This is a genomic window from Pedobacter deserti, assembly GCF_024436415.1.
Lineage (GTDB): Bacteria > Bacteroidota > Bacteroidia > Sphingobacteriales > Sphingobacteriaceae > Pedobacter > Pedobacter faecalis.
The window spans coordinates 403,701-519,043 of the sequence record NZ_JAFMZQ010000001.1 but is presented as its reverse complement, the minus strand read 5'-3'; the positions used below and the strand labels follow the sequence as shown (position 1 = coordinate 519,043).

100 protein-coding genes (2 of these 100 cut by a window edge) are annotated in these 115,343 nt (G+C 47.0%); 54 read left to right on the top strand and 46 right to left on the bottom strand.

The features are described 5' to 3' along the window. A protein-coding gene (locus tag J3P40_RS02390) for a M14 family metallopeptidase (protein ID WP_256002515.1) crosses the window boundary here: on the bottom strand, positions 1 to 516 show its 5' portion. 1,185 nt of this gene lie to the left of the window's left edge; the window shows 516 of its 1,701 coding nt (coding positions 1-516); it begins with the start codon at positions 514 to 516; the stop codon falls past the left edge of the window. A gap of 52 nt (positions 517 to 568) precedes the next feature. After that, entirely contained in the window at positions 569 to 1,285 is a 717-nt protein-coding gene (locus J3P40_RS02385) for an outer membrane beta-barrel protein (protein ID WP_256002512.1), read from the bottom strand. A gap of 41 nt (positions 1,286 to 1,326) precedes the next feature. On the opposite strand from J3P40_RS02385, the gene pepT reads away from it, so the two are divergent. Next, positions 1,327 to 2,580: a peptidase T gene (gene pepT / locus J3P40_RS02380; RefSeq protein WP_370687720.1), complete on the top strand. Its 1,254-nt coding sequence runs from the start codon at positions 1,327 to 1,329 to the stop codon at positions 2,578 to 2,580. Positions 2,581 to 2,583: 3 nt separating this feature from the next. Here pepT and J3P40_RS02375 read toward each other — a convergent pair whose 3' ends face one another. The 3 genes from J3P40_RS02375 to J3P40_RS02365 are packed head-to-tail and all read right to left on the bottom strand — an operon-like array spanning position 2,584 to position 4,939. Continuing rightward, on the bottom strand, positions 2,584 to 3,273 hold the full coding sequence (locus tag J3P40_RS02375) for a class I SAM-dependent methyltransferase (protein WP_256002506.1): 690 nt from the start codon (positions 3,271 to 3,273) through the stop codon (positions 2,584 to 2,586). Between the two features lie 52 nt (positions 3,274 to 3,325). After that, positions 3,326 to 4,723, bottom strand: a complete 1,398-nt coding sequence (locus J3P40_RS02370) for an MBL fold metallo-hydrolase RNA specificity domain-containing protein (RefSeq protein WP_256002503.1) — start codon at positions 4,721 to 4,723, stop codon at positions 3,326 to 3,328. A 9-nt stretch (positions 4,724 to 4,732) separates the two neighbouring features. After that, positions 4,733 to 4,939, bottom strand: coding sequence for a YtxH domain-containing protein (locus J3P40_RS02365; protein WP_256002500.1), 207 nt, complete (start codon positions 4,937 to 4,939; stop codon positions 4,733 to 4,735). Between the two features lie 41 nt (positions 4,940 to 4,980). Here J3P40_RS02365 and J3P40_RS02360 point away from each other — a divergent pair, with 41 nt between their 5' ends. The 17 genes from J3P40_RS02360 (at position 4,981) to J3P40_RS02280 (ending at position 27,732) form a co-directional block, all read left to right on the top strand. Further along, on the top strand, positions 4,981 to 5,610 hold the full coding sequence (locus J3P40_RS02360; protein ID WP_256002498.1) for an RNA polymerase sigma-70 factor: 630 nt from the start codon (positions 4,981 to 4,983) through the stop codon (positions 5,608 to 5,610). A 75-nt stretch (positions 5,611 to 5,685) separates the two neighbouring features. Then, positions 5,686 to 6,822: a FecR family protein gene (locus J3P40_RS02355; RefSeq protein ID WP_256002496.1), complete on the top strand. Its 1,137-nt coding sequence runs from the start codon at positions 5,686 to 5,688 to the stop codon at positions 6,820 to 6,822. 179 nt (positions 6,823 to 7,001) lie between these two features. Next, positions 7,002 to 10,484: a SusC/RagA family TonB-linked outer membrane protein gene (locus J3P40_RS02350; protein WP_256002494.1), complete on the top strand. Its 3,483-nt coding sequence runs from the start codon at positions 7,002 to 7,004 to the stop codon at positions 10,482 to 10,484. A 10-nt stretch (positions 10,485 to 10,494) separates the two neighbouring features. Continuing rightward, entirely contained in the window at positions 10,495 to 11,928 is a 1,434-nt protein-coding gene (locus tag J3P40_RS02345; protein WP_256002492.1) for a RagB/SusD family nutrient uptake outer membrane protein, read from the top strand. 24 nt (positions 11,929 to 11,952) lie between these two features. Continuing rightward, positions 11,953 to 12,897: an ABC transporter ATP-binding protein gene (locus J3P40_RS02340; RefSeq protein WP_256002490.1), complete on the top strand. Its 945-nt coding sequence runs from the start codon at positions 11,953 to 11,955 to the stop codon at positions 12,895 to 12,897. Continuing rightward, positions 12,894 to 15,101 carry a Gldg family protein gene (locus tag J3P40_RS02335; RefSeq protein WP_256002487.1) on the top strand — a complete coding sequence of 736 codons (2,208 nt, stop codon included), beginning with the start codon at positions 12,894 to 12,896 and terminating at the stop codon, positions 15,099 to 15,101. Before J3P40_RS02340 ends, J3P40_RS02335 begins: the two co-directional genes overlap by 4 nt. A gap of 252 nt (positions 15,102 to 15,353) precedes the next feature. Next, positions 15,354 to 16,073, top strand: coding sequence for a DUF2490 domain-containing protein (locus tag J3P40_RS02330; protein WP_256002484.1), 720 nt, complete (start codon positions 15,354 to 15,356; stop codon positions 16,071 to 16,073). Positions 16,074 to 16,249: 176 nt separating this feature from the next. Next, on the top strand, positions 16,250 to 19,516 hold the full coding sequence (locus J3P40_RS02325) for a SusC/RagA family TonB-linked outer membrane protein (protein WP_256002481.1): 3,267 nt from the start codon (positions 16,250 to 16,252) through the stop codon (positions 19,514 to 19,516). Positions 19,517 to 19,547: 31 nt separating this feature from the next. Then, positions 19,548 to 21,083: a SusD/RagB family nutrient-binding outer membrane lipoprotein gene (locus J3P40_RS02320; RefSeq protein WP_256002478.1), complete on the top strand. Its 1,536-nt coding sequence runs from the start codon at positions 19,548 to 19,550 to the stop codon at positions 21,081 to 21,083. 31 nt (positions 21,084 to 21,114) lie between these two features. Then, the gene (locus J3P40_RS02315) at positions 21,115 to 21,912 is read left to right on the top strand and encodes a phosphatidylinositol-specific phospholipase C/glycerophosphodiester phosphodiesterase family protein (RefSeq protein WP_256002475.1); all 798 of its coding nucleotides are present in this window, start codon (positions 21,115 to 21,117) and stop codon (positions 21,910 to 21,912) included. A gap of 74 nt (positions 21,913 to 21,986) precedes the next feature. Beyond that, entirely contained in the window at positions 21,987 to 22,430 is a 444-nt protein-coding gene (rplM, locus tag J3P40_RS02310; protein WP_256002473.1) for a 50S ribosomal protein L13, read from the top strand. 10 nt (positions 22,431 to 22,440) lie between these two features. Further along, complete coding sequence (gene rpsI, locus J3P40_RS02305; RefSeq protein ID WP_256002471.1) at positions 22,441 to 22,827, top strand: 30S ribosomal protein S9; 387 nt, start codon at positions 22,441 to 22,443, stop codon at positions 22,825 to 22,827. Between the two features lie 18 nt (positions 22,828 to 22,845). Next, the gene (rpsB, locus tag J3P40_RS02300) at positions 22,846 to 23,670 is read left to right on the top strand and encodes a 30S ribosomal protein S2 (protein ID WP_256002468.1); all 825 of its coding nucleotides are present in this window, start codon (positions 22,846 to 22,848) and stop codon (positions 23,668 to 23,670) included. 97 nt (positions 23,671 to 23,767) lie between these two features. Then, a complete protein-coding gene (gene tsf / locus J3P40_RS02295) occupies positions 23,768 to 24,604 on the top strand; it encodes a translation elongation factor Ts (protein ID WP_256002465.1) in 837 nt (278 codons plus the stop codon). A gap of 75 nt (positions 24,605 to 24,679) precedes the next feature. Further along, the gene (gene pyrH / locus J3P40_RS02290; RefSeq protein ID WP_256002463.1) at positions 24,680 to 25,387 is read left to right on the top strand and encodes a UMP kinase; all 708 of its coding nucleotides are present in this window, start codon (positions 24,680 to 24,682) and stop codon (positions 25,385 to 25,387) included. 28 nt (positions 25,388 to 25,415) lie between these two features. Beyond that, positions 25,416 to 25,979 carry a ribosome recycling factor gene (gene frr, locus J3P40_RS02285; protein WP_256002460.1) on the top strand — a complete coding sequence of 188 codons (564 nt, stop codon included), beginning with the start codon at positions 25,416 to 25,418 and terminating at the stop codon, positions 25,977 to 25,979. Positions 25,980 to 25,983: 4 nt separating this feature from the next. Next, positions 25,984 to 27,732, top strand: a complete 1,749-nt coding sequence (locus J3P40_RS02280; RefSeq protein ID WP_256002457.1) for an ABC transporter ATP-binding protein — start codon at positions 25,984 to 25,986, stop codon at positions 27,730 to 27,732. Here J3P40_RS02280 and J3P40_RS02275 read toward each other — a convergent pair. From J3P40_RS02275 to J3P40_RS02255, 5 genes are all read right to left on the bottom strand, one after another. Then, a complete protein-coding gene (locus J3P40_RS02275; RefSeq protein ID WP_256002455.1) occupies positions 27,729 to 28,364 on the bottom strand; it encodes a thiamine phosphate synthase in 636 nt (211 codons plus the stop codon). The two genes, J3P40_RS02280 and J3P40_RS02275, sit on opposite strands and share 4 nt — an antisense overlap. A 4-nt stretch (positions 28,365 to 28,368) precedes the next feature. Continuing rightward, a complete protein-coding gene (locus tag J3P40_RS02270) occupies positions 28,369 to 30,624 on the bottom strand; it encodes a TonB-dependent receptor (RefSeq protein WP_256002453.1) in 2,256 nt (751 codons plus the stop codon). A gap of 207 nt (positions 30,625 to 30,831) precedes the next feature. Continuing rightward, positions 30,832 to 31,380 carry an AAA family ATPase gene (locus J3P40_RS02265; RefSeq protein WP_256002451.1) on the bottom strand — a complete coding sequence of 183 codons (549 nt, stop codon included), beginning with the start codon at positions 31,378 to 31,380 and terminating at the stop codon, positions 30,832 to 30,834. Further along, positions 31,361 to 31,975 carry a nicotinamide riboside transporter PnuC gene (gene pnuC, locus J3P40_RS02260; RefSeq protein WP_256002448.1) on the bottom strand — a complete coding sequence of 205 codons (615 nt, stop codon included), beginning with the start codon at positions 31,973 to 31,975 and terminating at the stop codon, positions 31,361 to 31,363. The genes J3P40_RS02265 and pnuC overlap by 20 nt, the downstream gene beginning before the upstream one ends. After that, positions 31,975 to 32,496, bottom strand: coding sequence for a hypothetical protein (locus tag J3P40_RS02255; RefSeq protein WP_256002445.1), 522 nt, complete (start codon positions 32,494 to 32,496; stop codon positions 31,975 to 31,977). The genes pnuC and J3P40_RS02255 overlap by 1 nt, the downstream gene beginning before the upstream one ends. Positions 32,497 to 32,695: 199 nt before the next feature. Here J3P40_RS02255 and carB point away from each other — a divergent pair, with 199 nt between their 5' ends. After that, complete coding sequence (gene carB, locus J3P40_RS02250; RefSeq protein ID WP_256002443.1) at positions 32,696 to 35,512, top strand: carbamoyl-phosphate synthase large subunit; 2,817 nt, start codon at positions 32,696 to 32,698, stop codon at positions 35,510 to 35,512. A 295-nt stretch (positions 35,513 to 35,807) separates the two neighbouring features. Here carB and radA read toward each other — a convergent pair whose 3' ends face one another. Genes radA through panC form a run of 3 tightly spaced genes read right to left on the bottom strand, consistent with a single transcriptional unit; the run spans position 35,808 to position 38,399 of the window. After that, positions 35,808 to 37,184, bottom strand: coding sequence for a DNA repair protein RadA (radA, locus tag J3P40_RS02245; protein ID WP_256002440.1), 1,377 nt, complete (start codon positions 37,182 to 37,184; stop codon positions 35,808 to 35,810). Between the two features lie 12 nt (positions 37,185 to 37,196). Then, positions 37,197 to 37,547, bottom strand: coding sequence for an aspartate 1-decarboxylase (panD, locus tag J3P40_RS02240; protein ID WP_256002438.1), 351 nt, complete (start codon positions 37,545 to 37,547; stop codon positions 37,197 to 37,199). Between the two features lie 9 nt (positions 37,548 to 37,556). Then, complete coding sequence (gene panC / locus J3P40_RS02235; RefSeq protein WP_256002436.1) at positions 37,557 to 38,399, bottom strand: pantoate--beta-alanine ligase; 843 nt, start codon at positions 38,397 to 38,399, stop codon at positions 37,557 to 37,559. Between the two features lie 153 nt (positions 38,400 to 38,552). On the opposite strand from panC, the gene J3P40_RS02230 reads away from it, so the two are divergent. Genes J3P40_RS02230 through glmS form a run of 3 tightly spaced genes read left to right on the top strand, consistent with a single transcriptional unit; the run spans position 38,553 to position 42,751 of the window. After that, positions 38,553 to 39,377 carry a glycogen/starch synthase gene (locus J3P40_RS02230; protein ID WP_256007045.1) on the top strand — a complete coding sequence of 275 codons (825 nt, stop codon included), beginning with the start codon at positions 38,553 to 38,555 and terminating at the stop codon, positions 39,375 to 39,377. Between the two features lie 16 nt (positions 39,378 to 39,393). Further along, on the top strand, positions 39,394 to 40,869 hold the full coding sequence (locus tag J3P40_RS02225; RefSeq protein ID WP_256002434.1) for a DUF4270 family protein: 1,476 nt from the start codon (positions 39,394 to 39,396) through the stop codon (positions 40,867 to 40,869). 43 nt (positions 40,870 to 40,912) lie between these two features. Continuing rightward, positions 40,913 to 42,751, top strand: coding sequence for a glutamine--fructose-6-phosphate transaminase (isomerizing) (gene glmS / locus J3P40_RS02220; RefSeq protein ID WP_256002432.1), 1,839 nt, complete (start codon positions 40,913 to 40,915; stop codon positions 42,749 to 42,751). A gap of 6 nt (positions 42,752 to 42,757) precedes the next feature. On the opposite strand, the gene J3P40_RS02215 is transcribed toward glmS, so the two are convergent. Together J3P40_RS02215 and mutY are read right to left on the bottom strand one after the other, a co-directional pair. Then, positions 42,758 to 43,201 (bottom strand): single-stranded DNA-binding protein, encoded by a 444-nt coding sequence (locus J3P40_RS02215; protein ID WP_256002429.1) that lies wholly within the window; start codon positions 43,199 to 43,201, stop codon positions 42,758 to 42,760. A 6-nt stretch (positions 43,202 to 43,207) separates the two neighbouring features. Next, on the bottom strand, positions 43,208 to 44,266 hold the full coding sequence (mutY, locus tag J3P40_RS02210; RefSeq protein ID WP_256002427.1) for an A/G-specific adenine glycosylase: 1,059 nt from the start codon (positions 44,264 to 44,266) through the stop codon (positions 43,208 to 43,210). Positions 44,267 to 44,440: 174 nt separating this feature from the next. Between mutY and J3P40_RS02205 the strand changes: the two genes are divergently transcribed. The 4 genes from J3P40_RS02205 (at position 44,441) to J3P40_RS02185 (ending at position 48,702) form a co-directional block, all read left to right on the top strand. Continuing rightward, positions 44,441 to 44,743, top strand: a complete 303-nt coding sequence (locus J3P40_RS02205; RefSeq protein WP_256002425.1) for an HU family DNA-binding protein — start codon at positions 44,441 to 44,443, stop codon at positions 44,741 to 44,743. Between the two features lie 3 nt (positions 44,744 to 44,746). Further along, complete coding sequence (locus J3P40_RS02200) at positions 44,747 to 45,595, top strand: tetratricopeptide repeat protein (protein ID WP_256002423.1); 849 nt, start codon at positions 44,747 to 44,749, stop codon at positions 45,593 to 45,595. Positions 45,596 to 45,850: 255 nt separating this feature from the next. Continuing rightward, complete coding sequence (locus J3P40_RS02190; protein ID WP_256002419.1) at positions 45,851 to 47,404, top strand: Rne/Rng family ribonuclease; 1,554 nt, start codon at positions 45,851 to 45,853, stop codon at positions 47,402 to 47,404. A gap of 158 nt (positions 47,405 to 47,562) precedes the next feature. Continuing rightward, positions 47,563 to 48,702 (top strand): acyl-CoA dehydrogenase, encoded by a 1,140-nt coding sequence (locus tag J3P40_RS02185; protein WP_256002417.1) that lies wholly within the window; start codon positions 47,563 to 47,565, stop codon positions 48,700 to 48,702. Between the two features lie 30 nt (positions 48,703 to 48,732). Here the strand turns inward: J3P40_RS02185 and J3P40_RS02180 are convergent, their stop codons facing one another. Then, positions 48,733 to 49,077, bottom strand: a complete 345-nt coding sequence (locus J3P40_RS02180; RefSeq protein ID WP_256002416.1) for a phage holin family protein — start codon at positions 49,075 to 49,077, stop codon at positions 48,733 to 48,735. A gap of 278 nt (positions 49,078 to 49,355) precedes the next feature. Between J3P40_RS02180 and rimP the strand changes: the two genes are divergently transcribed. The 4 genes from rimP to J3P40_RS02160 all read left to right on the top strand — a co-directional run bounded on the left by rimP (position 49,356) and on the right by J3P40_RS02160 (position 55,162). After that, entirely contained in the window at positions 49,356 to 49,820 is a 465-nt protein-coding gene (gene rimP / locus J3P40_RS02175; protein ID WP_256002414.1) for a ribosome assembly cofactor RimP, read from the top strand. Position 49,821: 1 nt separating this feature from the next. After that, on the top strand, positions 49,822 to 51,057 hold the full coding sequence (gene nusA / locus J3P40_RS02170; RefSeq protein ID WP_256002411.1) for a transcription termination factor NusA: 1,236 nt from the start codon (positions 49,822 to 49,824) through the stop codon (positions 51,055 to 51,057). 115 nt (positions 51,058 to 51,172) lie between these two features. Continuing rightward, positions 51,173 to 54,085 carry a translation initiation factor IF-2 gene (gene infB / locus J3P40_RS02165; RefSeq protein WP_256002409.1) on the top strand — a complete coding sequence of 971 codons (2,913 nt, stop codon included), beginning with the start codon at positions 51,173 to 51,175 and terminating at the stop codon, positions 54,083 to 54,085. 66 nt (positions 54,086 to 54,151) lie between these two features. Next, entirely contained in the window at positions 54,152 to 55,162 is a 1,011-nt protein-coding gene (locus tag J3P40_RS02160; protein WP_370687706.1) for a glycosyltransferase family 2 protein, read from the top strand. 7 nt (positions 55,163 to 55,169) lie between these two features. Here J3P40_RS02160 and J3P40_RS02155 read toward each other — a convergent pair whose 3' ends face one another. From J3P40_RS02155 to J3P40_RS02110, 10 genes are all read right to left on the bottom strand, one after another. Then, positions 55,170 to 56,102 carry a nucleotide-diphospho-sugar transferase gene (locus J3P40_RS02155; protein ID WP_256002407.1) on the bottom strand — a complete coding sequence of 311 codons (933 nt, stop codon included), beginning with the start codon at positions 56,100 to 56,102 and terminating at the stop codon, positions 55,170 to 55,172. Next, on the bottom strand, positions 56,099 to 57,208 hold the full coding sequence (locus tag J3P40_RS02150) for a glycosyltransferase family 4 protein (RefSeq protein ID WP_256002404.1): 1,110 nt from the start codon (positions 57,206 to 57,208) through the stop codon (positions 56,099 to 56,101). The genes J3P40_RS02155 and J3P40_RS02150 overlap by 4 nt, the downstream gene beginning before the upstream one ends. A 16-nt stretch (positions 57,209 to 57,224) precedes the next feature. Beyond that, positions 57,225 to 59,048 (bottom strand): ABC transporter ATP-binding protein, encoded by a 1,824-nt coding sequence (locus J3P40_RS02145; protein WP_256002401.1) that lies wholly within the window; start codon positions 59,046 to 59,048, stop codon positions 57,225 to 57,227. A gap of 84 nt (positions 59,049 to 59,132) precedes the next feature. After that, on the bottom strand, positions 59,133 to 59,951 hold the full coding sequence (locus J3P40_RS02140; protein ID WP_256002398.1) for a glycosyltransferase family 2 protein: 819 nt from the start codon (positions 59,949 to 59,951) through the stop codon (positions 59,133 to 59,135). A gap of 1 nt (position 59,952) precedes the next feature. Further along, positions 59,953 to 61,122 (bottom strand): glycosyltransferase, encoded by a 1,170-nt coding sequence (locus tag J3P40_RS02135; RefSeq protein WP_256002395.1) that lies wholly within the window; start codon positions 61,120 to 61,122, stop codon positions 59,953 to 59,955. Continuing rightward, the gene (locus J3P40_RS02130; RefSeq protein WP_256002392.1) at positions 61,122 to 62,030 is read right to left on the bottom strand and encodes a glycosyltransferase; all 909 of its coding nucleotides are present in this window, start codon (positions 62,028 to 62,030) and stop codon (positions 61,122 to 61,124) included. Before J3P40_RS02130 ends, J3P40_RS02135 begins: the two co-directional genes overlap by 1 nt. After that, on the bottom strand, positions 62,027 to 62,827 hold the full coding sequence (locus J3P40_RS02125; protein WP_256002389.1) for a glycosyltransferase family protein: 801 nt from the start codon (positions 62,825 to 62,827) through the stop codon (positions 62,027 to 62,029). The genes J3P40_RS02130 and J3P40_RS02125 overlap by 4 nt, the downstream gene beginning before the upstream one ends. Positions 62,828 to 62,887: 60 nt before the next feature. Beyond that, a complete protein-coding gene (locus J3P40_RS02120) occupies positions 62,888 to 63,697 on the bottom strand; it encodes an alpha-1,2-fucosyltransferase (RefSeq protein ID WP_256002387.1) in 810 nt (269 codons plus the stop codon). Further along, the gene (locus J3P40_RS02115; RefSeq protein WP_256002384.1) at positions 63,694 to 64,440 is read right to left on the bottom strand and encodes a glycosyltransferase family 2 protein; all 747 of its coding nucleotides are present in this window, start codon (positions 64,438 to 64,440) and stop codon (positions 63,694 to 63,696) included. Before J3P40_RS02115 ends, J3P40_RS02120 begins: the two co-directional genes overlap by 4 nt. Position 64,441: 1 nt before the next feature. Continuing rightward, entirely contained in the window at positions 64,442 to 65,428 is a 987-nt protein-coding gene (locus J3P40_RS02110) for a glycosyltransferase family 2 protein (RefSeq protein ID WP_256002381.1), read from the bottom strand. 52 nt (positions 65,429 to 65,480) lie between these two features. Between J3P40_RS02110 and meaB the strand changes: the two genes are divergently transcribed. The 5 genes from meaB (at position 65,481) to recG (ending at position 71,404) form a co-directional block, all read left to right on the top strand. Further along, positions 65,481 to 66,383: a methylmalonyl Co-A mutase-associated GTPase MeaB gene (gene meaB / locus J3P40_RS02105; RefSeq protein WP_256002378.1), complete on the top strand. Its 903-nt coding sequence runs from the start codon at positions 65,481 to 65,483 to the stop codon at positions 66,381 to 66,383. 201 nt (positions 66,384 to 66,584) lie between these two features. After that, positions 66,585 to 67,925, top strand: a complete 1,341-nt coding sequence (locus tag J3P40_RS02100) for an OmpA family protein (protein ID WP_256007043.1) — start codon at positions 66,585 to 66,587, stop codon at positions 67,923 to 67,925. A 78-nt stretch (positions 67,926 to 68,003) separates the two neighbouring features. After that, on the top strand, positions 68,004 to 68,384 hold the full coding sequence (locus J3P40_RS02095; protein WP_256002376.1) for a RidA family protein: 381 nt from the start codon (positions 68,004 to 68,006) through the stop codon (positions 68,382 to 68,384). 2 nt (positions 68,385 to 68,386) lie between these two features. Next, positions 68,387 to 69,289, top strand: coding sequence for an EamA family transporter (locus J3P40_RS02090; RefSeq protein ID WP_256002373.1), 903 nt, complete (start codon positions 68,387 to 68,389; stop codon positions 69,287 to 69,289). 9 nt (positions 69,290 to 69,298) lie between these two features. Then, positions 69,299 to 71,404: an ATP-dependent DNA helicase RecG gene (gene recG, locus J3P40_RS02085; protein WP_256002370.1), complete on the top strand. Its 2,106-nt coding sequence runs from the start codon at positions 69,299 to 69,301 to the stop codon at positions 71,402 to 71,404. Here the strand turns inward: recG and J3P40_RS02080 are convergent, their stop codons facing one another. Next, entirely contained in the window at positions 71,405 to 72,625 is a 1,221-nt protein-coding gene (locus tag J3P40_RS02080; RefSeq protein ID WP_256002367.1) for a serine hydrolase domain-containing protein, read from the bottom strand. 140 nt (positions 72,626 to 72,765) lie between these two features. On the opposite strand from J3P40_RS02080, the gene fumC reads away from it, so the two are divergent. Continuing rightward, entirely contained in the window at positions 72,766 to 74,163 is a 1,398-nt protein-coding gene (fumC, locus tag J3P40_RS02075) for a class II fumarate hydratase (RefSeq protein ID WP_256002364.1), read from the top strand. 1 nt (position 74,164) lies between these two features. Then, entirely contained in the window at positions 74,165 to 74,671 is a 507-nt protein-coding gene (locus J3P40_RS02070) for a fumarate hydratase (protein ID WP_256002362.1), read from the top strand. 5 nt (positions 74,672 to 74,676) lie between these two features. Here J3P40_RS02070 and J3P40_RS02065 read toward each other — a convergent pair whose 3' ends face one another. Next, positions 74,677 to 75,354, bottom strand: coding sequence for a hypothetical protein (locus tag J3P40_RS02065; RefSeq protein ID WP_256002359.1), 678 nt, complete (start codon positions 75,352 to 75,354; stop codon positions 74,677 to 74,679). Between the two features lie 130 nt (positions 75,355 to 75,484). On the opposite strand from J3P40_RS02065, the gene J3P40_RS02060 reads away from it, so the two are divergent. From J3P40_RS02060 to J3P40_RS02050, 3 genes are all read left to right on the top strand, one after another. After that, the gene (locus J3P40_RS02060) at positions 75,485 to 76,159 is read left to right on the top strand and encodes a tetratricopeptide repeat protein (RefSeq protein ID WP_256002356.1); all 675 of its coding nucleotides are present in this window, start codon (positions 75,485 to 75,487) and stop codon (positions 76,157 to 76,159) included. 94 nt (positions 76,160 to 76,253) lie between these two features. Then, on the top strand, positions 76,254 to 78,395 hold the full coding sequence (locus J3P40_RS02055; protein ID WP_256002354.1) for a carboxy terminal-processing peptidase: 2,142 nt from the start codon (positions 76,254 to 76,256) through the stop codon (positions 78,393 to 78,395). 38 nt (positions 78,396 to 78,433) lie between these two features. Then, complete coding sequence (locus J3P40_RS02050; RefSeq protein WP_256002351.1) at positions 78,434 to 78,619, top strand: hypothetical protein; 186 nt, start codon at positions 78,434 to 78,436, stop codon at positions 78,617 to 78,619. Between the two features lie 14 nt (positions 78,620 to 78,633). Here J3P40_RS02050 and J3P40_RS02045 read toward each other — a convergent pair whose 3' ends face one another. Next, complete coding sequence (locus J3P40_RS02045) at positions 78,634 to 79,188, bottom strand: C40 family peptidase (protein WP_256002348.1); 555 nt, start codon at positions 79,186 to 79,188, stop codon at positions 78,634 to 78,636. A 233-nt stretch (positions 79,189 to 79,421) separates the two neighbouring features. On the opposite strand from J3P40_RS02045, the gene pdhA reads away from it, so the two are divergent. From pdhA to hisS, 3 genes are all read left to right on the top strand, one after another. Then, positions 79,422 to 80,417: a pyruvate dehydrogenase (acetyl-transferring) E1 component subunit alpha gene (gene pdhA, locus J3P40_RS02040; RefSeq protein ID WP_256002345.1), complete on the top strand. Its 996-nt coding sequence runs from the start codon at positions 79,422 to 79,424 to the stop codon at positions 80,415 to 80,417. 28 nt (positions 80,418 to 80,445) lie between these two features. After that, entirely contained in the window at positions 80,446 to 82,101 is a 1,656-nt protein-coding gene (locus J3P40_RS02035; RefSeq protein WP_256002343.1) for a dihydrolipoyl dehydrogenase family protein, read from the top strand. Positions 82,102 to 82,181: 80 nt separating this feature from the next. Then, entirely contained in the window at positions 82,182 to 83,576 is a 1,395-nt protein-coding gene (gene hisS / locus J3P40_RS02030; protein WP_256002340.1) for a histidine--tRNA ligase, read from the top strand. A 3-nt stretch (positions 83,577 to 83,579) separates the two neighbouring features. On the opposite strand, the gene J3P40_RS02025 is transcribed toward hisS, so the two are convergent. Next, positions 83,580 to 83,972, bottom strand: coding sequence for a response regulator transcription factor (locus tag J3P40_RS02025; protein ID WP_256002337.1), 393 nt, complete (start codon positions 83,970 to 83,972; stop codon positions 83,580 to 83,582). A gap of 184 nt (positions 83,973 to 84,156) precedes the next feature. Here J3P40_RS02025 and J3P40_RS02020 point away from each other — a divergent pair, with 184 nt between their 5' ends. Next, a complete protein-coding gene (locus tag J3P40_RS02020; protein WP_256002335.1) occupies positions 84,157 to 85,140 on the top strand; it encodes an alpha/beta fold hydrolase in 984 nt (327 codons plus the stop codon). On the opposite strand, the gene J3P40_RS02015 is transcribed toward J3P40_RS02020, so the two are convergent. Then, entirely contained in the window at positions 85,137 to 86,156 is a 1,020-nt protein-coding gene (locus J3P40_RS02015) for a Gfo/Idh/MocA family protein (protein ID WP_256002333.1), read from the bottom strand. The two genes, J3P40_RS02020 and J3P40_RS02015, sit on opposite strands and share 4 nt — an antisense overlap. A 76-nt stretch (positions 86,157 to 86,232) precedes the next feature. Between J3P40_RS02015 and J3P40_RS02010 the strand changes: the two genes are divergently transcribed. After that, a complete protein-coding gene (locus tag J3P40_RS02010) occupies positions 86,233 to 86,577 on the top strand; it encodes a hypothetical protein (protein WP_256002330.1) in 345 nt (114 codons plus the stop codon). Positions 86,578 to 86,650: 73 nt separating this feature from the next. Here J3P40_RS02010 and J3P40_RS02005 read toward each other — a convergent pair whose 3' ends face one another. The 7 genes from J3P40_RS02005 to J3P40_RS01975 all read right to left on the bottom strand — a co-directional run bounded on the left by J3P40_RS02005 (position 86,651) and on the right by J3P40_RS01975 (position 94,901). After that, complete coding sequence (locus tag J3P40_RS02005; RefSeq protein ID WP_256002327.1) at positions 86,651 to 87,331, bottom strand: YiaD family glycine zipper/OmpA-like lipoprotein; 681 nt, start codon at positions 87,329 to 87,331, stop codon at positions 86,651 to 86,653. Positions 87,332 to 87,444: 113 nt separating this feature from the next. Next, entirely contained in the window at positions 87,445 to 88,143 is a 699-nt protein-coding gene (locus tag J3P40_RS02000) for an ABC transporter ATP-binding protein (protein WP_256002324.1), read from the bottom strand. Beyond that, on the bottom strand, positions 88,140 to 89,618 hold the full coding sequence (locus J3P40_RS01995) for a DUF5687 family protein (protein WP_256002322.1): 1,479 nt from the start codon (positions 89,616 to 89,618) through the stop codon (positions 88,140 to 88,142). Before J3P40_RS01995 ends, J3P40_RS02000 begins: the two co-directional genes overlap by 4 nt. Before the next feature lie 2 nt (positions 89,619 to 89,620). After that, positions 89,621 to 90,901 (bottom strand): replication-associated recombination protein A, encoded by a 1,281-nt coding sequence (locus J3P40_RS01990; RefSeq protein ID WP_256002319.1) that lies wholly within the window; start codon positions 90,899 to 90,901, stop codon positions 89,621 to 89,623. A gap of 39 nt (positions 90,902 to 90,940) precedes the next feature. Next, positions 90,941 to 92,203 carry a DEAD/DEAH box helicase gene (locus J3P40_RS01985; RefSeq protein ID WP_256002316.1) on the bottom strand — a complete coding sequence of 421 codons (1,263 nt, stop codon included), beginning with the start codon at positions 92,201 to 92,203 and terminating at the stop codon, positions 90,941 to 90,943. 78 nt (positions 92,204 to 92,281) lie between these two features. Continuing rightward, positions 92,282 to 93,013: a DUF4197 domain-containing protein gene (locus J3P40_RS01980; RefSeq protein WP_256002313.1), complete on the bottom strand. Its 732-nt coding sequence runs from the start codon at positions 93,011 to 93,013 to the stop codon at positions 92,282 to 92,284. Next, the gene (locus J3P40_RS01975; RefSeq protein WP_256002311.1) at positions 93,000 to 94,901 is read right to left on the bottom strand and encodes a YfbK domain-containing protein; all 1,902 of its coding nucleotides are present in this window, start codon (positions 94,899 to 94,901) and stop codon (positions 93,000 to 93,002) included. The genes J3P40_RS01980 and J3P40_RS01975 overlap by 14 nt, the downstream gene beginning before the upstream one ends. Positions 94,902 to 94,996: 95 nt before the next feature. On the opposite strand from J3P40_RS01975, the gene J3P40_RS01970 reads away from it, so the two are divergent. Both J3P40_RS01970 and J3P40_RS01965 read left to right on the top strand, forming a co-directional pair. Continuing rightward, on the top strand, positions 94,997 to 95,575 hold the full coding sequence (locus tag J3P40_RS01970) for an RNA polymerase sigma factor (RefSeq protein WP_256002308.1): 579 nt from the start codon (positions 94,997 to 94,999) through the stop codon (positions 95,573 to 95,575). Then, positions 95,568 to 96,626 carry a hypothetical protein gene (locus tag J3P40_RS01965; RefSeq protein ID WP_256002306.1) on the top strand — a complete coding sequence of 353 codons (1,059 nt, stop codon included), beginning with the start codon at positions 95,568 to 95,570 and terminating at the stop codon, positions 96,624 to 96,626. Before J3P40_RS01970 ends, J3P40_RS01965 begins: the two co-directional genes overlap by 8 nt. On the opposite strand, the gene J3P40_RS01960 is transcribed toward J3P40_RS01965, so the two are convergent. The 8 genes from J3P40_RS01960 to J3P40_RS01925 form a co-directional block, all read right to left on the bottom strand. Continuing rightward, positions 96,623 to 97,633: an inorganic phosphate transporter gene (locus J3P40_RS01960; RefSeq protein WP_256002303.1), complete on the bottom strand. Its 1,011-nt coding sequence runs from the start codon at positions 97,631 to 97,633 to the stop codon at positions 96,623 to 96,625. The genes J3P40_RS01965 and J3P40_RS01960 overlap by 4 nt on opposite strands. A 10-nt stretch (positions 97,634 to 97,643) precedes the next feature. Continuing rightward, a complete protein-coding gene (locus J3P40_RS01955) occupies positions 97,644 to 98,285 on the bottom strand; it encodes a DUF47 domain-containing protein (RefSeq protein WP_256002300.1) in 642 nt (213 codons plus the stop codon). Between the two features lie 80 nt (positions 98,286 to 98,365). Further along, complete coding sequence (locus tag J3P40_RS01950) at positions 98,366 to 99,391, bottom strand: sensor histidine kinase (protein WP_256002297.1); 1,026 nt, start codon at positions 99,389 to 99,391, stop codon at positions 98,366 to 98,368. Positions 99,392 to 99,439: 48 nt separating this feature from the next. Further along, complete coding sequence (locus J3P40_RS01945; protein ID WP_256002294.1) at positions 99,440 to 100,213, bottom strand: TIGR03915 family putative DNA repair protein; 774 nt, start codon at positions 100,211 to 100,213, stop codon at positions 99,440 to 99,442. 3 nt (positions 100,214 to 100,216) lie between these two features. After that, positions 100,217 to 101,476: a putative DNA modification/repair radical SAM protein gene (locus tag J3P40_RS01940; RefSeq protein ID WP_256007042.1), complete on the bottom strand. Its 1,260-nt coding sequence runs from the start codon at positions 101,474 to 101,476 to the stop codon at positions 100,217 to 100,219. A 72-nt stretch (positions 101,477 to 101,548) separates the two neighbouring features. After that, positions 101,549 to 102,196 carry an HD domain-containing protein gene (locus J3P40_RS01935; RefSeq protein ID WP_256002291.1) on the bottom strand — a complete coding sequence of 216 codons (648 nt, stop codon included), beginning with the start codon at positions 102,194 to 102,196 and terminating at the stop codon, positions 101,549 to 101,551. Positions 102,197 to 102,213: 17 nt separating this feature from the next. Then, the gene (locus tag J3P40_RS01930) at positions 102,214 to 102,474 is read right to left on the bottom strand and encodes a helix-turn-helix domain-containing protein (RefSeq protein ID WP_256002288.1); all 261 of its coding nucleotides are present in this window, start codon (positions 102,472 to 102,474) and stop codon (positions 102,214 to 102,216) included. 183 nt (positions 102,475 to 102,657) lie between these two features. Further along, positions 102,658 to 103,842, bottom strand: coding sequence for a THUMP domain-containing class I SAM-dependent RNA methyltransferase (locus J3P40_RS01925; protein ID WP_256002286.1), 1,185 nt, complete (start codon positions 103,840 to 103,842; stop codon positions 102,658 to 102,660). Between the two features lie 73 nt (positions 103,843 to 103,915). Here J3P40_RS01925 and J3P40_RS01920 point away from each other — a divergent pair, with 73 nt between their 5' ends. From J3P40_RS01920 to J3P40_RS01890, 7 genes are all read left to right on the top strand, one after another. Beyond that, on the top strand, positions 103,916 to 104,284 hold the full coding sequence (locus J3P40_RS01920) for a DUF3127 domain-containing protein (protein WP_256002283.1): 369 nt from the start codon (positions 103,916 to 103,918) through the stop codon (positions 104,282 to 104,284). A gap of 232 nt (positions 104,285 to 104,516) precedes the next feature. Beyond that, positions 104,517 to 107,675 (top strand): ligand-binding sensor domain-containing protein, encoded by a 3,159-nt coding sequence (locus J3P40_RS01915; protein WP_256002280.1) that lies wholly within the window; start codon positions 104,517 to 104,519, stop codon positions 107,673 to 107,675. Between the two features lie 11 nt (positions 107,676 to 107,686). After that, positions 107,687 to 108,469, top strand: coding sequence for a response regulator transcription factor (locus J3P40_RS01910; protein WP_256002278.1), 783 nt, complete (start codon positions 107,687 to 107,689; stop codon positions 108,467 to 108,469). A gap of 126 nt (positions 108,470 to 108,595) precedes the next feature. Further along, entirely contained in the window at positions 108,596 to 111,691 is a 3,096-nt protein-coding gene (locus J3P40_RS01905) for a SusC/RagA family TonB-linked outer membrane protein (protein ID WP_256002275.1), read from the top strand. Between the two features lie 4 nt (positions 111,692 to 111,695). Beyond that, positions 111,696 to 113,561, top strand: a complete 1,866-nt coding sequence (locus tag J3P40_RS01900) for a RagB/SusD family nutrient uptake outer membrane protein (protein ID WP_256002273.1) — start codon at positions 111,696 to 111,698, stop codon at positions 113,559 to 113,561. Positions 113,562 to 113,571: 10 nt separating this feature from the next. Further along, complete coding sequence (locus J3P40_RS01895) at positions 113,572 to 114,261, top strand: DUF3823 domain-containing protein (protein ID WP_256002270.1); 690 nt, start codon at positions 113,572 to 113,574, stop codon at positions 114,259 to 114,261. 18 nt (positions 114,262 to 114,279) lie between these two features. Then, positions 114,280 to 115,343, top strand: partial view of a sulfatase family protein gene (locus J3P40_RS01890; protein WP_256002268.1) — the 5' portion only. 319 nt of this gene lie beyond the right edge of the window; only the first 1,064 of its 1,383 coding nucleotides appear in the window; it begins with the start codon at positions 114,280 to 114,282; the stop codon falls past the right edge of the window.

The window sequence follows — 115,343 nt, the reverse complement described above, 5'->3', positions numbered from 1 at the left end:
GGTATTAAAGATCTCCTGAAAAGCCACAGCATTTCTCGAGTCAGATTTAATGAAATCACGGTTCAGGTCGTAGTTCCGGGCGTTGCCCCTGAAGCCATAGGCGGCCGGACCGTTCTGATTGGCACGTGAGGTACCGCTTCTGTTAAAACTTCCATCAATATTATATAACGGAATGATGCAGATAACCACATTTTCAGGCAGCGCGTTGTTCTTAAGGAGATCGCGCGCCAGCATCATGCTCGCATCAATACCCTCAGGCTCGCCGGGGTGAATGCCGTTGTTGATCAGCAGTACGCATTTGTTCCTGCGCCTGGCTTCTGCCGGATCGGAAATACGATCCTTTGAAAGGACCAGCACATGCAGGGGTTTACCGAAATCCGTCTCACCGCATTCGATCAGTTTCGCCTGTTCGTACTGCATGTCCAGACCGGCGTACCAGGCAATAACCTGATCGTATGTAGCCGTTTCCTTTTTGCCGCTCTGTTCATACGGCGTAAGCTGTGCAGATGTATGCATGGTTATGGTATAAAGCAACATGAATAATAAGGGCCTTTTCATTGAAGAAAAACTAGTTAAGTGAGCGTTTCGACAATCCTGTGGGGCCAAACAGGTATCTCAGTCCCGCACTGTAAAAATGATAACGGTCGGGCACATCCTCTTTGAAGGTAACGTTCGACCTGTCGTATCCGTCCAGACCCTCTCCGAGTGAAAAATTGACCTGTATATTCGCGTTTATGCCAAGTCGCGGCATGCCCGCCCGGTCGTTGAAGTAATAACTGAAGCCCAGATTCAGGGGGAGCACAAGTTCCCGGGATTTACTTTTACCAAGGTAGATATCATCTTCCAGCTCATTTTTGTGGGATATCTTATTTCTGATGATCGCTGCACCGGAGCCCAGGTACAGCCATTTCAGTGCATCCAGCAGTCTGCCCGAACGATGGTCTGTCACCGCCCCGAGGTACAACTTTGCATTCAGGCCTGTAAGCGTATAATCGTTCACAAAAGCACGGGCAAGCGGGTCGTCCGACGAATTTCCTGATTTGATCTTGCCTTGCTGTATCTCGGCGCCTATACTCACGAAGGGGCTAAAGAAAAACTCCGCCTGTCCGTAAATGGCCTTCGAAAAGTCCTGGTCCAGCAGATCTGTGAAGGCCTGGGTAAAACCGTATCCACCGCCAATGCCCAGCTTATAATAATTCGACTGTGCAGTGGCAGAAAGGCACAGGGTCATAAGCGCCCATAGCGCAAACAGGCTTTTTGTCGATATAGCTCGGGTACTGGTCAAATTATAATCTAATGGCTAACTTTGTGACTTACCTTACGGATATGCTAAATTATCAAAATAAAACTAAAACGCTCCAAAACCGCTTCATTAAGTACGTGCAGATTGATACGCAGTCTGACCCGATGTCGCCCGCCACACCCTCTACCGAAAAGCAGAAGGATCTTGGGAATGTCCTGGTACAGGAACTTCAGGATATGGGCATAGCTGATGCGCATATGGACGATCATGGCTATGTATATGCAACCATCCCTTCCAATACAGAAAAGCAAGTGCCGGTAATATGCTTCTGCTCACACATGGATACTTCGCCCGACTGCAGCGGACATGCTGTAAAACCTATTATACATACCAATTATCAGGGCCAGGACCTGGTTTTGCCCGACGATAACAGTATTGTCTTGCGTATGCATGAACATCCGGATCTCAAAGACCAGATCGGAAACGACATCATTACCGCGAGCGGAACTACGCTGCTGGGGGCCGACAATAAGGCAGGCGTGGCCGAGATTATGGAAGCTGCGGCCTTTTTTATGCAGCATCCGGACGTAAAACACGGAACGATCAAAATACTTTTTACACCCGACGAAGAGATTGGTCGCGGTGTGGATAAAGCCGACCTGCACAAGCTTGGGGCCGACTTTGGTTATACGGTAGACGGTGAAACCTTGGGTTCCATAGAAGACGAGACCTTTTCTGCCGACGGTGCCTTGCTCACCATTCATGGGGTAAGCACGCATCCTGGCTTTGCCAAAGGCAAAATGGAAAGTGCCATCAAGATATTGTCAGACGTGATCAGCGCGCTGCCGTCTGACTGCCTGTCGCCCGAGTCCACAGAAGGGAAAGAAGGCTTCATTCATCCTGTTTCTATCAGCGGTAGCGTAGAACGTGCTGAAGGCAGGTTTATCCTGCGCGCTTTTAATAATGAAGAGCTTGAAGCCAACGGCGAGTTTCTTGATGCGACCGTCCAGAACATTATCGAGGATTATCCCAACGCTACCTATACCCTCGAAATCACGGAGCAGTACCGGAACATGAAGCAGGTACTCGATCGGCATCCCGAGGTCATTCAATACGGCATTGAGGCTATTGAGCGCGCAGGTATAACGCCGAAGCGTCAAAGTATCAGGGGCGGAACCGACGGCTCACGCCTTTCCTTTATGGGATTGCCATGCCCGAATATTTTTGCGGGTGAACACGCCTTTCATGGTAAGCAGGAATGGGCCTCGGTACAGGACATGGAAAAGGCGGTGCAGACCATCATCAATATCGCCTGCATCTGGGAAGAAAAAGCTTAAGGGTTAACCGGCAACGGTCAGACGCGCCAGGTACTGATCGTTGCCGTCTTCAAACAGGATTTCTGTGAGCCAGCCAGCTTCACGGGCCGTCCGCATGAGCGTCTGCTGATCTACATACACCCATTTAAACCAATTCCCTTTCAGGCTTTTGTATTCGTATCGGAAACTGACTTCGCCGTAATATCCGTTTAAGGGAAAGGGCACCGATTCGTACAGGTACATCAGGTCGGAACTGTCAAAGACGAGTTGACCGCCCGGGTTGATCAACCCTTTAGCTTTGCTGAGAAATGACCTTAAGCCCTGGAGCGAACCCGTCAGCCCAATACCGTTCATCATAAACAGCAAGGTATCGTACCCCGCCCCGGAATATTTCAGGATATCGCCGGTCAGCGCTTTTTTCAGTCCCCGCTGCTTCATAATGGTCACAGCCTCTTCTGAGATATCCATTCCCGTAACATCAAATCCCCGGCCCTGTAAAACGAGGGCATGGCTTCCAACCCCTGCGCCCACATCAAGCACCTTGCCGCGGCAGGCATCAAGTGCTTTGAGCTCAAGTTCCGGCATTTCCTTTTCGCTTCGGAAATAGATGTCGACCGGCATCTCCTCCGGTTCATCGTAAGAATTATGTACCCAGAGAATATCCGAAGGGGGGTTACGGAACTGATCTTTTAGAGCCTGGCCAAATACATCCATCGGGCAAACTTAGACAAATCCCTTTAGCTACGCAATGCTCATTTCTGCCAGACTACAGCTCGTACACCTGCCGGTATTCCGGGATGGTCACGTTCTTAAAGCCTGCGTCGCGCACACGCTGTGCGAAGGCCTGCTGCACCTCGTACTCCCCATGCACCAAAAAGATCTGCTTCACCTGTTCCGGGTCCTGACATTCGAGAAAATGAAGGAGGTCCTCATAATCGCCGTGCGCGCTCATGGATTGTATCGACCGCACATCCGCTACCACATCATACTCTTCGTTAAACATCCATACCGTGCGGCTGCCTGCCACCAGTTGTCCGGCTAGGGAATTCGGATCCGCATAGCCCACCATAAGAATCGTATTCTTCTGGTTGCCAATTGTATTACGGATATGGTGCCTTACCCGACCGCCCTCGGCCATGCCCGAAGAAGCGATAATGACACAAGGCCGGGTATCTTCGTTTACCGCTTTAGATTCCTGTACGCTTTCTATAAATTTCAGTCCCTTGAAGCTGAATACATCGTCATCGATCTTCATCAGTTGTTTTACGCCATTGTTATAGGCTTCAGGATGGTTTTTCAACACTTCAGTGGCCTGGAGCGAAAGCGGACTGTCAACATAATACGGTACGTCCGGCAGTTTATTTTTCAACTCAAGGCCATTCAGCGCATACAGAAGTTCCTGCGTACGGCCTACGCTAAAGGCGGGGATCACCACCTTGCCCTTTTTGATCAGACAGGTGTGGTTAATAATTTCCAGCAACGATTCCTCTATCGGTTCCAGACTTTTGTGAAGGGAATCACCATAGGTAGACTCCATCAGGATATAGTCGGCCTGCGGATAGGTCTGCGGACTTTTCAGGATCAGGTCGCCATAACGGCCCACATCCCCGCTGAAGGTAATGCGGTGCTCCTTTCCATCTTCAATAATCCGCAGATGAACGGCCGAACTGCCGATAATATGGCCAGCGTCGGTAAACCGGAGTGTGATCCTGGGGTCTATCTCATAATCTTCCAGATATTCGACCACCTTAAACTGACTCAGGGTTTTCACCACATCGTCGTCGGTATACAGCGGTTCCTCGCTGGTCTCGCCGTCCTTTACATGCCGGTTTGCATATTCCGCATCCTGCATATGGATCTTGGCCGAGTCCATCATAAGGATTCGTGCAAGGTCCATCGTTGCAGGAGTACAAAATATCTGTCCCTCAAAGCCATCGGCCACCAGCCGCGGTAACAAACCGCAATGATCGATATGCGCATGAGAAAGGACAACGTACGACAATTTAGCCGGGTCGAAGCCGAAGCGCTGATTAAGGCCATCGGTTACCTCGCCCATCCCCTGGAACAGGCCGCAGTCGAGCAAAAGTTGAGTACCGTTATTTAGTGTGATGAGGTGCTTGCTGCCCGTTACAGCCCGCGCAGCACCATAGAAAGCAATTTTCATTCAATAAACCTACCCGTTTACTTTCGAAATGGTGTCTTTCACTTTGTCGGTAACGTTTGCAAGTTTGTCTTTTGATGAATCGAGAACATCGCTAAGCCAGTCAGACACCTTATCTTTCAGGTCGCCCGACTTGTCTGATGCCAATATTAATGCCACTGCCGCGCCCAGCGCCGCTCCCGCTAATACGCCGGCGATAATCTTAGTTTCTTTCTTCATGATTTTTTGTTTTATGTAAGCATAACAACAAGTGTGGTCAAATGGTTTTTTTGTTAACTTTATACCAGGGAACACACAAAGCCATGCCGATATCTGCTTTACTTACCGATGCTGAACTGCTTGAACTGATGGCTCAGGACAGGCGGGAGGCATTTTCGGAGATTTATGATCGGTACTGGAAAAAGATGCTGCTGGTTGCCTGGAACCACACCAAAGATAAAGCCCAGGCCGAAGACATTGTTCATGAAGTCTTTATTGCCTTGTGGGAGAAAAGAGAAAGCCAGAACATTGTGAATGTTCCTGCCTATTTGAATACCGCGGTTAAGTTTGCTGTTTTTAAGCACTACCAGCGACGAAGGCACAGGGAAAAACTTGCAGAAGCCCATTACGCCTTTGTTGATCTTGAAGACGATGAAGCAAAGCTGGATGCCTTGTTCCTGAAAGAATACATCAACGGCATCGTGGAGCAGCTCCCCGAAAAATGCCGGCTCACGTTCTATTATAGCCGTACAGAGGGACTGAACAACGCTGAGATCGCTGCGCGCATGGGAATCTCCGAAAAGGGTGTGGAGGCCAATCTGACCCGGGCGCTCAAAGTGATCAGGGGCAATTTAAGAAACACAGGGCTCATAATATTACTGTCTCCGGGCATCTTTAAAGACCTTTTTTAATTTTTTTTGATAACCATATAGGGTAAGAGGCGGTTCAGGGTACCTCCTTTTGAAGCGATATTCCTGCGTAACGATATGGATCAGAAAGAGATCGACCTTTTATTGGAGAAATACCGGAACGGTTATGCCAGCGACGATGAAGTGGCACGGCTCAACCGGTGGTACCGGAATATCGCTTACCAGGACGCCATATATCCGGAAGCGGAAGACCAGGTAAAGGATCGGGTACATGCCAGACTGATGTCGTCTATCCGTCCGGCGCGGAGTCCGCGGCTCTTCCGATATGTCGCTACAGTGGCCGCTATGTTTGCCATCGTGTTGGGTGGTTATATGCTCGTCAAGGAAAGCCCCGACAGTTCAGCGAAACTGCTCGAGGCCGGCGCTCTGATCAAACCCGGATCTGGAAAAGCTGTCCTGATATTGGGAAATGGTGAACGCATTGCCTTGTCCGACACAACCGAAGGCGACCTTGGGGTCCAAAACGGAACAGACATGATACGGGCGGTCAATGGCCAGGTGATCTACACCGACCAGCCTGGGGTCGGCAAAGAAGGCCGCGAGCCCTCGCCTTTCAATATGCTTTCCGTTCCCCGGGGCGGACAGTACCGGCTGCAGTTGCCCGACGGTACTCGCGTATGGCTTAATGCGGCTACGACTTTAAAATACCGGGCCTCTTTTAAAGGGCTAAAGGAGCGGCTGGTTGAATTGGATGGTGAAGCATATTTTGAGGTTGCAAAGGATGCTGCCCACCCATTTATTGTGAAGGCCCGCGGGCAGCAGATCAGGGTTCTTGGAACACACTTTAATGTAAGCAGCTATGCCGATGAAACGGTGGCCAAAACCACGCTGCTTGAAGGCTCGGTAAACGTTGAACCTGCAGCGTCTGCAGTTCAGCCGGTCGTGCTAAAGCCCGGTCAGCAAGCCCTGCTGTTTGCGCATCGTCTGCAGGTAAGCCAGGCCGATATAGACCAGGCCATAGCCTGGAAGAACTTATTGTTTGTGTTCGACCACGATGACCTGCAAAGCATTATGAAAAAAGTTTCCCGGTGGTACGATGTGGAGATCGTATACCAGGACGATGATGTTAAGCAGGAAGTCTTCAGTGGGCGGATATCGAAATTCAAGCACGTGGCAGAGTTACTGAATAAGCTCTCGCTTACGGGGGCCGTTAAATTTAAAATAGAAGGGAGGCGAATTTTAGTTATGAAATAACCACTACTAAGTTCGCCGGATAAAGAACAGCCCCGGGTGGAGCCAGGGCTGTCCGTCTTGTCTGGCTGTAATCATTTAATCTTGTCGTACTAAACCAACAACCACACAAACAAATGTATAAAATTTATGAAAAGATTTTATGCGTGCCGCCCGGCCGCATAAGAAAGCTCCTGTTTATAATGAGGTTAACCGTCTTATTTATTATAGCAGCCATGCTGCAGGTGAGCGCCAGTACCTATGCCCAGCTGGTTACCCTCAACAGGAAAAATATCCCTATGGAAGAGGTGTTTAAAGAGATCATGGTGCAGACAGGCTATAACGTGCTGTGGCAGCCTGATAAGGTCAGAAGCGCCAGGCGGGTAAACGTGAACTTCCGGAACGCGAGCATCGAACGCGCTTTTGACGAACTACTCGCAGATCAGCCATTCCACTATACCATCGACAATAAGACAGTTGTGATCAAGGCTAAAGAGCAGTCCTTTCTGGACGAAACCATTGCGCTGTTTAAAAAGTATTTTAAGGCCATCGACGTAAGAGGCCGCATCGTCGATGAAAAAGGAGCGGGAATGTCGGGCGTTACCATCAAAGCCATGCCCTACAATAAAACGCTGAGTACGGATGCGGAAGGCTACTTCGAGATAAAAGGCATCAGCGAAGACGCCGTGCTTCATATCTCCTATGTAGGTTACAAGCCTCTGGAGCTTAAAGTAAAAGAAGAAATGGGCAGCATCCGCATGGTACTTACAGATAACGATCTGGAGGAAGTGATGATCAGTACCGGATATCAGACGCTTCCCCTGGAAAGGTCGACCGGCTCATTCGGGGTGGTGACCGAAAAAAACCTGAACACCAGGCTGGAAACCAGCATCATCGACAGGCTGGAAGGCACAGTGCCCGGACTGTACATGCAGAACGGCGCGGTCACCATCCGCGGCTTGTCTACCCTGTACGGCAACCAGGCGCCGCTCTACGTCGTTGACGGTTTTCCCTATGAAGGCGATTTGAGTTTTATAAATCCTGCCGACGTAACCAGCGTTACCGTATTAAAAGATGCAGCCGCAGCCTCCATATATGGAACAAGGGCAGCAAACGGTGTCATATCCATCACTACCCGCTTCAGCGCCGCCAGGAAGCTGCGGGTTAATTACAACAGCACCCTTTTTGCCACACCTTTGCCCGATTTCTCTTATCTCAACCTGATGAATTCCAGCGAAGTGGTAGGTCTGCAACAGGAGCTTTTCAACATGAGGCACCCCAGCTATAATGATGGGATCAGACGAGCTGCACAGCCTAAGGCTATCGAAGCCCTGTATCAGTTTGAGCAAGGGGAAATTTCACAGGCCCAGCTCGATGCTACCTTAAACCGGTTAAAAACACTCGACGGCCCTTCCCAGGTGCAGGACGAAATGCTGCAGCAGATGTTTAAGCAACAGCATAGCTTTTCTGCTACCGGAGGTAACGAAATTAACCAGTTCAGTACCGGCCTCTATTATATTGGCAACCGTGGGTATAATAAAGGCAGCCGCGACGAAAGCGTAAATATTAATCTGAGGGATCAGGCCAAAGTATTCAAATGGCTTACTGCCGACATAGGCGTTACCGCCAATCTAAGCGCCGGGAAGTCTAAATTGCTCGGGGGAATGGATTATACCTATTACATGCCTTACGAGATATTAAGGGATGAAAATGGCAATACTGTGCCATGGAATGATGGAAAGTCGGCATACGAAATAAACCGGCTGAACACCTTGGGCCTGCTCAATGAGACCTTCAATCCGCTCGATCAGCTGAACAATGGCGAAAACAAATCCAGAAATAATTATATCCGGCTGCAGGGCGGTTTCAACGTTAAATTTCTTGAAGGGCTGAACCTTGACGTCAAATACCAAACCGAGCGCGGCAGCTTTTATAACAGGACCTTTCAGAGCAAAGATTATTACCGTGTGGCCCGGATGATTAATGATGCTACGCAAATACAAAACGGCAATATCATTAAAAACGTTCCCGATGGCGGACAGCTTTATGAAACCCGCGGCGACTCCAGGTCATATACACTGCGTACCCAGCTTAACTATGATAAGCAACTAAATGCTAAACATCATTTTACGGCTTTAATAGGCGCCGAGCAAAGAGCGGTGGCCCAAACGTCAACTGCGGTTCACCGTATGGGGTATAGCGACAATAACCTGATATTTAAACCGATAAACGAACTCGCCCTAACCAACCTCACCGGTACGCAGTCGCTCCAAAGCACTTTTGGCTACAACTACAGTTCCTATAATTACTTCACGGCGCCGGAAGATCGCTATGTTTCTCTTTACGCCAACGCGGGCCATACATACAACAACAAGTATAACATTACCGGAAGCATCCGGGTAGATAATTCCAACCTGTTTGGATCCGATCCTAAGTATCGATATCTGCCGCTTTGGTCGGTAGGCGGAAGCTGGAGAATATCTGACGAGGAATTTATGAAGAGCGCGGGCTGGATAAATACGCTAAGCCTGAGAGCTACCTACGGTTTAAGCGGTAACGTGGCCAAAAACGTAGGGCCCTTTCTGCAAGCCAGGGCCGGCTTGAACTCAGATACAGGAGCACCTACCACAGAGATCCTAAGTCCGCCTAACAAATCCCTCAGATGGGAGAAGACGGCAGTAACCAATATCGGGCTCGACTTCGGCATCATTAAAAACCGCTTATCCGGATCGGTCGACCTCTACAACCGTAAGACCACCGATCTGCTTGGTGAGCGCCGTACCGACCCAACCAATGCCTATCAGACCGCCCTGATCAATTACGGTAGCCTGCGCAACCGCGGTTACGAGCTTGCGCTGAACACCGATAACGTTCGCTCAGCCAATTTCAGCTGGCAAAGCCGGCTCGCCTTTAGCCATAACAGCAACAAAATGACGGAGATCAGCACCGATAACGAATCGGTATATACCTATACCTCCGGAACGGGGATGGAAAAGGTGGGATACCCGATGAAGAGTGTCTTCAACTTTCGTTACGCCGGCCTGAATCCGGAAAATGGCACCATCCGTGTGTTCGACAAAGACGGCAATATCGTAGAAAACTACAATGAGCAAACCGGTTACCTGGAAGCCATGACAGACGTGAACGGGCTTGTGTTCAGCGGTACGATGCTGCCTACGTATACTGTTGGCTTCACAAACAGTTTTAATTACAAGCACCTCAGCTTAAACGTTATGATCATTGCCAATGGCGGCCATGTGATCCGTGATGCGGTTCCCCGAGTACTTCAAAACAGCAATTTCGACCGGAATACCGACAGGGCTGTGCTGAACTTCTGGAGAAAGCCGGGCGATGAAAACATTCCCGGTATTATGCCGGCACCTGATTTGAGCAATTCCGCTACCTTCTACTATCAGTCGCTCTGGGTTTTAAACGATAGGAATACCCTGAAGGCCGACTATGTAAAGGTCCGCGATATCTCATTGCGGTACGACTTTGCGCCTACGCTGCTTAAGAATGCTAAAGTGTCGTCCGCAAAGCTTACCCTGCAGGTTCAGAACCCCTTCAGCTGGTTCCGCAATTCGAAGGGCCTTGACCCTGAAGCGCACATTTCCCTGCCAACAGAATTTTACCGGACACTTCCCGTAACGCCGGTTTATATGGCGGGCGTGGATATCACCTTTTAAAGACATCACCATGAGGACAAAATATCTATATATAGCACTGCTACTCGTCATATTGAGCAGCTGCAATAAGTTTCTTGACATTGTACCGAAAGACAAGTTCATTCCGACAACCGTGGAGGACTATGAGAACATGCTCAATTTTGCTACGGTGACCACCTTCGGCGATTTTTATGAAGACCTGATCACCGACGATGCATTTCTTCCGGAAGGGGAGCCTGGCAACCTGTATACCAAGCAGAGGCTGAATAATCGTAAAATATACCTTTTCGACAAAAATGCTTTTGGGGAAGGTGACAACGACGTCATATGGAGCGAGGGTTATAAACGCATCTTTTATTTCAATACGGTGATCAATAACGTGCTGGATGCACAGGGGGGCAGCGAGGCAGCTAAGCGCAGTGTTCGCGCAGAGGCGCTTCTTGGCCGTGCGCTCGAACATCTCTTGCTCGTGAACATTTATGCACAGCATTACGATGCAGCTACCGCGGCCACCGAACCGGGCGTACCGCTGGTACTGGAAGCAGACATTAGTGCCAAGCACCGGAGGAACACCGTCGGCGAAGTATACAACCAGGTCATCGCCGACCTGCAGGAGGCGATCAAAGACCTGCCTTTAAACAACAAACTGAATAAATTCCGCGCCAGGAAAGCGGGCGGATACGCCTTGCTGAGCCGGGTATATCTGTATATGGGTAATTATGAGCAGGCTTTGGCCAATGCCAATGAAGCGCTTGGCCTGTACAGCACCCTGGCCAATATGAACAATTACAAGGTCATTATCCCGGGGCCGTTCCCATTTGTTCCCGGCGCACCTGTGGGCTGGACCGACGTACCGCGCGGGATAGATCATCCCGAAACGATTGTGGCAAGAACCTTCCTCAGACCGTTTGGTCTGGGTCAGGATGTGTGTGCTTCCCAGGAACTAACGGCCTTGTTCAATAACGATGATAAGCGCTGGACCCTATATTATGCAAATGGATGGCCGCCTGCGCCGCCCTTCAATTACATGAACAGATATGGGGTAAAGATCTTCCTCCGCGGCGATTTCTTCAGCAATGCCATAAACACCCCCGAGCTTTATCTTACGCGGGCCGAATGCAAAGCCCGTGCAAATGATCTTGGCGGCGCGCTGGCCGACGTAAACCTGCTGCGGCAGAACCGGATTGTTCCTGCAGCCTATACCGAGGTAACCGCTGCGAGTCTGGACAATGACCCGCTAAAAGTTCTGCGCTTCGTCCTCGACGAAAGAAGAAGAGAACTGGCATTTACCGGTATGCGGGTAATGGACCTCAAACGCCTGAACAAAGATCCGAGGTTCGCCAAGACGATAAAGCACGTCGCCGAGGGGAAAGAATTTATTCTGGAGCCAAACAGTCCCAATTATCTCCGTCAGATCTGGCCGGCGGCCTCTGTGATGAATCCCGACTGGAAGCTGAACCCTTAGTCATTTCTTTTAAACTACATTTAAATGCAAGAGAGTATTGTTAAGCTCGAGCGTTTATCGCACCGGTATAGTAAAGACTGGGCGATAAAGGACATCAGCTTTGAAATTTATAAAACAGGAATCGTAGGTTTGCTGGGCTCCAATGGCGCCGGCAAATCTACCACGATGAACATCCTCTGCGGTGTGCTGAGCCAGACTGAAGGCCGTGTGATCATCGACGGCATCGACCTCCGGGAAAATCCTGAGGAAGCTAAAAAGCGAATCGGCTTCCTGCCACAGAACGCACCGCTGTACCTTGAACTCACGGTGGATGAGTATCTGACCTATAGTGCAAAGCTGCGGCTCATTCCCGACAACGAGATCAGAGATGCGGTAGAGGCGGTTAAAAAGAAGTGCGGCGTGGCCCATTTCAGCAACCGGCTGATTGGCAACCTGTCGGGCGGTTACCGGCAGCGCGTAGGTATTGCGCAGGCCATTATTCACAAGCCGCTGCTGGTGGTGCTCGACGAGCCAACCAACGGGCTCGACCCGAACCAGATACTGGAAGTGCGAAACCTTATCAGAGAAATTGCTTCAGAACGCTCGGTCATCTTCTCTTCACACATTCTGGCAGAAATACAGGCGACCTGCCACGACATCATCATGATTGAAGGAGGCAAAATCGTGTTTTCCGATACCATGGAATCTTTCAACAACTATATAGAACCAAACAGCCTGGTGGCGGTTCTGGAGAATCCTCCGCTTCCGGCTGCCCTGTATGAGATCCCCGGCATCAGCAAAGCGGAATTCCTAAACAGTAAGACCGTAAGGATGCATTTTACTTCATCGCCGTCTATATCGGAAGAGATCGTTCGTATAAGCGTAGCTAAGGGCTGGCGACTAAGTGAGATCACACTCGAAAAGAGTTCACTGGATGCCATTTTCGCTCAACTATCCAATAAAAAATCCAATACAGCGCCTACCTCATGAAAACCATATTAAGAATAGCCAGATTAGAGCTAAGTACACTGTTTTATTCGCCGGTTGCATGGCTGGTGCTCATGATCTTTCCGATCCAGGCGGGGCTCGACCTTACAAAATTCCTGCAAATGCTTGGTCGCGCCCACCGTATGGGGCAGGAGTTTAAGGAAGTAACCGGACAGGTTTTCGGCACGCAATACGGTTTTTATGCCGGGGTAAAAAACACGCTTTACCTGTACATCCCCCTCCTTACCATGGGGCTTATCAGTCGCGAAATACATAGTGGTTCCATTAAACTCCTGCTGTCCTCGCCCATTAAGGTGATCGATATCGTGTTGGGCAAGTACCTCGCCATCTCCTGGTACGCCTTGTTTTTGCTGGCCATACTCGGTCTTTTCGGCCTGGCTGGCGCCTGGTCCATTACACACATGGACTATAAGATCGTTATTTCCGGCGCCATAGGCCTCTACCTGCTTATTTGCGCGTATGCATCCATCGGGCTCTTCATGTCATCCCTCACCTCCTACCAGGTCGTGGCTGCCATCAGTACGCTGGCAGTTCTGGGTGTGCTCAACTTCGTTGGCGGCTTGTTCCAGGGTGTAGATGCAGTGCGGCACATCACCTACTTTCTATCGATATCGGGGCGTACCGAGCAGTTCATCAACGGTCTAATCAGCACAGAAGATGTTATTTATTTTATCCTCGTTATCGTGCTCTTCCTGTCGCTCACCGGCATCCGGCTCCAATCATCGCGGGAGGCCAAGCCTCTAAGCGTTAAACTGCTTCGCTACGCCCTGCTGATCGGGTTTTGCTGTCTCATTGGCTACATCAGTTCGCGCCCTCAGCTTACGGGCTACCTGGACATGACCATGACCAAAAACCGTACGCTCAACGCAAACAGCGTAGCGATCATTAAAAAGATGGATAAGCCATTGAAGATCACTACATATATTAACCTGCTCGACGATAACTACTATCTGGCAAAGCCGGAGAGCAAAAGCGCCGATGAGAAATACTTTATGCAGTACCGGCGGTTTATGCCCGACCTGACTATGGAGTACGTCTATTATTATGACAAGTCGCAAAACGTCAACCTCTATAAAAACAATCCCGGCTTGTCCGACGAAGCAATAGCCCGCAAAGTAGCAGATATTCAGGGTGTGGCCTTCGAAGACGTACTCAATCCCGCACAGATCAGAAAAGGGGTAGATCTCAGCACAGAAGAGAACCGTTTGGTGAGGCAGTTGCAGTATGGCGACCGGACAACATTTCTCCGGTACTTCAGCGATATGATGATCTATCCGAGCGAGCAGGAGATCACCGCCGCCATAAAAAGGCTGGTAGAGCCGGAGAAGATTCCGGTAGTTACCTTCCTTACAGGCAATGAGGAGCGAAGCAAAGACAGGGCCGGGGATGCCGACTACAAGACTGCGACCGGGGAACTTACTTTCAGGTATTCGCTGGTAAACCAGGGCTTTGATGTAGATACCACATCGCTGCAGGCCGGAGAGATACCTGCAGCAACGTCTACACTGGTTATTGCTGATCCGAAGATTAAGTTTACGGCCACAGAGCTCCAAAAGATCAACAATTACATAGCTCGCGGGGGCAACCTGCTTCTTGCCGTTGAGCCCGGGCGACAGTCCATCATGAACCCCTTGATCCAAAACCTGGGTGTCACCGCTTCCGGCGATACGATCATAGAGCGGAGCAGGGACTATGCACCCGATTTTCTGCTGACCACCTTTACCGCCCAGGCTGCGGAAAAGTATAAGCGGTACAGGGTGTTGAAGCAGGACAGCGGACTGGTATCAACGCCTGGCGCCACAGTACTGAATTACACGACCAAAAGCGGTTTCCAGGTAATCCCGATATTACAAGACCGCAAGGGCAGTGCGGTAGCTGTTACACTGACACGAAAGCTCTCCGGCAAAGAGCAGCGTATAATGATTACCGGAGATGCCGACTTTATGAGCTCCGCTGCATTATACAGGCAGCGCCCCGAAACCAAGAACTTCGATTTCATGACTGAGATGTTCAGCTGGTTCTGTTATGGGGAATTTCCGGTAGACACATACAGGCCGAAGTCGAGGGACGTAATCAAAGGGGATGAAACAGCCCTGCTTGTCACCCGGATATTCTTCTTCGGTATTTTGCCCGGAGCTGTATTAATTGCCGGTGCTTCGCTGCTTATCTATCGGAAAAGGAGATAACGGGCGGTATCATCGTTTCATTATACCAGTAGATTCAAATGAGAATTGCATGAATTTAACAGGGAGTTAACAGGGAAAAATGCCCTTTTACTCCCCTGTTATTCCCCTGTTAAGTCCCTGTTATTCCCCTGTTATTAACCTTCTCTCTGGTAGCCGTGTGATGCCTCGCCTTAACTATAACGCAATCTTGCGTGAACGGAATTCAAGCATTTTTTTACCTTTGCCAGGAACTCTAACCAAGTAACCTGTCATATGAAGATGATAAGATCAATACAATTCACTTTTATTGCCGCTTTATGCGCGTTTAGCCTGACTGCCGTGTCACAGACTGTGAACCAGAACAGCGGCTGGCTTTTTTTATTGAACAGCACGAAACTCAATGATAAATGGGGACTTCATTTTGATGTACAGCTTCGTTCTCAGAATGAATGGGATGGCGTCAGGAATATTTTGATCAGACCTGGACTTACCTATTTTATCAATCCCAAAGCAGATGTAACCTTAGGCTATCTGTACACGCCCACCTTCACAAAAATAGCAGGAGCGCCCGATCTTACCCTTACAGAGCACAGGGTTTGGGAGCAGTTTATTTATAAACATAAGATCAGTAAAATTAGTGTAAGTCACCGCTTCCGGCTGGAACAACGCTTCATAGAACGGAACGGGCAGGATGATCTGTTCTCGCAACGCGGGAGATATTTCGTAAGGTTCATGTTGCCGCTGCAGGAAGGTACTCAAAGCTTTAACAAAGGCCCTTTTGTCGCCCTTCAGAACGAGGTGTTCCTGAACCTGCAAAATAAAAATGAGCTTAATGGTCATGTATACGACCAGAACCGGGCATATATCGCAGGCGGGTACAGGATTAGTCCGAAGCTCGATATAGAGGCCGGATATATGAACCAGGCGGTAAACGGAGCTGCGGTAAACACCAGCAACCATATTGTCCAGCTGGCGCTTTACACCAGGTTTTAGGCTTAGAACTGCGTGTTATAGATTATTCAGTTATCAGACCGTTAACGATCTGATAAGTTTCTATTAGCATTTAGCATGTATCGCGTTTTTCCGGGCGCGTATTTCATGTCTTCATAAATCAGGATAAACAATGGGTTAACAAGGCCGGGATAGCTTTGTCAAAAAAATCCAAACTCATGTTTAAACTAACAAACCAGATCAGAGACCCTAAAGCAAGGTCTGTGAAATCGGCTTTTTTGGAGGCCGCTCTTTTGCTGATCGCTCTCATTAGCCTCGTGGCCTTAAGTTCTGTTGCCGCCATGGCGCAAGGCATACTTGTAAAAGGCGTTGTAACAGACGGAGAAACTAAACAGACTATTCCTGGGGTGAGCGTGCGGGTTGCGGGCGCTGCTGCAGGTACGGTGACCGACAAGAATGGTCACTACGAAATTAGTGTCCCCAATGAACAGGCCGTTCTCGAATTTGCCTATGTGGGTTTCAGCAGGCAGCAGATCGCTGTGCGCGGGCAGCGTAATATAGATGTGGTATTGCGTAGCGACAACAACCAGTTGAACGAGGTTGTGGTAACCGCACTGGGAATTACCCGGGAAGCAAAATCCATTGGTTTTTCTGTACAGAAAGTGGATGGCGAACTTCTGCGGGAATCGCACGAAACCAATTTACTGAATACCCTTAGCGGCCGGGTGGCCGGTGTGCAGATTACGAGCGCTTCGGGCGGAATCGGCGCTTCTTCCAATATTCAGATACGGGGACAAAACTTTGTGAGCGGTTATAATTATAACAACTCACCACTGTTTGTAGTAGACGGTGTGCCGATAAGCAACAACAACGAGCAGTCGACACGCGCGTTTACTGGTCGCCAGGACTTCAACAACCCGAATTTTACGGCCAACGAAGGTGAGGTAGACTATGGCAATGCTGCGGGGGAGATTGACCCGAACGATATTGAATCGATCACGGTATTGAAAGGGCCGAACGCGGCGGCATTATATGGTTCAAGAGCGTCCAATGGGGTAGTGCTCATCACGACCAAATCGGGCAAGGGTGTAAAAGGCCTGGGCGTTTCTTTTAACTCGCAGGCCAGTTTCGAATCGCCGCTGAAGCTGCCCGACTACCAGTATGTGTACGGGCAGGGGCAGGATGGCAAATATGCGTACAAAGATGGAATGGGCGGGGGGACCTTTGATAACATCATCGAGAACTGGGGCCCGAAGATGGAGGGACAGCTGATCCCTCAGTTCGACTCGCCGCTTGACGCGAGCGGTAACCGGATACCAACACCTTTTGTCGCACAGCCCAACCAGTTGAAGGATTTCTTTGTGAACGGTCAGACTTACACAAATAACCTCTCCATAGCCGGAAGCACCGACAAGCTGAATTTCCGCCTGTCGTACACCAACTTGGAGCAAACAGGTATTGTCGAGAACACAGATCTGAGCAGGAACTCACTCGGACTGAACTCGGGCTATGCGATAACCGATAAGCTGAAAGTTGATGTGAACATGAACTATGTAAACAACGGAAGCGACAACCGGGCAAGCTACGGGGCAAAAAACGACGATGCAATTATGAAGATCTTCCTGTACATGCCAAGGAACCTGAACGTGGCCAGTTTGCGCAATTACTGGAAAGGCGGGTTGGCAAATTCAGTACAGAACTCACCGATCTATAATCCCAATGGCGCAAGGTGGAACAACCCCTATTTTGTGGCCTACGAGAACCTGAACGGCAATAACCGTGACCGCGTTTACGGTAATGTAAAGCTGGATTATGCCATCATGCCAAACCTGAAACTGATGCTGCGTACGGGCCGCGATTTCTATAACGACAAGCGGACGATGCGTCACGCGATGTCGTCGGCACAATACGTAAACGGCTACTACCAGGAAGATGACGTTGCTTTTCTGGAAACGAACCATGATTTCTTGTTGTCGTACGACACGAAGTTTAAGGGCGACTGGAGTTTTAATGCGAATGCAGGTGGTAACCTGCTGATGCAAAAATCCAAAAGACTGGGTGCCATTGCAGGTCGCTTGTCGATACCCGGTGTGTACAACCTGACAAATAATGCCCAGCCTATTCAGGCAGGGAATGTTTACCAGGAGAAGCGCATCAATTCGATCTATGGTACCACACAGCTGGGTTATAAAGACAAGATCTTCTTAGACCTTACGGGCCGTAACGACTGGTCGAGCGCCCTTCCGAAGAAAAACAATGCTTATTTCTATCCTTCGGCATCGTTAAGTGTGCTGGCCTCTGAGTTGTTTGGTATCCAGAGCGAAACGATGAGTTACCTCAAACTGAGAAGCAGTATTTCGTCGGTGCGCCGCGACCTTGAACCTTATCAGACTTCGGCTAATTTCCAGGTGTCGCAAGGCTGGGGCGGTGAGACCGTAGCGGTACATAACAACAATTATCCGAATTCGGATATCCGCCCGGAGAAGGTGGAATCTTATGAATTCGGGTTCGATAGCCGGTTTCTGGACAACCGGATCGGTCTGGACGTAACTTACTATAAGAGTACGACGACCGATCTGATCATTCCTGTTACCCTGAACCCTTCTGCGGGATATGATACCAAGCTGATGAACGTAGGAAAGATGACGAACCAGGGTCTGGAAGTCATGCTGAATGCTTCGCCCGTAAAGGCGGCCAACTTTAACTGGGATATCTCGGTGAACTTCGGTCTGAACAGGAATAAGGTTATCTCATTGGCAGAGAACATTGGTATCTCGAGGATCCGTCAGCTGGAACGCTGGGCTTCACTGGAATTGCGTACGCTGAATACTAAGGGCGACGGTTCCTTTGGGTCCTTGTACGGCGACTACCTGATTTATAACCCATCGGGTCAGCTGACCCACAAGAACGGTCTGCCGCAGGAAGAAAACGGCGACTGGGGCTACCTCGGCAACGTTAACCCGGACTATACAGCCGGGATTACCAATAACCTGCGCTATAAGCGCTTTTCGCTGAGCTTCCTGTTTGGCATTCAGAAAGGTGGTGTGGTGCATTCCAGAACTTATATTGAGGGTATAAACGCCGGAAGTTTGAAGGAGTCGTTGGTGAACCGGGATGCAAATGGTAGCGGCAATATGGTAGGCGAGGGTATTGATATTGATACCGGTAACCCCAACGCAACGCCGGTTACGGTGCGTAACTACTGGAGGGCCTATTACAACAATGACATGATCGCGACTTTTGATGCCTCTTATGTGAAGCTGCGGGAGCTGAAGATCGGTTACGCCCTGCCATCAAGCCTGATGCGTAAAATTGCGGTGAAGAATGGCAGCATCTCGCTGGTTGGCCGCAACCTGCTGCTGTGGTCGGACGTGCCAAACATAGATCCGGAAGTTTCCGCATACGACGGGCAGTTCCAGGGTGTAGAGGCGATGTCGCTTCCTTCGCTCAGAAGTGTAGGCATGTCGCTCAACCTTAATTTTTAATCCTTCCGCTCAGTTTAAGAAATTATCAGATATGAAAAAGATAAATATCGTGTTGTCCTTGCTGGTTGTCCTTTTAGGGTCCTGCAGCAAGTTTGAAGAGATCAATAAAAATCCGAACAACCCGTCGACGGTTCCTGCAGAAATGTTGTTGCCGCCTATTATCAGCTCGGCAGTCGGTTCGATGAACGCAAGCGGCAGTCGCGCCGGACAATATGTGCAGCACCTGGCATGGCTGGGCGGCACAAGCGAATCGGATGGCCGCTATAACCTGACCGGAGCTTCTTACCGGGAGGAATGGAACGGACCTATGCGATTAATTAAAGACGTGAATCAGTTGGCCGGAATCGCACAGGCTAACGGCCAGACGCAGTACCAGGCTATTGCGGCCATTATGAAAGTGTATATCCTTTCGCTCATGACAGACGCCTATGGTGATATTCCCTACGATGAAGCAGGCATGGGTAATGTTACCGGCTTAGAGTTTCCAAAGTACCAGGCACAGCAGGAGGTGTATGAACGGATGCTGACAGATCTGGAATCGGCCAACCAGTTGCTGAAAAATCTGCCGGCAGGCACAGTGATCAGTCGCGATATCCTCTTTGCAGGTAATGCCGCAAGGTGGAGGAAGTTTGCCAATTCGCTAAAGATCCGTATCCTGATGCGGCAATCGAACAAAGCAGATGCGGCTGCACGCATTGGCGAAAGAGTGGCGGCAATTTTTAATAACCCCTCTGAGTATCCTGTATTTACAAGCGCGGCAGAACAAGCGATGCTGGTATACAATAACAGCACCGATTTCTACAGCTGGTATATTCAAAATCCGCCTGCAGATGGCAGTGGTGTGAACTTTGGCGACAACGCCCGGGTAAGCGATGTGATGGTTAACTTTTTGAAGGCGGCAAACGATCCCAGGCTGACCATTTTTGCGGCGCCTACCAAAAAGTCGTACGACGCAAACAAAGCCAATCCGGCCCAGGCGCTCGTTTACCGCGGCATACGTGCCGGTCTGAGCAGCGAAGAACAGAAGAACTTGTATCCGGGCCTGGACAACAACGACTTTTCTGTCATCGGCAGCCGCATCCGCAAGGAGAACCGGGCATTTTTGCTTACCTATGCGGAGTTGATGCTGCTGAAGGCCGAAGCGATTCAGCGGAACATGGGCGTGACGGGCGTTGCAGCTACGGCATATCTGGATGGTGTGCGCGCTTCATTTGATAACTGGCCTCAGCTTGCCGGTGCACAGGCCGCTGCGCCGTATATATCGGATGCACAAAAGACTGCGTATTTCCAGCAGACAGGTGTCGGTTTATCGGCTACCGAGCCGCTGAAACAGATTGCTGAGCAGCTTTGGGTAAACGCTTTCCTTAACGGATTTGAAGGATGGGCAGGATGGAGAAGAACGGGATATCCGCAACTGGTGCCGGGCCCGACCGTTCTATCACCGATCCCGGTCCGCTATGTTTATTCCGACAACGAGCAGAACAGTCCGAGTCTGCTAGCCTGGGTTAATGCCAATATGGGGGGTAAAATGCCGACACACAATACGAAAGTGTGGTTTCAGCCCTAGCTTGATTACCGAGTTTACAATATATTAGAGGATGAATATAAAACACATATTCGGCTTAAGCCTGCTTATTGCAGGCTTAAGCATTTCGCTGGTCCGCGCCCAGAAGTACACGGCAAACAAAAATGCGCATTCACATAATGATTACTTGCAGCCGAGACCCTTTCATCTGGCCTATGAAAGCCGTTTTGCTTCTATGGAGATCGACGTGTTTGAGGTTGGCGGGCAGCTTTATGTTGCGCATGAAAGGAATGAGATCGATACCGCAGGTACTATAGAACGGCTTTATATCAACCCTTTGCTCGACATGATCAGGGCAAACGGCGGAAAGCCATATAAAAACGGGGGCAGTCTCCAGTTCATGATCGATTTTAAAACGCCGGGCACTACGGCATTAAAAGTGCTGGAGGCTAAACTGAAGCCTTACCGGAAGTACTTCGACGTAAATAATAATCCGGATGCGGTGCGTATTGTGCTGAGCGGCGCTACACCTGCTCCGGAACGGTGGGGCGACTATGACCCGATTTTCTTTTTTGACGGACGCTTAAGCACCCCGTATACTGCAGAGCAGCTGAAACGTGTGGCTTTTTACAGTACCGCCTTTCAGCAGTTTTCCGCATGGGATGGCGTAGGGCGTCTTGCCGATGCCGACCGCGAGAAGCTTGCGGCTTATGTGCGCAATGTCCATGCGTTGGGAAAGCCCGTCCGGTTTTGGGGCAACCCGGATACCCCGGATTGCTGGCGGGCGTTTATGGAAATTGGGGTCGATTACCTGAATACCGATTCGCCTGTGAAGATGGCAGAATTTCTAAACAAACTATTTGTTAATTAGATATTTTGCGCTATCTTTGCAGTCCCCAAAAAAGCGGGGAATGAATAATTGTTTAACAAATTAAATACAAGCAAGTGAATACGTTAAGTTACAAAACTGTCTCTGCCAATGCAAAAACTGTTAACAAACAGTGGGTTGTTGTGGATGCTGAAGGCGAGATTTTGGGGCGCTTGTCATCGAAGATCGCTATGATCATCCGTGGTAAAAACAAGCCTGAGTACACCCCACACGTAGACTGCGGCGATAATGTGATCGTTATTAATGCAGACAAGGTTAAATTGACCGGAAGTAAGTTCTCCGATAAGGTTTACACTTCTTATACCGGCTATCCGGGCGGTCAGCGCTTCATTTCTCCTAAGGAGTTAATGGCTAAACACCCTAAGCGTGTTATCGAGAAAGCGGTACGCGGTATGCTTCCTAAAACTAAACTTGGTGCAAAATTATTCACCAACCTTTATGTTTATGCAGGTTCAGAGCATCCTCATGCAGCACAATCACCTAAAACCATTACACTTTAATTAAGAAGAAATGTCAGTAACAAATACTTCAGGAAGAAGAAAAACTGCTGTTGCACGTATCTATCTAAAAGATGGCAATGGCACCATTACCGTAAACGGTAAAGACCATAAAGAATATTTCCCTACCCTGCCTTTGCAATATATCGTAAACCAGTCGTTTGAAGTGGCCGAAGTGATCGGTCAGTATGATGTTCAGGTAAACGTTGCAGGTGGCGGTGTTAAAGGTCAGGCAGAAGCTGTTCGTTTGGCTATCGCTAAGGCTATCGTTGAATTAGATGCTGATAAGAAGTCGGCATTGCGTGCTAAGGGTATCATGACCCGCGACATGCGTATGGTGGAACGTAAGAAACCAGGACGTAAAAAAGCACGTAAGAAATTCCAATTCAGTAAACGTTAATCTTAAGGAGACAAAACAATGGCAAGAACTACATATCAAGACTTATTGGATGCAGGTGTACACTTTGGTCACCTTACCCGTAAATGGAATCCAAAAATGGCGCCTTACATTTTCATGGAGCGCAACGGAATCCACATTATCGATTTAAATAAAACTTTAACCAAAACTGAAGAAGCTGCTACAGCGATCAAGCAGATTGTAAAATCTGGCCGTAAGATCCTTTTTGTGGCTACTAAAAAACAGGCTAAAGAAATCGTAGCTGATCAGGCTAAAAAAGTAAACATGCCTTACGTAACCGAGCGTTGGTTGGGTGGTATGTTGACCAATTTTGCAACGGTACGCAAGTCGATCAAGAAGATGGCTAACATCGACAAGATGACTAAAGACGGAACTTACTCTATCCTTTCTAAGAAGGAGCGTTTAATGATTCAGCGTGAGCGTATTAAACTGGAAAACTTATTGGGCGGTATTGCTGACCTGAACCGTTTGCCAGCTGCAATTTTCCTGATCGACGTGAAGAAAGAGCATATCGCGGTTAGCGAGGCGTTGAAGCTGAACATCCCTACCTTTGCAATGGTGGATACCAACTCTGACCCTTCAAACATCGACTTCCCGATTCCGGCAAACGATGATGCAACTAAATCAATCTCTTTGATCACTGACATCATTGTTAAGGCTATCGAAGAAGGTTTGGATGAGCGTAAGCGTGAAAAAGACGAAGAAGCAGAAAAAGAAGCTGTAGCGGCTAAGGCTGCTGCTGATGCTCCTGAAGTTGCTGCTCCGGGTTCAAGAAGACAAAAAGTTCAGGCTGAGAGCGAAGAAGGCTCAGCTGAGGAAGCTTAATATAATTTAATTTGGGTTGTATGATGTGTTGGAGGACAGAAGACCACCGCATTATACAGCCCATAATTTTTAACTCATAAAATAAAGGAAACTAAAGATGTCAGTACAAATTACTGCTGCAGATGTAAATAAATTGCGCCAGCAAACTGGTGCAGGTATGATGGACTGCAAAAAAGCACTAACTGAGGCTAACGGTGACTTTGAGGCTGCCGTTGATTATTTGCGTAAAAAAGGTGCTAAAGTAGCTGCGAGCCGTCAGGATCGCGAATCGAACGAAGGTGTGGTTATTGCTAAAGCTACTGCTGATGGTAAGCGTGGTGTGGTGATTGAGCTGAACTGCGAAACTGACTTCGTAGCTAAGAACGCTGACTTCGTAGCATTGGGAAATAAATTTGCAGACCTGGCTATCGAGCAGAACCCTGCTTCCCTGGAAGAACTGCTTGCTTTGGAGCTGGACGGACAGAAAGTTGCTGATGTAATTGTTGACAACACTGGTAAGATCGGCGAGAAGATCGGTATCTCTAAGTTTGAGACCGTAACCGGTGAGAAAGTTGTTCCTTATATCCACGGTAACTACCGTTTAGGTGTACTTGTTGCGCTTAACCAGGCAGGCGAAGGTGTTGAAGAAGCTGGTAAGGATGTGGCTATGCAGATCGCTGCTATGAATCCTGTGGCGCTCGACAAAGCTGATGTTGATGCAACAACAATTGAGCGTGAGACCGAGATCGCAAAAGAGCAGATCCGTGCGGAAGGTAAGCCTGAGGAAATGGTTGAGAAGATCGCTGCAGGTAAACTGAACAAGTTTTACAAAGACAGCACCTTGCTGAACCAGGAGTTTGTGAAGGATTCTTCTAAAGATGTACGTAAATTCTTAAATGATACTGCAAGCGGTCTTACCGTGACTTCATTTAAGCGTGTTCAATTGGGCGCGTAGTCAATTTGACAATACTTTTAAGAGCCTCCTGAGTCAGGGGGCTTTTTTTATGGTTTTTTTCCTATTTTTGAGGCCATGAAATATAAACGGATCCTCCTTAAACTCAGCGGCGAATCGCTGATGGGCGAAAAGCAATATGGTATTGATAATGAGATGGTAAGGCAGTATGCTGAAGACATCAAAGCTGTACACGATCAAGGTTTGCAGATTGCTATCGTCATTGGCGGCGGTAATATTTTCAGGGGTTTAAGTGCGGAGAAGTCGGGTATGGACCGGGCGCAGGCCGATTATATGGGAATGCTGGCTACGGTAATAAACAGCATGGCGCTTCAGGATGCGTTGGAAAAAGTTGGCCTGAAAACCAGGTTGCTTACGGCTATAAAAATGGAGCAGATCTGTGAACCATTTATTCGGCGCCGTGCCGTGCGGCACCTCGAAAAAGGTCGTGTGGTGATCTTTGGTGCGGGTACCGGTAACCCTTATTTCACCACAGATTCTGCGGCTGCTTTACGGGCTATTGAAATTAAGGCGGATGTGGTATTAAAAGGTACGCGTGTAGACGGGATCTATACTGCTGATCCTGAGAAAGACCTTACGGCAACAAGATACGATGAGATCAGCTTCAAAGAGGTATATGCTAAAGGCCTGAATGTTATGGATATGACTGCATTCACGCTTTGCGAGGAAAACAAGCTTCCGATCATCGTGTTTGATATGAACAAAACCGGCAATTTTATGAAGATTGCCAAAGGTGAAGCTATTGGTACACTGGTGAAAGGATAGTTGGATTTTATTGATAATAACACGATATATGAATGACCTTATAAAAAAACAGTTACAGGACGCGCAGGCTTCGATGGACAAGGCTATCCTGCATTGCGAGGCTGAGCTGACTAAGATCCGGGCCGGAAAAGCTTCTGCGGGAATGCTTGACGGTATCATGGTTGATTATTATGGCAATGCGACACCGCTGAACCAGGTGGCCAGCATCAATACGCCGGATGCGCGTACCCTGATCCTGCAGCCATGGGAAAAGCAGTTGCTCGTACCGATCGAGCGTGCGATCATGGAGGCCAATATCGGCATCAATCCGCAGAACGATGGTGTGGTGATCAGATTGGTGGTGCCGCCGCTTACGGAAGAGCGCAGAAGGGAACTTGTTAAAAAGGTAAAGGAAGAAGCCGAGCGTGGCCGGATCACGGTTCGTAATATCCGCAAGGATGCGAACGAAAAGATCAAGCGCCTGAAAGGTGAAAGCGTTTCGGACGATGAGATCAAAACCGGCGAGGCAGAGGTACAAAAGATCACGGATGCCTATATCGTTAAGGTCGACAAGCACGCCGAGGCGAAAGAAAAGGATATCATGACTGTATAGCCAGATGAAAATTTTATACAGTTATCTTAAAAACTATAAAGGGTTAATATTATTAGCCCTTTTTTTGGCTGCAGTAAATCAGATATTCTCCTTTCTGGATCCATATGTGTTCAGGCTGATCATTGACAAATATGTAACCAATTATAAGGAGTATTCTACCGACGAATTCATCAAGGGGGCGGGCGTGCTTATCCTTCTTGCGATGGGGGCGGCTATGGTTTCGCGTATTGCCAAGAACTTCCAGGACTATTATGTGAACGTGATCACGCAGCGTTTAGGGGCTAAGATTTACTCCGACGGACTGGCGCACTCGCTTGAACTTCCTTATCAGGTGTTTGAGGACCAGCGGAGCGGTGAAACGCTTGGGGTATTGCAAAAGGTTCGCATAGATACGGAAAAGCTGGTTCAGGCGGTGATCAATGTACTGTTTACCAGCATTATCGGGATCATCTTTGTAACGGTCTACGCGATATCGGTGTATTGGGTGATTGCCGTCGTTTACTTTTCGTCTATTCCATTGCTGGGTTTTCTGAGTTCTTTCTTAAGTAAGCGCATCAAAAAGGTGCAGAAGAACATTGTTGCAGAAACTACAGCGCTGGCGGGCTCAACGACCGAGTCGCTGCGCAACATAGAGCTCGTAAAGAGCCTTGGCCTGGCCAATCAGGAGATCAACAGGCTGAACGCGACCACAACGAAGATATTGGGCCTGGAGCTTAAGAAAGTTAAATACATCCGCAGTTTGAGCTTTATTCAGGGTACGTTTGTAAACCTGCTTCGTAACGGTCTGCTCTTCCTGATGATGTATCTGATCTTTGCAGGCCGCATTACGGTGGGTGAGTTCTTCTCGCTGTTCATCTATTCGTTCTTTATTTTTGGTCCGCTGCAGGAACTCGGCAATATTATCAATATATACCGCGAAACAGAGGTGTCGCTCAACAACTTCGAACGGATCATGTCGATACCGAAGGATAAAAAGCCTGAGCGCCCGGTTACGGTCGACCAGATCAGGACGCTGGAGTTTGATGCGGTAAGCTTCAAGCATCAGTCGGCCACCACAAACGCACTGAACAGCATCAATTTTGAGACGAAAATAGGCGAAACCATTGCTTTCGTTGGTCCGTCAGGATCGGGTAAGACCACGCTGGTAAAACTCCTCGTAGGCCTTTACCAGCCGAAGGTAGGCGATATCCGTTATAATGGCATCACCAGTAAAGACATTGATCTGGATGCACTTCGTGAGAAGATCGGTTTTGTAACCCAGGATACGCAGTTATTTTCCGGAACAATACGGGAGAACCTCCAGTTTGTAAGACCCGACGCGACAGACGAGGAGTGCATGCGCGTGCTGCATCAGGCGGCTTGCCAGAACCTGCTTGCGCGGGCAGATAAGGGATTGGATACGTTGATAGGCGAAGGTGGTGTAAAGGTTTCCGGTGGTGAAAAGCAACGCTTGTCGATTGCACGTGCCTTGTTGCGCAAGCCTGATATTCTGGTGTTTGATGAAGCAACCTCATCACTGGATTCGCTGACCGAAGAAGAGATTACCGCAACCATCCGTGAGGTTTCCGATATCGCCAACCACATCACTATATTGATTGCGCACAGGCTTTCGACCATCAGGCATGCCGACCGCATTTATGTGCTGGAGAAAGGTAATGTGATTGAAGAAGGCAACCACGAGTCGCTCGTAGCCCGCAACGGCTTATACTATGCCATGTGGAGACAGCAGATCGGTGAACGTGCCGAGGCCTAGTTCATAACCCTCGAGTAGAAGTCGAGATAGGCCGAACGCATGTCTTCCGCCTGGTTGATGGCAGCTGAGGCTGCGATGCCGAAAATGCCGGTCTGCATCAGCTCGTCTACGTCCTCCAGGCTAACACCGCCAACGGCAAGCACAGGGAAATCCGGGTGAGTTTCCTGCAATTTATGCAGTGCCTTGCGGTATCCCTGTAAACCAAGCAGCGGAAAATTATTGGGCTTGGTGGTCGTGTCTGCAAAAGGGCCCAGACCTGCATAGTCGGCACCCTCATCGGCGATGCGTATCAGGCCCTCAATGCTGCTAGCCGATCCACCCAGCGTTACAGCATCGCCGAGCTCTTCGCGCAAACGTCGAAAATCGGCATCCATATCCTCGATATGAAAGCCCTGTATATCGGCCAGACCATTGAGGTGCACATGATCTGTAACGATCAGGGTAGCGCCCCAATCGTCACAGAGACCTGCGATTTCATTAATGTCGTTAAGCAGTTCCTCGTCCAGCTTTGTAAGGCAGCGGTATTGAATCCATTTCGCCCCTGCTTCGCAGGCTATGCGCGCTTGTTCAGGATGGCTCAGGTGGTCAATGTCGTGCGTAATAAATTGCAGCTTTTCGATGAACTTTTTCATAGGGTTAAAATTTGAGGTTGAGCGAGAACAGGAAGTTCGTTCCTGCCTGCGGGAAGTAAAAGTTTTCCGTAGTGGTCAGTCCCTGATAAAGGAAACTATAGGTGTAACCGTTGCTTTCGTATCTTTCGTCCAGGATGTTGTTGACCAGCAGTCCGATATTAACACTCTTAATGCCGCTGAGTTTGAAATCATAGCCCAGACGCAGATTGTTGACCAGGTAGGCATCAAGTTTCCTGTTCTCATTCTGTGTGTTGTCCATAAACTGATCGCTCACATACTTGGCCTGCCAAGCAGCCGCCAGCCCTTTAAATGGCTTATATACCAGTTCGCCAAATAATACGGTGTTTGGCGAGAAGGCGATGTCGGGCCGCTCGTACGTGGTAGCCACCAGGCCGGCAAGGTCAAAGTTGTCGTCGTACTCCGGAACATAGTCTACATAGTCTTTGATCTTGTTCCGGCTGAAGGCCGCATTCGCATTAAGGGCGAAACGTGAGCTCAGGACGTATGATGCGTCAAGTTCGATACCCATCCTGTAGCTGTCGTCCACATTCTGCCTGTAAGCATCCGAAAACTCGTTGATCTCGCCCGTAAAGATCAGCTGATCCTTGTAAAACATCCCGTAAAGGTTTGCCCCGGCAGTGAGCCGTTCGTTTTTAAAGCGGTAGCCCAGTTCCACGTCGTTCAGTATTTCAGCCTTGGGCAAAGGAAGGCCGGCTTTTAAATTGGTGAAATCATCCCGGTTGGGTTCCTTATTTGCCCTGCTGAAGGAGGCATACACGTTGCTTTGCGCGTTCAGGAACACTGTGGCCCCCAGTTTGGGATTAAAGAAGTTGTAGTTGTTGTCGAAATTAAGTGTCTTGAGATTCTTATCGGTCCCGCTGATCCGGTACCCTACGTTCCTGTACTGGAGGTCGGCAAACAAGCTCAATTTTTCTACAGGGCTGAAATTGACCTTGCCATAGATGTTAAAGTCATCCTTACTGCCTTTTCCATCATAGTAATGGAAATTCTCCGGAATGGAAGAAGCGAACTGCGCCCAGGTAATTTCGCCGAAATGCTTGCCGCGGTATTCATTGTACGCCCCGCCAAGGGTGAAGTTAAGGCTGGACGCCGGCTGATAATTTAATGCGTAGGTGAGGCCGTAAAAGTCATTGTCGAGCCAGCGGCGGCGCACCAGGTCGCTTTCCTCTACCTCAGTGCCGCCCACGGTAACGTTTGGAAGACCGTAGTTGTCGAAACCCGCGGAGGCCTTAAATTCTTCAAAATAGCCCCTTCCATCAGTATAGTGCAGGGCTGCGTTGAACGACAGGTTATCGCCCAGTTGTCGCGCGTACAGGGCCTGATAATGGTTTTGCCAGTAATTGTCGGTCTGATCGTCGTACGTAAAGGAATTGTACGTTCTATTGCTGGAGTTGCGCAGGTTGGCCGCATCAGCTTCACTTAAATAGTTTCTTTCGATATACGCCTGTATACCTGCCGCATCGTTGCGCAGCTTGGCTTCCGGAACGCCGTTCCAGGCCTGGTAGGTTTGCTCAGAGCCGGCAAACACGTTGACCCGCAAAAGGTCATTTTTGCCATGATACGCGCCGGAGAGAAAATAGGACTTCAGATCGGAGGCTGCTCGGTCGATGAATCCATCAGACTTTATCCTGGACAGGCGGCCGTCGAAGCTGAATTTGTCGTTGATCAGTCCTGTTCCCACTTTGACGGTATTTTTCAGGGTATTGAACGAACCGAAGGTGTTGTTTAGTTCGGCATACGGCAGTTCAGACGACAAGCTGGTCTGTATGTTGAGGCTTCCGCCGAAAGCACCTGCGCCGTTGGTAGACGTCCCGATACCGCGCTGGATCTGTATGTTCTCCACCGAAGATGCAAAGTCGGGCATATTAACCCAGAACGTTCCCTGGCTTTCGCTGTCGTTGTACGGAATACCGTTGATGGTAACGTTGACCCTGCTGGCGTCGCTGCCCCTGATCCGTATGCCTGTGTAACCTACACCTGCACCTGCATCGGAGGTAACCACCACTCCGGGGGTATTATTTAATATGAAGGGCAGATCCTGACCGAAGTTGTTCTGTTCGATCTCCGTTTTGCTCAGGTTCCTGTAGGTTGTGGCCGATTTGTCGTTGGCGCGGGTCGACTGGATAATGATTTCGTTGAGCACAACGGCAGAGTCTTTGCGCTTTTTTAAGTCAGGTTTGCTTTGTGCGTTTACCGCAAACGGTGCCAGCACAATCAGTGCAATAGCTAGTCTTTTCAATGTGTTTGTTTTTAGTTAAACCACCATAAGTAAGGGGCACTTACAGCATTAGTTAACTTCATAACTCCTCCCTACGCCGGCATTACCCGGATCAGGTGCATACAACCATAATGTTGTATTGGGTATGATCTCAGCCTGTTTTTGTGTTTTCGGAAAAACAAGGCACCCCCTTTTGATGTGTAAACCTACAAAAATTTAGTTGGTTCCTCAAAAATCTGAGTAATTTGCAGCTTTGTGCAGAAAGGCATCTACGGCGTCGACAGCATTTTGAAGACGGTTCTCAATCCCTTTTACGACGATATAGTTGCCGCCTAATGCTTGCAGCTCGCGGTGCCAGATGTTCATGAAGTATTCCCGTTTATCGGGAAAGTCACGAAGGGGGTCGTAGGTCCAGGGCAAGTCAATGTCCATGAGCAGGTACAGGTCGTACGGATGCCGTGGCAGCTCGCTTAGGACTACAGATGGCGTATGGCCGAAGACTTCATCGCACCATATCTTCACGGTTAGAAAAGTGGTATCGCAGAACAGGAGTTTGCCGGTATTTACCGATGAGATGGCTTCTTCAAGCGCGAGCTGTCCGTAGAACATATTGATCTCGTCCTGTTCCGTACAAGGGGCTGTGAGGGCGGCGCAGTAATACCTGGCATATTCCGGTACCCAAAGACTATTGTAGTGACGGGCCAGTTGGGCGGTTATGGTCGACTTCCCCGTACTCTCGGGGCCTACTATGGCTATTTTAAGAGGTTTGATTGACATAGGTTTTCTTCCAGTCTGAATAACCTTTGAAGGCGATTACGATTAAGAAAGCATAAAATACGGCGCTTAGATTCAGGTTTTTGTATATGTAGAGCGGGATATAACAGAGGTCGACGATAATCCACATCACCCAGTTTTGCAGGACTTTTCTGGTGAGCAGGTATTGGGCAACGAAACTCATGGCCGTGCAATAACCATCGGCATACGGAACGTCTGAATTGGTGAAGTGGTCGAGAAACAATCCGAGAAGTACAGAAAGCAGGCTCACGGAAATAATTGCAAAAACCCAGTCACGCAGCCGCAGACTTGTCACGGCCTTTTGCGGCTGTTCGGTCGTTCTGTTCCAGTAGAACCAGCCGTAAAAAGCTGTAAGCAGGAAGTAAAACTGCAGTATCATATCGCCATACATCCGCGCATCGTAAAACACCCAGGCATAGGTGAGTACGCTGACGATGGATACAGGCCAGCTTAAGACTTTCTCTTTCGCTGCAAGGTAAATGCAGGCAAATCCGGTGATGACGCCCAGCCACTCGGGCCAGCTGGTGTAGGCGAACTGCTCGGCAATATGCCGGAGAAATGTTGAGATGGAATCCATTATTGTTGCGGGTTTGGAGCAGCAACAAAACCCAGTGACGCCCGGAGACTTACATCTGATTCGCTTTTTGAACGCAATATATATTCAATCCGGATGTGAAGGTCTTCGCCCATCAAATAGGTGTCCAGAATTTTCGTGTTGTCAATATCAAGTGCCAGTACCGGGCCTATGTTCTCCTGAATATCACTTCTTGAGGCTACCATAATTTGGTACCCGGCGCCGTTAGAGAGGTATAACTTCACTGACCGGAATATGCCCAGGTTTTGATCGCCGGGTTTAACAGCGGTAAGCCTTGCGCTGGCCATCACGACGTCGCGGACATAGCTTTTGCCTTCTTTGTTGCCGAATATCTCGTCAAAGCTGGAGGCGGCGAAGCTGGCCGTTACGACTTTGCCGGCCGGGGTATCTGCCGGCACGACAACCGTTGCTGTATAGGGAAAAGTCGATTTAATGATGGACTGTACCGTTGCGCATCCTAAAAGGAAGGTGGCGCTACATAGGAGAATAATTGCTTTTTTCACGGCTTCAGGTTATGTGTTATTAAAGGTCTCTTTTTTGCTATAAACTGATCTGCAAAAAATAACCGATTTATCAGCTTAATGATGTATCTTTGCATCCCGACAGAAGAGTCGGGGATTTCAACGCATCTCAGGACTGTTCGGTCTGCACAAAACTACATTTTTTACTACATTATAATAAGTTTAGACTTTTTTAAGCCTTATGCCTAAAGACACCTCCATACGCTCAGTATTGATTATCGGATCAGGACCTATCATCATCGGCCAGGCCTGTGAGTTCGATTATTCGGGATCGCAAGCCGCGCTTTCCCTGAAAGACGAGGGAATCGAAGTTTCGATAATTAATTCGAATCCGGCGACCATCATGACAGATAAGGTGATCGCTGATCATGTTTATTTGAGGCCTTTGACTGTGGATTCCATCGAGCAGATCCTGATGGAGCGGAAAATTGATGCGGTTCTTCCTACTATGGGCGGACAGACCGCGCTTAACCTGTGCAAGGAAGCGGAAGAGCGGGGTGTATGGGAAAAGCATGGTGTGCGTGTAATTGGTGTAGACGTTGCCGCGATTGAAAAAACAGAAAACCGGGAAGCTTTCCGCCAGCTGATGGTGGATATAGGCGTGGGTGTAGCTAAATCAAAAATAGCAAACTCTTTCCTGGAAGGTAAAGAAGCAGCTCAGGAGATCGGTTACCCGCTGGTTATCCGTCCTTCGTACACCCTGGGTGGTACGGGCGGTGGCTTCGTACATAAGAAAGAGGAGTTTGATCATGCGCTTAAGCGTGGTCTGGAAGCCTCTCCTACCCATGAGGTACTGGTAGAACAGGCTGTGCTTGGCTGGAAGGAATATGAGCTGGAGTTACTTCGCGACGGCAACGATAACGTGATTATCATCTGTTCTATCGAGAACTTCGACCCTATGGGTATTCATACCGGTGACTCGATCACTGTAGCGCCTGCGATGACTTTATCGGACCGCTGCTACCAGGAGATGCGTAACCAGGCGATCCGCATGATGCGTGCCATCGGAACTTTTGCCGGTGGATGTAATGTGCAGTTCTCCGTAAATCCGGAAAATGATGAGATCATCGCCATTGAGATCAACCCGCGTGTATCGCGTTCTTCAGCTCTTGCAAGTAAAGCAACCGGTTACCCGATCGCGAAAATTGCATCAAAGCTGGCTATTGGTTATAACCTGGATGAAATTGAAAACCAGATCACTAAAACGACGTCGGCTTATTTTGAGCCTACGCTCGACTATGTGATCGTGAAAGTGCCGCGCTGGAACTTTGACAAGTTTAAGGGCGCAAATATGGAGCTTGGTCTGCAGATGAAGTCGGTAGGTGAGGTTATGGCCATCGGCAGGAGCTTCATCGAGGCCTTACAGAAGGCTTGTCAGAGTCTCGAGATCGGTCGCGCCGGCCTTGGTGCCGACGGCCGCCATAACCGCAGCATCGAAGAGATTATGCATGGCCTTGAGCATGCAAGCTGGAACCGCTTGTTCCTGATCAAGGATGCCATGAGCATGGGTGTGCCGCTGGAGTCTGTTCGCAAAGCGACACGTATCGATAAATGGTTCCTGAACCAGATTCAGGATCTTGTGCAGCTTGAAACAGAGCTGAAGCGTTATTCGCTGAATAATATTCCGAGAGACTTCTTCGCTACATTGAAGCAGAAAGGTTTCTCCGACGTACAGATCGCTTATCTGCTGGGTAATGTTACCGAAGATGAGGTGTATGACCGCAGACGTGAGCTTGGAATAAGACGTGTTTATAAGATGGTTGATACCTGCGCCGCTGAGTTTGCAGCCCAGACGCCTTACTATTACTCGACTTTTGAGGAAGAAAATGAGTCGACCCCATCCGACAGGAAGAAGGTCATTGTACTCGGCTCGGGTCCTAACCGGATAGGTCAGGGTATCGAGTTCGATTACTCCTGTGTGCATGGATTGCTTGCAGCCAAAGAAAGCGGATTTGAGTCGATCATGATCAACTGTAACCCGGAAACGGTTTCTACCGACTTCAATATGGCGGATAAGCTATACTTTGAGCCTGTGTTCTGGGAGCATGTGCGTGAGATCATTGACCTGGAGAAACCTGAGGGCGTTATTGTTCAGCTTGGCGGACAGACCGCGCTGAAAATGGCGGAGAAGCTTCATGCCAAAGGCATCCGTATCATCGGAACTTCTTATGAAGACATGGATGTTGCTGAGGACAGAGGACGGTTTTCTGATCTGTTGAAAGAGCTGGATATTCCTTATCCGAAATATGGGGTTGCTGAAAATGCAGAAGAGGCTATTAAGGTGGCCAACGAAGTAGGTTACCCGGTGCTGGTACGTCCTAGTTACGTGCTTGGCGGCCAGGGCATGAGCATTGTAATCAACGACGAGGATCTTGAGAAAGCGGTGGTTAAATTACTGGGCGACCTTCCTGGAAACAGGGTGCTTATCGACCACTTCCTGGATCGTGCTGAGGAGACTGAGTCTGATTCAATTTGTGACGGGGAAGATGTACATATTGTCGGCTTGATGGAGCACATTGAGCCTGCGGGTATTCACTCGGGCGACTCAAGTGCGGTATTGCCCCCGTTCAGTTTGTCGGACAAGGTGATCAGCGATATGGAGACTTACTCTAAGAAGATTGCTAAGGCGCTTAATGTAATCGGGTTGCTAAATATCCAGTTTGCCGTAAAAGACGACAAAGTGTATGTGATCGAAGCCAACCCGCGTGCATCGAGGACGGTGCCGTTCATCGCGAAAGCTTACGACGTGCCTTATATCAATATTGCAGCTAAGGTAATGCTTGGTGTAAATAAACTGAAGGATTTCACGATTGAGCGCAAGCTTGAGGGCTTCGCGATTAAGGAACCTGTATTCTCATTCGATAAGTTCCCGGAAGTGACCAAAGAACTCGGCCCGGAAATGAAATCTACAGGAGAGGCGATCAGGTTTATCAAGGATCTGGAAGACCCATACTTCAGAAAGCTTTATAAAGACAAGTCAATGTATCTGTCGAAATAGATAGATGCTGATAAGCATATCAAAGTCCCGAAAGGGACTTTTTTTGTTAAAAAAAATCCTCGCTACCTTACGGTAACGAGGATAATCATCCCTATTGTATTATCAAACATCAAAGCGTGATAACAATATCATATATACAATTAGCAGGCCAATGTAAAGTTGGCCGTTATCTGCAATGTAGTGACTTAGTAATGAGTGTTTTACGATTTTTTGGGTTTCAAGGCATGAAAACACAGGTGTGAAATTCTTTTCTCAGATTGTAGATAACAAATAGACTTTTTTCACGTAGGGGGCCTTACCCAAACAGCACAGAGAACGCGTCATCAATTTTACTGACCTCGAGGATTTCGATATTAAACTTCTCTTTGCTCAGACCTTTGCCGTTGAAAGAAGAAATGAGGATTCGCTCGAAGCCTAATTTTTCAGCCTCCAGGATGCGCTGCTCGATGCGGTTGACCGCCCGGATTTCCCCGGACAATCCTACTTCGGCAGCAAAGCAGGTTTTTGCTGAAATACTGATGTCTTCATGCGACGAGATGATGGCGGCGACGATAGCGAGGTCAATGGCCGGATCTTCCACTTTAATACCACCCGCAATATTCAGGAAGACGTCAGACACGCTAAGCCTGAATCCGCATCTTTTTTCAAGTACGGCCAGCAGCATATTCATCCGTCGCGTGTCGAAGCCGTTTGCCGACCGCTGAGGCGTTCCATATGCTGCGGGACTTACCAGTGCCTGGGTTTCGATAAGCATTGGTCTGGCGCCCTCTAAAGTCGCCGAAATGGCAATTCCGCTAAGCTGCTCATCACGTTGTGAAAGCAGGATCTCCGAAGGGTTTGATACTTCTCTTAAGCCTTGGTTGTGCATGGCGTAAATGCCGAGCTCAGCCGCGGCACCGAACCTGTTCTTCACAGATCGCAGGATTCTATAGACATGATGCCTGTCGCCTTCAAACTGCAGCACAGTGTCGACCATATGTTCAAGAACCTTAGGGCCGGCGATAGTGCCGTCCTTAGTAATGTGGCCGATCAGGAATACGGGCGTATCTGTTTCTTTTGCAAACTTTAAAAGTTCAGCAGCGCATTCCCTTACCTGCGAAACGCTTCCGGGCGTGGAATCGATGTGTGCTGAATGGAGCGTCTGAATGGAATCGACAATAACAAGATCTGGTTCCAGCGCTTCTATCTGTTTAAAGATATGCTGAGTGGAGGTTTCTGCCAGGATATAACAGTCCGATGTCGGATTTGGCGTGATGCGCTCCGCACGCATCTTGATTTGTTGTTCACTCTCTTCGCCTGAAACATACAAGACGCGCTTGCCATGTACGTTCAACGCCAGCTGGAGCATAAGCGTAGACTTGCCTATACCCGGTTCACCCCCGATCAGTGTGACAGAGCCGGGTACGAGTCCACCGCCCAGCACACGGTCAAGTTCCTGATCGCCAGTGCCGAGCTTTTCTTCGGCTTTCAACTGAATATCGCTTACTTTTGAGGGTTTGTTAAGCCTTTGTGTGCTTTGCGTGGTTTTCCATGCCGGTATCTTGGAGGCAGGTTTTTCAATGAGTTCTTCTACAAAAGTATTCCATTGGCTGCATGAAGGGCACTTGCCTAGCCATTTTGCGGATTCATATCCGCAACTCTGACAGAAATACGCTGACTTGGTTTTGCTCAATGAGGTTTAGGGTTATTTCAACAAACGGTTGTTGTCGTCGGGAAACACAAGTATGGGCTGATACTTTTTCGCGTCCTCTACCGGAAGTGATCCATAGGACATGATGATAAGGATGTCGCCTACCTGAACCTTCCGGGCAGTTGCGCCATTCAGGCATACCATACCCGTTCCGCGCTCACCTTTGATGACATAGGTTTCGAAGCGCTCACCATTGTTATTGTTAACGATCTGTACTTTTTCGTTGGCAATGATCTGCGCAGCGTCCATCAAATCCTCATCAATCGTAATACTTCCCACGTAGTTCAGTTCAGCCTGCGTTACCCTAACCCGGTGTATTTTCGATTTTAATATCTCGATAATCATGAGGCAAAGTTAATCAAAAAGCAGCATATTGTCTATCAGGCGAGTGTCACCTACTTTGGCCGCAACCAGGGCGACCAGATTAGACTGTTGTTTGCTGGTTGCCGGAAGAAGTGTATCACCATCGGCAATGGTGAAATAATCCAGTTCGATTCCAGGCGTAGCTGTGATCATTTCTGCAGCTTTATGAAGCAGTTCAGCCAGGCTGTATTGCGAAAAATGCTCTTTAACATACTTCAGCGCTTTGCTTAGCACAAGCGCATGCCGGCGGTCTTCGGCCTGCAGATGTATGTTTCTAGAACTCATGGCTAAACCATCGTCCTCCCGGATTATGGGGCAGGAAATAACTTTAAGCGACATGTTGAAATGCTTAACCATCTGCCTGATCATAAGCACCTGCTGATAGTCCTTTTGTCCGAAAAAGGCCAGGTCGGGACTCACCGCATCGAAAAGTTTCTTAACGATTTGTGTCACGCCCTGATAGTGCCCCCTTCTGAACTCCCCTTCGAGCAGGAATTCAGCAGGGCCGAGATCTATATGCCATTCCTCTGGCTGAGGATACATCTCTTTCACGGAAGGCATAAAAACTACATCGCAGCCTGCTGTTTCGAGCATAGCGAGATCGTGCGCCAAAGGCCGCGGGTACTTTTCCAGGTCCTTAGGATCAGTAAATTGAGTTGGGTTTACAAAGATACTGCATACCACGATCCGGGCTTGCGCCTGTGCAGCGCTGATGAGTGAAACATGCCCCTGGTGCAAGGCCCCCATCGTAGGTACCAAAGCAACTTTACCCCCGGCCAGACGAGCGGTTTCAAGCAGCGACTTCAAGGCCGCAATCGTGTTTACAATTTCCAAAACAGCATATAAAATTTGAGCCGGTAAAGTTGCTTATTTATCTATTCTGAACAAAACATCTTGCTTGTTATATTGATAAATGTTATTATTTTGATTACCTTTGCCCCTTGATAATCTTTTCTTTAACATAAATTTTTATTTACGAATATGGAGATGGCAAAAACGAAGCTACTGATTGTTACACACGAGATGTCGCCTTTCCTTGAACTTACAAAGATTTCAGAAATTACCCGTCAACTGCCCCAGGCCATGCAGGACAAAGGATTTGAGATCCGGATCCTCATGCCCAGGTTTGGAAATATAAACGAGAGAAGAAACAGACTACATGAAGTAATCCGGCTGTCGGGCATGAACATCATCATTGACGACAACGATAACCCCCTGATCATTAAAGTTGCGTCTATCCCAGCTGCACGTATGCAGGTGTATTTTTTGGACAATGAAGATTATTTTCAACGTAAACATGTTTTCAGGGATAAGGAAGACAAATTTTATGCAGACAATGATGAGCGTACCATATTCTTCTGTAAAGGCGCGCTTGAAACCGTTAAGAAATTAGGCTGGTCGCCAGACATCGTGCACTGCCACGGCTGGATGACTTCACTTGTGCCGGCATACATCAAGACCACTTATAAAAATGATCCGACCTTTAAGAACTCAAAGGTTGTGTATTCCATATACGAACAGTGTTTTACCGAGAGCCTCAACGCCGACTTGTATAAAAAAGCGGTTATGAATGCGATGTCTGAGGAAGATACGAAAGTGTTCGAAAAAGCCAACTGCAGTGCCATGCATATCGGCGCGGTAAGTTACTCGGATGCTGTTGTGCTTGCCGATGAAAACATTGAAGCTGATGTGTTAAAATTTGTTAAAGATTCCAATAAACCAACTTTAGCTTATAATTTAACCGAAAATTTCGACAATTTCTATTCATTGTATGAAGAGATTTCAAGCGAAGAATTGGTTTCAATTGCATAATATCAGGCACTTAAATATGAAATTTATAAAACAAGACTTATTAACCCTGTTGATAGGTCTTTTTCTTTTTTCCGGCTGTAAGAGCACAAACTCTATAGGTATTGAGCCTGATCCGGATATGGCTATTGAGGGTGAGCTTGCCGTAGTAGGTGTAAATACGGTTACCGTGCGGGACGACGTTGGCTCAACGCTTGACCTCCCGAGGCACCCGCTTGGTTTTATCAGCAACGACCCGGTTTTTGGCAGTACGGAAAGTGCACTTGCCATGACCGTTTCACTTCCGGCTGAGGGGTTTAGCTTTGGTGAAGATCCTGTAGTAGACTCTGCCGTTCTGGTGTTGCCCTACGCAACTTCTGTGTCTCCATCCACGACGACGCACTTCTACGGAGATACCACCACCAGTGTGTATGCCTTTAATGTGCAGCAGCTTCAGGACGATCTTGCTTTGCAGCGCTCGTTTACAAGCGACAGGGAATGGCCGGCTAAACCTGCTGTGATAGGTTCTTTCAAAGGCAAACTCCAGCCTACGACCAAAGGACGTATCGTTGATATTGTGCCTGGCAAGCCTGATACTTCTAGAACGGTTTCTGTGCCTCAGCTGCGCATTCGCCTCGATAAAACTTTTATACAGAATAATATTGCCGACCTGGATTCGGCGACACGCTCAAAAAACATGAAGTTTACCAGCGTCTTCAAGGGACTTAAAGTAAGTATCAATAAAGCGGAAAGTACTGGTCCGGGCGGCCTTTTATTTTTAAATCTTTCGAGTACGGAAGTTTTAACCGGGGCTAATCTGGCGATATATTATAAAAAGAATATTGAAGGCTCTTTGATAGATAAAGATACAGCATCGGTGTACTTCCCGATATCTACGTCGACCGGCCGAATTGCGGCGACAATTAAACATGACTATACCGGGAAACCTGTGCTGGACCAGTTGAATAACCCTAGTCCAGCTACGCCTTATCAGGTGAGTTTTCTGCAGCCGATGGCAGGTTTAAGATCGAAAATATCTTTTCCTGAACTGGCTTCTTTTGTTAGCAACGCCAAGGCCGGCAACGCGAACGCTAAGGTTGTGGTGAGTAGAGCTGAACTCGTCGTCAATGTCGCCTCTGGTACAGATGTTGCGCCTTTTGTGCCCGGCGAACGGCTGTCACTTTACCGGCTTGACATAGCCGGTCAGCGTGCCCAATTAAGAGATAACATCCGAAGCACAGTTTCCACTAATCCGCTTGACTTTGGTGAGGTTGCGTTTGGTGGATTTTATGACAAGACCAATAAGCGTTACATCTTTACCGTAACCGGATATATTCAGGATCTGATCAATGGTGATACCATGGATTATGGCACTTATCTGGCGCCCAGTGCATTTTCAGAATTCAACCTTTCGACGCCTTTAAGTTCCGGCAACAGGACCGTGATCACATCCGGGACCCCCGGGGCGGGCGACAAGCCATTGAAGCTGAATATATATTATACCGTGGCGAACTAAAATTTTTTTCTATTTTCGCTGCATAACTTTAACCTATGAATTTATGTGTGGAATAGTTGGATATATTGGTCACCGTGAGGCCTGGCCTATTGTGATAAAAGGACTGAAGCGACTCGAATACCGTGGGTACGACAGTGCGGGAGTAGCACTTTTGTCAGGAAGCGAGCTCAATATCTATAAGAAGGCAGGCAAGGTGCTGGAGCTAGAAAACTTTGCCGAAGGTAAAGATGTATCGGGTACTGTGGGCATGGGACATACCCGCTGGGCGACACATGGTGCGCCGTCTGACAGAAACTCACATCCCCACACTTCAAATGATGGTCGCTTAACGATCATCCATAACGGTATCATTGAAAACTATGCAACGATTAAAGAGGAACTTCTTAGCCGCGGCCACGAATTTAAAAGTGACACGGATACCGAGGTTCTTATACATCTGATCGAGGAAATCCATAACAACGAGAAGACAGATTTACTGGAGGCCGTACGTTTAGCGCTACGCGAAGTGAATGGGGCCTATGCGATCGTGATTATGGATCAGGACAATCCGGACCAGCTGATTGCGGCAAGAAAGGGAAGTCCTATGGTGATAGGCGTAGGTGAGGGCGAATATTTCATAGCCTCAGACGCCACGCCGATTATAGAATATACGAAGAACGTGATCTATCTTAACGACAATGAGATCGCCTTCGTTAAGCGTGATGAACTTCTTATCAAGCGCTTGGATAACGTAATTCAAACCCCTTATATCCAGGAGCTTGAATTGAAGCTTGAAATGCTGGAAAAGGGCGGTTACGAGCACTTCATGCTTAAGGAGATTTATGAACAGCCACGTTCGGTTCGCGATTGCCTGCGCGGGCGTATCTACCCGGATGAGGGACGTGTTCAGCTTGGGGGCATAAGTGCCTACGCGGAAAAGCTAAAGAACGTTGACCGGATCATTATTGTGGCGTGCGGAACTTCCTGGCATGCGGGTCTCGTAGGCGAGTACCTGATCGAGGAATATGCACGCATCCCTGTGGAAGTGGAATACGCTTCGGAATTCCGTTACCGCAATCCGATTATTACCGAAAAGGATGTCGTTATAGCCATTTCACAATCCGGCGAAACTGCCGATACCATGGCTGCCATTGAGATGGCCAAGGAAAAAGGGGCTACTATTTTTGGTGTATGTAATGTGGTTGGGGCATCGATACCACGGATCACAGATGCTGGAGCTTATACGCATGCCGGACCCGAAATTGGGGTCGCCTCTACCAAGGCTTTCACAGCGCAGGTAACCGTACTTACTTTGATAGCCTTTAATCTGGCACAGCAGAGAGGAACGCTGAACCGGTCTGAACTGGCCGAACTGCTTACAGAACTTGATCATATTCCTGCTAAGATAGAGGAGGCACTGCAATCTAACGCGCTGATTAAAGATATTGCTGCTAAATTTAAGGATTCAAGAAATTGCCTTTTCCTGGGCAGAGGCAGCGGTTTTCCTGTTGCGCTGGAAGGTGCCTTGAAACTTAAAGAGATATCCTATATACATGCCGAAGGGTATCCTGCTGCAGAGATGAAACACGGCCCTATTGCACTTATCGACGAGGAAATGCCGGTGATATTCATCGCTACGAAAAACTCTTCCTACGAAAAAGTGATCAGCAATATCCAGGAAGTAAAAGCAAGAAAGGGTATTGTACTGGCCATTGTGACGGAAGGCGACGTTGAAGTGCGCAAGATGGTGGATTACTCTATTGAGATCCCTGACACCAATGAAGCGTTTCTGCCATTGCTCGCTACGATTCCACTACAGTTGTTGTCTTACCATATCGCAGTAATGCGCGGATGCAATGTAGACCAGCCGAGAAATCTCGCTAAGTCGGTAACGGTTGAATAGTTGGTCCTAGAACGGCAGATCGCCGGAAGGATCGTCACTTTCATTATAATTTACAGCACTCCTGGAAGTACTGCCGTTGGTATTACTTTCAGGAGTGGCTCCTGTTGCTGGTTCAAAATCACTTTTGCGACCAAGTACGGTGAAATTTTCTGCCACTACTTCGGTGATGTATTTTTTTACCCGTTCGCGGTCTTCAAAAGAGCGGGTGCGAAGTTTGCCTTCTATATAAACCAGCTTTCCTTTTTGAAGATATTTAGACGCTACTTCGGCAAGACCGCGCCAAAGAACAATATTATGCCATTCTGTTTGTTCAATTCGTTTGCCATCTTTAACATAATTCTCTGATGTAGCCAACGGAAAGCTGGCAACGGTTACCCCGCCATCTAAATGTCTGACTTCCGGGTCCTTACCCAGGTGACCAACTAAAATAACTTTGTTTATACCTGACATGAATTGCTAATAATTTGCTCGTTTAATTACTTCAGTCATAAAATCGTGAATCACCTTCGGCAGCGGAAGGTGATGGAACTCCTCCGTCGACACCCATTTTATATCTGCATTCTGATTAAAGTTAATGATATAATTGTCTAATACAAAAAATTGGACAAATATCGTTTGGTGTGTCAGCAGGTGCCTCATTTCTTTAAGGTGCGTAAGCGAGGCGTCTTTACCGAACAGATCCTGAAAGCGGTTTCTGAAGGAAACGTCCGAAGTGAAGTTGTCGGCGGTTTCTATCAGGGGAAGATCGTAGAGTCCCTGCCAGATGTCTCCGGCCGGCCGCCTTTTAACGAGAATAGCGCCGCTATCGTTCTGACACAAAAAATAATTGAAATGTCGCACGCGCTTTTCCCGGCCTTTCATTTTTACAGGCAGGCTGGCCGTAAGCTGATGCTTATAAGCATAACAGCCCGTTTGCAAGGGGCAGGTATCACAGGCAGGCTGTCTGGGCTTGCACTGCAATGCGCCAAATTCCATGATGGCCTGGTTGTAAATAGCCGCTTCCTGACCGGCGGTCAGCTCTTGCGCGAGTTGTTGAAATGCTTTGATTCCCTGGCTGCTGTTTATGGGCGTCGATATCCCGAAATACCTGGAGAGGACCCGGTAAACATTGCCATCTACAACGGCCCTGTTCTCGTTGGAAGAGAACGAGGAGATAGCCGCGGCAGTGTAAGGTCCGATGCCTTTCAGCTTAATGAGGTCCTGATATGCGGTTGGGAAACGGCCACCGTGAGTTTGTACTACATCCTGTGCTGTTTTGAGCATATTCCGTCCGCGCGAGTAGTAGCCCAGTCCCTGCCATAGTTTGAGCACCTCGGTTTCCGATGCGCGGGCGAATGCTTCGACACTGGGGAAGGCGGCGAGGAACTTATTGAAGTAGGGCAGCCCTTGTTCCACCCGGGTTTGCTGCATAATGATTTCCGAGATCCAGATCACATAGGCATCGGTAGTTTCCCTCCACGGCAGCGCTCGTTTATTATACAAATACCACTTAATCAACTCGTTCTGAAAATTCATAGCCGCAAAAATAGGATTATTGCTGCGCTTTTTACAAAACTTGCAATCGGCTGATATTCTACCCGGAAATAAATGATCTTTTATTTTCCTATCTCGCTAAAAAGCAATACTTTTGCAACCCCAAAACACTTATAAGTAACGGAGCAAACATTAAATAAAACTAACAAATAGATTATGACTAAGGCAGATATTATTTCAGAAATATCAACAAAGACAGGGATTGAAAAGGTAGATGTTCAGGAGACGGTTGAGGCGTTTTTCAAAGTGATCAAGAACAGCATGATCAGCGGAGAAAATGTCTATGTAAGAGGTTTTGGTAGTTTTGTTGTTAAAAAAAGAGCCCAAAAAACTGCAAGAAATATTTCTAAGAATACAGCGATCATCATTCCGGAGCATTATGTTCCAAGCTTTAAGCCGGCGAAAGTATTCGTGGACAAGGTAAAAAGCAATTCTAAGAAAATCAGCGTAGAAGCATAAGCTATGTTTAAAAGTATCAGGTCTAAGCAAATAACCCTAATCAGTGCGATTGTACTGATTATGGCTTTTTTGTTTAGCCGTGATATTAAAGGGCTGGTAAAACCCAAAGAAGAGCAAAGCGGTTTCAGGAAGGAAGCTGCGGCTGATATGATCAGTCTCGAAGAGGTTTCTCAGGAAGCTAAGCGTTTATTAAACACGGATTTAGCCAAAGAGGTTATCGATCTTGAGGCTAAATTTGAAGCAGCTGATGAAAACGGAAAGGCAGATGCTGCTTTAGCTTTGGCCCGGAAGTGGGATGATCTTGAGCAGAGCACCCCAAGTGCTTTATATCTGGAGATCGCTGCAAAAAAGCAGCCTGATCTTATGAGCTGGGTGAATGCCGGAGAGCGACTGCTTACTGCCTTTGACAATAGCCGGGACACAATAATGCAACCGGTGCTTTTGCAGAAAGCGAATAATGCATTCAAGGAGGCTATGAAGATCGATTCGACGAGCCTTGATGCCAGAAGCGGATTGGGTATAACAATTGTGAATGGTATGGGCATGCCCATGCAGGGTATAGCCATGCTGATGGACGTGGTAAAAGAGGATCCGAAAAACCTGAAGGCAAATATGAGCCTGGCTACCTTCGCCATTAAATCCGGACAATTCGATAAGGCTATATCCAGGTTTAAGGATGTTGTTGCGATAAAGCCATTGCCGGAGGCCTATTTTTACATGGCTACTGCCTATGAAAACCTGGGCAAGAACGCAGAGGCTATTGATGCCTACCAAACAAGTAAAAAGTTAGCTGCTGATCCAACTTTATCAAAATTTATTGATGAGCGGGTACAGGAGTTAAAACAGAAATAATAAACAGATTAAAAAATATTTAAAAATTAAACACTATGCCAAGCGGTAAAAAAAGAAAGAGACATAAAATGGCTACGCACAAACGCAAGAAGCGTTTAAGAAAAAACAGACATAAGAAAAAGTAATTTTTTCTTATTGTTACGGCACCAAAAGTACAGGCTAAGATTAAGTTCCTAGCCTGTGTTTTTGGTTGCATTAGTTTTTTTATAGTTCATGTGTTAATCATGAGGCATGCTGCCTCAAAATCTGTAGCTTTTGGTAAAAGAATTAATTGTTGATTCCTCCCCATTGGGAGTAACCATAGCTTTAGTTGAAGACAAACAACTTGTAGAACTTCACAAAGAACAGATCAATAACAACTATGCCGTAGGCGACATTTACCTTGGGCGCATTAAGAAAATAATGCCCGGGCTGAATGCTGCTTTTGTTGATGTGGGATATGAAAAAGATGCCTTCCTGCATTACTTTGATCTTGGTCCGCAAGTACAATCTTTAATAAAGCTAACTCGAATAAAGCGCAATGGAACTGTTAATGGTACATTGCTTGACAACTTTAAGCTGGAAAATGACATTAACAAAGCTGGTAAAATATCGGAGGTTGTAAGTAAGAACCTGCTTCTTCCGGTTCAAATTGCCAAAGAGCCCATTTCCACAAAAGGACCCCGGCTTAGTTCCGATCTTTCTATAGCGGGCCGTTATATCGTATTGGTACCATTTTCCAATGTGATTTCCATTTCAAAAAAGATCAAAAGCAATACCGAGCGTAACCGTCTTAAGAAAATCATCGAAAGCATTAAGCCGAAGAATTTCGGAGTAATTATCCGCACGGTATCTGAAGGCAAGGGGGTTGCGGAACTCCAGAAAGACCTGCTGGATTCTGTTGCTAAATGGGAAAATTTCACCAAGAAACTTCCTGAGGCTGAACCTTCCAAACGTGTATGGGGAGAAATGGACCGGACATCAACATTGATCCGTGACATCCTGAACACCGAGTTCACGAACGTTTATGTGAACGACAGTGGGCTGTTCGAAGATATACGGTCTTATGTGCATGAGATATCGCCAGAGATGGAAAAGATCGTTAAGTTTTACAAACACAAGGAGCCTATTTTTGAACACTTCGGTATCGAAAAACAAATAAAGGGAGCGTTTGGGAAAACGGTAAACCTTGCGGGCGGTGCTTATCTAGTTGTTGAACACACGGAAGCCCTTCATGTCATCGATGTAAACAGCGGCAACAGAACTGCAAGCAAAGAAAACCAGGAGGAGAATGCTTTGCAGGTGAACAAGGAGGCCGCTAAAGAAATAGCAAGGCAGCTCCGTCTTCGCGATATGGGCGGTATTGTCGTGATCGATTTTATCGATATGCACAAGCCGGCTAACCGTAAGATTCTGTTTGATCACCTTAGGGACCTTATGTTGCTTGACCGTGCAAAACATACCATATTGCCGCCAAGCAAATTCGGACTTGTGCAGATCACGCGTCAGCGGGTGCGTCCGGAGATGAACATTGTGACGAGCGAGAAGTGTCCGACCTGCAACGGTACCGGAGAAATTAAGGCCAGTATTGTTTTAATGGATGATATTGAAAACAATCTGACCTATATTTTGCAAGAGCAAAACGAAAAAAATATTACGCTGTGTGTTCACCCATACATAGCTGCTTACATCAAGAAAGGGTGGCTTATGTCATTGCAATGGAAATGGTTCTTTAAATTCGGTCAGCGAATTAAAATTAAATCCGTACCGTCTTACAGTCTGACGGAATTCCACTTCCTTAGCGCTAAGGAAGAAGAGATAAAACTTTAAGTCGTTCCTCTTTCCTTATAGCATGCCTGAACCCGACGGTTCAGGCATGTTGTTTTATGGCTAAAGGCGTAGCTCGCGGCAAAATTTGTTATGCCACCATAACAGTTTCCCCCAGATTATATACATTTGGCATAACTTGTTATTCTAATAATATTATTATGCTGTTTCAACTAACCGAAGAACAACTAATGATTCGTCAGGCTGCGCGCGATTTTGCGCAGAACGAACTGAAGCCTGGCGTTATTGAGCGTGATGAACATCAGAAATTTCCTGCTGAGCAAATAAGGATGCTGGGTGACCTCGGGTTTCTGGGTATAATGGTATCCGAAAAATACAACGGCAGCGGAATGGACGCCCTGTCTTATGTGTTGGTTATGGAAGAACTCTCAAAGGTTGATGCCTCTGCCTCTGTAGTTGTTTCGGTCAATAATTCGCTGGTATGCTATGGGTTGGAAGCCTTCGGGTCGGAGTTTCAAAAAGAGAAGTATCTGAAGCAGCTCGCCTCAGGCCAGCATATTGGTGCATTCTGCCTGTCTGAACCGGAGGCCGGTTCAGATGCCACCTCGCAGCAGACCACTGCTGAAGACAGGGGGGACTATTATCTGCTTAACGGCACAAAAAACTGGATTACCAACGGTAGTACCGCCAGTACATACCTGGTTATTGCGCAAACGGACAAAGGGCTTAAACACCGTGGTATCAATGCCTTTATCGTTGAGAAGGGGATGGAGGGCTTTACAGTAGGCCCTAAAGAAAATAAGCTCGGCATACGCGGATCGGACACCCACTCCCTGATGTTTAATGATGTGAAGGTGCCGAAGGAGAACCGTATCGGCGAGGATGGATTCGGTTTCAAGTTTGCCATGAAGACCCTCGAAGGAGGACGGATCGGTATAGCTGCACAGGCCCTGGGCATTGCAGCCGGAGCCTATGAACTTGCGCTGGCTTATGCGAAAACACGTAAAGCTTTTGGAAAGCCGATAGCAGATCATCAGGCGATTGCCTTTAAGCTGGCTGAGATGGCGACACAGATTGAGGCGGCGCGGCTGTTGGTGTATAAAGCCGCCTGGCTGAAGGATCAGGGTCAACCCTATACGCTTGCCGGTTCAATGGCGAAGCTATACGCCTCCAAGGTGGCTATGGATGTTACGGTTGAGGCCGTGCAGATTCACGGCGGTTACGGATATGTAAAGGAATATCATGTTGAGCGACTGATGCGTGACGCCAAAATAACCCAGATCTATGAGGGAACATCAGAGATTCAAAAGCTCGTGATTTCCCGGGACATCCTCGCTTAAGTCAAATCCGGATGTCGCCGGGGATCAGGATCAATCTTCATCGCCCCGCAGCGCGCTGAAAATCGCCTTAATGATAGCCAGTACAATGGCCAGCAGCGCGGCGGCCCAAAATCCGGTCGTCTCAAAAGAATCCATCACGTTGTCGACCATCAGTATCATGAGTACACTGATTACGAAGGACACCAGTCCCAGGGTCAGAAAGTTTATGGGAAAGGTCATGACGCGTAAGATGAAGCCTACGGTGGCATTGGCCAGCGCTATTAACAGCGCAGCAATAATGGCGTTGCCAAATCCGTCTATGGTAACACCAGGAACCAGTTTGGCGCCGATGAACACAGCCAGCCCCATAAGTAAGATTTCAATGATCCATTTCATTGTTGTAAGTATAAGAAAATAATGCCTGTGTTCTTATATCAAACAATGCGCCAGTTTGCCTGGCTTTGTAAGCCGGATACTAAGCAGGCGTCGACCGCATCCTAAGCGCTTGAGCCCGGGCAGTATCCGGGCAGCAACCGGGTAGTATCCGGGTAATATCCAGAGAGTATAGGGTAGCATATTTTGATCTTAGAAACTTTATTACTATATTTGTAATTAATTGAAGACGAGAGGGGACATGGGTCCCCTCTTTTCTGTTAACGGCATTTTTGTGGAGTATGCAGATAGAAAGCAGAGTAAGAGAACTTGTTGAAGAGAAAATAGCTGACCGGCCTGAGCTTTTTCTGGTTGATGTGAAGATGTTGCCCAATAATAAATTGATCATTCATGTTGATGGTGATCAGGGAATTAATATTCAGGATTGTGCAGCAATTAGCAGGCATGTAGGTTTTCATCTGGAAGAAGAGAACGTCATCGACCGGGCTTATAACCTGGAGGTTTCCTCGCCGGGAATTGGTGAGCCGCTTCGGATGGAACGTCAATACAGAAAGAACATCGGTCGCGAAGTAAGTGTGAAGCTTGTAAGTGGTGAAACTAAAGAAGGAAAGTTGCTGGCTGTAAACGAGGCCGGAATAAGCATAGAGGCAAAAGTAAAAGAAAAAGGAAAGAAAGCAGTGCTGGAAGAAACCAGTATAGCTTTTGATGAAATAACAGAAATAAAGGTTTTAATTTCATTTAAATAAAATGAGCAATATTAATTTAATCGATTCATTTCAGGAGTTCAAGGACTTCAAGAATATCGACCGCCCTACAGTAATTAGCGTGCTGGAAGAGGTATTTCGCAGTATGCTGCGCAAAAAGTATGGTACAGATGAGAACTGTGACGTAATTGTGAATCCGGATAACGGGGATTTGGAGATCTGGCGTACAAGAAAGGTTATGGAGGATGGGTTTTCTGAGGATGATGACCTGGAGATTGAGCTTGCCGAAGCCAAACAGCTTGATCCTGACCTGGAAGTAGGCGATGATTATATTGAACAGATCACACTGGAGAGCTTCGGGAGACGGGCGATCCTGGCTGCACGTCAGACACTGGTATCTAAGGTTCTGGAGCTTGAAAAAGATGAGATATTCAAAAAATATAAGGATCGTGTAGGTGAGATCGTAACCGGTGAGGTTTACCAGGTTTGGAAGAAAGAAACGCTTGTGCTTGATGATGAGGGTAATGAGTTGCTCATGCCTAAATCGGAGCAGATACCTGCCGATTACTTTAAGAAAGGTGACAGCGTTCGTGCCGTGATCCTTAAAGTAGACATGGTTAATGCTACGCCAAAGATCATTATTTCAAGGATTGCGCCTGAATTTCTGCAACGTTTGTTCGAGATTGAAGTCCCTGAGATTTTTGATGGGCTTATTACCATTAAAAAGATCGTTCGGGAGCCGGGTGAGCGTGCCAAGGTGGCTGTTGAGTCTTACGACGACCGGATTGATCCGGTTGGTGCCTGCGTGGGTATGAAGGGTTCACGTATTCACGGAATTGTACGTGAGCTTAAGAATGAGAACATCGACGTGATCAATTTTACCAATAACATTTCGTTATACATCACCCGGGCGCTTAGTCCTGCAAAGATCACATCGATTAAACTGGATGATGAGCGTAAGCACGCGGCTGTTTACCTGAAACCTGATCAGGTGTCACTCGCGATTGGTCGCGGTGGTCACAATATTAAACTGGCAGGTAAATTGACCGGATATGAGATCGACGTATATCGTGAGACAGATGAAGAAGATGAGGATGTGGATATTGAAGAGTTCTCAGATGAGATCGATAGCTGGATCATTGACGAACTGAAAGCGATAGGCTGTGATACGGCAAAGAGCGTTCTGGCCCTTTCGGTAGAGGACCTTGCTAAACGTACGGATCTTGAAGAAGAAACCATCAAGGAAGTAATGAGTATTCTGAAATCAGAATTTGAATAGTCGGTTATGACTCTTCTAACATTGGGCACAATTTTAAAAACTAATTGCCTGAGCATGAAATAAACAAGAATAAACGTTACTTTTGTAATAGAATAATAATAGAAAAAGGAGATCAATGTCAGACGACAAACCAATAATTTTATTTAAGGCAGTTAAGGAACTTAACGTAGGGATTGCTACGGCTGTTGAGTTCCTGGAAAAGAAAGGCTTTTCTGTTGAGAATAAACCCACTACTAAACTTAGCCGCGATATGTACAACGCGTTGCTTAAGGAGTTTCAGGGCGATAAGATCGTAAAAGAAGAAGCCAATCAAATTGTCATTGGTAAAATTCGTCGTGATGAGCCAGAAGTTTCTGAGCGTGTACCGGAGCCGCCAAAGAAAAATGTTGATTTTGAGAACGAAGGCGTTCTGATCAAGAATTTAAGTGCTTACACGCCTCCTGCCGAAAAGGTTAAGGAGGATGTTCCTGCAAAGCCGGCGGCACAGGATAAACCAGAAGCCGATAAGACCGAAGATGGGGCGCTTCCGGGGGTTAAAGTTATCGGCAAGATTAATCTTGATGATTTAAACAGACCGAAAGCACCAAGGAAGGAGGAGACTCCGGACGTACCGAAAGAACCGGTGAAGGAAGCCCCTAAGGCCGAAACACCGCAGCCACAGGTTGAAAAGCCTGTAGAGCCGAAGGTAGAGAAAGTTGAGCCTGCTAAGGAGGTAACTCCTCAAGCTGCGCAGGTGCCGGCAGAAGCCGCTCCGGCTAAGCCGGTAGAAAAGCCTGACGAGGAAGTGATTAAGGCTCGCTCCGTAAGGCTTTCGGGGCCGAATATTGTAGGGCGAATTACCTTGCCTGTTACTCCTGAGCGTAAATCGCAGCCTGTAGCTTCTTCGGCAGACAGCGCTGACGCGAAGAGAAAGCGCAAACGCAAGAAGACTCCGGGACAGGGCTTTACGCCAGGTGCGGGTCAGCAAGGCGGGCAACCTGGTCAGCCAGGGGCACGGCCTGCGGGCGGTCCGGGCGGCCGACCTGATTTCAGAAATAATCCGGGCGGCAGACCTAATTTTAGGGGAAATAACAACAGACCGGGAGCACCTGCTGCCGGACCTAAAGAGGAGCCAACGGAAAAGGAAATACAAGACCAGATTAAGGCAACGCTTGCACGTCTTAGCGGCGCAGGCAAATCTGGCAAGTTTGCGCAACGTGCCAAACTTCGCCGCCAGAAGCGGGATGATGTGGCCATGTCTGCTGATGAGGCGGCAATGGAACAGGAACTGCAATCCAAAGTGTTGAGGGTTACAGAGTTTGTTACAGCAAACGAACTGGCCAGTATGATGGATGTGCCGGTTACCAAGATCATTGCGACATGTATGAGCCTAGGTATGTTCGTGTCGATCAACCAGCGTTTGGATGCGGAGACGCTAACGATCGTGGCGGATGAGTTCGGTTACGAGATCCAGTTTGTGAAGCCGGATGATGAAAGCGACGTGCTGATTGAGGAGGAGGATGATGAAGAGGATCTGCTTCCTAGAGCTCCGGTTGTGACGATTATGGGTCACGTGGATCATGGTAAGACTTCGTTGCTGGATTATATCCGGAAAGCAAATGTGGTTGCCGGTGAGGCGGGTGGTATTACCCAGCACATCGGTGCCTATATGGTTACGACCTCTACCGGCAAAAAAGTGACCTTCCTGGATACACCAGGTCACGAAGCGTTTACCGCCATGCGTGCAAGGGGTGCCAAGGTTGCGGATATTGCCATTATTGTGGTGGCTGCGGATGATGCGGTGATGCCGCAAACCAAGGAAGCCATCAATCATGCACAGGCTGCAGGGGTTCCATTGGTATTTGCTTTCACTAAAATAGATAAGCCGGGAGCCAACTCTGATAAGATCAGAGAGCAGCTTTCGATGATGAATATCCTAGTGGAAGATTGGGGCGGTAAGTTCCAGTCGCAGGAAATATCGGGTAAGAGCGGATTAAATGTGGATCTGCTTCTTGAAAAGGTATTGCTGGAGGCTGAATTACTTGAGCTTAAAGCTAACCCGAACAAGCGTGCTACGGGAAGTGTTATTGAGGCAACGTTGGATAAAGGACGTGGTATTGTAACTACCGTGCTTGTTCAGGCTGGTACCCTGAAAATAGGTGATCCTATTCTGGCAGGAAGTTACAGTGGCCGGGTAAAGGCCCTGTTTAATGAGCGCGGTCAGAAAGTTGATAAAGCTGGGCCTAGTGTCCCGGTACAGGTATTGGGTATGCAGGGCGCACCTACAGCGGGCGACAGATTTAATGCGCTTGAGAGTGAGGTAGAGGCCAGGGAAATTGCGAATAAGCGTTTGCAACTGATGCGGGAGCAAGGTTTGCGTACGCAAAAACATATTACACTGGACGAGATCGGAAGACGTTTGGCTATTGGAAACTTCAAGGAGCTGAACCTGATCATCAAAGGTGACGTGGACGGATCTATCGAAGCACTTTCTGATTCGTTATTGAAGTTATCTACACCAGAGATACAGGTTAATGTAATCAGCAAAGGTGTGGGTCAGATTTCTGAATCGGATGTGTTGCTGGCATCAGCTTCTGATGCGATCATCGTCGGTTTCCAGGTTAGACCTTCAACCGGTGCACGTAAACTTGCTGAAGCGGAGCAGATTGATATCAGGCTGTATTCCATCATCTATGATGCGATCAATGAGATCAAAGCTGCGATGGAAGGCATGCTTGCTCCGGAGTTCGAAGAGAAAATTACGGCGAATGTGGAGATCAGGGATACCTTCAAAATCACGAAAGTGGGAACCATCGCCGGATGTATGGTGCTGGATGGTAAGATCAACCGGAACAGTAAAATCCGTATCGTTAGGGACGGCGTGGTGATCTACACCGGTGAGCTGGCTTCATTGAAACGTTATAAGGACGACGTGAAGGAAGTAAGTGCTGGATATGAATGCGGTCTGAACATTCACAACTTCAATAACATTGAAGTAGGGGATATTGTGGAAGCATACGAGCAGGTAGAGGTGAAGCGGAAGTTGTAAACTGTCCGTTTACCTACACACAGATAAAGAAGCTGCTTTTAAGCAGCTTTCTTATTTTAGCATCCGATGAAGAACATGAACCTCGACTTTTCTATAGTCATCTGCACTTATAATCCCGACCCTAGAATACTCGGGCGTTGCTTGGCTGCAGTTGACGCTTTAAACAAAAGTGCTTTGGATTATGAGATTATACTAGTCGATAACAATAGTACCGTTCCTCTCGCGGGTCAAGATTATATCGAAAAATACCGGAGTAGATTATCGAATTTCCAGGTTCTTTTAGAGCCGGAACAAGGCCTTACTCCAGCTAGGATGGCGGGTATTAACGCTGCGGCAGGAAGGCATGTTGTTTTTTTTGATGACGATAATGAGCCGGAGAGCCATTATCTCCAGGAGCTATTGGTATTGATCGAACGGCACAGCCATGTAGTAGCATGGGGACCCGGAAACATTGACGTTGATTTCATCGATGGCATTCAACCAGGCATTGAAGCGTTTGCCAGGTCGGTATTTCAGGAGAGGCGCAGCACTCATGTTGAATATGCTAATATCAGGTCATGGCAAGCATGTTATCCTTTTGGCACGGGGATGTGTGTACGAACATCCTATCTGAAAGAATTTGCGCGCCGGACCAAAAATGGAGAGTTCACGCTTCCGGATAGAACAGGCGATGCGCTGAGTAGTGGTGGTGACGTTCAGATTATTTTGTTTGTCCTAAAAAGCGGAGCAGCAGCAGGCATCTCCCCCGGCTTGAAGTTGACGCATATTATTCCCTCGAAACGTGCTAACTTCGAATATATTAAGCGATTATTATATGCTGTTTACTTAGGGGGCGCTATAACTATTCTGGAAGTTTTTCCCGAGCAAAGGGACGCCATATTAGGCGCATCAATATCCAAATCAAAATTCTCGAGAAGGGCACTGAAGAAGTATCTGGGCTTGCTACTTAATAACAAGCCAACGAGAGTTTTCAAGTTCATTATATATATAGCGTCTGTTAGCGGCGAGTACCTTGCCTTAAAAAGGCCGGTGCCTTCTCTTGTAACCTGGATTATCCGGAGAATGGTATTTCGGTAAAGCTTGCCTAAAGTTTTAGGAAACGACGGATTCTATTTTTGGGCTTATTATATACCCGCCATTTTTCTTTCAGATTGAGTTCTCTGAAAGTAACGGCAAAGTCTGCATCTTTTTGCGGAAGCACATACTTGGGGAGCGTGATTTGTCCAAGAGTCCCCGTTTCGATCTGGCTGTACGCGTTCGCCTCATCTAATGTGTGTGTTGCCCCTTTGCCAAATCCAATGTTCTTAATGAGACTCACATTTGGAATCACCGACAGCCCGTTATTAAAGAAATTAATGATGGTAAGCTGATAATCCCAGGTATCTATCTTGCCGGATTTTAAGTCTTTGAAGATTTGCACCCAGAACTCAATAGCAAAACGATCACTGAATATTTTGGCGAATTGATCCTCTACTTCCGATGCTTCGTATCGGCTTAAATATTTGTCGTAATCTTTCCACACACGCGCCCAACTTGCCCATCCCCAAACGTTTGTCTGGTTGGAATAATATACGCTGGCAGTGTTCCATATTTTCCCGAGTTGCAGATTACAACCGGCTACATGCCTGAAGCGCGTGTCATCCCGGAAATGTTCCAGCATGTAATCACAATAGCGAAAAAAGTCCGGTTCGGGCAAGCAATCGTCTTCAAGAATAATGCCCTCCGGTTCGTTTGAAAAGAACCAGTCAATCGCTCCGGAAACTGCGTCGCGGCAGCCCAGGTTCTCCGTCCTGACAAGGCGCTGAACGGTACAAGGCCAGGTTATCTGATCGACGATTTCAAGAACTTTTTTGCATAAGTCTGTTTCGTCTGGACGATTGCCTCTGGGGCCGTCCGCGGCTATGTACAGGCGCGAAGGCTGCGCCTTTCTGATCTCATCGAACACTAATTTTGTTACTTCCGGCCTGTTAAACACCAAAAAAAGGATGGGCGACTTAACCTGATACGCTTTGGTCATTTCTGGAACTTTTTGTAAACATCTATGGTTTTTTCAAGTGATTCTGCGATAGAGAATTTTTCTAGCTGGATTGCTCCGGCAGCATTTAAGTTAGCCCGCAGTGATGAGTTGTACAATGCCGCCTTAACTTCGGAATAGATGCTTTGAGGACAAGTCGGGTCAAAATAGCGAACCGCACCCTCGCCGATTTCTCTGAAACAAGGGGTATCGCTCGCCAATACGGGGCAGTTGCAGTCAAAAGCCTCCAAAATTGGGAAGCCAAATCCTTCATATAAGGAGGGAAATACGAAGCAAAGTGCATTCTCATATAGACCCCTTAACTCCCCGTCGTGTGCATTGATCTGAATGACCTTGTTAGATATTTTTAATCGGCGCAGAAGCTCTATTTCGGCAGTTTGCAGTTCTCCTCCGCCAGCACAGACCAAATGTAAATCTTGTGTTTCGGACAAGATCGGGGCCACCGCTGTAACGAACGCTATAAAGTTCTTGTATCCACCCCTGTCGCCCACGAAGAGAAGGTATTCCCTGAAACGATCTGGTTCTGAATGTGTAGATTCGGACAAGCTTTTGTAGCCGTGATGGATAACCGAAATACAGTCAGGCTGTACTCCCAGGATGTCTATGAGGTCTTTTTTTGTTGTATCAGATATAGCGATAATATGCGATGCTTCCTCAATACATTGTCTTTTATGCGCAGCGGTAGGGTCTGTTCGATCAAAGAAAGCAGGATAACGCTCATGTATCATGTCGTGGACAGTCAGAATAAAACCGCTCTTGCAGTATGGTATGAAATAGGGATCGTAATAGGTCGGATGAAAGATATTGTAAGACTCTTTTTTCAAGAGATGCACACTATATTTTTGGTTCCATTTGTAAATCTTTCTTTGTTTCTTTAACAGCATTTTGCCAACGGTTTTTTGCCGGGGGGTTAGCAGTGATTGCAAGTAATAGTTTGTGCTGTATAAAACGCCAAGCGAAACGCGGAGGTGCTTTTGTGCTTCTGACTGAGAGATTATATTTGCAAAATACCGTGAAATTCCTCCGTACGAACTTTGCAGGGAGAAGATCTGGTGATCAATTAGAAGGTGTGTTGACTGATCGTCCATATTATTTTATTATCCTCTAATCATTAAACGCCTGCATGGAAATCAGACGTTTATAGAGGCCGTTTTGAGCAAGTAGTTCAGTATGATTGCCGGCTTCTACTATCTTCCCTTTCTCGATAACTGCAATCTTATCTGCGTGCTGAATGGTACTTAACCTGTGGGCGATGATCACGCATGTGCGGTTTTTCATCAGGTTATTTAAGGCGTCTTGTACAAGTCTTTCGGACTCTGTATCGAGCGCTGAGGTCGCCTCATCAAGCAGCATGATAGGAGGATTGGCAAGTACTGCCCTGGCTATGCAGATTCGTTGCCTTTGGCCTCCTGATAATTTATTGCCGCGGTCGCCCACATTGGTGTGATATCCTTCCTCGGTGTTCAGAATGAACTCGTGTGCATTCGCGATTTCGGCTGCGCGGACGACCTCTTGCTCTGTTGCCCCCGGCTTACCGTAAGCAATGTTGTTGTAGATTGAGTCATTAAACAGGAAGGAGTCCTGATTTACAATGCCCATCTGTGCACGGATGCTTTCGGTATTCAGGTCGCCGTAAGGCTGGTCATCGAGGTAGAGCGTTCCGGAAATGGGTTCGTGGAAACGAGGTATCAAATCCATAAGGGTGCTTTTTCCCCCTCCTGAGGGCCCTACTAAGGCTACTGTTTGACCTTTCCTGATTTCAAGGCTGATGTCATCAAGCACAATCTTGTCCCCATAACCGAAGGTCACGTGTTCAAGTCTAAGTGCTTTATCGAATGTCTCGACTTGCCTCGCCCCCGGTTTGTCGCTAAAAGCCGGTTTAGTGTCTATGAGCGCAAGTACGCGCTCACCTGCAGTAATTCCGGAATGAATTCCGCTGAATGAATCACTTATTGCCTTAACAGGCTGCATTACCTGCGAAAAAGTAGCAATATATACCAGAAATTTGGCCGGTGTAAGATCACCCTGACCATTCAAAATAAGCATGCCTCCATAAAGGACAATTCCTGCAACAACAATTACACCGAGCGTTTGAGATACAGGCGAAGCCAATTGCTGGCGCCTTGCAATTTTCCGGTTCAAATAAGAATAGAACTTGTTTTCCTCGTTGAAGCGTTCCTTTGTTCGCCCGGTAGCGTTGAAGGCTTTTACGATCTTGATTCCGCTCAGCGCTTCGTCAAGGAAGCCCAGCATCTTGGCGAATGATTCGTGAGACTGATTTGTTTGTTGCTTAAGGCGTTTAACGATCTTACTTATGATTAGTCCCGCAACCGGGATTACCAAAAGTGAGAAGAGGGTGAGTTTAACCGAAATAGACAACAGGATAGCAATATAGAAAAGCAATTGCGCGGGTTCTTTAAAGACTACCTGAAGCGTATTTGTAACGGTAAACTGAACGATCTGCACGTCTGAAGCGACTTTTGATATAATGTCTCCTTTTCGCTCATTGTTAAAGAACCCAACATTGAGGTCCATGACATTATTAAATACGGTCCGGCGGAGGTTTAACAATGTATGCACCCTCAAATCTTCCATATAACGCTGAGAGAGATAGCGAAAGAGATTGGCGAGAATAACAACGACAACAATAGTGATGCAGACAATCTTCAAAGTATAGATCTTTCCCTCTGTCTGGATCATGTAATTGACATACTCGTTGTATTTGCCGACAGGGTCAAAAAATGCATCGGAGGTGTCTATATTTCGTGTAGTGGAGGAACTTCCTGTAAACAGCGTCTCAAGCAAAGGTCCGATAAGGGTGAACAGCGCGGTGTTGAAAAATATGGCAATAAGTGTAGCAATGATATAAGGGATCGCAAATTTTTCAATTGGCTTTGCAAAGGAGAGAAGTCTGAAATATATCTTCATTAAACGGGTATAAAACGCTAAGTTAAGTATAGTTAGGGTTTAACCGTGGAACTTGACCGAAAATTGGATAAAAGATGACAATGCTTATTTCTCCTTTGGAAGAAAAACAGTGATTATACTCATCATACTTTTTAGCAATGACCATGCGACTTTATGCTTCCGGATTCTTAAGAATTGACGACCACGCCTCGATCTTAATACTGTAAGGGTTTCGCGGTCCTCATAAAAGGCAGGAAAATGTCGTTTCAGGACCAGGTTGCGTTCGCCGTGCATGGATACGTGATTATTTATCTCGGAAGAGATGCCCGTCGCATCGTAATTTGTAATGATCATGTCTAAATGTTGATATGAAACATTTTCCTTACATATGGTATAGATGAAGAATTCCCAGTCTGACACTATTCGGAAATTTTCATTGTAGAGGAAGAATTTTTGAAATAATTCCCGTTTGATAAAGCTTGCCTGGTGTGATATGTTGTGTTCAATAAAAAACGAAAACGATAATAAGGGGGGAAAGGTCCTGAGTTGTTGTTTTCCAGGCTCTTCATAGATTATATTGCCGTAGTATATGTCCTTGCTGCCCGCAATAGATAACGCGACACTCTGCAAAACCATTTTGTCATGAAGATAATCTCCACTGTTAAGAAACAGCAGATAGTCGCCCGAAGCCTTTCTAATGCCTTTATTCATCGCGTTGTAGATGCCTGTGTCGGGCTCGCTGATCAGGACGTCTATTTTATCTTTGTATTTACCTAAGATATCTCTACTGTCATCTGTACTGGCGCCATCAATGACCAGGAACTCAAAGTCACGAAATGTCTGCTCAGTCACACTTCTGATTGTTTTCTCCAAGCCGTAAGCGTTGTTCAGGTTCACCGTTATGATGGATATTTTGCTCGTCATGTTATGAAAAGTTCTGGTCGTCCAAATGTGCAATAAGCTCTTTTATAGTTTTCCCGATGGCTTCAGGATTATATTCTGATATGGCTTCTGACGAGTTGCTGCTAAGCCTGGCCCAAAGCTGAGCGTCGTTGTAGAGCCTCATTACTTGATTGGCAAAAGATTTAGCTGTGTCGGCAATCAGGACATGTTTCCCGTCGACTAGACCCATTCCTTCAACACCGACCTGGGTAGATACAATGGGTAAGGCGTATTCAAAGCTCTGCCCAAGTTTGCCTTTCATTCCGGCCCCATAACGTAGCGGTGCCACAAAAACCCGGTGATTTATAAAATATTCGGAAACGTCTTTTACATAACCCGGTACATGGACCTGCCCGGATCGTAAATTTAGAATTTCATTTGTAGGGTCGCTTCCGAGCAGGGTTAATTCGACATCGGGATCTTCCTTCCAAACATCCGGCATAATTTCGTTTACCAACCAGAGCGCAGCGTCAATATTCGGTTCGTGTTTGTATCCTCCTATAAAGAGAATCCCTTTTCGAGACAGGAAAGGCGAGACATCCCCAACCGCCCGCGAATGGACGTTGGGTACGACCCAGACATTCTTGATTTGCTCATTTATCAGCAGTTCTTTTTCAACCTGGGTAACCGTAACTGTGATGTCGCTTCGACGGGCGAGGTGCAACTCCCTTTTTTTTGTTTCAAGTGCTTTTTTCCTTAACCTGGGATTTTGTGTTTCTTCCGCCTGTCGTAACATCCGTACATAATGGAGGTCGACAGTATCAAAGATTTTCTTTGTATGCTTATTTAATCGAGGTTGAAACCGGCTGTTTAGCGCCGGTCTGGACAACCAGGCGTAATGAATCAGGTTAAGGTTTTTATTCAACAATCGTTGCGCGACGGCACGGTCCTCACATATTACCTCTACCCCCATTGATTGGAGTTGTGAATAATAGGGTTCTTTTCGCATGCCGTCGTCTGCAATGAATATGACATTAAGATCCATCTTCAGGAAGATCTTAATCAGTTCAAACAGCCGTCTTGATCCGGACGACTGATCATAGAGCGGCAGCGTGTCGTCAACAATCAGCAAGCTCTTTGACTTTGCTTGAGCCAGCGGCTGCTTCCGCTTTGAGGATAGTATATTGAAAATTGTTGCTATAAAGTCTCTCATTAACGTTTTCTATTGAACCGGCCAGAGTTGGCAAGGCATTCATTAAGGATAAATTTGAATAAGGTGAAAGCCGACCGTTTTCTGACAAAGAAAAGTTTGCTTCTATGTCGAAGCAACGTTACCAAAAGTGTGCGCGAAAACGGCTGCCGCTCTAGTACTGCATATCCGTCTAGGAGCTGGTCGATCAGCTTGCCTGTCGCGCGGGGAGTAACAGCATGGTTTTTAAACAGCTTAAGTGTATTGATGCGTCGTGTACGTTCGGTCGTACGTGTGTCAGAAGATGTTGTATTGGAGGCATGCCTGCGATGGCTCACCAAAGGCTCTGTTATGAACTTGATTCTGCCTAAAGAGGCGGCGGTGTAAGCCATCCACCAGTCATAGTATGTTTCTTTCGGAAATGGCAATACATATGCCTTAAGTGAACAATGGAATAAGCTCGCATGGCCCGAAACACAATTGTTGTAAAGGAGATATTGTTCGCAATGTCCGCTAACAAAGCGATGTCCGTCTGACAATCTCTTTCCTGTGAGCCGATCTTCTTCGATAACAGCCGAGTCGTGATAGATCAGCAACGAAGAACCGATAGCTGCGTAGAGTTTTGAAAGTTTCTGCAGATCCCATACGTCGTCCTGGTCTGCAATGGCAATGTAGGTTCCCTCACAAAGCCCAAGCGCCTTCTCAAAGTTTCGGTTAAAGCCAATATTGTTTTCATTCCGATATAAACGGATTCGCTTGTTTCGGTCGCGGTAAGACTCCAGAATGTCATACGTGCTGTCGGCAGAACAGTCGTCTACAATCACCACTTCGAAATTAGGATAGTCCTGTGCGAGAAGGGTGTCCAGTTGAGCCTCGATATGCTTTTCACCATTATAAGTGCACAGGGCAATAGAAATGAGTTCATTTTTCATTTTATCATCCTTTTTTTCGCGCCGTTCACGATCTTCGATAAGAAAAGACTTAGCGGATTATTTAGTAGTGGACGCATAATAGATCCTGACAGATGGAATACTGTCGTATTCGTCTGTATCCACCGGCTTTGGAAAAACTGGTTATATTTTTTTACCAGTTTTCCGCGTATCCTGTAGAAATCCTCGTCACGGATGCCGCGGCTTTTGTGTGTAAGGTTAAAGGGGATCACATATGCACTATAACCGTTCATCTCGGCATGCAGACACAGATCAGTGCCATACATGTGAAAGCCTGAAAGGTTGCCGGATACATTTAATGGGATTCCGTTTTTGAGGAGCAGGAAATTCTCATCGAGCGATCTTACTTTCAAAGGTAATTTGCCTTTTGACACAAGGCTGCCATCTGTATAGGTAATATGGTACACCACATGATTTGGCGCAGCTGCGCCGGCGTTTCCGCATATCCCCCAGGCGGGGTCGAGTTCGTCGAGCTCTTTCAGTAAGTGACGAAGTTTCCCGATCTTATCACCTTCGATCAGTATATCCTGGTGGCAAATGATAATGTATTTACCACGGGCTTCCCGAAGGAACCGGTTTATACCCGCATAGGCGTCAAACGTACAGCCATTCCGATTGTCGACATGCATGAATTCTGTATTGTCCGTAAATCCGGCAGCCAAAAAGGAACTAAGCATAGCTTCATACTCTTCCTGGCGTGTAACAAAGGTACATACCGAGAACTCAAAACTATATTGAATTGGCCCAATGACCCTCGAAATGTTTGCTGCAGAGCTCATCCAAATGCTTAAGTTAACGGTTCAAATATAGTACAGATCGTAGCAGGTTTCTCAAAGTTATTAGATGATGTTCCTGAACCAGTAATCAAACTTCCTGAAGTCTTTCTTCGCTAAGGGCTTGTGCTTATCAAAAATCCAGTACAAATCTGCATTTGAATAGAAAGATGCGACGAGGGAAAAGGTACTTGGTGGGCCTATAATATACTCACATTTTGAAAGCAGACAGAGGTCTTCTCCAGGATTTCCGTTTAGTGTATAGCATCGCTGTTTTGTTATCCCTTGGAAAACGTCGACATCAACCTTGTGATTACTGACGATATAAATACTTACGTCATCCATCCCAGACTCCTGAAGAAAGCCTGATATGATCTCCGCATAATCTTCGTCAGAAAAAAAGTATTTGCCATCGTGCCAGGTAGCGTAATCGCCCCGTCTGATATGAAGGCCAATACACGGTTTGTTTGCCGGATGCGATGCCATAAATTGTTCCACGGCATTGCGAGTCCTGGTGTTAAATTCAAAAAGTTTTTTGATTTCCGTCCGGTATTTCAGAAACAGCTCATACTTGCGAAAATACCAGCCGTTGACCAGGATGGGTTTGCTGGTTTTTAGCAGTTCAGTTTTTTGCGATTGATCTTCTTCAGGTTCGTTAAGTTCGATGCAGGGTATTACACCTAATTTTGCGCCATATTTTGCTGATAAATAGGTGATCCAGTTATACCCACGTTCGTTGTTGATATTGAAATAAGGATATTTGTAACAAAACCTTAGTCCGATGATTTTGAGGTTATTCTCGCGTGCAAATGCATAGTAATGTCCAAACTGTAAGATGTTGTTGCACATTTGACCGTATCCGGAAAGGTATATCATAGCCGGCTCCTTTTTTTTGACAATGCCATTTTGTATTTCAGAAAGGTGCCTAAGGCCGCAAAGCTGCTAATAATCAAGCCGGCTACGCCATCCAGAAATCCAAGCTTGATAAAGTAGGACCGGACAAAGATGCTTGCTGGAGAGAATACCATCTTGAAAAATAGTACTATAGAAGTTCGCTTTAGCTGGTCTGCCGATCCGAGTACAGCATATGCTCTGGTTTTGGCAGCAAGTTCACTTCTTGTGCTATAGGCATAATGAAGTAGCTTTCCTTTTAAGTCCTCTACAGTAAGCCCTGACAAGGTCAGTTGTTCATGGACTGCGGCCTCGTTCCATCTGACATGCCGCGGGAACAGGCGAATCTTTTTGTCGGGATTCCAGATACCATATCTTATCCACTGTCCGCAATAATTGTTCAGCCGGCGGAATCTGTAAGCTCCAGTTAAGCTGGATTTAATGGTCTTAATTTCTTCTATGAGATCATGGGACAGCTCTTCATCGGAATCCATCGACAGTATGAAAGGAGATTGAGCTTCTTTATGGCCGATGTTCTTGGTGGGGCCGTACCCAAGCCAAGCAGTGGATATGACTTTGCAGCGGTAGGAAGACGCGATTTCGACAGTGCGATCCGTACTGCCCGAGTCGATGACTATGACTTCGTCTGCCACCTCACGAGCGCTTTCAAGACAGCGCCCAATAGTGTGCTCTGCATTTTTTGTAATCACGACGGCCGAAATCTGCATCTCAGTTCAGTTTTTTTAAAAGTTCTTGCCTGTAAATTTTCAGCGCGGAGAAAAGACCTTGATTTTTGGGCTCCGAATATTTGAGCATCTCCTGGAACCGTTGCTTTGATGCACTTGCTTTTTTTAAATTTCGGATTATGAGAACTAATGCACGCCAATAGATCAGATTTAAGGCGAGCGTGCGCAAAAGAACTTCCACAACTGTTTGTATCCACCACATGGTGAGGCTAAGCCCTTGAAGGTGGATGTAATGCACGTAAAATTTGTTGCGAAGCGTGAGTAATTTTATTTTTCGCTTTTTGCTGTGTTTTTTGATCGTAGTTGAGACCTGATGCATGCATGCTGCCCCCGGAACGTAGTACATCTTCCAACCCATACGAAGTGCTCTAAGCGAGAGCTCCACGTCTTCCACATAAAAGGGGCTGAGCAATTCGTCATAGCCACCGAGGTCAAGTAATTTTTTCCTGTCTATCAATGCATTTGTTCCCGATAGAAACATGGTAAGTAATGGCTCGTTTTTCAGGGCTTGGTCTGCCTTAACATAATAGTTTTGGTTGGCTTTAATTTTGAATAGGTGACGGTTGATGAGTTTGCCTCCTCCCTGAAGGATATCGCTGTTCCAGTTTAGGACAGTTGCGTTGATGCCGAAGGTTTTCGGATCCTGGAAAAAACGCAGTTGTGGTTCAAAATATGGCGCAATGAGTTTAACATCATTGTTTAAAATCAGGACAAGATCCATCTTCGCAGCGTAGATACCCTTGTTTACCGTTCCTGAGAATCCGAGGTTTTCCTCGTTTCTAATAACAATTATTTCAGGGTAGGTCTGTTGGATAAACTCGACGGACTCGTCGTTTGAACGGTCGTCGACGATGATCACTTCATAAGGCGCTGTTGTAGTGGAAAGACAGTGAAACAAGTCTGGCAATATTTCGGCCAGGAGACTTTTTCCGTTATAATTAGGGATAACTACAGATATGCTGAAATTCATTCACCGATTAATTACATATTGTCTTTCTTTGTACAAAGATATATATATTATAATGCATTCATTTACGCAATTGGTGGCGGAATTGAAATCGGGCGATTTCAAGGCGCTCGCCAGAGTGCTTACATTGGTTGAGAATGATATAGAACCAGCTATGGATATTCTGAAGGGGCTGGAAGCAAGCTCGGTACCAGTGATTGGATTTACCGGTCCCCCTGGAGCGGGGAAGTCGACCTTGGTCAGTGCCGTTGCCGGCAGGCTTTCCGCTGAAGGTAAGCGAGTGGGCATACTGGCTGTCGATCCTACTTCGCCGTTTAATTTCGGTTCCTTGCTTGGAGACAGGATCAGAATGTCCGGGCATTTTAATGATCCGAACGTGTTTATCAGATCGCTGGCGACAAGGGGTGCGTTGGGAGGTATTTCTGCCAAAACGATAGAGATGACGGATGTTTTCAAAGCCGCTGGCTTTGACGCAGTGCTTGTTGAAACTGTTGGTGTCGGACAATCAGAGATCGAAGTTGCGGGTATCGCTGACACAGTGATCCTCGTGCTGGTTCCAGAATCCGGAGACGAGATCCAGCACATTAAATCTGGGATTATGGAAATAGCGCAAGCGCTTGTCGTAAATAAGGCCGACAGGGACTACGGGGATGCTTATACGGCCAGATTGAAAAAGTTTGTGTCTTCAGTACAACACCATGTTCCCGTGTTTAAAACGGTTGCAGACAAAGGCGAAGGTGTCGACGAGTTAATGGACTGGTTAAATACTGCCCCTGCTTTCGACCAGGACCGCCGTGTTTTCCTGCTGGCAGAGAAAGCCTTTAAAATCATTCAGCACCATAGAATGAGAAATGTTGACAGAGACCGGTTGTACGCCGAGATCAGCGCAGGTCTTCGATATCCTGGGTTTAATTTATATCGGTTTGTTGACCAGTACAATTCGGGTCAGATGTCTTAAAAACAGGACTAGTGATGCTAAAAATGGACTTGCACGACGGTCTGACCAACAAATAAGATGTCTAAACGAAAGAAAAATTAGACGGATTCTGACTTTGGAACGGAGTTTGTATAAGTGTTTGGGAAATTAAAAATTTGTTTAATTTTGCTACACAAAAAAATTATACAATTAAAAATTTGTTTAACCTTAAAAAAGAAAATTATGAATTATTCTACTTTAAAAAAGAGCTTGGCGGTTTCCTTCGCGGCTTTAGTGGGAGTTACTTCTCTTGCTAGCGCTCAGGAAGCTACTACTACAAGTTCTTCTTCTTCAGCCAAGGTATTTGGCGGAAGAGGTCAGTACAGAACATGGTCTTTCGGTATCAATGCAGGCGTTTTGTCTCCATTCGTTGCTGTAGGTGGATCTAACGATTTCACCAACTGGGATGCTGAATTAGGTTATGGTATCTCTTTAAGAAAGCAATTAGGTCATTCTTTCGCTATCGAAGGTAACTTGTTCCGTGGAAAAGTAAGTGGTCACAATGAGGACAATGACGGAAACGAAATCGCTGTTAACGGAAACAGAAACTTCACTACTGAGTTAGGCTATGCAGCTGACATCAGAGGTGTTGTTAACGTAGCAACCATCGATTTCCTCCGTAGAGAAAACTCTGTAAACTTCTTCGTTACTGCTGGTTACGGTTTAGTTGCTTATAACCCAATGCTGAATGGTGTTGACCTGACTGCAAACGGTGGTGTTTTCGGTGAAGACGGAGACAACGACTATATCAAAGAAGCTTACATTCCTGTAGGCGCTGGTATCAAGTTCAAAGTTTCTGAGCGTGTTTCGTTTAACTTAGGTTACACTATGCACTTTATTGATGGTGATAACTTTGACGGACTTTACGCGAAAGCTACTTCTAAAGACAAGTTCTCTTACGGATATGCTGGTCTTGAGTTCTCTTTGGGTTCAAGCTCGAAGCCAAACCTGGATTGGGTAAACCCAGTTGCTTTAATGTATGATGAATTGAAAGATCCATCACTACGTCAGGAAGTTGAGGCGTTGAAAAACCGTGTGGCTAACGTAGAGCGTTCTGTGGAAGATCTTAAGAAAGATTCTGATGGTGATGGTGTTTCTGATCAGTTTGACAAGTGCCCTGGTACTCCTGCTGGTACAGCTGTTGACGGTTCAGGATGTCCGCTTCCAGCTCCAACTACTGCTGCAGTAGGTACTGCTACTGGTTTCGAAACAATCCAGTTCGAGTTCAACTCTTCAGTTCTTAAAACAGAAGCTTACCCAGTATTAGATAAACTGTCTTCAGTTTTGCGTGAAAGCGGTGGTAAAGTAACTGCAAACGGTTACGCTTCTAGCGAAGGTACTGCCGCATACAACCTGAAGTTATCTAAAGACAGAGCAAATTCTGTTAAAACTTACCTGGTTAACTCAGGCGTAAGCGCTAGCCAGGTTACTACTAAAGGATTTGGTGAAGCTAACCCTGTTGCTTCTAACGATACTGAAGAAGGTCGTATCCAAAACCGTCGTGTTGAGACTGTTAGAAATTAATTTTCTAATTATCAATAGAAAAGAGGGCTTCAATAGAGGCCCTCTTTTTATATATATGAACTTTATTACCCACAAAAAATGAAAAGAACAATAAATACTACAAATGCACCAGCACCTATCGGTCCGTATAATCAGGCTGTGGCCGCGGGAGGCTTTCTATTCTTATCCGGACAAATCGCTATAAATCCGGAGAGTAATGAATTAAGTTTGGGAAGTATCGATAGTGAAACCCATCAGGTGATGCGCAATATCAAGGCTGTCCTGCTTGAAGCTGGCTACGGATTAGAGGATGTGGTAAAAACAACCATCTTCCTTTCTGACATGAGTCTGTTTGCAGAGGTGAATGAAATTTACGGTTCTTATTTCACTTCCGAATTCCCGACAAGAGAAACAGTTGCCGTGAAAGGATTGCCTAAGGGCGTAAATGTGGAGATTTCCGTGGTTGCTTTTAGAGCATAGTCTTGAGTGCGGCTTCACGTTATGTTGCTGCGGGAATACTTTCCGCTGTTATCTGGGGTTTCTTCTCTATCCCGCTTAGGAATCTTAAGGCATATCCTGCAGAGGAAATACTTTATTATCGCATATTCACGTCAGTCATTCTGATCTGGGGTGCTATTCTCTTGTTCAGGAGAAGGAAGTTGGAGGCGGACAAACTGTATCTGCGTTCGTCAAGTTTCAGGCAGCGCAGGCTTATATTCTGGCAGATTCTGCTTTCAACAGTTTTGCTAGTGAGCAACTGGTATACTTTTATCTATGCGATCAACAATGTAAGCCTGAAATCTGGTGCTTTTGCATATATGGTTTGTCCGCTTATTACGGCTTTTGGAGGATTTGTAATCTTAAAGGAACAGTTGTCTGTAACAAAATTTATTGCGCTTGGTCTGGCGCTTTTGAGCATTATGCTTCTGGCTACTGGTTCTCTTGTTGAGGTGACCTGGTCGGTCATTATTGCTGCATTATATGCTTTTTACCTGATCATACAGCGTAAAATGCAGCACCTCGACAAACTGAATGTTCTGGCAGTACAGATCTCGCTGGCTGTGGTTATCCTGCTCCCTTTCTATTTCTCGGGTCACCATGAACTCCCTGAGACACTTTTGTTCTGGACGAACATTATCGTCATCGCGGCTCTATTTACCATCATTCCATTGTTTCTTAGCCTGTACGCGTTGATCGGAATATCATCGTCGACTCTGGGTATCATGATATATATAAACCCGATCATTGCTTTTGCCGTCGCTATCCTCTATTTCGGTGAAGGGGTTGATCATCACCAATTTTTCGCCTATAGTCTGCTTTTGTTTGCCGTATTCTTGTTTAATTGGAACATAATTAAAGATATTTTTACCTTTAAAGTGAAATAATCTGATACCTTGTACCCGTCTATTCTAGATACACAGATTGAGTTTCTTAAGGGTGTGGGCCCAAAGCGGGCTGAACTCCTGCAGAAGGAGCTTAATATATTTAGTTACTCGCATCTGCTCGAGTACTATCCGTTCCGTTATATCGACCGCACGCGATTTATTAAAGTGGCTGAACTCAACGCTGATCTGCCTTTCGTGCAGATTGTGGGTAGGGTAGTCCGCAAGGAATTGATTGGCGAAAAAAGTAAGAAGCGCATCGTTGTACGGTTCGGGGATGAGACAGGCGCTATGGAACTGGTATGGTTCCAAAGCTTAAAATGGGTAGACGAACAGGTTTCGGTAGGGAAGGTTTATATTGCTTTCGGCAAACCGACGCTTTTTAACAATATGTACAGTATTGCCCATCCCGAAATGGAGACTTATCCCAGAAGACAGGATGCGGTGGGTAATCTGAGTTTGCAGCCTGTCTATTCTTCTACGGAAAAACTAAAGAAATTTATGCTCGACAGCAAGGGCATCCAGAAGTTACAGATGCAGCTTTTGGAGCAATGTTTTTCCGAACTGAGAGAGACTATTCCAACTTACGTGTTGAGGCAGGAAGGCTTGGTGTCGAGGAATACGGCGATACTCAACGTCCATTTTCCCAAAACTCAGGATATGCTTCAGTCGGCATTGCGGCGACTGAAATTTGAAGAGTTATTTTTCATCCAACTTCAGATGCTGTATGCGAAGAAGGATCGGGAACTTCGCTTTCTTGGCCATCCGTTTGGTCGTGTTGGCAGCAAAGTCAATACGTTTTACCACGAGCTCCTCCCGTTTGAACTGACTGCAGCGCAGAAAAGGGTTATCAGGGAGATCAGGCATGATACGCAAATGGCGCGTCAAATGAACAGGCTTGTCCAGGGAGATGTTGGTAGCGGTAAAACCGCGGTCGCTTTAATCAGCATGCTTCTAGCAGCTGATAATGGTTTCCAGGCTTGTATGATGGCGCCAACTGAGATCCTGGCACGACAGCATTTCGAGTCGATCCAAAGCCTATTGAAAGAAAGGATTGTAAACGTGGCAATTCTGACCGGAAGTACGGCCAAAAAGGAGCGTGCAGCCTTACATAAAGCTTTGGAATCAGGAGAGATCGATATATTGGTCGGGACGCATGCACTCATTGAAGATCGGGTAGTGTTTAACAATCTTGGTCTCGTCGTCATAGACGAGCAGCACCGGTTCGGTGTGGAGCAGCGCGCCAGGTTATGGAGGAAGAGTTCCATTCCACCCCATATACTTGTTATGACAGCTACACCGATCCCGCGCACACTCGCCATGACCTTGTATGGTGATCTGGACGTCTCCGTCATAGACGAACTGCCGAAAGGAAGGAAGCCGATTGATACCAGGCACTTTTTTGAGGGACAGCGGTTAAGGATGTTTGGTTTTTTGAGGCAGGAGATAGCTAAGGGTAGGCAGGTGTACATCGTTTACCCCTTGATAAAGGAGAGCGAAAAACTTGATTTGCTGCATCTGGAAGCAGGCATTGAGCAATTGAGTTATCAGTTTCCCCGGCCTGACTATCAAATCAGCATTGTGCACGGCAAGATGAGCAATGCTGATAAGCAGTTTGAAATGCAGCAGTTCATCGACGGTAAAAGTCAGATTATGGTTGCTACTACGGTAATTGAGGTTGGTGTTAACGTCCCTAACGCTTCGGTGATGGTTATTGAAAACGCCGAGCGCTTTGGTCTTTCGCAACTGCATCAGCTTCGGGGACGTGTGGGAAGGGGCGCGGATCAGTCATATTGTATCCTGATGTCTGGTAACAAGTTGAGCGCAGAGGCCAAACTTCGGCTCGAGACCATGGTGAAAACCAATAACGGGTTCGAGATATCCGAAATTGACCTGCAGCTACGTGGACCGGGTGACTTGTCTGGTACTCAGCAAAGTGGGGTGCTCAATCTTAAACTTGCCGACCTGACTACAGATCAGGCACTCCTTACACAGGCGCGATCGACGGTTGCCCGGATATTGGAGTCTGATCCTATGCTGGAGAATCCTGATAATGGCGTGCTAAAAACCTATCTTCAGCGTAAAAATCCCGGGATCGGATTTAATAAAATTTCATGATCAGTCTTCGTCACTTCCCGGCGCAGATCCAGCACCGCTATATGCGCCCTTACGGATGACTGGCACACCGAGATGCTTGTACAGGTCGTCCAGATGAAGCAAACTGCCATTTACTTTATTGCCAAGTAAAATGATCACAATATCTTTGTCGATGTCGCGAACATAAATGTGGCGGAAGCCGTGCCACCAGCCCGTATGGTACACAACCTTTCTGTTGCCTTCTCCATCAAATATTCTCCAGCCGTAGCCATAGTTAAAGTGACCGTTAACCGGCTTGTTTCGCCCTTTGTAGGCCGAATCGAGGGTGACCTTTTTAAGCAGGCGTCCCTTCCTGAGCGCATGGTCGAAAAGCAAAAGATCATGAATTGTACTGTAGATACCTTTATCACCTACGGGGCCATCCAAAAAATTCTGGGCAACTGAATAACGCCATGAGTTGCGGTCGTGGCCAACGACATCGACCGGTATTTTCGGGTATACAGTCGTTGAATAGACATGCGTGTTTTTCATGCCTGCTGGCTTAAACACATGTTCCATCATATAATCGGCGTATAGTTTCCCAGTCACTTTTTCAACGATCGCTGCCAGAACCATATAGTTAGAGTTATTATAATGGAAGCGTGTATCAGGTTTGGCGTACGGGTTCGGTTTCCGCTCGGCAATGATCTTCATGACCTCCTGATTAGACACACCTTTTTTCATATCCCTCTTTTCTTTTCGCCATATCTCGTCTATGAAATAAACATAATTCATCATGCCGCTGCGATGGCTTAACAGTAACCTTACAGTAATCCCGTCATAGGGGAAATCGGGGTAGAACTTTTTCACATCATCGTCGAGAGATAGTTTGCCCTGCTCCACTAGTTGCATAATGGCTGTACCTGTAAACGGTTTCGACACTGAGGCTAATTCAAATTCGGATGCTGTTTTCAGGCTATCCCGGTGAAGGTAGTCGGCCCAGCCAAGGGCTTTCTGATAAATGATCCTGCCCTTTTTTGCAACAAGCACATTGCCGTTAAATCCTGACCTGGTATGAAGGCGCTGCATAAATTCGGCAACGTACTTGTCTTCCTTACTGCTGTCGTATACAAGAAGCAGACTGTCTGTTTTATCATCCTCTTTAGTGCGCACTTTAGGGTCGCCCTTAGTCTCTGAGCTTAAGCAGGATACAAGAGAGAACGTAGCAAATAATATAGAAGCCAGCAAAAATCTGTGTTTCATTGAGGTGTGATCGTGTAAAAGGGCCGAAAATTAGCATAAATAACCCTGAAAGCGCAAAAGAGTTTTGAACATTATCCAATACTTTACATTCACGTATGCCATTAAAAGTTAAATTTGCCTTTAAACAATACTTGAAAACAATGAGCTTTAGAATTGAACGTGATACAATGGGTGAAGTGCAGGTTCCTGCAGATAAATATTGGGGTGCACAAACTGAGAGATCAAGGAATAATTTTAAGATTGGGCCTGAAGCATCCATGCCGAAGGAGATTATTTATGCCTTTGGCTACCTGAAAAAAGCAGCGGCATACGCTAATATGGATTTGGGAGTGCTTTCTGCTGAAAAAGCTGAGGCTATAGCAAGTGCCTGCGATGAAATTATAGAGGGAAAGCTTGACGACCAGTTTCCTTTGGTAATTTGGCAAACTGGATCTGGTACACAAAGCAATATGAATGCAAATGAGGTGATTGCATACCGGGCACATGTGCTTCAGGGAGGTTCACTGGAAGATGAAAAGAAGATTCTGCATCCGAATGATGATGTGAACAAGTCACAGTCCTCAAACGACACCTATCCGACTGCCATGCATATCGCGGCATATAAGCAGGCGGTTGAGATTACAATTCCCGGACTTGAGAAACTTCGCGCAACACTTTCTGCAAAATCAGCCAGTTTCAAGGATATTGTAAAGACCGGTCGCACGCACTTTATGGATGCCACTCCCCTGACGTTAGGGCAAGAGTTTTCAGGTTATGTCCAACAGATCGATAACGGGTTGCGGGTAATTAAGAACGCATTGGAAATGGTGCGTGAGCTGGCATTGGGCGGCACGGCTGTTGGTACAGGGCTGAATACCCCGAAGGGTTATGATACCTTGGTCGCCGCAAAGATTGCAGCGCTTACGGGTCTGCCGTTTGTAACCGCTCCTAACAAGTTTGAGGCTCTTGCGGCGCATGACGCCATGGTAGAACTCTCTGCAGCGTATAAGCGGGTCGCAGTCTCACTGATGAAGATTGCCAACGATATCAGGATGCTGAGTTCAGGGCCTCGCTGTGGTATAGGGGAAATTATTATACCCGACAACGAGCCGGGATCCTCGATTATGCCTGGAAAGGTTAATCCGACCCAACCAGAGGCTCTGACGATGGTTTGTGCACAAGTGTTAGGAAATGATGTTACGGTAAGCATTGGAGGAAGTAACGGGCATTTTGAATTAAACGTCTTCAAGCCAGTTATTGCTGCCAATGTGCTGCAGTCGGGCAGGCTGATTGGCGATGCCTGCGTGTCATTCAACGATAAGTGTGCGGAAGGCATAGAACCGAATCTGCCTGAACTTAAGAAGCACCTGGAAAATTCATTGATGCTGGTGACATCCTTAAACCCTCATGTAGGTTATGAAAACGCGGCTAAGATTGCAAAGAAAGCGCATAAGGAGAATAAGACTTTAAAGGAAGCCGCTTTAGAACTGGGCTTGCTTACAAGCGAGCAATTCGATGAGTGGGTTCGTCCTGAAGATATGGTGGGAAGCTTGAAATAATATGTTTGTCTCAAGAACTGGCGTCCTGCTTGTTGGGGTAGCCTTGTACGGTCTTACCGGATCATGTACCAGACTTCCCGATGTACAGGGCAATGGGGAAGCTTTTTTACAAGGTAAATGGGATCAGGACAGCGCCAAAGTCACAGGTGAAAGGCTGAATTATTCACTTCACAAGTTTAGTTTCACCTGTGATTCCTTCTATTTAGATCTCACTACCTATTCCAAAGTAAACTATTATGCCGATTCCTGCTTTAATAGTGGGGTCTGGCAGGAGTATGCCAAAGGAACTTATGTCGTCAGGGGCGACACCTTATTACTTGCGGGCGTTTATACCAAAGCGAACTACAAACAGAAAATCAGCGGATGCTATAACAGCGGACAATACATCAGAAGCTTTAAGATACTATCAAAGTCGGACAGCACGCTCGATCTGGAAAGTACGGACAATCAAAAGATTGTTTCTATGAACCTGAAAGAACGAAAGGCTTGTGTTCCACAGCCGCTGTAAGACAGCTACCGGTACTGTTCGCTTTTTTCTGCATTTAGCAGGTAGATGTAATTGAACATGCTGAAGGACGCGAGTGCGCCAAACGTATGCCAAAGGAAGTGTGTACCCGATTCAAGGAGAAGCCAGTTATCGGCGATCCGGAAGGTAAGCGCCAGGATGAACGACAATAAAGCTATCCCTACCCATTTCCCGTGTACCCAGCCGGTGTGCTTTAAATAAGCCGTAACAGGCAGCAGAACAAACATGGCCATGAGCGCATAATTTATGTTGATAAAGAGATGAGGGTTTTGCGCCATTAATCCTCTGAGTACCAGTTGAAGGGCGCCGTAAAGAACGATTAGCCATAAAGCCCGGCTCCACTTGACGATTTTCGCTAAAAAGTACACACCGGCCGAGAGGCAAAGTAAGAGGATGGGTAGCCAGTCCATCATAATAAAGAATCCCCATTGCCGCAGGCCGTGATAGATGGTGCCGCCGACACCTCCGATATAAAGCAATGCCAATGCAATGCTTAGAAACCGATGCTTTCTATATTCTCCTCTTAACTTAATAGTCCAGTATATCGCGATGGCCAGAAAAAAACAAGAAGTAAGTGCGTTGAGCGGCTCAGGGAACAAGCGCGCCATATTCGTTTCGGCATATGCGGCTCCGCCGTCTGGAGGTGTATGAATGAAAATAAGCATAGCGTATTCTTTTTGGTGTAAACAAGCCGACAATTTCAAATGTTTGCTCTATCCTGTAGTTCTCCGGCGCTGTCTAACAGATTTATAAGCTTCTGTGTTTTGTTAATTAGTTTTGTTATATCTTTACATTATGGATAAGAGTGTGTTAGCGGCAATTTTTATAATGATGTCTGGATTGGGAGGGGTTGCGCAGACGGCTCAGCAGTTTTCAGAAGAATCCCCGGCTTTCGGAGCGGTCAATATAGTGGTGTCAAACCTGGAAAGCGAAGGGAATGCCTATTTTTCCGATGCCGAACTTAGCGAACGTTCCGGCAGGTATGATGAAGCGATAACCCTGTTTAGTAAGGCTGCCTTCGAGTATAACAGTTCAAACCAGCTGTCACGTTATGGTTTGGCTTTAATGAGATTAAGCAATGTGCATTATCTGATGAACCATTATGTCGAAGCTGAACAGGTTGTCTTAAACGTTGCATTGAAAAACTATGCGAAAATGGGTAGCAAGATGGGTCAGATGGAATCTTACGGGCAGTTAGGCAGGATTTATCTGGCTTCCGAACAATTAACCCAATCGCTATGGTTTTACACACAGCAGGGTATTTTAGCGAGGCAGCTACGCAATAGCGGTGCTCATATCGAATCTGTGCTCGGCATAGCCAATGTCAAGATTCGTAAAAGAGAATATCGTATGGCTTCTGATGACCTTAACCAGGCTGAAGCGCTGGCCCGTGCTTCGAACAACAGCCGTTACGCGACAAAGATTAAGCAAGCCAGGGCACTCATCCAGGCAAACCGGAGCAAAAGTTGATCGACATCGAAGATTACAGAAGAGCGACAGTATTATTACGGTCTCATTGTTCGTTATTTGCAAAATTGGTATCATATTAGTGTGATTATAAAAAATGGATTTTAATTTATTTAAAGAGATGTTGAAGAGAGTATTTCTGGTTATTTTTACTGCAGCTGTGCTTGCATGTCAGGCGTCGCCAAAGCAGCAGCCGGTTGTTCAGGGGGTAAATAATATCATGCCAGATGAAAAGCAGGCTTTGGTCTGCAAGGAGATCGTCGCACTGATAGAAAATTATAATTATAAAAAGCTGAAGGTTAACGATTCGTTATCTTCCGTTGTTCTCGACCGGTACATCAAAGATCTGGACCCATACAGATATTATTTCCTTGCCTCTGATATCAAAGACTTTGAAAAATTCAGATACCAGTTGGATGATGATTTTCGAAACGGGGATCTAACCGCTCCGTTTTATATTTTTAACGTTTATTTAAAGCGGTACGGCCAGTTTATCAATTTTGCGCTCGCAAAAGCAAAGTCTAAGTATGATTTTACTCAAAATGACACTTATGTTTTTGATCGGGAAAAGATGCCCTGGACAACTTCAGCGGCTGAGCAGCAGGCCTTGTGGAGCAAACGTGTTAAATATGATCTGGTGAACCTCAGGATAGCTAGTGCCGATGCGGCCAAGAACATCGAAACATTAACCAAACGCTATGAAAACCTCAAATCGCAATCGGCTAAGGTTAATAATCAGGATGTTTTTCAAACGGTGATGGACGCATTTACTGAAGCAGTTGACCCTCATACCAACTATTTTAATCCTGTGAATGCCCAGGCGTTTAACGAAGATATGGCGAGGTCATTTGAAGGGATCGGTGCGCGCCTGCAGTTGGAAAACGAGATACTGAAAATTGCTGAAGTTATCCCTGGAGGACCTGCCTTTAAAAGTAAGTTGTTGAGCGCGGGCGACAGGATAATAGCTGTTGCGCAAGGAAACGGAGAATTTGAGGACATTATTGGGTGGAGGATTGAAAACTCTGTCGCAAAAATCAAAGGACCAAAAGGAACTAAAGTAAGATTAAAGATCATCCCGGTGGGTCAGGAAATGTCATCAAAGCCAGTCATCATCGAACTTGTGCGCGAGCGAATTGTCATGGAAGAGCTTTCGGCGAAGAAAAAGGTAGAAACGATCCAGTCGGGCGGCAGGTCGTACAAAATGGGTGTCATAACAGTTCCTGGCTTTTATGCAGATTTCAAGGCTGCAAGAGCAGGCGATCCCAACTATAAGAGTACAACCCGCGACGTGCGTTTGTTAATCGATACGCTTAAAAACCTGGATAAGGTTGATGCCATCGTTATGGACCTGAGGGCCAACGGCGGAGGATCGCTGGTAGAGGCGATTGATTTAACCGGGTTATTTATAGACCGTGGTCCCGTTGTTCAGGTAAGAGATTTGAAAGGAAATGTAGAGGTGAACGAAGACAACAATGCCGGTATGGCCTGGAATGGTCCTTTTGGTGTTATGGTGGACCGCCTTAGTGCCTCGGCCTCAGAGATTTTCGCAGGTGCTATTCAAGACTATGGACGGGGAATCATTATGGGAACCCAGACCTTCGGAAAGGGAACGGTTCAATCTTCAATTGACATGAGTCAGCTGGTGAACCCGTCTCTTTTGCAAAGACTCGCTGCGCTGGTAGGTAAAAACGCTCCTGCTTCAGGACGCGAAGTGCCTCAGCTTGGGCAAATCAACTTAACCATGGCTAAGTTTTACAGGGTTACCGGAAGCAGTACCCAGCATAAAGGTGTTATCCCGGATATCCAGTTTCCGTCGCTTTATCCTATGGATAAAATTGGGGAGGACACAGAGAAATCTGCCCTGCCATGGGACGAGATCAAGCCCTCTGACTTTAAGCCCGTGGCAAACCTGGGGCCGGTAAAAGCGGAATTGTTAAATGCGCACAACGAGCGAATGAAAAATTCTCTTGAGTACAAAATGCTTCAGGAAGATATTGCAGATGTACAGAAGCGTCAGTCGGAAGTGTCTGTAAGTTTAAACGAGGCGAAACTCAAAGCCGAACGTGACAGCCAGGAAGCAAAGGCATTGGCCAGAACGAATCAGTTGCGCGTCTCGCGTGGGCTTGCTCCTTTAAAAAAGGGGGATAAGGCGACCAAAGAAGAGAGCTCCGATTTTGTGCTTGATGAAAGCATGCAGATTATGGGCGACCTGCTTCGCCTATCTGGCATATCCAAATAAGGCATAGAAATTGCATAGCGTAGGAAAACATCTATGCTATGAACGTTAAACGAACATTTGGGACGATCCTGACAATCCTGGGGATCATCGGGCTTATTTACGCTGGTTATGGATTTGTTAATCAATCCATTCAGGTAAGAGAACTTGTGGTGATTGCGGCAATCGGAGTGATCTTTTTCTTTTCCGGGATTGGCTTGGTTAAGAACACTAAAGATGCGGCTTAGGTATGCCTAGGCCGCTATTCTTCAATAAGCTCTGACTGCACAGCGTCTATAATACGCCCGCCTTTGTAGAAATACCTGGAGTAATAAGGCTCGTTTAAGTTACTTATAACGACACCCCTTGTAGAAGAAGCATGCGCAAAACGGTTGTCTCCAAGATAAATCCCGATATGGGTGATGCTTCTGCTTTTTATTTTAAAAAAAACAAGATCGCCTTCCTTTAGTTCACTTTTAGGAAGCGGGTCTACCATGCTGAAAATATCTCTTGAATTCCGGAGTATCGTTGTGTTGAAAACTTTATCGTAGATAGCCTTGGTGAAAGCCGAACAGTCTATCCCTTTCTCCGTATTGCCGCCAAAACGGTAAGGGGTTCCTATCCACTCATATATGAACTTGTAAAGCTTTATGTTTGAAGTAGCATCCACTGCCACACCCATAACCTGAGAAAAATATTGAGAAGCCAGGTTGTCCGGATCTGCCAGTTTGCTGGTTTGTTTAGCTTTTGTTTGTGCATTTGCGGCAAATACAGTGCACGAAAACAATGCTACAGACAAGAAGAACTTTTTTGTCATGTTGTTCGGTTAAGTTTGGTAAAAAGCAACTTACACTCTAACGTAAACCTTTAAGGCTTATTGTTTGGATAGCAAACATATATATTTTAGCAACCTTATGCAAACGCCCGTTGCAAAATCCTGAAAGTTATCCACATATTCGTAGGCTTAGTGTTCAATTTACAATCATTTTCTTCCTAATGTTGCAATAAAAAACTAGATTTGCTAGCGTAAAATAAATCTATACCCAAATAATGAGTGCAGTAGAAATTAATAAAGATACTTATCTAAAGTGGTTTGAGTCGATGTTGCTTATGCGCAAGTTCGAAGAGAAAACAGGTCAGCTATACGGGCAACAGAAAATAAGGGGTTTTTGCCATTTATATATCGGTCAGGAAGCTGTCGTTGCAGGAGCTGTGTCAGCTATGCAGAAGGGAGACTCTATGATTACGGCGTATCGGGACCATGCTCACGCGCTGGCTCTGGGTGTGAGTGCTAATTCAATCATGGCTGAAATGTATGGAAAGGCCACTGGCTGCTCGAAAGGCAAGGGTGGTTCTATGCACCTCTTCAGTAAGGAACATAATTTCTACGGCGGACACGGAATCGTGGGCGGGCAAATTCCTTTGGGGGCAGGGATTGCTTTTGCAGAAAAATACAAGGGAACATCTAACGTAAACGTATGTTACATGGGTGATGGCGCCGTTCGCCAGGGGGCGCTTAATGAGGCATTTAACATGGCTATGCTTTGGAAGCTGCCTGTAGTATTCGTTTGTGAAAATAACGGATATGCAATGGGTACATCTGTGGAGCGCACTACCAATATGACCGATATTTATAAGATTGGTCTCGGCTTCGATATGCCTTGTGCACCGGTAGATGGTATGGATCCGGTAGCCATACATAACGCTATGGATGAAGCGTTCCAGCGGGCAAGAAACGGTGAAGGCCCCACCTTCCTTGAAATGCGCACGTATCGTTACCGCGGACATTCCATGTCAGATCCTGCTAAATACAGGACAAAAGAAGAACTTGAGGATTATAAATCTAAAGACCCTATCGAAAAAGTAAGGGAAGTTATATTAAAGGAGAAATATGCTGACGAAGCATGGATTGAAGGCATTGAGTCCCGCGTGAAAGAGATTGTTGATGAGTCAGTGAAGTTTGCCGAAGAGTCGCCATGGCCGGAAGCTGCGGAGCTTTATAAAGATGTTTACGCACAGCAGGACTATCCTTACGTTTTAGATTAATTACACACGCATTTCAAGAGATATTAAGATGGCTGAAATAATTAGAATGCCAAAAATGAGCGACACCATGACCGAGGGGGTTATGGCTAAGTGGCATAAAAAAGTTGGCGATAAGATAAAAAGCGGAGACGTTCTTGCTGAGGTTGAGACTGACAAGGCGACCATGGATCTGGAATCTTACTGGGATGGCACCATATTATATATTGGTGTGGAAGAAGGTAAGGCAGTGCCTGTTGACGCCGTTATCGCAGTAGTAGGCAAGGAAGGTGAAGATTATAAAGCGCTTTTAGCATCCGAAGACAAGCCGTCAGGAGCTGAATCTGAACCGGCTGGTAAGTCTGAAGATGGGCCAGATAGTTCAGCAGGCAATGCACCGGCATCCGGGGGACTTTCAGAGCAGGATCTGGAGAAAATGGGTGTTAGTGTAATCCGCATGCCTCTGCTTAGTGATACAATGACAGAAGGTGTTATTGCTGAATGGCACAAGAAAGTGGGAGATAAGGTGAAGGACGACGATATACTGGCCGATGTTGAAACCGACAAGGCAACGATGGAGGTGATGGGCTATGCGTCAGGAACACTTTTACATATAGGCGTTGAAAAAGGCCAGGCGGCAAAAGTCAATGGCATTATTGCCATTGTAGGACCTGAAGGTACAGACATAAGCGGCATTTTAAATCAAGGCGATGTTAAGCCGGCTGCTTCCGCTAAGGAAGAGAAGCCTGCTGCTGGTTCCGACGCCCGCTCAGTTGATCATAAAGAAGAGAAGGCCGTAGTCTCGGGAACAGGCGATCGCGTTAAGGCATCTCCGCTTGCCAGACGGATTGCGCTCGAGAAAGGTATTGACCTGACACAGGTTGCAGGCAGCGCGGACGGCGGACGTATTATAAAAAAGGATGTCGAAAGCTTTAAACCTGAGGCTGGTTCTACAAAAACAGAAGCTACCACGGGTGCAGACACAGGAAAGTCGGCTGCGCCAGTGATACCACAGTTTGTAGGTGAAGAAAGATTTACTGAGAAGCCTGTTTCACAGATGCGTAAAGTGATCGCGAAGCGTTTGTCAGAAAGTTTATTTACCGCACCTCATTTTTATCTCACCATTAGCGTAGATATGGATAGTGCCATATCAGCGCGCACAGCGATAAATGCGGTTGCGCCTGTTAAAGTATCATTTAATGATATCGTAATCAAGGCAGTTGCTGTCGCACTTAAAAAGCATCCTGCGGTCAACTCGTCATGGGGTGGTGATAAGATCCGCTTCAACGAGCACACGAACATTGGTGTGGCTATGGCTGTTGAGGATGGCTTGTTAGTTCCGGTAGTTCGCTTTGCAGACGGTAAATCATTATCCCACATTTCTGCAGAAGTGAAAGAATACGGACAAAAGGCGAAGGCTAAGAAACTGCAGCCGTCGGACTGGGAAGGCTCAACCTTTACCGTGTCTAACCTTGGTATGTTCGGTATTGACGAGTTTACTTCAATCATTAACGCTCCCGATGGTGCTATTTTATCTGTAGGAGCAATTCAGCAGGTACCTGTTGTGAAAAACGGCGCTGTCGTTCCAGGAAACGTGATGAAGCTGACATTAGGATGCGACCATCGCGTAGTTGACGGGGCCACTGGTGCCGCTTTCCTTCAAACCCTAAAGGGTCTACTGGAAGAGCCGATCAGATTGCTTGCATAATAATGATCTTTATAAATAAAAGGTTGCCCTCGCACAGGGCAACCTTTTTTTATGCCTGTTAGTTTTTGTATTTTTGCGCCATGTCGAGTATTAAACCCTCATTAGTAAAAGGAACCCGCGATTTTTCTCCAAAGGAGATGGTTAGACGTAATTATATTTTTGAAACCATTAAAAGGGTTTTCAGAAAATATGGCTATGCTGAGATACAGACACCTTCCATGGAGAATCTGTCAACACTAACGGGTAAGTATGGTGACGAGGGAGACAAACTGATCTTTAAAATATTGAACAGCGGAGACTTTCTATCGAAGGTGGATGCTGACATCCTCAACAGTCGAACAAGCAACATTCTTCTCCCGTCAATTACAGAGAAGGCGCTCAGATATGACTTAACTGTTCCGTTTGCGCGATATGTGGTGATGCACCAGGCAGATATTTCCTTTCCCTTTAAACGCTATCAGGTACAACCTGTATGGCGGGCAGATAGGCCGCAAAAAGGTCGTTACAGGGAATTTTACCAATGTGATGCCGATGTAGTCGGTTCGGAGAGTTTGCTCAATGAAGCTGAGTTCGTTCTGATCTACCAGGAGGCGCTGACTAATCTCGGGCTGAATGATTTCACTATAAAAATAAATAATCGCAAGATATTGTCTGGAATCGCTGAGATCTTAGGTAAGCCGGACTTGATCGTTGACATGACCATTTCCATTGATAAACTCGATAAAATCGGATTAGATGGTGTAATTGCTGAACTTATTGAGAGAGGGTTTTCAGCTTCCGACATCGAAAAGCTAAGGCCAATTATTTTGCTTTCGGGATCCGTTACGCAGAAGCTGGAGAACCTGGATATGGTATTGTCGTCTTCACCTATAGGTACAGAGGGTCTGAGCGAGCTGCGGCAGGTGTTTGAATACCTTAGCTTATTGTCCGGAGATAATGACCTTGCGGGTAATGTTGACCTGGATGTAACCCTAGCCCGCGGGTTAAATTACTATACGGGCTGCATCTTCGAAGTAAAAGCCAATCAGGTAAGCATCGGCAGTATCGGCGGCGGCGGTCGGTACGATAACCTGACGGGCATGTTTGGTTTAAAGGGACTTACCGGCGTAGGGATATCATTTGGGGCCGACCGTATCTATGACGTGCTTGAAGAATTGAATCTGTTTCCAGAATCGGTGCTGACCGGTACGCAGGTCCTGATCAGTAATTTCGATGCAGAAGCCGAAAGATACGCGTTGCCATTACTCAAGCGACTACGTACAGCCGGAATCAGTGCTGAGCTCTATCCATCTCACGCGAAGCTGAAAAAACAGATGGGTTATGCTGACTCTAAAAATATTCCGTATGTGATCCTGATAGGAAGTGAAGAGATGACAGACGGGCAGCTTACTTTAAAAGACATGCAAAGCGGCGATCAAAAACGCCTGTCGATCGACTCAATTGTCGCTTTACTTCAGGCCAGTAAGGCTGACTGATATTTAGTAAGATTTTCCGGATAGAATGCCTTCGATCTTGTCCAGCAGATCGTCAATATCGAACGGTTTAGCTAGAAAGCCATTGGGTTTAAACTCACCATGCTGTATATTTTCCGCTGTGTATCGTGCCGATATCATCAGCACAGGAATATGTGCCGTTTTTTCTTCAGACCTGATTTGTTTCAACAGATCTCTCCCGTCCCCGTCTGGTAACATGATATCGAGTATAATCAGATCCGGCTTTGAGGCTTCAATATGCGACATCATGTCTGCGCTTTTGTTGAAGCCAGATACTTTGTACGCTTCGCTCTGTAAAATAAGCGTGATCACGTCAAGAATCGCATGATTATCCTCGATGACCAAAATGTTTTTGTAAACTGCGGTGCCCTTTGCCAAGTCAGATTAATTTGTTGAATACAAATATATTAAGAAATTAGATTGTTTATATTTTTTTTAAAACTAATAAACAAAATTAATGCGCATTGGTGGAGTTTAAAGACCCTCACATTGTGTTTGATAGTTTTTTTAAATATGTTTATAACCTTATACAGATTAAATTGTTTGAAGTTAATAAACAGCCATGTTGAAAAGAATATCCTTTGTATTGTCGCTGCTCTTCTCGTTATCAGCGTTTGCACAAAAATCAGACACCTTATCTGTAACCCTTGAAAATGTAGGTTATCCTCACCCGGTAAAGTTCTTTCCGGTGCATACCGAGGGCCAGGATCTCCGGATGGCCTACATGGATATCATGCCTGGCAGGATAAGCAACGGCAGAACTGTCGTATTGTTTCATGGAAAGAACTTCGGTGGATATTACTGGACTAATGTTATAAAGGCGCTAACCGATCGCGGGTTCAGGGTTATCGTGCCGGATCAGATTGGATTTGGTAGGTCGTCAAAAGCATTCATACATTATAGTTTCCATCAAATGGCGCGCTGGAACAAAGCACTTCTTGATACCTTGAAGATCCAGCGGGCAAGCGTGCTCGGCCACTCGATGGGCGGAATGCTTGCCACGCGTTTTGCCTTGATGTATCCGGAGCGTACCGAGAAATTGCTCTTGGAGAACCCTATCGGTCTCGAAGACTACCGGCGTTTCGTACCTTATATAACCACGGAAGAGCAGTACCGCACCGAGTTGAAATCGACCGCAGAAAGCATCAGACGGTATTATCAGAGTTCTTATTTCACCGTCTGGAAACCTGAATATGAAGAACTGGTGAACATTGCTGCCGGAGTTACGGCGAGCGCAGACTTCCCCAGGTGGGCCAGGGTTGCTGCGCTAACATATACTATGATTTATGAACAGCCGGTAGTATATGAATTCTACAACATCAAGGTTCCTACGGTGCTTTTTATCGGGAAACAAGACCGCACGATCGTGGGGAAGGGCTTGTTAACACCCGATCAGCAAGCTTTATATGGGCGTTATACACTTTTAGGCAAGCAAACCGCAGCTAAAATCCCCGGCGCCAAAATCGTAGAATTCGACGCGTGCGGACATATCCCCCATATCGAGATACCCACAGAGTTCAATGTGTCACTTCTGGGAAGCCTTTAGTTGGCGGCTTCCAGAATTTCCAGTTGAGCAATGACCTGATCAGGGCTTACCGGGTATGGGACGTCATTCACTATGTTTTGGTATACGGCTTCAAACAAGTCCAGGTAATTTCCGCGGAGCGAAGGAACTGTTTCGACAGTCTTGTTTCCCGACTGGTCAACCAAAGTAAGCTTGCCGGCTGTGCCAGCCGCTTCTATACCATAGGTATCGTTGTCCAGCTTCATGCCTCCCAGCAACTGCTCTTCCTGACTATCGGCCCTCACCTTATGAAGTGAGCCAAGATTGCCGTGGACCACAAAGGCCGGCAAAGGATCCGCCAATAATAAGTTAGCGTGCACAAACACGTTTACGCTGTCTGGATAGCTTAAATGGATAGAGAAATAATCATCCACGCGCGTGTTCTCCCGGTTCATTCCCAGTATCTTATGAAAAGAAAGCGGCTTGCCAAATACACTGATCGCCTGATCCAGTAAGTGCGGGCCAAGGTCATACATCAGGCCGCTTGCAGCATACGGTTCTTCCTTAAAAGTCTTCGGGCCAATTGCTGCCCTGTATCTATCGTAGCGGAAGTGAACTTCGTTAAGTTTACCCAGTCTACCGCTGTCTATAACCTCCCTAACCGCTCTGAAGTCGCTGTCCCAGCGCCGGTTTTGATAAAACAGAATTTTCCGGCCAACAGACTCCGCCAAAGCAAATAACTCCAGCGCTTCTGCCGAAGTCGCGGTAAAAGGCTTCTCAACAAGGATGTGCTTACCCGCCCGTAAACATCTGGCTGCATAATCGTAATGCGTATAATTGGGGGTGTTGATGATCATCAGCTCGATGCGCTCGTCGGCTATCAACTCATCAATAGTATCATAGCTAATTAGCCCGGGGTAGTCGCCTGCAGCAGCTTTTTTGCTGCGTTCTGTAACCGCATGAAAATGGAAGCCCTGATGCGCATGTACAAAGGGAGCGTGAAACACCTTCCCCGACATGCCATAAGCCATCAGGCCTGTAGTTATTTGTCTATTCATAGGCTAAAAATAGTAAATCATCCAGCGCCAAGCTAATTTATAACGAGAAAGCTGAAAGGTGTCGTACATTTGCATTATGAAGCCTGCAGAAATACATACCAAGTGGAAAGAATTGCAAAGAAGGATCGCCCAAGATTTCGAATCCGAGGAACCTGATTTGAAGGTGGTCTTGTTTTTAATAGGTGTTCAGGAGTTGGGAAAAGGACCAGGCAAATACAGCAAGCGTCAAAAAGAAGAACTCATGCACATCGCTACCTGCCGCCTGCTTAGCGAAATGGGTTTTTACGAACTGGAGGGTCTGGACCAGGATGGCTGGCCCCATTGGAAGCTGGTGAAAGCCGTCCCTTCATACGCATTAATGGAGCAGGAGCTTTTACTAAAGTCGCTGGCCATTCATTATTTCGAGGACATATACGAGTAACCAGCTGTATTAAAATGAAAAAGACCCCATTGTCATAATGGAGCCTTTTTCAATAGGTAGATGGAAATGCCGATTATTTGCCTTGTTGCTTAGCTTCCTGAATTAACTTATCGTTCGCAACGATAACCACCTCAACTCTTCGGTTGGCCGCGCGCCCATCTTCAGTAGCATTATCTGCAATAGGCTCGGAGAATCCTTTTCCAATTGTGATCAGGCGCGATGAAGGCACACCCTGTGAAATCGCATAAGCTTTAACTGCTGCCGCTCTTCTTTCTGAAAGACCCTGATTGTAGCTTTCTGATCCCTTGTTGTCTGTATGACCGATGATCTTAATGTCGGTATTCGGATACTGATTTAATGAACTGGCCAGGGCCTGAACGTTAGTCTTCGCTTGTGCGGTGAGGTCCGATTTATCGAAACCAAACAAGATACCACTGTCGAACTTAACAATAATACCTTCTCCTTCACGAATGACTTCAGCGTTCGGAATAGCATTTTGGATCTCGGCAGCCTGCTTGTCCATTCTCTTACCAATGAAACCCCCAGCAGTACCGCCCACTGCAGCGCCGATTACTGCACCAACCGCCGTGTTACCTGCTTTCTTTCCAATGATAGCACCAATCACACCTCCCGTTGCAGCACCGATTCCCGCGCCTTTTTGTGTCTTGGTCATACTGTCGCAACCTTGCAATGTCATCGCCCCGATGGCTATCGCCATACTGAAAGTGGCTATTTTAAATCTCGATGTTGTCATAACTTTTCTATTTATGATCGCCATAAATCAAACCTAGTGCCAAAACCTTTAGCTTGCTCCCTTTAATTACCGCAGACCTCAGCCCATGTAAATGCGACCAGTATACTGTACACTCAAGCAGAAAAGTAGTTTTCAAGCGCTTTGAGCGTGTTCTCGTCCTTCATGAAATCCTTTATAACGACGCCCTTCTCAAGCAAAATGATCCGGTCGCAAACCTCAGTTACGTGGTTAAGGTCATGGCTGGAGATCAGCGTAGTCATGCGTTGTTTCAAATCCGGGCTCTTCAAAAGCGTCTTTAAACGAATCTGGGTGGTGGGGTCCAGATTTGCAAAGGGCTCATCGAGAATAAGAAGATCCGGGTTCTGCATCAACCCCGCCGCTATGCCAATTTTGTTTTGGTTGCCTTTGCTGAAATCGCGGATATACTTGTTCTTCTTTAATATTTCGCCGTTAAAAAAATCCTGATACTGCTCCAGGTAAGTAAAAACCGAGGCCTCATTTATGTTATGAAGACTTCCGACAAACAAAAAGTACTCCTCGGCGGTCAGGTAGTCAATCAGGAATCCCTCGTCGAGATACGATGCCGTGTATTTTTTCCAGGCATCGCTTTCCGACACATCTACGCCTCTGGAAAGCACCAGGCCCTCATCAGGTCTGATCAGGTCAAGCATCATTCTGAACAGCGTAGTTTTGCCTGCGCCGTTATTCCCGACTAAGCCGATGGTTTCGCCTTCGGTAATGCTCAATGATGGAATATTGACAACCGTCCTGTTGCCATAAACCTTTTTTAAATCTGTTATTTCCAGGATCATGATGTTTCTCTAAAGCCAGCGGCGATTTTATATTTTTGTTTCTCAAATTGCTTCACAATAAATCTTATCCAGAACCTCCTCGTCAGCAAACACACAAGTCCGGCTGCTCCGAGCGCTGCCAAACCCCAATAAGGAAGGCCCGCTATAGAAAAAGGGAGGTAAAAGAGATAGGGAAGAAGGAAATAAGGAAGGATAAGAACAAACTGGCTTGCGCCCACACCCTGGTAGTTGAATCCCGCGCCTTTGCTCAGGTCAATCGCCTTGTAGTTGCGCGTGGCAAAATAAAGCACCACCACGCTTCCGATGCCGATATTATAAAGATATGCGGCAAGCTGGATCATCACAATTTTCCAGTCGATGAAACCATAAAAAGAAACAAGCAGGGTAATGATGGTAGACGAGACCGTAAAGATCAGAAACTTTGCACGTATAAAATTTACTGTGCTTAGCCGGTTTGCCAGCAGACCATCAAAGTGTGCGCCCTGCCATCCGAACATAAACTGACCATAGATACTGATTGCGCTGCCGGTCATGAACGTTGCAGCGAAAATCATTGCACCGAAGGAGTTCGTTGCAAGAAGTTTCTCCTTATAAAACAGAAAGCCATAAAAGACAAAGAGCAGGCTCATGATCACCGCAGACCGCGGCCGCTTGTGTCGCATAATCAGTTTAACTTCAAGCGCGGCGAGAATGCCCGCCTCTCCGAACCTGCCTAGAAAAGGAAGATCAGTGCTCACCTTTTTTTCCGTACCCGCACTTAGTTCCTCAGCATACAGCCTCGAACGCAGATATCTTGCATGGGCAATGAACACGCCAATAGCTAAGATAGGGAACATGACAGCCAATACAGGCGTAGCGGCAATAAGCCTGAACAACCTGTCAGATAGCCCTGCAATCGAGAATACACCCATGTATTCAAGAAGCGCTACCGCAGCTACAACGCCCATGACCACAAAGATCAGATAAGCATGAGTTGTTGTTTGCCGTTTTACATAAAGGGCGGCGTAATTGTTGAGCAAGGCCAAACTTATAACAGCGAGGCAATACATGGCCGAAACCAGGCCTCCGAGTGTGGACGCGACTACCGTCGCGCAAAAGGGCAGAAAAATGATGAGCGGGAAGAGATTAAATGCAGTGAACACCGCCCTTACGTTTAAAAAAGACACCAGTTTGCTTCTGGGAATATTCAAATGCAGGTAGGGGACAATACTTAGGGTGGGCAGGTCCTGCAATTGTATGCGGGCTACAAAGTCAACCGCAAAATAATAAAGAATAAGCCCGTTAAATACCAGCATCACATCCTTTCCAGGAAGCATCATGGGAATAATCTTTTCGAAAGAGAAGCCGATAACCAAGGCTATGGCCAGAAGGTACAATACGGCAAAACCCATAAAAATTTGTGCGGCAATGGTGCCGCCCCGGTTTTGCGACCGCCAAAAGCCCTTCCACTGGTGATGTAAAAATGTCGTCAGCATAATCAGTATTTATATTTATCCTTCCAGTTTTGCCTCAGTTTTTCCCTGAGCTTCTCTTCGGCGGCATTGCGCCCCGGGTTATAAAGTAAAGTGCCGCTCAACTGTTCAGGAAAATACTCCTGCGCTGAAAAATTTCCCTCAAAGCTGTGCGCATACTGATAATCCTTCCCATATCCAATGTTCTTCATCAGCTTGGTAGGCGCGTTTCTGATATGAAGCGGCACCGGTAAATTTCCCGTCTGCCTTACAAGAGCCTGCGCCTTATTGATGGCTTCATAAGATGCATTGCTCTTGGGCGACGAGGCAAGATAAGTAACCGTTTGTGCCAGTATAATCCTGGCTTCCGGATTACCGATCACATTAACCGCCTGAAAACAGTTGTTGGCCAGCAAAAGTGCATTCGGGTTTGCATTCCCGATATCTTCGGAAGATAGTATCAACAGGCGACGGGCTATAAACAGCGGATCTTCCCCGCCTTCAATCATCCTGGCCAGCCAGTATACGGCAGCGTTAGGGTCGCTGCCACGAATGGATTTAATGAAAGCAGATATAATATCATAATGCTGCTCACCAGCCTTATCATACATGGCCATATTCTGTTGCGCATGCGCTAAAACACGCTCATTCGTCAGCACAACCGTTTCGCCGCCGATTCCGTTCACTGCAATCTCGAGGACGTTCAGCAGCTTCCTGGCATCGCCGCCCGATAAGCGGATCAGGGCCTCATGCTCCTCTATCCGGATGTTTTTCTGTTTCAGTAAAACGTCCTGGCTGATCGCATTCTGCAACAGCAGAACCAGCTCTTCCTCTTCGAGAGCCTTAAGGATGTACACCTGGCAGCGCGACAGCAAAGCCGATATAACCTCAAAAGAAGGATTTTCCGTTGTCGCGCCAATCAGCGTCACCAGTCCGCGTTCGACTGCACCCAGCAGGCTATCCTGCTGCGACTTGCTGAACCTGTGTATCTCGTCAATAAAGAGTACCGGCATACCCAGCAGACCACCCTTGAGTTGCGCTGCTTTGTCAATGACCTCCCTCACGTCCTTAACACCAGAGTTAATTGCGCTCAGGTTAAAAAATGGGCGGTCGAGTGTTTGCGAAATAATATAAGCAAGCGTAGTTTTACCAACCCCCGGAGGCCCCCAAAAAATCATAGAAGGCAGCTGTCCGCTTTGAATGGCTTTTCGTAAAACAGCATCTGAACCCACCAAGTGTTGCTGCCCCACATATTCATCCAGGCTTTGCGGGCGCAAACGTTCGGCTAAGGGCGGGAGATTCTGCATACAGTAAAGATACGAAAATCCTGCTAAAAATTATAGTTTTTAAGCCTGTGGGCCTTTGTTTTTTGCCGGTTTTTTCTTCCAGAACTTCCGCTTTGGCTTACCGTTCGCCTGTTCAGGCCTGGCCTCACCTGAGGGCTTCTGTCGGGCCGATTTCGGTTCCGGCGCATCTGATGGTGCTTCACCCAGTTCGGCAGGAAGCGTCATGCGCTCAATAGTTTTTCCAATTAGTTTTTCAATGCTTGCCAATTTACGTTTATCGCGCGGGTTAACGAGTGTTATCGCAGTGCCCTTGCTGGCTGCCCGGGCCGTCCGTCCAATGCGGTGTACGTAATCTTCAGCATCATGAGGGACATCAAAGTTGACCACTAGATCGATCCCCTCCACATCAATGCCCCTGCTGAGCACATCCGTCCCGATCAAGATAGGAAGCTGTCTGTTCTTAAACCGCAGGAGCACCTCCTCACGTTCCTTCTGCCCAAGGTCCGAATGGAAAGGCTCTGCTTTAAGCTTAAGCCCCCTAAACACCTTGCCAAGGTTTTTCACCTTTTCCTTGGTCGAGGCAAAAATGATAATGCTCTTGAAGTCGCCTTTTAGAATATCCGTAAGCAGCGGTACTTTCTGTTCATCATAGGCCATATAAACCTGCTGTGATATTCCTTCAGCCGGTTTGGAAATAGCAATGCTGATCTGTTCCGGGTTCTGTAAAAGCCGGCCGGCGAGCGTCCTGATTTTAGGTGGCATGGTCGCCGAGAAAAGCACCGTCTGACGTTTGGCAGGCAGGAAGCTTACAATACGCATAATATCATCATAGAAACCCATGTCGAGCATGCGGTCGGCTTCATCCAATATGAGGTGCTGCAGTTGGTCCAGTTTTAATACACCCGAGGAAAGATGCGAAATAAGACGGCCGGGGGTAGCAATAATAATGTCTACTCCTTCACGCATCGACCGCTTTTGCTGTTCGTAAGCAATACCATCGCCACCGCCATACACGGTAAGTGAACTGATATTCGTAAAATACGAAAGCGCCTCCACCTGCACATCGATCTGCTGGGCAAGTTCTCTGGTTGGCGCAAGGATCAGGGTATTGTTATGACGTTCCGGTGTCTGGGTTATTTTATGCATCACAGGCAGTAAATAGGCGCCGGTTTTCCCGGTTCCGGTTTGTGCACACGCGATCAGATCTTTGTTTTCCAGTATAAGCGGAATGGCTTGTTGCTGTATAGGCGTCGCAGCCTTAAAGCCCATAGCCTGTAACCCTTCAAACAAATCCGGGTTAAAGTTAAATTCTTTAAAATCCAATAGTTATATAAAAATTAGTTCTGTAAAATTAGTCTTTTTTTGTGACACCCCGTACTGGAGTGCCGACTAAATCTACGCTCACCGGTTCCGGTCGGCATACCCGAACACCTTTTGCAGCAGGACTGTCGACCGCGAACCTATATCCTGCCTGATCTTAAGCTCTTCCAGCGCCACCTGAGCAAATATCCCGTCTATCGCTTTTTGTGTTACGTAGGCAGAAAGATCCGTTGTAACCGGTTTGACCAGCGGGAGTTTATTATACTGGCTCGCCGCCTCTCCCCAATACCGCGTTGCCCCAACCTTGCTCAGGCTCCCGGCTATTACGGGCTTAAATTTTTCCATCAGCTGAGCCGAAGTAACCCGCTTAAAATAATTCGTAGCAGCATCTTTGTCGCCAAAAAGAATATTGGTGGCGTCTGCTATGGTCATTTGCTTAATGGCCGATAAAAAGATCGGTTTTGCTTCTTTTGCCGCATCCTCGGCGGCACGGTTTAAGCTCAAAATCACATTGTCGGCCAGAGCGCCCAGACCAACACTCCAAAGCGTTTGCTCTACCTTCTGGGCTTCCGGGGGGAATAATATTTTTAGCGCAAGATTTCCGAAAAAGCCGTCCTTAACCGAAAGCTGATCCGTACCCCGGCTTGTCCCAATTTCAAGCGCTTGCTTAAGGCCAAGTCCAATCTCGGTGGTTGTCGGCTTTGCGGTTGGAATTTGTTTAATAATGTTACCCAGCTGCGCCTGACTCTGAACATCACAGCCGCTTGCTGTCAGCATCAACAGGGGGATTAATACAAGGCTAATTCTTTTCATCGATTTCATCAGTTCTTTCCAAGACAAGCAAATCTTTGGCCAATAGTTTAGCAGATTTCACCAGTCTCACAAATTCAGAACGATAACCTTCAGGATCCTTTCCCAATCCTGCACTGGCATTTCTGATGGCCTGTTCAAACGACGCATTTTGTTTATAGGGCGACTGACGAAGGAGCATGCCGAACTCTGCAATCGACGCATTGAACTTAAAATCTTCTGAAGTCCGTGCAAAAGATACCGGAATGTCCAGCACAGCCTTTTTGATCATTTTACTTGTTCCGCCATCAGGCTTCTTATAACGTACCTTTACGGTCATCAGTTCCCTGCTGTTGCTATACACTGCCGGTTTATCTTTCTGCTGATATTTCAACGGATCTACACTTTCTGCGAAAGAACTTTTCACCCCTGCAGGAATAATTTCATAGAGCGCTGTTACCTGATGGCCGGCCCCGATATCCCCGGCGTCTTTCCGGTCATCATTAAAATCCCCTGCCTTAAGCTTACGGTTTTCATACCCGATCAAGCGGTAAGCCTGTACCCTCGACGGGTTAAACTCCACCTGCAGTTTCACATCTTTAGCAATCGTAAACATCGTACCTCCGAAAGCGTTCACCAGCACCTTCCGCGCTTCATTAATATTGTCGATATACGCATAGTTCCCATTTCCTTTGTCGGCCAGCAACTCCATTTTGCTGTCTTTAAGGTTGCCCATGCCGTATCCCAATACAGTAAGTGAGATACCTGTATTGTGTTTCCGTTCTATCAGCTTCAGCATATCCCCATCGCTGCTCGGGCCCACGTTAAAATCCCCGTCCGTAGCCAATATAACACGGTTGTTTCCACCCTTTATAAAGTGCTCCGACGCAATGTTGTAAGCCAGCTCAATGCCCCGTCCTCCAGCCGTAGAGCCACCTGCGGTTAGCTGAGACAAAGCTTGTTTGATCTTCATTTTCTGGCTGCCCGGCGTTGATGGGAGAACCACGCCAGCGCTCCCCGCATACACAACGATAGCTACCTTGTCCGACGCCCGAAGCTGATCGGTTAACATTTTTAGCGAAGACACCAGCAGGGGAAGCTTATTGTACGCGTTCATTGATCCCGACACATCAATAAGAAATACCAGATTGGACTCAGGAAGGTTGCCGGTCTCTACCTTTTTACCCTGAAGTCCAATCCGCACCAGCTTATGGTTGGTATTCCATGGAGCGCTTGAAATTTCTGTATGAATATTCAGCGGGTTGCCGCCTTTCGGCTGTTCGTATGCATAGTCAAAATAGTTGATCATCTCCTCTATCCTAACGGCATCGGCAGGAGGCAGGGAGCCGTTGTTAAGGAACCTCCGCATATTGCTGTACGATGCAACATCTACATCGGCTGAAAAAGTCGACAGCGGTTGCCGGGTTGGCGAACGGAATCCGCTCTCATTTATCGTAGCATAAGACTCAGACTCGCTCTGGTAGCCCCCATTCTGTATATTGAGGCCTGCAACTTTTCCTTGTAAAAGCTGAGGGATGTTCGCTACAGGCACATCCCGCACCTTCGAATGGCCTCTTATCACCGCCTCACTATTAGTCACGCGTGACGTACTTAAAACGACGTCGACCGAAGTGCTACCGATGATCGACACAGTTTTAGTGTTATAGCTCATGTGTTCTATTACGAGCTGCGTAGCCGTTTTCGGTATCTTTATCTGGTATTTTCCGGTTCTGTCCGTATGGCCTGCCAGTTTAGGCTGGTCTCCGGGCACCACGTAAGATATTCTGGCATTTTCCAGACCGCGATTGTCTTGAGCGCTGGTTACGGTGCCGCTGATGGTCTGCCAGTCGCCCCGAACCTTAAAGGCGGTGAACAGCATGATAATGATTGCAGGTAAAAACAGGTTTTTCATACATTTGGATTTCAGGAATGATGTGGGCATGACAGAAATTCCACAATGCTTTCAAAAAATATTTTTATACTTGAGGAAATTACCGCAGCTATCTATTGAAATTTATAAAGAACATTGCGAGGATCCGGGATCAGGACGATGCCGCTTTGATTGCCAGCTATAAAGCCAGCGGCGATCTGGAAACCCTTGGTATTCTTTACAACCGGTACATGCACCTGGTGTTCGGTGTATGCCTCAATTACCTGAAAGATGAGGATCAAAGCAAAGATGCCGTGATGCAGATATTTGAGGAACTCGTCGTAAAGCTGCGTGTCCATGAGGTCCATAATTTTAAGAGTTGGCTGCATGTGCTCTCTCGCAATCACTGTTTAATGCTGCTTCGCAGAACATCCAGACACAGCACAGTATCTTTAGAAGATTCATTTGTGGAAAATCAGGATATTGTGCATCTTGATGTAGACGATGTTAAGGAGCAAAAGCTTACACTCATGGAAAAGTGTATGGAAAAGTTGCCCGAAGAGCAACGCGTAAGTGTGGATCTGTTTTATTTACAAGAGAAGTGTTATAAAGAAGTGGCGGACATGACGGGATACGATATGCAAAAGGTTAAAAGTTACATTCAAAACGGCAAACGTAATTTAAAGATTTGCATAGAAAGGAACAGTGGTGAATAAAGATTGGTTAGACGTTGAGATTTTAACAGATTACCTTGACGGCAAGCTGGACGCCCGGACCATGAATAAAGTGGAGCGCGAGGCGCTTGAGGACCCCTTTGTTGCCGAAGCACTTGCCGGCTTAAGCCGTTCTCCTAAACGGTCAGCCGACTCATTGTCCCTGCTTCAAAGACAGCTTCAGGAGCGGATCTCCGAGCAGCAAAATAGCAAAAAGACTTCTGTTATCACCTGGCAAAGGCTTAGTATAGCCTCGACCGCTGCGGTACTGTTTATAGCGGTTGGTATTGCCTTCTGGATGAGGCAAAACAATTACCGTGACGCGCAGGCCAACCAGGAAAAACGGGTGGAGGTGTCCATTTCACCCAAAAAGGCTCCCGGCAAGCTTGTCCGGCCGGAAGAACAGCTGGCAGCGAGTAAACCTGCCGAGCCACTGGATAAAACAGCGGTTAACGCAAACGTGATCTCTACAGCTGTAGATGATAAGCATAGCCCTGAACTTGCGGAAGCCAGGCAAAATAGCACGGCTGCATCCATTACTGTGGCGGTAGCCGACGATGGGCCGGTGGCCGCGCGGGTGGCCGATAGCGCTGTGCTGGCTGCGGCCAACATCAGTCAGGAGGTTCTGGCAAAGACCGACAGTCTTACAGCCGAAGAACCGGTCATTCGTGGTTACCAGGCGCGCACTAAATCTGCAGTGAGAGGTAATGCACTTACCGCACCCGGACGCGGGATCGCCGATGTGCCGGTCGCCAATATAGAGCAAATACTGCAGGGAAAGGTGTCGGGACTGAATATCCGTGGAGTGGCACAGCCAGGTATTAACCAGCTTAAAACTTACCTTATCAAGGAAAACCGCTTTTCAGCAGGGATTGCCGCTGGAAGTTCTGCGACTTTTCAGATCACCTTAAAAAACAGAAGGCCCGTGAACGTTCAGGTTGTCCACGGGCTTTCGAAACAATATGATCTTGAGGCGGTCCGGCTGATCAGGAATTGGACCAAATGGACCGATGTTCCAGATTCGGTGCCCTTTACGGTAGTAATAAACTACTAAAACAGGTAATGAATTATAGCAAAGGTAAGCGCTGCAAGCGTAGCTGATACCGGTATGGTTAGTACCCATGCCCATAGCAAACTTACCGTAACGCCCCAGCGAACAGCCGAAACCCGCTTTAATAAACCTACACCAACGATTGACCCGGTGATGGTATGCGTGGTAGAAACGGGAATGCCAAAATGTTCGGTGATACCAAGCGTTACCGCACCAGCGGTTTCAGCTGCCACACCTTCAAAAGCGTTCACCTTGGTGATCTTGGAACCCATGGTTTTCACAATCTTCCATCCACCACTCATCGTGCCGAGCGCAATTGCCGCATAACATGAAATCGGAACCCATTCCGGCATCGGGTCGCCCGTGTTCAGCGTATTGGCTGCTACCATGGCTACGTAAATAATACCCATAACTTTCTGGGCATCATTTCCACCATGCGCAAAGCTTAAAGCTGCCGATGATAGCAATTGCAGGCGCTTAAACCATTTCTCGGCAACCGACGGCCTGGCGTTCTTCGACAAATGAAGGATGATGATGGATATGATCACAGAAATAAGCATGCCCAGTACCGGGGCCAGGACAATAAAACTCACAACCTTTAGGATAGGTGTTATATTGATCGCTGAAATCACGCCCGAACCCATGCTGGCTGCCTTCGCCATCCCTGCTCCGGCAAATCCTCCAATGAGCGTATGCGATGAACTGGAAGGTATACCAAACCACCAGGTAAACAAGTTCCATGAAATAGCCGCAATAAGCCCCGCAAGGATAACCTCCAGCGTAATGAAATCTTCTACCACCGTTTTTGCGATCGTATTGGCTACTTTGTGGTCCGTAAAATAAAAGTAGGCTGCAAAGTTGAATACTGCCGCCCATAATACAGCCTGGAAGGGCGACAAAACCTTGGTAGACACGATGGTCGCGATGGAATTCGCGGCATCATGGAAACCATTGATATAGTCGAAAGCAATAGCAAGTACTATTACGACAACCAATAAGGTAGTTACCATTTTTTAAGAATTAAGCGTTCTTCACCAAAATAGACTCCAGCACGTTTGCCGCGTCCTCACATTTATCCGTCGCCAGCTCCAGTGTTTGCAGCACCTCTTTTTGTCTGATCAGCTCGATGGCATCTTTTTCGAATTCGAACAGACGTGCTATAGCCAGGTTGCAAACGTAGTCAGCCTGATTTTCACCGCTGTTGATCCTCACGCAAGCATCAGCAATGACACGGATGTTTTTGAAACTTCTAAGTTCCTTGATCGCCTTCTCCAGGTCGGTACACATCTCTACCAGCAATTCAGCCAGTTTAATCATGGGGTCCGCAATCTTCGTGATGTTGTACAGCTCTATATTGCTTGCCGAAGCATGAATATAGTCAGCAATATCGTCAACAGCACTTGCCAGTGAGTGGATATCCTCGCGGTCGAAAGGTGTGATGAAGTTCTTGCTCAGTTCCAGAAAAATAGAATGCGTGATGTCATCGCCCACGTGCTCCAGGCGCTCCACCTCCTTAATATATTCTTTTCTCTTCTCCAGGTCCGGGGCGCTAAGTGCAAGCAGCAGAGCCTCAGAGATCTGGCGAACGTTACTTCCCGCCTGTTCAAACAGCGGTTGAAATTTTTTATCTTTCGGTGTGAAGAATTTGAAAATGCTATTCATCTTTGATCTAATATGATACAAAAGTATGACCGCAATGTTAAGTTAATGTTAACTGTTGTGTTTTTCTGCTCCGGCCCTCACTAACCGGTTTTTTCCAGTGTAAAGGCAAACGTAGTGCCTATCTGCAAGGTACTGCGCACAGAGATAATCTGCTGATGGGCCTCCAGAATGTGTTTCACAATGGCAAGCCCCAAACCTGTGCCGCCTTCTTCTCTTGAGCGATGGGTATCGATCCGATAAAACCGCTCAAACAACCGGGGCAGATGCTTTTCGTCTATGCCCATGCCGTCATCCGTAACTTCAATCAGGTACTGGTCGTGCAATTCAAAGATTTTAATGGCCGTAGATCCTCCCGGGCGACCATACTTTAAGGAGTTGTCCAGCAGGTTTATCATCACCTGTCTGATCTTTTCGCGGTCGGCCCGGACATAAGCCGGATTCGTGTATTTTTCCTTAAAAAAGAGCTTTATGCCCTTGGTCGCAGCTTTATCTTCCAGGCTTTCCATTACCTCCTTAGCCAGAATCACAAAATCAAACTTCTCGTAATTTATGGGTATCTCGCCGGTTTCAAGTTTCGATATCGAATCCAGATCATTGATAAGATAGCTCAGTCGCTCAACATTGTTGGCTGCTTTCTTCAAAAAACCCTCGGCCATTTCCGGATCATCATGAATGCAGTCCTGAAGTGTATCAATATAGCCCTGTATCGCAAATAACGGGGTCTTAAATTCATGGGACACATTAGAAAGGAATTCCCTGCGGAATTGCTCCTGCTTTTTAAGCAGGTCAATCTCTCTTTTTTTTGCGCCTGCCCACTCCTTTACCTCCTCTTGTACATCGTTAATCGGGTCTGCGCTCACATATTCGCCAAGTGCATCCTTGAGGTCTTTCCCCAGTTTAAGGTTGTGGATCAACTTATATATAAGGACAATCTTAGAGTAAATGTACTTCTCGAGAAGATAGTAAAACACCACAAAGCTTGTAAGGAAAGAAGCGCCGAAAGACACCAGCATATAATAAAGACTATGTTGAAAGTAGAAATTGACCAAGCCAATTGATATGCCCACAGCGAGCGCAGTAATGAGAACTAGTATGCTTAATTTCATGATGTTAATGTCCTTATGGGTAAGCAATTTACAAGTTAAAACCAATAATCACTGCTTTTCTGTAAGATATTTCCAATACCGTTTGGGGACATGTCTGAGATGTAGTTTTGTGTTCTTTCTGGCAGGAATATTGGTACTGTTAAAATAACCTTTCCACAAACCTGCATAAGCGGTTTCTGTCAGGGAAAGCTGGGCTTCGCCTGGTCTGGTCATCCGGTCATACATCTCTCTTTCGAAGCTAACCTGCTCAGGGAGGCCATCTTCACACCATACGCCATAATGCCGTTTAAGATCGTAAATCAGCCAGCGCTGATCTGCATACCGGTCCCTGAAATGCTTTACGATCAGCGGAATAACATTAAAATCCGGCTCAATGCCACAGTAGTAAAGGCCGTCGGCCGAGTGCTGGAAGCGGATAAATGCCTCCATCCTATGCTTTTCGCGTTCCACCATCTTCGCTGTCTTGGAAACGCTGAGCACATTTGGATCCCCATAGTTGTTCTCCGCAGCTTCCGGCGACTGAAAGATAGTACAGGCGAAGTCAAAAAGCGCCTGGTACATTTCGGGGAGCTCCGAAAGGAAGGCCGCATAAAACTTACGGCGCCATGCCGGAGAAAGTTTGCGCTGTAAGCCTGCCCAAACACGGCCAGCCTTTTTTTCGTCCCGGTCTACCGTAAAGACCTGTCCGAACGCATCGGGCTGGTAGCGGTCGGCCAGTCTGAGCATCACCTTGCCAGGCTTGCGCTCAAACCATTCAAACACGGCGCAAAGCAAGCTTTCAAGGCCTCCGTCAATAATGAATATGCAGATGGCGTGCCTCATCCTCTAAAACAAAGTCATTTGGTTTTGTGCTACCTTCAGGTATTTGCTTTCGCTTTCAGCCAGAATAAAAGATTTGATCTGCGTGTGCTGATATTCCTTCATCTGATAGGGGGAGTCTGCGCACCGGATAAAGTAGCGGGCGCGATTATACGCAACACCGATCTTTTTGATCTGATCTATTCGAAGCTTCCCAAACTGACGGGCAGCCACGATTTTTTTTGCAGAATCAACGCCGATGCCCGGAACCCTCAAAATCATTTGATAAGCTGCCGTATTCAGATCTACCGGAAAGCACTGCAGGTTTCTAAGCGCCCAGCTCAATTTAGGGTCAATGTCGATATCGAGGTGCGGATTTTGGTCATTTAGCAACTCATTTACGTGAAATCCATAAAACCTCAGCAGCCAGTCGGTCTGATACAGCCTGTTTTCCCTGGTCAGCGGTGGCTGAGTGCCAATGACCGGCAGTCTGCTGTCATAACTGATCGGGATATAGCCCGAGTAGTAAACCCTTTTTAAAGAGAACTCCCGATAGTAAGCCGCTGCGGTATGCATAATGTCTTTATCAGTTTCCGGCGTAGCGCCTACCACAATTTGTGTGCTTTGGCCGGCAGGCACAAATTTGGGCACACTTTTAATCAGTTTCTTCTCTTCGCCATATTGAACGATCTGCTTTTGCACTAGGCCGAGCGGCTTAATCACGTCGGCATGACTCTTATCCGGCGCCAGAAGTTTTAAGCCGGTTTCCGTAGGCATCTCCAGGTTTATACTCATCCGGTCGGCATACAGCCCTGCTTCCCTGATCAACTCATCACTAGCACCTGGAATTGTCTTCAGATGTATATAACCATTAAACCGTTCCTCCAGCCTCAGTTTCTTGACCACCCTTAGTAACCTCTCCATGGTAAAATCGGCATTTTTAAAAATTCCTGAACTCAGAAAAAGGCCCTCAATATAATTTCTGCGGTAAAAATTAATAGTCAGCGATACCACTTCCTCTACAGTAAACGCAGCCCGTTGTATGTCGTTGCTCTTTCGCGACACGCAATAGGCGCAATCAAAGATACAGTGATTGGTGAGCAATATCTTGAGCAGGGAAACACAGCGCCCGTCTTCCGTGTAGGTATGGCATATGCCAGAAGCGTGACTGTTACCCAAACCCTTATTGTCATTCTTTCGAGTCCCGCCGCTCGATGAGCACGAGACGTCATACTTAGCAGCATCTGCAAGGATGTCTAATTTCTGATTGATCCGGTCGAAGTCCATAGCCAGGTGTTTAGCTAACAAATATAGCAAAAATGCTAATATGGTTAGCTGATTATTCCTGGGATTACTAGTTTATTTGGGCAGACCGGCTTCTTTCCCGAACTGCTCCAGGAATTTGAGCATAAATTCGTGTCTTTCTGCTGCCATTGCCTTGCCGGCAGAAGTTCTCATCAAATCCTTCAGCAGCAGAAGTTTTTCATAGAAATGATTGATGGTAGGCCCCTTCGCCGCTTTATATTCTTCTTTGCTCATGTGAAGGTTCGGCATTACGTCCGGATCATACATCACCCGGCTTGTAAAACCGCCATACGTGAAGGCCCGGGCAACCCCTATGGCACCAATGGCATCCAGGCGGTCAGCATCCTGCACGATATCCAGTTCCCTGGATTGAAACGTCACGCCACCCAGGCTTGCTTTGAAGCTCAAATTTCGAATGATCTGGACAACATGTTCAATGACCTGCGGACTGACTTGCTGCGACTCGAGAAAATTGCGCGCCATGTCGGGACCCAGTTCTTCGTCGCCATTATAGAACTTACTGTCCGCAATGTCGTGCAGTAAGGCTGCAAGCGCGACGACCACGGGGTCGCCCTTTTCGGTGGAATTGATGTTTAACGCGTTCCGGTAAACCCGCTCAATATGCAGCCAATCGTGCCCTGCCTCGGCGTCAGCCAATTGCTTTTTTACGTAGGAAATTGTGTTCGCGATAATTTGCCCCATAAAACTGTCTAGTTGCGCTACTTTTTCCTGGAAATACGCTGGATGATGTCCTTTGCTTCCGTGGTTAAAAGAACAGTAGCCTCAACTTCGAGCAAGATAGCAATATTAAAAAGCCGGTCTATAGATATTTTGCTGTATCCCAATTCGATCTTACTATATGCGTTTTGCGAGATGCCAAGCTTCGTAGCAAGGTAATCCTGTGTATAACGCTTGTGCTCACGAACTTTTCTGATATTCGTGGCCACATTTTTGGTCATCTCCCGGATAAGGTCTTTCATAGAAATAAATGTTCTTAAGCATAAGAACGAAAAAAAAGGGCATGCAGATTTAATGAGAGGTATTTTAGTTTCAGGTGAGTCCGCCTTATGGCGCCGTTGTCTAAGCCATGAGTCCGCCTTTTTTCAGGGAAAAGGCGGACTCACCCCGGACTCATGGCGGACTCACTGCGGACTCACTACCTACTAGGTGGCTACCGTGTCAGTGTTCAGTCTTCTTGAGCCGTCGTATAACTCATACTCCAACATACGGCAATCAAGTTTACCATTGTAAAACTCTATCTTTCGTTCCGCCTTTAAGCCGATCTTCTTAGCCAGGTCGGGATTTCCGGTAAAGATGTAACCAAAATAACCTTTGCATTTTTGCTTCATAAAATCGCCCATGCGCTTGTAAGTGAGCTCCAGTTTAGAATGCACGCCCAGGCGCTCGCCGTATTCAGGGTTAAATACAACCACTCCGGCACCGGTTTCCGGTACCGGGGTCTCCTCAAAGTCGCACACCTCAAATTGAATCAGTCCGTCGACACCTGCGGTCTTTGCATTCTTACGGCTCACTTCAACGGCGTCTTCCGAGATATCACTGGCCACAATATGGATATCCGGATTCTTAATGATCTGATCTTTTAGTATTCTTCGTTCGGCGAAGAAAACCTGCTCGTCGTATCCGATTATGTGCATAAAGCCATAATTCATGCGATAGAGGCCCGGACGTCGGTTCGTTGCAATCAGGGCAGCTTCAATAGCCAGTGTGCCTGAACCGCACATCGGGTTCACAAAAGGCGATTTTCTGTCCCATTTTGTGTTCAGAACTGCAGCTGCAGCAAGTGCCTCAAGCATCGGTGCTTTTCCCGGGATTTTACGGTATCCGTGTTTGGCCAGGGTTTCGCCGGATGTGTCGAGGAAAATATCTGCCTCACTGTCTTTCCAGTACAGGTGTACCACGGTTTTATTGGCATCAGCGCCAGAGTTGGGGCGTACGCCCTTTTTATCTTTAATGCGGTCCACAATGGCATCCTTCACTTTCAAGTTGGCAAACAAGGGCGTTGTAATGGTTGGGTTATCCACGTTGGAGGTCACCGAGAAATATCCGGTAAAGTCAATAAGTTCTTCCCATGCCAATTTCCTTAGCTCCGAATAAAGCTCGTCCGGGTTCCTGGCCTTGAAATGTTTCAACTGGTAAAGGATCTGGCTGGCACAGCGCAGGTTAAGATTCAGTTTGATACACTCTGTAAGGGTTATGTTTAACTCTAATCCGGTAGGGAAATCGCGCACAATCGTAAAACCGAGTTCTTTTACCTCTTCAATCAGATATGGGGAAAGGCGCTTGTTGCAAGTGATGATGACCTTGCTTTTCGTGTGGAAAACTTGCATAATTTATTCTACAAAGTTATCAATAAAAATATAGAGATTTGACTTTCGGATAAGAATAAAAATAGTACTCGATATGGAAATAAAAGGAAAAGTGCACGAAATTGGTGCGCTGCAGCAGGTGAGTGAGACCTTTAAAAAGCGTGATCTGATTGTTGAATACGCAGAGAACCCGACTTATCCTGAATATATCAGGTTCGAGGCGTTGCAAGATAAAACAGCATTGTTTGACAGCTTAAAGCCAGGGGATGATGTTGAAGTTTCCTTTAACCTTCGCGGACGTCCGTGGACTGATAAAACAGGCAAGACTTCGTACTTTAACAGTTTGGTAGTATGGCGTATTAACACATTGACCAATACTGCTGCCGCAGCACCTGCACCGCAGTATGCGCCCCCTGCAGATCTGAACAGTGCACCGGGCGAAGATGACGACCTGCCATTCTAAGCGATAAAGATCTTTTTTAAATAAACAAATTAACCACCGAAGCCGCCTTTGAACAGAGGCGGCTTTTTCTTTTCGATGTTTCCGGTCAATGATTCGTTGTTTTGTCTCATTCGCATACCGGGAGGCTCCGGATGCTTGTCGTGTCTGGGTGTTTGACCGTAAATATTATGTAAGTTTGAAACAGGTGTAAGTCGTTCCGCCCGCATCCTAAACCAATTTGACCAAATTTAGCATGCTAACCTGTAGCGGGAATATCATTAAGCGGGCTTTTGTTGTTTTATGCCTTGTTTGTCTTTCGGGCTTTGGCCATGCCCAATATCATTATTTCGAGCGGCTTCAGGCCGATGAAGGGCTGCAGCACAATTCCGTTACCGCAATTACACAGGATCGTAAGGGTTTTATCTGGGTTGGCACTAAGGGTGGACTGAGTAGGTTCGACGGTATTGCTTTCAGGAATTTCGTCATGCCTGATGAGCGGTCGGGCGCGAACTCGATCAGCGCTTTACACGAAGACCGCTCAGGCAGGTTATGGATCGGCACATTGGCGGGCCTTTTCATATTCGATCCGCTTAATGAAAAGATCGAGCGGGCGGCTTTTCGGGCGATTACCATTACCAATATACAGTCTGACAGTGCGGATAATATTTGGATGGTCGCCGGCGGCAGGATACATTCGTACAGATACCGCACAAAAAAGGACATCAACACGGGCGTGCTTGCATCGGCATTTGGTTTCGACGAGCGGGACGTTTTGTGGCTCGGTACGGCGAAAGGTAAACTGAAAACGCTTCGCATTAGCGGATCAAAGCTTTTCCGAACGGATATCGAAGCGCCCGGAGACCCACTCGCTTCAACACCTGTCACACGCATTCTTCCCGTAAAAGAGGGCCTGCTGATCGGCACTAGACGGGGCTTCTTTCGTTATAACGCAAAAACAGAGAAAATCCAGCCCTTGCTGACAAAAAATCCGGATGGTACACATGTTTATGTAAGGGATATCAAGGTGATGTCGGACGGAAAATACTGGCTGGCAACCGAGTCGGGGATATTTATTTATGACGCCCTGAACCAAACGTATACAAATATCCGCAAGCGAGCAGGTGACCGGTATTCACTCAGTGATAATGCGGTCTACACGCTTTTCCAGGACCGGAGAAAGGGAATATGGGCAGGGACTTTTTTCGGAGGATTGAACTATTTGTCGAAAGAAAACAATGCATTCGAAAAGTTCTTTCCGCTGAGTTCAGCTAACTCGATCTCCGGAAATGCCATACGTGAAATTTGCGAGGACCAAGACAAGAATATCTGGATCGGGACGGAGGATGCTGGAATTAACAGGTTTGATCCGGCGACCGGCGAGTTTGCCCATATATCGAACGGGAAGCTGCCCTCAGACCTTTCTTATCCGAATATTCATGGTCTGCTGGCGGTAGATAACCGTATTTATGCTGGCCCGTTTTTGCAGGGACTTGAGGTGCTCGACAGGCATTCGGGAAAGGTAGTTGAGCGGCATCCCATTGTACAGTATCCTGAAAACAGCTCGAACGCTTTCGTAATGTCGATCTTTAAGACTTCCACCGGCCGGATACTGGTAGGTACCACCGCTGCCGGAGTGTTTGAATACGACCGGACAAAGAAACGGCTGAGGCAGTTTCCACATATTCCTCATAAGTCTTTCGCTTTTGCGATCGCTGAAGACCATGCAGGCACCATCTATACGGGAAGCTATGCGAACGGCATATTTTACTATAATCCACGTAGCGGAAAGCGGGGAAATATCAGTTTCAAGAAAAACAGCGACCTGTCGCCCGGCGACGATATTGTTCATGGGATCTATGAAGACTCGAAACATAGCCTTTGGCTTTCCACGGAAGGCGGGGGACTGATCAGGTTGTCGAGGGACCGGAAAACATTCAGGCGGTTTTCAACCAGGTCTGGCTTCCCAACAAACAATATTTTCCGGGTGTTGGAAGACGGGAAACAGAATCTTTGGATCAGCAGTTTGAAGGGGCTGATCTGCATGGATCTTAACAGGGGGCAATTTCATGTGTACGGAAAATCGAATGGCTTGCTTACAGATCAGTTCAACTACAATTCTGCATACAAAGATAAAGCAGGCAAGATGTACTTTGGTTCGGTTCAGGGAATGATTGCCTTTCACCCGGATTCCCTGAAGGTAAAGACGGCGGTTCCGCCGCTTTACATTACCTCAATACATGTTGGCGAAGGCAAAGCAGCCGACGAGCAGCATGACAAGCATTTTCAGAAGCCAGCAATCTATTCAGATACGGTAGAGCTCACATACGATCAGTCGACTTTTGATATTGCCTTTGCTGCCCTGGATTATTCGGCAGCCGGTTTAATCCGGTATAAATATAAAATGGAGGGCTTAAACGAAGATTGGACCTATATGAACAGCAACAGGAAGGCCTACTTCACGGACTTGTCTCCCGGCACCTATAAATTCATTGTTCAGGCCAGAAGCAATATCGGTCTCTGGGAAACGCCTGAACGTATTTTGACGATCAGAATTTCGCCGCCTTTCTGGAAGAGCATCATCGCCTATGTATTGTATGGTCTGCTGGTCTGCGCCGTCATATATACGATCGTTTACTTTTATCATAAAAGTATCGAGAACAAAAACCGCCGAAGAAGGCAGCTTTTCGAACTCGAGAAGGAAAAAGAAGTATATCAGGCTAAAATTGAATTTTTTACGAGCATTGCCCATGAAATTCAAACACCGCTGACACTGATAAAGGGACCGGTTGACTGGGCGCTTAGTAAAATTGAAGACGTGCCTACGGTACGCAGAAACCTGAAACGGGTGAAGAAACATACCAACAGGCTGATCACACTCACCTCACAACTTCTTGATTTCCGGAAAACGGAATTGTACCAGTTCAGCCTGAATTTTGTCTCCGCAGATATCAATCAGCTGGTGTTGGAACAAGTGAATTTGTTCTCTTCACAGCTCAAAGAGAGAAACCTGGTTGTCGAACTCGATCTGCCTGAGCGCCATATAAAAGCCTATGTCGATAAAGAAGCCTTTACCAAGATTATCAGCAACCTTATATCGAATGCGGGTAAATATGCCGAAAAACATATATATATCAGGCTTTTTACACCGGATGATACGACGGATGTTTTCAAGTTTCGGATAGAAAACGACGGTGATGTAATCCCGGAACGGTTCGGGCAAAAGATATTTGAGCCCTTTTACAGGATCAAGAACGAAAACAGTATTCATGGTACAGGCATAGGGCTTTCCCTCGCGAAATATTTAGCCGAACTTCACGAGGGCAATCTGATGTTCATTGTAAATGCTGAAATAAATATTTTTGAGCTGGCGTTGCCTGTACACCAAAAAATTCAGTTTGATTTAGAACGTTAAAACACGATAATATGAATGAAACGATTCTGCTTGTAGATGACGAAACAGATTTACTGCAATTTCTCTCGGAGGTGCTTTCAGAGCAGTATACGGTACTTACTGCGCCTGGAGGAAATCAGGCGCTGTCGCTTCTGGAGGAATATCCTGTTCATCTGGTGGTCAGCGACGTGATGATGCCGGGCATTGACGGATTTGAATTATGTGCAGAAATCAAGTCGAACGTTGAATACTGCCACATTCCGGTAATTCTGCTCACAGCAAGGAATACAATTACGGCAAAAATTGAGGGACTTAAGCATGGTGCTGATGCTTACATTGAAAAACCTTTTTCTCATGACCTGGTAATGGTACAGATTGCTAACTTGCTAAAAAACCGGTCGAAGATAAGAGATCATGTTGTACATGATCCGTTCAGCCACATCAGTTTCGGCGAGCAGTCCAGGTCGGACGCACAATTTCTGAAAAAGCTTAACGAATACATCCAGCGCCACTTGGGCAACAGTGATTTCGACATCGATGACCTTGCGCAGCATATGCATATGAGTCGCCCAACGCTTTACCGGAAAATAAAGCATTTGCTGAATGTACCGATCAAAGATATCGTTACCCAGGCCCGTCTTAAGAAGGCTGTTGAACTGATGGCCGAAAACAATCATAAAATTTTTGAAATCGCTGAAATTGTGGGTTATAAGTCGCAGACGGTGTTCGGTAAGAATTTTCAGCGCCACTTTAATCAATCGCCACTTGAGTATATTGCCGCTTTAAGGAACAGATCAAAATTGAGAAACAACTGATTATCTTAAGAGAGTCGGTTGGGGTTGATAATGAGATAAATAGGCTAAACAATGAATAAAATAGCTGTTCGATAGTGTTTTTATTTGTAGTAGCAATAGTGCTACTGACCAAATAGACCTAGAACAATGTTAAAACGAAGTGTGGCCTTCTGGCTGCTTCTTGTATGCTGGCTCCCGGCATTTTCGAGCACCTGGCAAGTTCAAGACAGTATCGTAAAGGGCGTAGTGAGCGACGCCCAGGGAGAGCCGATACCAGGCGTTACAGTTTCAGTAAAAAGCAAAAATGCACGGACAGCAACTGATGCGGCCGGCAGATATTCGATTACTGCGTCTGGCAGCGATGTGCTTGTTTTCAATTATATCGGCTTTCTACCGCAAGAGATACGGGTAGACAAACGACTTATCGTAAATGCAAACCTGGAAGCCTCTCAGGAATCACTTAATGAGGTGGTTGTAGTGGGCTATGGCGCGCAGCGAAGGGCAAACGTTACGGGTTCGGTGGCCACTGTAAGTTCACGTGAGCTGACGCAGAGTTCTGTGCCGACAGTTTCGCAGGCATTGGCAGGAAAAATACCTGGCGTAAATTTCCGGTCGCCCGACGGCCGGCCCGGTGCGGAAGCGCGAATCCAGATCCGAAACCTGGGCGACCCGTTGTACGTGATTGATGGCGTACCCTCTGGTGCGCAGCAATTTAATAACCTGAGCCCGGAAGATATTGAGAGCCTGTCTGTCTTGAAGGATGCCTCCGCGGCTATTTATGGGTTGCGCGCATCGAACGGTGTAGTGCTGGTAACAACTAAAAAAGGCGGCATCAACCGGGAAAATAAGGTCAATGTGAATGCTTATCATGGCTGGCAGAGCTTGTTCCGGTTTCCGGATGCGGCTAGTGCTTCGGAGTATGTGCGTGCACTTGCCGAGGCGGACATCAACCAGACCGGGACGTCTTACTGGACCAGGGAAGAGGTGGAGAAATGGCAGCAAGGCTTACCGGGCTATGAGGGTTTCGATTGGGGAACCTACCTTAAAAGCGGTGCACCGCAGTCTTACATCAACCTGAACACAACCGGCGGGTCGCAGAAAACCAGTTACTATCTTTCCATGGCAAGATTAACACAGGATGCGGTTTTTGAGGGCTACAATTTTAACCGGACCAACCTGCAGTCGAACATCGAAACGCGAATCGGTGAACGGTTTAAGGCAGGCGTGAAAATCAACGGAAAGATCGAAGTTCGTGACTTGCTGGGGCTGCCTGGTGAAGATGACTATTTCCAGTCGCTTCTCGGCCAGTTCAGAAATTTGCCTACCGAGGGCCCCTATGCGAATGGCAACCGGGAATACCCCGCAACGAACAATAACTTCGCGACTAACTATGCGACATTTGAATACTCGGGATTCAGTAAAACGGAACGGCGTACGCTTCAGACCAGCTTCGACATGGAGTATAGGCTTCCGGTTAAAGGCCTCACCGCCACGGGGATGTACGCTTTCTTCTATAATAATTTACTAAGCAATGTATTTGAAAAAACCTATAAAACGTATACTTATAATTCGGCCACAGGGAGCTATGATGCGACCGGCGGGCAGCAGAATCCATACCGGTCGAGGGATAACGGTTACATCATTGATAATGTGCTGCGCCTGCAATTGAATTACAACGGTACGTTTGGTCGGCACGGGCTTAGTTTGATGGGCGCAATGGAGTCGCAGGACCGCACGGATAAGCTGTTCTTTGTACGGTCGCAACCCGCGAGCAATCACATCGAGATTATGAATTTCTTTAACGAATTGCAGGCGGTGACAGACCGGGTAGACGAGCAGGCAAGGGCCGGCTTTATTTTTCGCGGGAATTATGATTTTGACAAGAAATACCTGATCGAAATTGGTGGCCGGTACGACGGCTCATGGCGCTTTCCTGAAGGACATCGCTGGGGATTGTTTCCTTTCGTGACCGGCGGATGGCGCATCTCAGAAGAAAGCTTTTTGCAGGGAAGTGGAGCTAGAAAGGTCATCACCGATTTAAAGCTTCGTATGTCGTATGGTGAAACCGGAAGCGAGGACAACGGCGTGGGTCCGTTCGCTTATCTTCCGGGATACAACTTCGGTGCAGGAAACGCTTACCTGGATGACAAACTGATCACCGGGATTGCGGCGCGCGGATTGCCGGTGACGAGACTAACCTGGATCAAGAGCGCAATCAGCAATGTTGGGCTGGACTTTAACCTGTGGGAAGGTAAATTATCCGGAACGTTTGAGGCATTCAGAAGAGATCTGACAGGTATACCTGCACCGAGGTATGATGTTTTGCTTCCTGTTGAGGTGGGCTTTACAGCGCCAAGTGAAAATTTGAACGCAAACCGCACCCTAGGTTTAGAGATGGCTTTAAGTCACACCGGGAAAAGCGGGCAGATGGAATACAATTTTGGTATAAATGCCACACTGGCGCGATTGAGAAACAGGTATACGTATAAACCACGCTTTGGTAATTCCATTGATCAGTATAGAAATTCTGTGGAAGACCGCTGGGCACGGATTAACTGGGGCTATGAATATATTGGTCAGTTTCAGTCGGAAGAACAGATTGCGAACTATCCGGTAGATGTCGACGGTCAGAATAACAAGACGTTATTGCCTGGCGACTTCATTTACAAAGATCAGAATGATGACGGGGTGATTGACGGACTGGACGAACGGCCAAATGGCTATGCGGAAGGGAATCTGCCTTATCTTAACTTTGGCTTCAATGGCTCAATTAGTTTTAAAGGTTTTGATCTGCTAGTTAATTTTACCGGCGCAACTATGCAAAGCAGGGGCCGGGCAGCGGAACTGAAGCTGCCTTTTCAAAACGACGCAAACTCCCCGGACTTCCTGCTTAACGACCGCTGGCATCGCGAGGATATTTTTGATCCCACCAGTCCGTGGGTTCCCGGGACTTATCCTGCCTTGAAGAAGTCGAATAATGAAAGCAATCAGCGTGCTTCCAGTTTCTGGTTCAGGAACACCTCTTATCTGCGCCTCCGCGATCTCCAGATTGGATACACCCTTCGCGGTAAATGGCTTTCGGATGCAGGGATCAGCAGAGTGCGGTTGTATGCAAATGGATTTAACTTGTTCTCGATTGACAATTTGAAAGACATTGGCGTAGACCCGGAAACACAACTGAATACCGGGCTGGACTATCCGTCGGTAAGGGTTTATAATGTCGGATTAAACTTAACTTTTTAGCGTAATGAGACGATTGAAGGAATATTTAATGTGCGTGATCGGCGCAGTAATGCTGATTCAGGTTGCCGCTTGTAAGAAATACCTGGAACGTGAGCCTACAGATATTTTACTGGATGAGCAGGTGTGGAGCGACCCGAAACTTGCTGTCTCCGTACTTGCCAACATGTATAACCGTTTGCAGCCTACCGGAGGGTTGGAAGGAGGCAAACTATCGCCCACAGATGTGGATGAGGCCATGTGGTCGGGCGGCCTGGGCGGAAACAATGCGCGTAATACACGCGTGAATTATCCGTATACCGATAAGCAGCTGTGGGACTATGGTTTGATGCGGGATGTAAATATGTTCCTCGAAAAGCTTGATGCATCATCTGCCATGGAGGCTGCTGATAAAAGCCATTTGTTAGCCGAAGCACGATTTATTCGGGCGTACATCTATTTTCTGCATGTACGCAGTATGGGCGGAGTGCCGCTCGTGCTTAAAACCTACGGATATAATGGCCCGGAAGACGTGGATGCGCTCAAAACGCCGAGAAGCAAGGAGGAGGAAATATATGATTTCATTGCCAGCGAACTCGACGCGATCAAGGAAAGCCTGCCACTTACTGCAACCAGTAAAACTCGGGCAAACAAATGGACGGTCCTAGCGCTGAAGTCGCAGGCAATGCTGTACGCTGCCTCTATAGCTAAGTATAATAACCTGATGGTTGACCCGATCAGTACAGCTGGGGGAGAGGTTGGAATTTCGGCTGGCCGTGCGGAAGATTATTATATGCAGTCGATCGCTGCTTCCCGAGAGATCATCACCAGTAAGCAGTTTGCGCTATATAATGAGAATCCGGATAAAGGGCAGAATTTCTATGATCTGTTCACAAAAAAGTCGAACAACCGGGAAGTGATTTGGGCGATGGACTATACGCTTGACGGGAAATATCATGATTTCACGGTGGAAAACATACCGCGTTCGCTGCGTGAAAATGCTTCCGGTTCGGCGGGAGTCACACCTTCCCTGAACATTGTGGAGGCTTTTGACTTCCTGAACGGCAACTCCGGTGAACTCAGAATTCGCACAGCCAATAATGCAGATTATATTTACTATGACAAGCCGGAAGATGTATTTGCCGGTAAAGATCCACGGATGTTTGGCAGTGTTATTACGCCTGGTTCTACTTTTAGAGGAAAGCGAATAGATATACAGGCTGGAGTTATGGAATGGAACGCGTCAACGGCCAGGTATGTGACACGTACGTCCACTGAACTGGGAAGTTTGTTTGCAGACGGCGGCACGCTGGTTGCGCCAGACGGTCCTTTGCCTAATGCAGCAAACATTACCAATACTGGGTTTTATATGCGCAAGTATGTAGACTCGCGGATAGGCTCCGGTCAGGGTGGACAGGGAAGCGACGTCTGGTGGATTCGGTACCGGTTAGGCGGGATTATGCTCAACGCCGCTGAAGCCGCTTTCGAGCTTGGCCTGACCAATGAGGCGTTAGGTTACATCAATGAGCTAAGGGAACGTGCCGGGTTTGGGCCGAATAGCTTGCAGTCGCTCACAACCGAAAGGATCAGAAGGGAATTTCAGGTTGAACTTGCTTTTGAAGAACAGCGTTACTGGGACCTGAAGCGGTGGCGGATTGCGCACGAGGTCTTCAATGGCAACAGACAAACACCAAGCACGATGGTGTATGCGTTGTGGCCCTATAGAGTGGTCAGGCCATCTGATCCGGCTAAACACAATAAATATGTATTTGTAAAGCAAATTGCGCCCCGCTTTACGCAGCCAAGGCTTTTTCGTTTTGGTAATTATTATTCGATTATTCCACAAAACGCGTTGAATGCTAATCCGCTTCTGGTTAAGAATCCATTCCACTAATTTGAACACGATGAAAAAAATATATTACTTGTTTGTCGTTTTTGCCGCTGCCATCAGCGGATGCGAACTAGATAATTACGAACCGCCTCAGTCGCCGCTAACCGGGCGGATCGTCTTCGAAGGCAATGCTGTTGGAATACGGCAGGGTATTAGCGTACTACAATTGTTTCAGCCCGGATTTCAGACGGTGACTCCGATCAATGTGAACGTGAAGCAGGATGGTACATTTGCCTCTATGCTGTTTGATGGCAATTACAAGCTGGTGCGGATTTCGGGAAATGGCCCCTGGGAGGCAAATACCGATACTATAGATGTGGTGGTAAAGGGTGCTACCAGCGTTGATGTGCCTGTGAGGCCGTATTTTACCCTCAGCGATGCAAGCTTTTCCGTTGAAGGGGAAGTGCTGAACGCAACATGTCGTATCACCAATGTTGTAGCGGGCAGGCAAATTGAACGTATTTCGCTGATTTTGGGAAAAACCATTATTCTGGATGACCCGACTAAACTTGGGCCATCGCCCGCAGATCCTTTGAGTACGAAAGCAGGTGCGGGGTTGGACCTGTCGCAGCCGGTTAGCCTGAGCCAGAATTTAACTGCAGAACCTTTGGCTTCTGCGCCTTATCTTTATGCAAGGATAGCCCTGAAGGTTGTCGGTGTTCCTGAACTGCTTTATTCTGATGTATACCCAGTAAAAAAATAGTTAGTAAACATGCTTAACATGAAATACATTGCCCCTTTATTAGTTCTGCTCTTAACAATCTCAGCATCCTGTCTGTCGGTTGCACAATCAAAAAGTCAAAAACGGCCAAACGTGGTCGTCATCATGGCCGATGATCTGGATACCCGGCAGTTAAGCTGCTATGGCGGGCAGAACATCCGTACGAAGTATATCGACCAGCTTGCAGGCGAGGGGCTGCAGTTCAATAACATCTATGCTTCAAACGCCACCTGTGTTCCTACGCGGGCCTCTCTGTTCACCGGGCTGTACCCGATCAGGCATGGCTCCTTTCAAAACCATAAGCCCGTTCATCCTGGTATGAAAAGTATCGGGCATTATCTGGGCGCGGAAGGTTACAGGGTTGCCCTCAGCGGAAAGGACCACAGTACCAGGCCGCGAACGGTGTTCCCATTCGATATTATAGCAGGCTTTCAGCCGAACTGTGTGGCGAGCACCGATGAGTATTCGCTGACTGAGATTGAAAATTATATGAACACAGGCGATAAACCTTTTTGCCTGTTTATCATGAGCATAAACCCACATAAGCCATGGGATTTGGGCGACCCTACTGAATTTGATGCGGACAAGCTGGTGTTGCCACCGTATATGGTCGACACCCGCGAAACGCGGTCGCAGTTTCGCAAATATCTGGCTGAAATCCGCAGGCTGGACAACCAGGTGGGTGATGTGATGGAACTCCTCCGGAAAAGCGGGCAGGATAAGAACACCGTGTTTATGTTTCTGGGCGAACAAGGCTCTCAGTTTCCCGGCGGCAAATGGACCTGCTGGGACGCTGGGCAAAAAAGCTCCATGATTGTGCGCTGGCCTGGCGTAATAAAGCCCGGAAAGAAAACGGATGCGATTGTACAGTATGAAGATATTACGCCGACCATCATCGATATTGCCGGAGGCAGCCCCGTAGACAGTCTTGATGGTAGGAGCTTTTTAAAAGTACTGAATGGCTCCTCCCAAGTGGCGCGGTCGTACGCTTTTGGGATGAACAATAACATACCTGAAGGTCCGCCTTATCCAAGCAGAAATGTTAGGGATGGCCGGTATAAGTT

Bases quoted from the DNA above. Each gene is read 5' to 3' on its own strand.
- J3P40_RS02325 (WP_256002481.1), top strand. From the start codon at position 16,250: ATGTTTAAACTAACAAACCAGATCAGAGACCCTAAAGCAAGGTCTGTG.
- J3P40_RS02115 (WP_256002384.1), bottom strand. From the start codon at position 64,440: ATGCAGATTTCGGCCGTCGTGATTACAAAAAATGCAGAGCACACTATT.
- J3P40_RS02125 (WP_256002389.1), bottom strand. From the start codon at position 62,827: ATGAGCTCTGCAGCAAACATTTCGAGGGTCATTGGGCCAATTCAATAT.
- hisS (WP_256002340.1), top strand. From the start codon at position 82,182: ATGTCGAGTATTAAACCCTCATTAGTAAAAGGAACCCGCGATTTTTCT.
- rimP (WP_256002414.1), top strand. From the start codon at position 49,356: ATGCAGATAGAAAGCAGAGTAAGAGAACTTGTTGAAGAGAAAATAGCT.
- J3P40_RS02000 (WP_256002324.1), bottom strand. From the start codon at position 88,143: ATGATCCTGGAAATAACAGATTTAAAAAAGGTTTATGGCAACAGGACG.
- J3P40_RS02080 (WP_256002367.1), bottom strand. From the start codon at position 72,625: ATGAAACACAGATTTTTGCTGGCTTCTATATTATTTGCTACGTTCTCT.
- pyrH (WP_256002463.1), top strand. From the start codon at position 24,680: ATGAAATATAAACGGATCCTCCTTAAACTCAGCGGCGAATCGCTGATG.
- J3P40_RS01940 (WP_256007042.1), bottom strand. From the start codon at position 101,476: ATGGACTTCGACCGGATCAATCAGAAATTAGACATCCTTGCAGATGCT.
- J3P40_RS02350 (WP_256002494.1), top strand. From the start codon at position 7,002: ATGAGGTTAACCGTCTTATTTATTATAGCAGCCATGCTGCAGGTGAGC.
- frr (WP_256002460.1), top strand. From the start codon at position 25,416: ATGAATGACCTTATAAAAAAACAGTTACAGGACGCGCAGGCTTCGATG.
- J3P40_RS01900 (WP_256002273.1), top strand. From the start codon at position 111,696: ATGAGACGATTGAAGGAATATTTAATGTGCGTGATCGGCGCAGTAATG.
- J3P40_RS02035 (WP_256002343.1), top strand. From the start codon at position 80,446: ATGGCTGAAATAATTAGAATGCCAAAAATGAGCGACACCATGACCGAG.
- J3P40_RS02145 (WP_256002401.1), bottom strand. From the start codon at position 59,048: ATGAAGATATATTTCAGACTTCTCTCCTTTGCAAAGCCAATTGAAAAA.
- J3P40_RS01980 (WP_256002313.1), bottom strand. From the start codon at position 93,013: ATGAAAAGAATTAGCCTTGTATTAATCCCCCTGTTGATGCTGACAGCA.
- J3P40_RS01930 (WP_256002288.1), bottom strand. From the start codon at position 102,474: ATGAAAGACCTTATCCGGGAGATGACCAAAAATGTGGCCACGAATATC.
- fumC (WP_256002364.1), top strand. From the start codon at position 72,766: ATGAGCTTTAGAATTGAACGTGATACAATGGGTGAAGTGCAGGTTCCT.
- J3P40_RS02230 (WP_256007045.1), top strand. From the start codon at position 38,553: ATGGCAAAAACGAAGCTACTGATTGTTACACACGAGATGTCGCCTTTC.
- rpsB (WP_256002468.1), top strand. From the start codon at position 22,846: ATGGCAAGAACTACATATCAAGACTTATTGGATGCAGGTGTACACTTT.
- J3P40_RS01955 (WP_256002300.1), bottom strand. From the start codon at position 98,285: ATGAATAGCATTTTCAAATTCTTCACACCGAAAGATAAAAAATTTCAA.
- J3P40_RS02120 (WP_256002387.1), bottom strand. From the start codon at position 63,697: ATGATATACCTTTCCGGATACGGTCAAATGTGCAACAACATCTTACAG.
- J3P40_RS02135 (WP_256002395.1), bottom strand. From the start codon at position 61,122: ATGAGAGACTTTATAGCAACAATTTTCAATATACTATCCTCAAAGCGG.
- J3P40_RS02140 (WP_256002398.1), bottom strand. From the start codon at position 59,951: ATGACGAGCAAAATATCCATCATAACGGTGAACCTGAACAACGCTTAC.
- rpsI (WP_256002471.1), top strand. From the start codon at position 22,441: ATGTCAGTAACAAATACTTCAGGAAGAAGAAAAACTGCTGTTGCACGT.
- J3P40_RS02275 (WP_256002455.1), bottom strand. From the start codon at position 28,364: ATGAAAAAGTTCATCGAAAAGCTGCAATTTATTACGCACGACATTGAC.
- J3P40_RS02375 (WP_256002506.1), bottom strand. From the start codon at position 3,273: ATGGATGTATTTGGCCAGGCTCTAAAAGATCAGTTCCGTAACCCCCCT.
- J3P40_RS02315 (WP_256002475.1), top strand. From the start codon at position 21,115: ATGAATATAAAACACATATTCGGCTTAAGCCTGCTTATTGCAGGCTTA.
- J3P40_RS02020 (WP_256002335.1), top strand. From the start codon at position 84,157: ATGTTGAAAAGAATATCCTTTGTATTGTCGCTGCTCTTCTCGTTATCA.
- J3P40_RS02060 (WP_256002356.1), top strand. From the start codon at position 75,485: ATGGATAAGAGTGTGTTAGCGGCAATTTTTATAATGATGTCTGGATTG.
- J3P40_RS02070 (WP_256002362.1), top strand. From the start codon at position 74,165: ATGTTTGTCTCAAGAACTGGCGTCCTGCTTGTTGGGGTAGCCTTGTAC.
- J3P40_RS02330 (WP_256002484.1), top strand. From the start codon at position 15,354: ATGAAGATGATAAGATCAATACAATTCACTTTTATTGCCGCTTTATGC.
- J3P40_RS01910 (WP_256002278.1), top strand. From the start codon at position 107,687: ATGAATGAAACGATTCTGCTTGTAGATGACGAAACAGATTTACTGCAA.
- infB (WP_256002409.1), top strand. From the start codon at position 51,173: ATGTCAGACGACAAACCAATAATTTTATTTAAGGCAGTTAAGGAACTT.
- J3P40_RS02340 (WP_256002490.1), top strand. From the start codon at position 11,953: ATGCAAGAGAGTATTGTTAAGCTCGAGCGTTTATCGCACCGGTATAGT.
- J3P40_RS01920 (WP_256002283.1), top strand. From the start codon at position 103,916: ATGGAAATAAAAGGAAAAGTGCACGAAATTGGTGCGCTGCAGCAGGTG.
- J3P40_RS01975 (WP_256002311.1), bottom strand. From the start codon at position 94,901: ATGAAAAACCTGTTTTTACCTGCAATCATTATCATGCTGTTCACCGCC.
- J3P40_RS02265 (WP_256002451.1), bottom strand. From the start codon at position 31,380: ATGTCAATCAAACCTCTTAAAATAGCCATAGTAGGCCCCGAGAGTACG.
- nusA (WP_256002411.1), top strand. From the start codon at position 49,822: ATGAGCAATATTAATTTAATCGATTCATTTCAGGAGTTCAAGGACTTC.
- J3P40_RS01915 (WP_256002280.1), top strand. From the start codon at position 104,517: ATGCTAACCTGTAGCGGGAATATCATTAAGCGGGCTTTTGTTGTTTTA.
- J3P40_RS02155 (WP_256002407.1), bottom strand. From the start codon at position 56,102: ATGACCAAAGCGTATCAGGTTAAGTCGCCCATCCTTTTTTTGGTGTTT.
- J3P40_RS01905 (WP_256002275.1), top strand. From the start codon at position 108,596: ATGTTAAAACGAAGTGTGGCCTTCTGGCTGCTTCTTGTATGCTGGCTC.
- pdhA (WP_256002345.1), top strand. From the start codon at position 79,422: ATGAGTGCAGTAGAAATTAATAAAGATACTTATCTAAAGTGGTTTGAG.
- J3P40_RS02225 (WP_256002434.1), top strand. From the start codon at position 39,394: ATGAAATTTATAAAACAAGACTTATTAACCCTGTTGATAGGTCTTTTT.
- J3P40_RS02185 (WP_256002417.1), top strand. From the start codon at position 47,563: ATGCTGTTTCAACTAACCGAAGAACAACTAATGATTCGTCAGGCTGCG.
- meaB (WP_256002378.1), top strand. From the start codon at position 65,481: ATGCATTCATTTACGCAATTGGTGGCGGAATTGAAATCGGGCGATTTC.
- J3P40_RS02335 (WP_256002487.1), top strand. From the start codon at position 12,894: ATGAAAACCATATTAAGAATAGCCAGATTAGAGCTAAGTACACTGTTT.
- J3P40_RS01945 (WP_256002294.1), bottom strand. From the start codon at position 100,213: ATGAGGCACGCCATCTGCATATTCATTATTGACGGAGGCCTTGAAAGC.
- J3P40_RS01995 (WP_256002322.1), bottom strand. From the start codon at position 89,618: ATGCTGACGACATTTTTACATCACCAGTGGAAGGGCTTTTGGCGGTCG.
- J3P40_RS01935 (WP_256002291.1), bottom strand. From the start codon at position 102,196: ATGGGGCAAATTATCGCGAACACAATTTCCTACGTAAAAAAGCAATTG.
- tsf (WP_256002465.1), top strand. From the start codon at position 23,768: ATGTCAGTACAAATTACTGCTGCAGATGTAAATAAATTGCGCCAGCAA.
- J3P40_RS02365 (WP_256002500.1), bottom strand. From the start codon at position 4,939: ATGAAGAAAGAAACTAAGATTATCGCCGGCGTATTAGCGGGAGCGGCG.
- J3P40_RS02355 (WP_256002496.1), top strand. From the start codon at position 5,686: ATGGATCAGAAAGAGATCGACCTTTTATTGGAGAAATACCGGAACGGT.
- glmS (WP_256002432.1), top strand. From the start codon at position 40,913: ATGTGTGGAATAGTTGGATATATTGGTCACCGTGAGGCCTGGCCTATT.
- J3P40_RS02050 (WP_256002351.1), top strand. From the start codon at position 78,434: ATGAACGTTAAACGAACATTTGGGACGATCCTGACAATCCTGGGGATC.
- J3P40_RS02100 (WP_256007043.1), top strand. From the start codon at position 66,585: ATGAATTATTCTACTTTAAAAAAGAGCTTGGCGGTTTCCTTCGCGGCT.
- J3P40_RS02110 (WP_256002381.1), bottom strand. From the start codon at position 65,428: ATGAATTTCAGCATATCTGTAGTTATCCCTAATTATAACGGAAAAAGT.
- J3P40_RS02200 (WP_256002423.1), top strand. From the start codon at position 44,747: ATGTTTAAAAGTATCAGGTCTAAGCAAATAACCCTAATCAGTGCGATT.
- J3P40_RS01925 (WP_256002286.1), bottom strand. From the start codon at position 103,842: ATGCAAGTTTTCCACACGAAAAGCAAGGTCATCATCACTTGCAACAAG.
- pnuC (WP_256002448.1), bottom strand. From the start codon at position 31,975: ATGGATTCCATCTCAACATTTCTCCGGCATATTGCCGAGCAGTTCGCC.
- J3P40_RS02055 (WP_256002354.1), top strand. From the start codon at position 76,254: ATGGATTTTAATTTATTTAAAGAGATGTTGAAGAGAGTATTTCTGGTT.
- pepT (WP_370687720.1), top strand. From the start codon at position 1,327: ATGCTAAATTATCAAAATAAAACTAAAACGCTCCAAAACCGCTTCATT.
- J3P40_RS02180 (WP_256002416.1), bottom strand. From the start codon at position 49,077: ATGAAATGGATCATTGAAATCTTACTTATGGGGCTGGCTGTGTTCATC.
- J3P40_RS02065 (WP_256002359.1), bottom strand. From the start codon at position 75,354: ATGCTTATTTTCATTCATACACCTCCAGACGGCGGAGCCGCATATGCC.
- J3P40_RS01895 (WP_256002270.1), top strand. From the start codon at position 113,572: ATGAAAAAAATATATTACTTGTTTGTCGTTTTTGCCGCTGCCATCAGC.
- carB (WP_256002443.1), top strand. From the start codon at position 32,696: ATGCCTAAAGACACCTCCATACGCTCAGTATTGATTATCGGATCAGGA.
- panD (WP_256002438.1), bottom strand. From the start codon at position 37,547: ATGATTATCGAGATATTAAAATCGAAAATACACCGGGTTAGGGTAACG.
- J3P40_RS02215 (WP_256002429.1), bottom strand. From the start codon at position 43,201: ATGTCAGGTATAAACAAAGTTATTTTAGTTGGTCACCTGGGTAAGGAC.
- J3P40_RS01990 (WP_256002319.1), bottom strand. From the start codon at position 90,901: ATGCAGAATCTCCCGCCCTTAGCCGAACGTTTGCGCCCGCAAAGCCTG.
- J3P40_RS02015 (WP_256002333.1), bottom strand. From the start codon at position 86,156: ATGAATAGACAAATAACTACAGGCCTGATGGCTTATGGCATGTCGGGG.
- J3P40_RS01950 (WP_256002297.1), bottom strand. From the start codon at position 99,391: ATGAAATTAAGCATACTAGTTCTCATTACTGCGCTCGCTGTGGGCATA.
- J3P40_RS02370 (WP_256002503.1), bottom strand. From the start codon at position 4,723: ATGAAAATTGCTTTCTATGGTGCTGCGCGGGCTGTAACGGGCAGCAAG.
- J3P40_RS02095 (WP_256002376.1), top strand. From the start codon at position 68,004: ATGAAAAGAACAATAAATACTACAAATGCACCAGCACCTATCGGTCCG.
- J3P40_RS02160 (WP_370687706.1), top strand. From the start codon at position 54,152: ATGAAGAACATGAACCTCGACTTTTCTATAGTCATCTGCACTTATAAT.
- J3P40_RS02130 (WP_256002392.1), bottom strand. From the start codon at position 62,030: ATGAAAAATGAACTCATTTCTATTGCCCTGTGCACTTATAATGGTGAA.
- J3P40_RS02320 (WP_256002478.1), top strand. From the start codon at position 19,548: ATGAAAAAGATAAATATCGTGTTGTCCTTGCTGGTTGTCCTTTTAGGG.
- J3P40_RS02360 (WP_256002498.1), top strand. From the start codon at position 4,981: ATGGTTTTTTTGTTAACTTTATACCAGGGAACACACAAAGCCATGCCG.
- mutY (WP_256002427.1), bottom strand. From the start codon at position 44,266: ATGAATTTTCAGAACGAGTTGATTAAGTGGTATTTGTATAATAAACGA.
- J3P40_RS01960 (WP_256002303.1), bottom strand. From the start codon at position 97,633: ATGGTAACTACCTTATTGGTTGTCGTAATAGTACTTGCTATTGCTTTC.
- J3P40_RS02005 (WP_256002327.1), bottom strand. From the start codon at position 87,331: ATGACAACATCGAGATTTAAAATAGCCACTTTCAGTATGGCGATAGCC.
- J3P40_RS02150 (WP_256002404.1), bottom strand. From the start codon at position 57,208: ATGGACGATCAGTCAACACACCTTCTAATTGATCACCAGATCTTCTCC.
- J3P40_RS02010 (WP_256002330.1), top strand. From the start codon at position 86,233: ATGAAGCCTGCAGAAATACATACCAAGTGGAAAGAATTGCAAAGAAGG.
- J3P40_RS02345 (WP_256002492.1), top strand. From the start codon at position 10,495: ATGAGGACAAAATATCTATATATAGCACTGCTACTCGTCATATTGAGC.
- J3P40_RS02205 (WP_256002425.1), top strand. From the start codon at position 44,441: ATGACTAAGGCAGATATTATTTCAGAAATATCAACAAAGACAGGGATT.
- J3P40_RS02280 (WP_256002457.1), top strand. From the start codon at position 25,984: ATGAAAATTTTATACAGTTATCTTAAAAACTATAAAGGGTTAATATTA.
- J3P40_RS02045 (WP_256002348.1), bottom strand. From the start codon at position 79,188: ATGACAAAAAAGTTCTTCTTGTCTGTAGCATTGTTTTCGTGCACTGTA.